Source organism: Pararhizobium antarcticum (genome assembly GCF_001885585.1).
Taxonomy (GTDB): domain Bacteria; phylum Pseudomonadota; class Alphaproteobacteria; order Rhizobiales; family Rhizobiaceae; genus Pararhizobium; species Pararhizobium antarcticum.
In genome coordinates this window covers 1-112,297 of record NZ_LSRP01000057.1, presented here as the reverse complement: position 1 = coordinate 112,297, position 112,297 = coordinate 1, and the positions used below count along the sequence as shown (strand labels likewise).

Genomic DNA, 112,297 nt, shown 5'->3' with positions numbered 1-112,297 from the left:
GGAAATCGGCCTGCCCTCCCGCCCAGGCGAAAGCCCAGAATGGCGGTGGCAGGCCGATTTCCTGAAGCTCATCCTCCGTCTTCAGCCAGAGATCATGCGCCTCGCCTGCCAGATGCAGACGCACCTCCGGCACGTGCGGCGGGCACAGGATATCGGTGTTGGCGCGGATGAAGGTTTCCGGATCCGTTTTCACGACGGTCGGATCAAAGCGGTGGATTGTCGAGGCCGCCGAGCCGGCAGATATCCAGATATTCATCTTCCGTCACCGGCTGGACGGAGAGTCGCATCGAGGTCACCAGAGCCATTTTTTCAAATTTCGGATTGGCCTTGATGTCCTTCAGCGAAACCGGCTTCGGCAGATCGCAGACGGCGCGGATATCGACGCAGTCCCAGCGGGCGTCGCCCTCGGCAGTCGAATCCGGATGCGACAGCGCGCAGACCTCGGTGATGCCGACGATCTCCAGCCCCTCGTTGGAGTGGTAGAAGAAGCCCTTGTCGCCGATCTGCATGGTCCGCATGTTGTTGCGTGCGAGATAGTTGCGCACGCCGGTCCATTCGGTGCCTTGATCGCCCGCATCCTTCTGCATGGCCCAGGACCATTTGAACGGCTCGGATTTGTAAAGCCAGTACGCCATGCCGCCTCAGGCCTCCGGATTGTTGAAGACCCAATTATAGGGCTTGATCTCGACATGGGCGAACAGCCCGGCCTTGGCATAGGGGTCTTGCGCAGCAATTGCGCGGGCATCCTCGATGGTGTCGGCCTTCAGGATGACCAGGCTGCCGTTCGGCTTGCCGTCGCTGTCCAGAAACGGGCCGGCCATGGCCAGCGTGCCCTTTTCGTTGAGATCGGTCAGGAACGCGACATGCGGCGGACGCGTATCCAGGCGCAGTTGCAGGGCATTCGGCTTGTCGGTGCACAGAACGGCAAAAAGCATGACAGTCTCCTTGTTCGAAAGCCTCTGTTGCAAAGGCTGTTTCTCTATTCCCGGGTCATCGGGCGGGACATCAACTGGTCCAGCGCCGTCGTCACATCGGTCTTTCCGTCGATGATCGCGGCCACCGCCTGCGTGATCGGCATGTCGACGCCCAGCCCGTCTGCGACCCGTGCCGCGACCGACGCCGCAAAGGCCCCCTCGACAAGCTCCGCCCGGCCGGAAGCGCTGCCACGCTGGCCAAGGGCAACGCCGAAGCGCAGGTTTCGCGACTGGTGGCTGGTGGCTGTCAGAACCAGATCGCCGAGGCCTGAAAGCCCCCGCACCGTATCCGGATCACCGCCATGGGCCAAGACGAAGCGCGACATTTCGGCAAGGCCGCGCGCAATCAGCGCGGCGCGCGCGGATTCGCCCAGGCCCGCACCCTCGACGATGCCGCAGGCAATCGCCAGAACGTTCTTTAGCGCGCCACCGAGCTGTACGCCGGTTCGATCGCTGGAAGGGTAGAGCCGGAAGGTCTTCCCGGACAGCGCCCCGGCAAGGAAGGAGGCCCGGTCGATATCCGCGGCCGCAACGACCATTGCCGTCGGCAAGCCCCTGGCGATATCCGAAGCAAAGCCAGGACCGGAGAGAACGCCGATGCGCCGGTGATGCAGTTCCGCCTCCAGCACATCGGTCAGCATGCGCCCGCTGGCGCGCTCCATGCCCTTGGCGCAGGTGACGACATCGGCATCTTTTCCGATGAACGCGGACAGCGCGCGCGCCGCCTCCTGCTGGGCCTGCGACGGCATGGCGAAAAGCACGATGGCAGCGCCTGACAGCACGGTCGGGTCAACCGTCATTTTCAAGGTCTGCGGCAATTCGATGCCCGGAAGGGCGTCGTCGTTGCGGCCTGTTTCGGAAAACGCTTCGACGACGCTTTCGCGCCGCGCCAGAAGGATCACACCCGGATTGCCATTGGCGGCCGCAACTGCTGCGAGCGCGGTGCCGAAAGCACCCGAACCGACGACGACGATCTTTGGCGCAGTCTCGGTCATGACCTGTTTCCCATCATGATTTGGCTCCGCGTTTGCCTGATCCGATCAGCGCCTGCGCATCGGCATCCAGTGGCCAGCGAGAGCGCGGCGCAACCTCCAGACCATCAGCCGGAAGCCCGGCTGCCATGCGTTCGGCGCCGGCCCAGGCGATCATCGCGGCATTGTCGGTGCACAGATCGAGCGGCGGCGCCAGAAACCGGAACCCGTTGGAATCGCAAAGCTGCTGCAGCGTCGAGCGCAGAACCTGGTTGGCCGCGACACCACCGGCAACGACGAGCACGGGGCTTGCCGCCTGCCCGCTGAACTCGGCCTTGAAGCGCGAAAGCCCGCGGCCGATCCTGTCCTTCAGCGTGCGCGAGATCGCCGTCTGGAAGGAGGCGCAGATATCGCAAACATCCTGCTCGGTCACCGGTTCGATCGATTGCGCCACTTGCCGCACCGCAGTCTTCAGGCCGGAAAAGGAAAAATCGAGCCGTGCCTCGCCGACCAGCGGACGCGGAAAGACGAAACGATCGGGATTGCCGGTTCTGGCTGCACGCTCGACGGCGGGGCCACCGGGATAAGGCAGGCCGAGCAGCTTGGCCGTCTTGTCGAAGGCTTCGCCCAGGGCATCGTCGATCGTCGTGCCCCAGCGCGCATAATCGCCAATGCCCTTGATCAGGACCAGTTGCGTATGGCCGCCGGAGACCAGAAGCATGAGGTAGGGAAATGCCAGATTGTCGGTCAACCGGGCGGTCAGCGCGTGGCCCTCGAGATGGTTGATGGCGTAGAGTGGCTTGCCCGACGCCCGCGCGATGGCCTTGCCGGTCATCAGACCGACCAGCAGCCCGCCGATCAGTCCGGGACCACTTGTCGCAGCGATGGCATCGATATCGTTCAGCGTCACGCCGGCCCGCAACAGCGCTTCCTCGATCAGCGTATCCAGCGCATCCACATGAGCGCGCGCCGCGATCTCCGGCACGACGCCACCATAGGCGCTGTGCTCTTCCATCTGGCTGAGAACGACATCGCCAAGGATCCGCCCGCGACCGTCAGCATCGCGCTCGACGACAGAGGCGGCGGTTTCGTCGCAGCTTGTTTCAATGCCGAGGATGCGCAATGGCGGGGATAAGGGCGAGGACATGGGCCGTTCATTCAAAAGATTGCGGTCGCCCATAAAGGCGGTTACACGGAACCCGGTAACAACGGAACGCCATGGATGCAAACAAAACCTTTCCGGATCGGCACACGCGGCAGCCCGCTGGCGCTGGCGCAAGCCCATGAGACGCTCGACCGCCTGGTGGCGGCGCACGGCATGGCGTCGGAGATGTTCGAGATCGTCGTTCTCTCGACGATGGGCGACCGCATTACCGATCGCTCGCTGTCGGAAATCGGCGGCAAGGGGCTTTTCACGCAGGAACTGGAAGACCTCCTGATCACGGAAGGTCTCGATTTTGCCGTGCATTCCTCCAAGGACATGCCGACGAAACTGCCGACTGGACTGTTTCTGTCCGCCTATCTTCCGCGCGAAGACATTCGCGACGCTTTCATCGGCCGCACCGCAAAGAAATTGCTCGACTTGCCGAAGAATGCCGTCGTCGGCTCGTCCTCGCTGCGCCGCCAGGCGCTGATCCGGCGCCTGCGCCCGGATATCGAGGTGATCACCTATCGCGGCCTGGTCGATACGCGTCTGCGCAAGCTGGCCGAGGGCCAGGTCGATGCGACGCTGCTTGCCTTTGCTGGCCTGAAGCGTCTTGGCAAGGAGACCGTGCCAACGGAGATCATGGACCCCGACGCCTTTCCACCGGCGCCGGCACAGGGCGCGATCTGCATCGAAAGCCGGATTGGTGACGACCGGGTGAACCGGCTGCTCGAGCCGATCAACCACGTCCGCACGCATGAAACCGTGACCTGCGAGCGCGCCTTCCTCGCGGCCCTCGACGGATCCTGTCGGACGCCGATCGCCGGTTATGCGCTCTCGGACGGCGACACGCTGCGATTCTCCGGCATGGTCCTCACACCGGATGGCACCATGCACCACCGGATCTCGGCAGAGGGCAAGGCAAGAGATGCCCTGGAGCTTGGCAGGAAAGCTGGCGAGGACATAAGGATCATCGCCGGGACAGACTTCTTTTCGAGCTGGACCTGAGCCATGCGCATCCTTGTTACCCGTCCGCAACCGGCCGCCTCGAAAACGGCACGTCGGCTGCAGGAACTGGGGCATGAGGCGCTCGTCCTGCCGCTGATGCAAAGTGTTGCCGACGCGGATGTCGCACGCAGCGCCCTAAGGCAGGACTATGCAGCGCTGGCGCTGACAAGCGCCCAGGCTGCAGAGACCCTGGCCTCGATTGCGAACGACATCAAGGACCATCTCGACACGCCGGTTTTCTGCGTCGGCACGGCAACTGCAAGTGCCGCCCGGGCGCTCGGCTTTCGAAACATCATGACCGGAACCGGAACCGGCAGGTCGCTTGCCAGAATGCTGGCAGCGTCGCTTGCCGCTACCGACCCACGACAGACACTCTATCTGGCCGGCGCACCGCGCTCGCCAGACTTCGAGGCGAGCCTGCGTCGCGACGGGATCAGGTTCAAAGTGGTGGAATGCTACCGGATGGTGCCGGTGGATGGCGTAAAAACGCGCCTGCAGACAATTCTGGCCGAGACGCCGCCAGATGCCGTTCTGTTGTATTCGAGCGAAACCGCACGTCTTTTTCTCGATCTGCGGGGCGCTGAAGAAACACCTGACCTGCGTTATCTCTGCCTCAGCCCCGCCATCGCCCGAATTCTGCCGTCGACGACAGGCAATGTCGCGGTGGCCACGACGCCGGATGAAGACAGCCTGTTGAGGCTTCTCTAAAACGGTCTTGCGGCCAATCGACCGGAGAACGCCGCAGGTCATTTTGGACACGCGCAACACGCTCTAACAGGCTAAACCTGCAGCATAAATTCATCCAGAAAGCGAACCCGCTTCAAGGAATTATGCAGGAGGGGCTTTCCCTAGGCGGTCTGCGTGTCTAGGTTTAAAGCCAGACTTGAAATTCATGCGAACAATTCAACGGGAAGAGAAGACCATGGTACCGGATACCCCGCCGCGCCGTTCGAAACCCGATCAGCAGTCCTTGACCATCGAGCTGGAGGCCAACACAGAGCGGCCGGACGCGGCGGAGCGCGCCGACCTGCCCGAAACCCCGGCCGAAGAGCCGGTTGTTTCGACGGCAGGAACGGAGGAAAACGCCGCATCGCCTCTCCCGTCCGAGAACATGGACACGCCGGAAACGGAGGCCAGAGCGGAATCCGCAGCTGCAGCTTTTGCCGAAGAGCCAACCCGTGCCGAGGAACCGGTGCACGATCGGACAGAGCCGGCCCGACCACCGTCCAGCGCGGGCGCGCTGGCGGCCGGCATTCTGGGCGGCCTGATCACGCTTCTCGGCGCCGGCGGCCTGCAATATGCCGGCGTTCTGCCATCGCTCGCACCCGACACCGGAAGCAATGTCAGCCAAACCCTGGCAGCGGATGTCGAGGCGCTGAAGGTGCAGCTTGCCGCCGTCCCGCCGGCCTCGGAAACGGTCGATCTCGCGCCGCTCGAGACGCGCCTTGCCGAACTTGAACAGAACACGGCGCAGGCCGGAAGCGGCACGGCCGCCGACCTTTCGGGGCTCGAGGCCAGCATAACCAATCTCACCAATGAACTCGCGGCGCTCAAATCCGGCCTTGCCGATGCGCAGGCCTCGACCGAGACCACGACCACCGAGCTTTCGAGCCGCATCGAGGCAGCGGAAAAAAAGATCGACGAGCCGGCAAGCGACGTGCAACTGGCCCGTGCCGTGGCCGTGACGGCGCTGAAGACCGCGATTGATCGCGGCGGGCCGTTCCTTGCCGAACTTGATGCCCTGAAAAGCATCGCGGCCGAAGATCCGGCGGTCACGGGCCTTGCCGGCGATGCAACGACCGGGATTGCGTCGCGCGCCGACATGATCCGCGATTTCCCGTCGACCGCCGATGCCATGCTGGAGGCCAGCGAGTTTAAAGATCCGAACCAGGGCGTCTTCTCCCGCCTGATCGACAGCGCATCCTCCGCCATCCGGGTGCGCCCGGTCGGCAGTGTCGAGGGCGAAGGTCCTGCCGCTGTTGTGGCGCGGATCGAGAACAAGCTGACGAATGGCGACTTCAAGGGCGCCAGCCTCGAATGGCAGGCCTTGCCGGAAGAGGCAAAGTCCGCAGGCGCCGACTTCAAGACGAAGCTCGACCAGCGCATCCGGGTCGAAAGCCTGATTGACGCGGCCGTCGCTGGCGTCATGACCAATCAGGGCTGAGGAAAGAATTTGATGATCCGTATCCTGTTTTTCATCCTCATCATCCTGGCGCTTGGCGCAGGATTTTCCTGGCTTGCCGACCGTCCGGGCGAACTCTCGCTGATCTGGCAGGGACAGCGCATCGAGATGAGCCTGATGGTGGCGGCAACGCTGCTCGCCTCACTGGTCGCGGCAATCCTCATCACCGTCTGGATCGTGCGCGTGGTCTGGCTGTCGCCACACTCGATCACCCGCTATTTCCGGGCACGCAAGCGCGACCGCGGATACCAGTCTCTGTCGACAGGCCTGATTGCCGCCGGTGCCGGCGATGCCAATCTGGCGCGCAAGATGACCGCCCGGACAAAGGGCCTGCTCAGTGCGGACCAGGAGCCTTTGATCCACCTGCTGGAGGCGCAGACAGCGCTGATCGACGGCAAGTATGACGATGCCCGCAAGAAATTCGAGCTGATGGCCGACGATCCGGAAACACGCGAACTCGGCCTGCGCGGGCTCTATCTCGAAGCCAAAAGACTGGGTGCCAACGAAGCTGCCCGGCAATACGCCGAGCGCGCGGCCGACAAGGCGCCGCATTTGCCCTGGGCGACGCTTGCTGCGCTCGATTATCGCGGCCAGACCGGCCAATGGGACGAGGCCATCCGGCTGATCGACCAGAGCCGGGCTGCGCATGTGCTGGACCGCAAGGATGCAGACCGCAAAAAGGCGGTGCTTTTGACAGCGCGTGCCTCCGAAAAGCTGGAATCCGATCCGAAGGGCGCCCGCGAGGACGCGACAGCGGCGCTGAAACTGTCCGAAACGCTTGTGCCCGCCGGCCTGATTGCCGCGAAGGCCTATTTTCGCGAGGACAACCTGCGCAAGGGCGCCTCGATCCTGGAAAAGCTCTGGAAACACGAGCCACAGCCCGAAGTGGCAAGGCTCTACGTGCGGGCTCGCAACGGCGATTCCGCAACCGACCGGCTGAAACGTGCGAGCAAGCTGGAGGCGCTGAAGCCGAACAATGCGGTGGCACTGGCAACGGTTGCCGAAGCGGCCCTGGAAGCCCGCGAACTGCAGCTTGCCCGCAGCAAGGCCGAGGCCGCTGCAAGGCTTGCGCCGAGCGAAAGCGTGTTTCTCCTTTTGGCGGATATCGAGGAAGCCGATACCGGTGACGATGGCCGCATCCGCCACTGGATGAACCAGGCGTTGAAAAGCCCCCGTGATCCCGCCTGGACTGCCGACGGCGTGACATCGCCGGATTGGCTGCCCGTGTCGGCGGTCAGCGGCCGGCTTGATGCATTCGAATGGAAAGCGCCGGTCAGCCAACTCTCGGGACCAGTCGAGGACGGCGCGCTGAGCAGCATTGATGCCGCCATCCGGGCGCTGCCGCCGGTTTACGTCCCTCCGGTCCGGACGGATGAAACAGTCGCGCAGGCGCCGGAGATATTGGAGCCAGCCGAGACTGTGGTGCCGGAGCCGCAACCTGTGGCCGTCGCCGTTGTCGAACAGCCTGCCGTGAAGGTCGAAACGAGCCCGGAGACTGAAAAGCAGCCGGAAACGATCGTCACCGATGCGGTCGGCGCGCGAAAGAAACCGGACGCAGCACTCACGGAACCCTTTTTCGGCCATGCGCCCGACGATCCGGGCGTGCGCAAGGAAAAGCCACTAGAAAAGACGACATTCCGCGTGTTCTAGATTGTCCCGCCCTCGTTGTTTGGATCATCATGTTTGAACGATTTCGCAGTTTTCTCGAAAGCCTGACCGAGGCGACGTCACCGACCGTAATCGAGGCTGGCGATCCGCGCATTGCCGTGATGGCACTTTGCATCCAGGTCATGGAAGCAGACGGCGAAACGGAGGTATCGGAGCGCAAGAAGGTGCGGGGGATGATCAAGGATCATTACCAGCTCGACGATTCGACCCTGAATGCGCTGATTGCCGCCGGCGAGACGGCAGAGAGCCAGGCGATCGACTTCTTCCGCTTCACCTCCGACATCAAGCGACACTTCTCCGAGGAACAGAGGATCGACCTCGTCGGCATGTTGTGGGAGATTGTTTATGCGGACGGCAAACGCAGCGAGATGGAGGACCATGTGATTTGGCGCATTGCCGATCTCCTGGGCGTCTCGGGGCGGGACCGGATCATCAAGCGCCAGGAAGTGGCGGCGAAGTTCGACGTGGTGGAGGAGACCGGGGCACAACAGGAAACGTAAGGCGACATGCTTTTCGACCATCGCGACACCAAAAGGCCGGTCCTCATCGTCCTGCATCAGGAAAGATCGAGCCCAGGCCGTGTCGGCCAGTTGCTTCTCGAGAAGGGCCTCAATCTCGACATCCGCCGTCCGGTGCTGGGCGATCCCCTGCCCTCGACCCTCGACGGCCATTCCGGCGCCGTCGTCTTCGGCGGACCGATGAGCGCCAATGACAATGAGGATTATGTGCGTCGGGAAATCGACTGGCTGGCCGTGCCGCTGTCGGAGAACCGTCCGTTTCTTGGCATCTGCCTCGGCGCCCAGATGCTGGTGCGCCATCTCGGCGGGATCGTCGCGCCGCATGACGAGGGTCTGACCGAAATCGGCTGGTATCCGCTGCGGGGGACCGACGGCGGGCGGGCGCTGCTTGATTGGCCCGACATGGTCTACCAGTTCCACCGCGAAGGTTTCGACCTGCCAAGGGGCGCCGAACTTCTGGCCTCAGGCCATTATTATCCGAACCAGGCCTTCCGCTATGGCGACAACGCCTGGGGCATCCAGTTTCACGGCGAACTGACCCGTGCAATGATGCACCGCTGGGTCGTGCATGGCGCGCACCGGTTCGAACTGCCGGGGGCCCAGATGGGCAAGGCGCATCTGGACGGACGTTTGCAGCATGATGGCCCGCTGCGCGCCTGGATGGACAATTTCCTGTCGCTGATCTTCCAGCGCAAGGGCGAAAAGACCTGCGTCTGACGTTGTCCTGAAGCGTCAGAGCACTGCGGTCGGGTCAGCCGCTTCCGGTCGTTCGACAATATGCGCGGGTACATCGAGCGAATCGATCCGGCGCAATTGCGGAAAGCCGAGCGCCCAGATGACGGACACCACCAATGTGCCGACACCGCCGATGACCACGGCCGGCACTGCGCCGATGAAATGCGCCATGGTTCCCGCTCGAAACTCGCCAAGCTCGTTGGAAGCGCCGACGAACACCATGTTGACCGCATTGACCCGTCCGCGCACGGCATCCGGGGTCCAGAGCGCGATCAGGGTTTCCCGGACATAGACCGAGATCATATCCGCAGCCCCCATCAGCATCAGGGCGGCAATCGACAGCCACGCGACCTGCGACAGGCCGAAGATCACCGTTCCCACGCCGAACAGCGCCACACCCGTGAACATCAGGACGCCGGCGCGATGGCGGATGGGATAGGTGGCCAGCACGATGGCAACGGCGATCGCACCAATGCCCGGCGCAGCCCGAAGCAACCCGAGGCCGAGTGGTCCCAGCACGAGGATATCGCTGGCGAACACCGGCATCAGCGCAACGGCGCCGCCGAGCAGGACGGCAAAGAGATCGAGCGAAATCGCCCCGAGCACCACTTTTTCCGAGCGGATGAAACGGAAGCCGGCCAGGATAGAGGACCAGCTGGCAGCCTCGCGCAGCACCCGCTGGACCGGCTTTTCAATCATGAGGACGAGAATGGATGACAGCACCAGAAAGCCGAGCGCCAGCGAATAGGCAACGATCGCACTCACCCCGTAGAGCAAACCCCCAGCGACCGGCCCCAGAATGGCGGCCGTCTGCCAGGACGAGGAATTCCAGGCAACGGCATTCGACAGATCGCGTGGCGGCACAAGATTGGGCGCGAGCGACTGGACGGCCGGCGCCATGAAGGCGCGCTCGATGCCGAAGACGATCAGGATGGCAAACACCGGCCAGGGTGTAAACGCATCAGCCAGGGTCAACGCAAGCAGGGCGGCAGCGCAGAGTGCACTGATGACCATGCAGATCGAAACGATGGCGCGGCGATTGTAGCGGTCGGCGACGGAACCAGTCACCAGAATGAGAGCCAGCGAAGGCAGAAACTGGAAAAGGCCGATCAGGCCGAGATACAGCGTGTTCTGCGTTTGCGCGTACATCTGCCAGCCCACCGAAACGCTGACGATCTGGATCGCGAAGGAGGCCAGGAAGCGGGCGAAGAAGAAGCGGGTATAGGAAACATGGCGGAAAGCCGCAAACCGGTCTGCGCCTTGAAGGGAGGACATGCGTCAGTCTCTTTCATTCGGAAGCAATATAAAGCCGGCGTGCACGTTAAACATGTTTCGACCGGTGCACGGCGCGGACTTGCCGGTTTACGCGTCAATGTCTACATGTCTGTCAACAAAGAATTGGAGACTGGCATGATTGCTGTCATTGGCACACTGAACTTCATCATCAACATCGCATGGTTCCTGATCATCGCATCGGCCATCTTCTCGTGGCTCTATGCCTTCAACGTGATCAATGTGAACAACCAGGCGATCAACATGATCGGTCGCTCGCTGTACCAGCTGACAGAACCGCTCTATCGTCCGATCCGGCGCATCCTGCCGAACATGGGCGGTGTCGATCTTTCGCCGCTGGTCGTCCTGGTCATTCTGTATTTCCTGCAGCTCTTTCTCAACACGACGATCGCACCGGCGCTGCTCGGCGTCGACTGACCCCTCGTCTCTACTGCACATATGCGGCAGCGTGGCCTCGGCAAGAGCCCGAAACAGAAACACCTCCGGATCGGCAGATCCGGAGGTGTTTGTTTGTCTGGCCCGTTGATGGAGCCGTTTACTTCTGGACGGTCTTGGCGCGCTCGATGGCTTCGACAATCAGCTGCTGGGCGACGGTGACGTCCTTCCAGCCGAAGATCTTGACCCACTTGCCGGGCTCCAGATCCTTGTAGTGCTCGAAGAAATGCTCAATCTGCTGCAGCGTGATTTCCGGAAGGTCGGTGTAGTCCTTGACCTTGTCGTAGCGCTTGGTGAGGTGATAGTTCGGAACGGCGATGATCTTTTCGTCCTTGCCCGAATTGTCTTCCATCATCATGACGCCGATCGGGCGCACATTGATGACACAGCCTGGCACCAGCGGACGGGTGGAAGCGATCAGGACGTCGATCGGGTCACCGTCATCGGACAGCGTGTGCGGAACGAAGCCGTAATTTCCCGGATAGGTCATCGGCGTATAGAGGAAACGGTCGACCACCAGCGTGCCGGCTTCCTTGTCCATTTCATACTTGATCGGATGGCCGCCAACCGGCACCTCGACGATGACGTTGATATCTTCGGGTGGATTCTTTCCAATGGAAATTGCGTCGATACGCATAGGTGTCTCCCAGATCAGCGATGAAATGCTGGAAACCCGATAAAGCGAAACATGCGGCAACGCAACATGACTTTCGGTTCACAGCCGAAATTGGCCGGGTCCCGACGCAACATGCGTCTGCCCATGGCCCACAGAAGCAGTTCGATCAAGGGCTGCGCGAACCCAATGTCCGACGCGCGATCGAACACGTTTCCGCAGCAGACCCGAGGGGATCAGTCCCAGATATAGCCGATCTTCTTGAGATTCTTTTCGCCAAAGTCTTCCATACCCTCGCAAAGGTCTCGTCCGCCCGCCGTGCGGAAGAACCGGTCGGCATGATGGCTGTCCTCGAGGCACCAGACGACCAGTCCCTTGCAGCCGAGCGATCTCAGCAGGCTTTTGGCCTCGCCGAACAGGATCCGGCCAAGGCCGATCCCCTGATATTCCGGGCGAAGATAAATTTCGTAGATTTCGCCTTCCTGCGGCAGGGCACGGGCACGATTGAGGCCCAGCGTCGCATAACCGGCAATCACGCCGGCCACATCGACAACAAGAAGCGTGGCAGGGCCGCGCGTCGCCTTGCGCCACCAGCTTTCATTTCGGCGATCGACCATATGGTTCAACGGCCTGTGCGGAATAAGGCCAGCATAGGCCTGCAGCCAGGAGACGCGGTGGACGTCCGCTATCGCAAAGGCGTCTCTCGGCTCCCCCGGACGGACATCAATTGACAGTGTTTTCATAGCGAAACTCTAGACCCATGACGCACCAACAGGAATCCCGCGAAGCCACCGATGTTGAACTTCCCACAGGTGACTGTTGGGGACCATGATCAAAAGTTAACGCTTTTTTAACTTTTGCGGCAAGCGTGAAAAGTCCGGCACGCACAGAAAACCCCGCGCAGCACGGCTGACGACGCGACAAGTCGCAGGTGATGAAAAATGGCCAACCACAGACAGACCGCGGAACTTTTTCCCGGTCAACGCGTTGTTCGACGTCCGGTGTGCGTGCGGTTGCAGCAAACACCCCGGCCATAAGAACAAGATCTAATTTTGCATCAGACCCGCGAACACTCAGTCCAGGCCCATAACCAGAATGTAGGGCGCATCTCCCAAGCGTCAACGGCCAGACACAGAAATGCGGGATGACGGATCGACCGAACGCTTAAACGGCACAATGGTGCCCTGTCAGGAGTTGCCCGTGAAGAACCTCTCTGCAGACCGGCGCATGATCAAGATTGCGATGGCGGCCCCCTATCTGGAGCGCCATGAAGAACAGGCTCTGGCCCAGGCCTGGAAGGACAACGACGATCAGGACGCGCGCAACAGGATCGCCATGGCCCATATGCGCCTTGTGATCTCCATGGCGGGAAAATTCCGGAATTTCGGCCTGTCGATGAGCGACCTCATACAGGAAGGCCATATTGGACTTCTGGAAGCCGCTGCCCGTTTCGAGCCGAGCCGCGAGGTGCGTTTTTCGACTTATGCCACGTGGTGGATCCGGGCCTCGATGCAGGATTATGTGCTGCGCAACTGGTCGATCGTCCGGGGCGGCACAAGCTCCGCCCAGAAGGCTCTGTTCTTCAATCTGCGCCGGCTGCGCGCAAAACTCGCCCAGGGTGACCGGCAGCTGACCGCCCAGGCGATCCACGAAGAAATCGCCGTGGCGCTCGGTGTCAGCGTGTCGGATGTCCAGACCATGGACGCGCGGCTTTCCGGAAACGACGCCTCGCTCCAGGCGCCGATCTCCAGCGGAGGCGAGGGCGATGGTGGCGAAAAGCTGGATCTGCTTGCCTGCAACGCCCCCCTGCCCGACGAACAGGTGAGCGACATGATTGATCAGGAACGCCGCCGTGCCTGGCTGGGAAACGCGCTTGAGCAGCTGAACGAGCGCGAAATGAAGATCATCCTCGCCCGCCGCCTCTCGGACGAAGGCGCGACGCTCGAAGAACTCGGCGTCAATCTCGGCATTTCCAAGGAGCGCGTTCGCCAGATCGAGACCCGCGCGCTGGAAAAGCTGAAGATCGCGCTTGTCGCGCAGGCGCCTGTCCTGGCAATGACGGCGCACTGAGCCGGACCAACCAAACAACAATCTCTTTGCAAGGCCCGCCACCCGGCGGGCTTTCGACGTCTGTCTGAAGCGACACCAGGGCCGGCTCCGCTTTCAGTCCGAACAAGCTATTCCGAGATGATCTTGACCTTGTCGCCCGGCTTGACCGTCGAGGTGACCTGCATGGCGTTGATCAGCCGGAAGAGATCGAGCTTGCGATCGGTGCCCATCATGCGGGCCGACAGCGTTGCCAGCGTATCGCTCGAACTTGCCGTGACAATGCGCACACGCAAAGGCTTCAGCGCAGCCGCCTCCTGCGCAGTCATCCGGCGGAACGAAGCGCGAAGCGCGTTCGCGGTTGGCGCCAAGGCCGCAGACCCCTTCGGCACGGCTGTCAGGAAGCGGTAGATCTGGGTATCGATCCGCATCACCGTGACATCAAAGTCCCAGCGATCGGCGGAGGCGCGTGCCGTCGCGGCCTCCAGGCCGTTGATCATTGTCGGCCTGATGGTTGCCGGCTGCAGGCCGGTGACCCAGCCGCTGGCAATATACTCCGTCAGGCTGCGCCGTTTCGGATCGGCAACGCCGTCGAAGCGGATCGCGATATCGCCGGGCCCGGTGGCCAGCACCGCTTCCGCCTTGTTGTCGATCTGGAAGCCGTTCGGCACGTCGAAGCGGATGCCCAGAGTGCCATGCAGAAATGTCTGTCCGCGGACATAGCCTTCCTGCGGGCTGTCTCCGTAGAGAAGACCGTCGATGCCTGCGAGATAATAGTCCCGTCCCCGATCGCCCGTCGCGCCCTCCGGTCCGAAAGCCCGTGCATGACGGCGCGCAAGGTCGACGCGCTGCGGCGCGTTCGGATGGCTGGACAGGAAGTCGAGGCTCTGGTCCGAATCCGGATCGACCGCCGAATAACGGCTATAGGCGGCCATGGAATCGAGGAAACGTGCGGCGGCATAGGCGTCATAGCCGGCCTCGCCCAGCATCCGCACGCCGATCACGTCAGCCTGCAATTCCTGATTGCGCGAGAAGGCAGCGAGGCGCAGCTTGCCGCGCGCGAGCGCCTGCTTGCCGGCAAGATCGCTCGACAGGACTTCGGAGACGACGCGGCTGGCGATCACTTCCGCCTCTTCCCGCTGCTGCCGCTCGATGCCGTGATTGGCCGTCACATGCGCCATTTCGTGCGACAGCACGGCCGCAACTTCAGAGGCATCAAGGGCAAGCGCCAAAAGGCCACGCGTCACGTAGAGATAACCGCCCGGCAGGGCAAAGGCGTTTATCGCCGGTGAATTCAGAATGGTGATGCGATAGGACTGGTTCGGGTTTTCCGAGACGGCCGTCAGGGCCCCGGCGATACGGGCAACCAGGCGCTCCGTCTTTGCATCCTTGTACTCGCCGCCATAACTGGCAACGATGCGCGGATGTTCGCGCGCGCCCACCTGTGCACGCGGATCGTTTTTCTGGACCTCATCGACGATCTGGGGATTTTGCGAGGGCGAGACGCTCGGCTCGTAGCTCTGCTCGACCAACGACTGGCACGCAGAGAGCAACAGTACGGTCAACAACCCGGCGGCGGCACGCAGAGCAACGCCAGGGCGCCCGGCCGGGAGCACGTGATCTGTGCCTGTCTTCCTGTTCATGCCTCAGCTCGTTCCCAGTCTTTCGTGCCAACCCGCAAGGAATTCGCGGCCATGCGACCAGCTGCAAATTCGGTATTCATTACAGTCCGGTACATAGTCGTAGCAAGCGTATCTGCAAGGTGCAGCTGTAACCCATTCCCGCCGCCGGTGCCTAGCAATACCAATAGAAATAGTTGCCCAGTGGTATCGCAGCAACGGATGCGGGAAACGCAGCCATATGGCAGTTACAGTTCGGGCCGTCGCATGGGGCGGCGGTTAAATTGTGGCAAAGGCAGGAAGTTTGCGGGACGAAGCGTTCAATTGCCGAGAAATGCGTTGATTGCCGGGTTGTCACGCCGCGCCAGAAATTCGGCCGTCGGCTGATGCGCGACGATCCGTCCGCCGTCGAGGAAAACCACACTGTCGGCCAGCCGTCGCAGATCATCCGGGTGATGCGTTATGATCAGGATGGTGTTTCCCTCCTCTTCGTGCAGATCGAGCAGGAGCTGGCTCATGCCGGCCCGCAAGCCCGGATCGAGCGCCGCAAAGGGCTCGTCGAGCAGGAGGATCGGCTTTCGCCGCACAAGCGCGCGCGCCAGGGCAACCCTCTGGCGCTCGCCACCGGACAGCGTCGGCGGCAGGCGCCGGCCAAACCCTTCCAGACCGACGCGCATCATCGAGCCGGCAATCTTGCCGCGCTCCTTGACGCCGAGGCGCAGCGCCGGATCGATCCCCAAACCGATATTGGTGGCGACATCAAGATGGGAAAAGAGATTGTGATCCTGGAAAATCACCGAAACCGGCCGTTCGGACGGTTCAACGTGAGCGACGTCTTTGCCAAAAATATCGACCCGGCCCTCATCCTGGGTTTCGAACCCGGCAATGACGTTGAACAGCGTTGACTTGCCCGATCCGGACGCCCCGACGATGGCGGCAATCTCGCCGCGCCGTATGGTGCAATCGAACTGCAGATGCGCATTCGGATAGCGGACATGGACATCCTGAAGGCCAATCGCCGGGTCCATGCTTTCAGCTTCGGCCATCACTATCCTCATTCCCGCGTTCACGCGTCTGCGCGGCCGTTCCGAAAATTGTCAGGGCAAGGCAGACAAGCCCGAGAAACAGCGCCAGCCCGGCTGCATCCGTCGAGCGATAGCTGCCCATCCGCCCGTAGAGCAGCCAGGGCAAGGTGACCATATCCTGCGAACCGAAAAGCGCAACGGCACCGAGATCGCCAAGCGACAGCGCAGCCGCAAAGGACATCGCCATCAGGATCGGCTTGCGAAGACCCGGCCAGTCTATGGCGCGCCAGCGGTTCCAGCCGCCAAGCCCGAGGCTCGCAGATAGTCTGGCGGTTCGCTGCCAATGCGTTTCCATGGCTGGCTTCAGGACCCGATAGACAAAGGGCAGAGCCATCAGCACGTTGATGAGGATCACCAGCACGGGCGCAAAGCGGCTGACATCACCGAACGGCCGCAGAAGCAGGAACCAGCCGGAACCGAGAACCACAGGCGGAACCAGGAGAACGAGCGAGGTCGAGGCGGAGACCGATGCCGCCAGGCCGCGCGCAACAGCGTGCGGGCGACGCGGTGCAAGCGCCATCTGCCGCGCCCGGATCATCGCGGCGGTTCCCGCGACACACAGCACCGCAGAGCAAACCGCGATGGCGAGGCTGGTGGCGAGCCCCCGGTGGACCATAGGATCGCGCACGAGCCCGGAAAGATCCGCCATCAGGCCAGAGACAACGACAGCTCCGAGCGGCAGCATCGTGAAAACCGCAGCGAGACCGATCACCGCGAAATCACCGATCCACCCGAGCCCCCGACGGCCATCGAAGCGGCGCGCCTTGCGACCGGAGGTCGGGCCATCCGCCGACGGCGGCGCCAGCCATCGCAGGGCAAGGAGCAGCAGGCCGGTAATGGCAATCTGTAGCAGCGAAAGGGCTATGGCGCGGGGCGGATCGAAGTCGAAGCGCAGCGCCTGGTAGATCGCCACCTCGATCGTGCTGGCCGCAGGGCCGCCGCCCAGTGTCAGCACCAGCGTGAAGCTCGTGGCACACAGCATGAAGACGAGGCTGGCAATGCCCGGTAACAGGCCGCGGATCACCGGCCATTCTATAAATCGGAAGGTCGACCAGGGCCGCATGCCGAGATTGGCTCCGACAAGCCAGTATTCCCCCGGTATGCGCTCGAGCCCCGTCAGCATCAGCCGGACCGCGAGAGGCATATTGAAAAAGACATGGGCCAGAAGAATACCGGAGAGCCCGTAAATGCTCACCGGCTGCTCGAGGCCGAGCCAGGACAGGCCGCCATTCAACACACCCTGCCGGCCCCAGATGCCGATCAGCCCGAGTGCTGCGACGAGTGCCGGCAGCCCGAGCGGCAACGCCATCAGCCGGACAACCCACACACGACCGGGGAAACGGGCTTGCCGCCCCAGGGCCAGCGCCACGGGAATGGCAAACAGCACCGACAGGCCCGTCGAGAGGATGGCCTGCAGCAGCGTGAACCGTGTAACCCGCCAGATATAGGCATCGAACGACAGAGTGGTTGCCACACCGGGTTGATCGAATGTGGCGAGCGCACCGGCCGCCAGCGCCACGAACAGGAGGATCCCGACGAGGCAAAAAGCCCCGGCGGATAGCGTCAATCGGCGTTCGATCCCCCTCACCCGCGGCTCAGTTTCGGCTCATGGCAGCGAGCCATTCGTCGATCCAGGCCCTGCGGTTTGCGGCAACGGCCTCGGACGACATCAGGAATGTCTTGGCTGGCTGCACCAGCTTGGCGAACGCATCAGGCAGAGGCGCGTCGAGCGCGCCGACCGGCATCATCCAGTTGGTCGTCGGAATGATCGTCTGGAACTGCGGCCCGACCATGAAGGACAGGAATTGCTTGGCAAGTGCCGGATCCCTGGCTGTCCTGATCATCCCGGCAACCTCGATCTGGATGTAGTGGCCTTCCGAAAACGCGGCCGCCTGATAGCGATCCGTGCTTTCCGAAACCATATGATAGGCAGGTGATGTGGTATAGGAAAGCACCATTGGTGCTTCGCCCTTGGTGAACAGGCCGTAGGCCTCCGACCAGCCGGGCGTGACCGTCAGAATCCGGTCTTTGAGTTTGGCCCAGGCCGCACCGGCCTCATCGCCATAAACCGATTTTACCCACAACAGCAGACCAAGGCCCGGCGTCGATGTGCGCGGATCCTGGATAACGATCTTCTGGGACGGATCGCCTTCGACGAGTTCCTTAAGGCTGGCCGGCGGCGTCTTGATGGTTTCGGTGTCATAGATCACGGCGAAGTGGCCATAGTCATACGGCGCAAACACATCGTCGGAAAATCCGCCGGGCACCGTGAGGCCGGACAGATCAAGGCCGTGCGGCGCAAACAGGCCGGTTGCCTTGGCTTCGGAGATCAGGTTGGTATCAAGACCGAGCACGATGTCGGCCTTGGTCGCCTCGCCTTCCAGCTTCAAGCGGGTCAGAAGTTCGACGCCGTCGGCGACGCCGACATAGTTGACCTTGCAGGCGCATGTCTTTTCAAAGGCTTCTGCAACCTTGGGCCCCGGGCCCCATTCGCTGACGAAACTTTCATAGGTGTAGACGGTCAGCGTCTTTTCCTGCGCAGCCATAGGGCCGGCCAGAGAGAAACCCGCCGCAGCGGCGATCATAGACAGAAGTACTTTGCGCATCAGGCGCCTCCTTTAAACATCCAAAATGGGAAGAGGGCGCTGAAGTGAGCCGTCTAATCCCTCCGCCGGTACAAGCCGGATCAGGTTCTGCGGGTCGGCTTTCGCCTCTCAGCCCCTCTTCCGACAGTCGGATCAGGGCGCCCCGTTAGAGCGAGATGAGATTTAGACGCCACGCATGAGCTTGGCAAGAGGCGGCTCGACCGCTTTGTCTCGGGGGTCGAAGGTCCGAACCGTTCGGCACCGGTCATCGATCCCGGGCGCTAGCTGCCGGCGGAGGGTAGCCGCACCGCCTTGAGACCGATGGCTGCAAACAGCGCAATGGCTGCGATGCCGGCTGCCGTCAGGAACAGCGGGTGAAATGCGGCCGTGTAGCTGGCGGCGACCGCCTGCTGTACCGGGGCCGGCAGAGCCGAAAGCATGGCCGGCGTCAACTTTTCCATATCGTCCACCCCGGCAACGGTGCCGCCATGGCGCGCAAGACCGGCAGCAATCGTGGCGCCGTAAAGCGAAATCGCAATCGACGCCCCGCCCATGCGCGACAGCGTGATGGCGCCGGTTGCCGCGCCGACATCGCCGCGCGCGACCATGTTCTGCACGCCTGTCACCGGCACCTGCTGGCCCAGGCCGATGCCGATGCCGTGAAAGCCCATGATGGCGGCAATCAGCAACAGCGAGGTGCCGGGATGGACCTGCGTGAACAAAAGCATGGCGATGACAGCCATGGCAGCGCTGGCGATCGAAAACGGCTTGTAGCGCCCGGTGATCGAGATCAGCCGGCCCGAGGCCAGCGAACCGCAGACAATGCCGCCGGTGAGCATGATGAACAGCAATCCGGCCGAAGACGGCGACAGGCCGGTGGTGGTCTGCAGGAACAGCGCGAAATAATTGACCATGCCGATGCCGATGGCGCCGCTTGCCAAAGAGATGATCAGGAACAGGCTGAAGGACGGATTGGCAAACAAGGACAGGGGCACGATCGGCTCTGGCGCCCGCCGTTCGACGAAGATCCAGACGACGGCGCAGGCAAGACCTGCAGCCAGGACGGAAAGGCTGCCGGTCGACAGCAGCGAGCCGAACAATTCCGGCGCATCGGCCAGAAGCACGATGCTGGTGACAGCGCCTGCAAGAAGCAGCGCGCCGGCATAGTCGATCCGCGGCTGCCGCGTCGGCCGGCGATAGGGCAGGAAGACGAACAGGCCGGCAAGGACGATGACACCGACCGGGATGTTGATCAGAAAGATCGAACGCCAGCCGAACAGGTCGCTCATGGTTCCGCCGAGCACCGGGCCGATGGCCCCCGATGCCATCAGCATCAGGCTGGAATAGCTCTGGTAGCGCGCCCGTTCGCGTGGCTCGAAGAGGTCCGCATTGATCGAGAAGATCGAGACCATGATGCCGCCACCGCCGAGCCCCTGAAAGACACGGGCTGCAATCAGCGTGTTCATCGAGGTGGCCAGCCCACAGGCGATCGAACCGAGCGTGAAGATCGTGACTGCGGCAATCATCACATATTTGCGGCCGAAGAGGTCACCCAGCTTGCCGTAAAGCGGCATCACCGCGCAGGTGGCGAGCAGATAAGACGAGCCGATCCAGCCGAAACGCTCCATCTGCCCGAACTCGCCGACGATCGTGGGCAGAGCGGTGGAGACAATCTGATTGTCGAGCGTCGCCATGAACAGCGCCGCCATCAGAAATCCGAAAAGCGTGAGACGAAGCGCCCTGCTCGAGACGAGCGGCGCAGGAACAGTTTGCATATCCATGGGAGAAATCCGGTTGCGTTTTCGAATTTATGTGCTGTTCGCACATATATGTCAACAGCATATTTATGTTCACGGCATATCGGTCTTTCGAAACCGCGAAAGCTTTGTTATTGTTGGCCATGGAAAATGCAGCCCCGACCACCAAAGCAGACCCTGGCGCCAGCGAAGCAGAGGCGAGCCGCACCCTGATTGGCCAGGCCATGGGCCGCTGGCGCCTGTTGATCGGACGTCGGGTCATGGCACGGCTTGCGATCAAAAGCGTCGCGCCTGAGCTGGAGATCAGCCATATCGACGTGCTCGACGCCGTCTGGCGCGCCGAACCGGAAGGCGAAGTGACGGTGGGAACGATCGCCGAGATGATGCGCATCGACCCCTCCCGCGCCAGCCGCATCGTCGCCGACATGGTGACACGCGGGGCACTCCGGCGTGAAGCATCTCAGACCGACGCCCGCCGGATCCTGGTGGTGATGACCGATCTCGGGCGGCAACTCATGCTCGAGGTCAAGGCCGTCAAGCGCAGCGTCATCGAAAGCATCCTTGCCGATTGGCGGGACGATGATGTGGCCGCCTTTTCAGTCCTCTTCGACCGTTTCGTCGCCGGCTTCGAGCATGTCTACCTGGCCCGGGAAAAGGAGGGCATGCCGACCACGCCCGAAAGCCTGCCCGCGGATAGGGCCGCCGGCCGGTAAAAACGGCAAATCGGCGCCAACCCCTTCCCCTCATCCCCCCGTTTGCGATAAGGGCTTGCGCCATGACAGAACGGGACGCCGTGACACATCCGGATTTCGCCATATTGATGGGCGGCGCGCTCAGAGCGACCGATCGCCTGCGCCGGCATCTTCACGGCATGCGCATCATCGCTGCCGATGGCGGCATGCGCCATGCAAAGTCTCTGGGCGTGATCCCCGAGCGCTGGATGGGCGATTTCGACTCGACACCGCCGGAGTTGATCGCGCAATGGCCCGATATCCTGCGCGAACCCTATCCGCCCGCCAAGAACGAGACCGATGGCGAGATCGCCGTCAGCGCGGCGCTGGAACAGGGCGCGAAAAAACTGCTTTTGGCCGGCGCGCTCGGCGGCGAGCGCAGCGACCACGCCTTCATGCACCTCCTGCATGCGGCAAGGCTCGCCGAAGACGGCATCGACGTGCTCCTGACCTCGGGCGACGAAGAGGCCTATCCGCTGCTGCCCGGCAGTCGCGACATCGATCTGCCGCAAGGCAGCCTGTTCTCGATCCTCGGGCTCGACACGCTGACCGGCCTGACCATCACCAATGCCCGTTATCCGCTGTCCGACTTCCATCTGCCGTTCGGGTCCTCGCGCACGATCTCCAATGTCGCCGAAGGCCCTGTCCGCTTTTCCCTTTCCTCCGGCAGGGCGATCATCCTCGCCCGCCCCTATGACCTTTCGGGAGCCTGATCTTGGCGCCACCCATTTTGAAACTTGATGATATCTTCCTGTCCTTCGGCGGCACGCCGCTTTTGGCCGGCGCAAACCTGCAGGTCGAGCCCGGCGACCGTATCTGCCTGGTCGGCCGCAACGGCTCCGGTAAGTCGACGCTGATGAAGATGGCCGCCGGCCTTGCCGAGGCGCAGACGGGCGAAATCTTCCGTCATCCGTCGACGACCATCCGCTATCTCCACCAGGCGCCGGATTTCGAGGGCTATGACACCGTGCTTGCCTATGCGGAAGCCGGCCTCGGCCCGAGCGATGATCCCTACCGCGTCGCCTATCTGCTCGAGCATCTGGGCCTTTCCGGCGAGGAAGACCCGGCGCAGCTTTCCGGCGGCGAAGCAAGGCGCGCCGCATTGGCCCGTGTCCTGGCGCCCGAGCCCGATATCCTGCTGCTCGATGAGCCGACCAACCATCTCGACCTGCCGACCATCGAATGGCTGGAAGGCGAGTTGATCAAGAGCCGGTCGTCGCTCGTGGTCATCTCCCACGACCGTCGTTTCCTCGAAAAGGTCTCCAATGCCACTGTCTGGCTCGATCGCGGCCAGTCGCGCCGGCTCAATCAGGGTTTCGGCCATTTCGAGGCCTGGCGCGACAAGGTGCTGGAAGAGGAAGAACTCGAACAACACAAGCTCGGCAAGGAAATCGAGCGTGAAGAGCACTGGCTGCGCTATGGCGTCACCGCGCGGCGCAAGCGCAACATGCGCCGGCTCGGCGCACTGCAGGACCTGCGCGCCAAGCATCGTGGCCACAACGGCCCACAGGGGTCCGTTCAGGCCACCGTTTCGGACGCGCGTGATTCGGGCAAGCTGGTGATCGAGGCGGACAGGATCACCAAGGCCTATGGTGAACGCTGCATCGTCGCGCCCTTCTCGATCCGTGTGCATCGTGGTGACTGCATCGGCCTTGTCGGCCCGAACGGCGCCGGCAAGACGACGCTCCTGAAAATGCTGACCGGCCAGATCGTGCCGGATGACGGCAATGTCAAGCTCGGTACCAATCTCGAGATTGCCACGCTCGACCAGCGCCGCGAAGACCTCAATCTCGAGGACACCCTGGCGCATTACCTGACCGATGGCCGCGGCGAAAACCTGCTCGTCAACGGCGAGCAGCGCCATGTCACAGGTTATATGAAGGAGTTCCTGTTCCAGCCCGAACAGGCGCGCACGCCGATCCGCAACCTCTCCGGCGGCGAACGCGCCCGCCTGATGCTGGCCCGCATCCTGTCACGCCCGACCAACCTCTTGATCCTCGACGAACCGACCAACGACCTCGACATCGAGACGCTGGATCTGCTTCAGGAAATCGTCGCCGGCTTTTCCGGCACGGTCATCCTCGTCAGCCACGATCGCGACTTCCTCGATCGCACCGTGACCTCGACCATCGCGCCGGCCAACCCGGATGCGCCCGACGGCCGCTGGATCGAATATGCCGGCGGCTATTCCGACATGATGGCGCAGCGCAAGGGCATGGCCGACGAGAAAAAGCGCGCCGACAAGGCGGAGAAAGCCAGATCTTCGGACACCAGCGGTTCATCCGCGACGCCGAAAACCGCCAAGGGAAAACTCTCGTTCAAGCAGAAATTCGCGCTCGAAACCCTGCCGAAGGAAATGCAGAAGGCCGAAGCCGAAGTCGCCAAACGCGAAACGGAAATGGCCGACCCCAACCTCTTCGCCAAAAACCCCACGCGTTTTTCGGCTCTCGCCACCGAGATGGAAAAACTGCGGGCGTCAATCGCCAAGATGGAAGAGGAATGGCTGGAACTGGAAATGCTGCGCGAGGAGATTGAGGGGTAAGGACGCCAAAGACCGAGCCTACCGCCCCACATTTCGGGGCGCGGTTCGGGATCTATGCGGCGATCGCCTTTTCCTGGGAAGCAAACAGGCGCGTCCTCTATGGAAGCTGCGCCAAGCAAACCGTTTCAAAGCCACAGCCTTACGAAATGCCCACATGAAATCGTTCGGCCAGCAATATCATGAGATACCGCACCGTACCAATCAAAGCAATGTCCAAGAGAAAATGGAGCGGGTGAAGCGATTCGAACGCTCGACCCCAACCTTGGCAAGGTTGTGCTCTACCCCTGAGCTACACCCGCTCATCAGCCTCGGTCCGGGGGTAGTCGGTGGACCGTGGCGTCCCCGCTAACTTGCGGCGACGGGCGCTATATGGCCCAGCCATTTTCCAAATGCAACAGGGAAATGACGCGCCGTCGAAGAAATTTTGGCGGGAATGGCGCAAGCCCTTGGAAACAAGGCCTTTTGACCGGCGCGCGCGGTCGAATATTGCGCTTGCCTGCCCTTCACCGTATGGAAAAAGCCTGTTCTCGACCAAAAGGAATCGCCATGAGTGACGCGCCAGCACCGGATCCGACGCCAAAGACGCAGGAGGACCTGTTCAAGTTTCTCGACAGCCTCGGCATTGCCCACGCCACGACGCGCCATGCGGCCGTGTTCACCGTTGCCGAATCGGCGGCGCTGCGCGACGAGATCCCCGGCGGCCACACGAAGAACCTCTTCGTGAAGGACAAGAAGGACAATTATTTCCTGCTGACCGTCGAGGAGCATGCAACCGTCGACCTGAAGACCGTGCACACGATCATTGGTGCGGCCAGCAAGGTTTCGTTCGGGCGCCCGGAAAAACTGATGGACTATCTCGGTGTCATTCCCGGCGCCGTTACCGCCTTTGGCGTCATCAACGACGCCGGTCGCAATGTTAAGATCATCATTGATGCCGATCTGATGCGCGACGAGATCATCAACTGCCACCCGCTGACAAACGACGCGACCACGTCGATTGCCTCAAAGGACCTGTTGCGCTTTATCGAGGCGACCGGACATGAACCGCTTGTCTTGAAAGTGACGTCCTGACATACGATCTTGGAGGCGAAGCGGGCCCTTGGGACGAAGCCAAGGTAGCTTGGCGCGGCACCGGCCGCCAGTGACAGCAGGACAAGCGGACAGAGCGGGTCCGCGAGGAGAGATGATGAGCGGCAGCGACAATCCCTATGCAGGCTCCTACGGAAGCCAGATGACGGCAACGGCGAACTATGGCGGGACGCCGGCACCGGCCCCCGCGATGGCGCCTGCCGGCGACCTGATCAAGGACACGACAACGGCGACTTTTACCCGCGACGTCATCGAGGCCTCGCGCGAGCAGCCGATTCTCGTCGATTTCTGGGCCCCCTGGTGCGGTCCCTGCAAGCAGCTGACCCCTGTTATCGAAAAAGTCGTCACGGAAGCCGGCGGGCGCGTCAGGCTGGTGAAAATGAACATCGACGATCATCCGTCGATCGCCGGCCAGCTCGGCATCCAGTCGATCCCCGCCGTTGTCGCCTTTTCCGACGGACGCCCGGTTGACGGTTTCATGGGCGCCGTCCCGGAAAGCCAGATCCGCGAATTCATCGAAAAGATCGCCGGTCCTGTTATCGACGACCAGCAGGCACAGATTGACGCAGCTCTCACGGACGCAAAGGCATTCCTCGACGCCGGCGATCTCGAAAATGCAGCTGGCCTTTATGGCGCCGTGCTGCAGGCCGTTCCGGACAATGCCTCCGCCATCGCCGGTCTGGCCGAATGCATGATCCAGGCCGGCGACATCGAGCAGGCACGCGCAATCCTCAGCGACCTGACGGAAGAGCTTGCCAAGGACGCAGCGATTGCAGCCGTGCTGAAGAAGCTCGGACAGATCGAGGAAGCCCGCAAGCTCGGCGACCCCGTTCTGCTCGAACAGCAGCTGGCGACCGATCCGGACGATCACGAAGCCCGCATCAAGCTTGCCAAGATCCGCAATGTCGAGGGCGACCGCGCCGCTGCCGCCGATCATCTTTTGGCGGTGATGAAACGCGACCGGACCTTCCAGGATGATGGCGCGCGACGCGAGCTGCTGCAATTCTTCGACGTCTGGGGCCCCATGGATCCGGCGACACTCGCAGCCCGGCGCAAGCTGTCCTCGATCCTGTTTTCCTGATCTGGCGGCTTCTCCTGATGTGGCATCTTGTCCTGCTGCGATCCTCTCTGTTGATGCAAGGGGGTCGCTCTCTTGAGATTTCGAGATGGCGCACCATCTTGAAAGTATCGGCACAGACCGGCTAGATGCTGGGACGCCGCAGAGCGACGGGATATATTCAAGATGCAAGTGGGCAATGCGCGTTACCTCAGGCCCCAGGACCTGCCGGATACCCTGCCGGTGATGCCGCTGACCGGTGTCCTGTTGCTGCCCGGTGCGCAGCTGCCGCTGAACATTTTCGAACCGCGTTATCTCGCCATGTTCGACGACGCGCTGGCCGGCAACAGGTTGATCGGCATGGTGCAACCCTCTTTCAGCGAAGGCCACGGCGAAAGCCCGGCGGGATCGCTCATTGCCCTCTGTCAGGTCGGCTGTGTTGGCCGCATCACATCGTTCACCGAACTGGAGGACGGGCGATACATTGTCTCGCTGACGGGGATCTGCAGGTTCCGGCTGTTTGACGAGGCGCATCTGACCAAGGGCTATCGCTCTTTCCGCATCGCGCCCTTTGCCGCCGACCTGGTGGCGCCCGACGAAGAGGCACAGGTTGACCGCGAGGCGCTGCTGGCCGCCTTCAAGGCCTATCTGGATGCCAACAAGCTGGAAGCCGACTGGGAGAGCGTCGGACGCGCCAGCAACACGACGCTGGTCAATTCCATGGCCATGATGTCTCCCTACGGACCGGCGGAAAAGCAGGCGCTGCTTGAGGCACCGGACCTGAAGACACGGGCCGAAACCCTGATCGCCATCACCGAAATCGTCCTCGCCCGCAATTTCGGCGATTTCGAAACCCGGCTGCAGTAGGAAACGCAGATGGACGCCAAGACCAGCAAGGTCGATCCTAAGCTGCTCGAACTGCTCGTCTGCCCGCTGACCAAGGGCCGGCTCAGCTATAATGCAGGCGACAACGAGCTGGTGTCGGAAAAAGCCCGGCTGGCCTATCCCATCCGCGACGGCATTCCGATCATGCTGATCTCCGAGGCGCGCAAGATCGAGGACTGAGCCGCTTTTGGGCTGTCCGGCTTCATGATCGATCAAGATTTTCCAAATAGACTGTGTCTGTGAACGACACGGGAAAATGCATGATCGTCTGGCACATCACAGCCGCCATCCTGACGCTGACGATGATCGGCACGGCGGCGCATGTTTTCCGATCCTCGTTCAATTTCATTCCCGATCGCTTCAACGCTGCACCTGGCCGGTTCTGGACCAACCATGCGATCGACGACATGCTCAGCAGCAATTATGGCTTCTGGGACATGGTGGCCGGTACGGAATACGACAGCGACGGATACTATGAATTTTTCAGCCTGAGAAATCTGCGCATTGCCTGCACCTGGACCATTGCCTGCGGAACGGCGATCGGGCTGTCGATTCCAGGAGGCTGGGACTGGTTTGCGGCGACCGCCAATGCAGCGCCCGGCTGGCTCTGGGCGCTGTTTGTCCATCGCCTGAACAACATGACGTTTTTCTGAACTCAGATCGCCTGCCCCGACAGCATGCGCGGCTGGGTCTCGCCGGCAATGCCGGAAGCCTGGCGGATGAAAAATGATTTGAGCGAGGGCAGGCGATCGACGATGCCAAGCCCGAAATCGCGCATCACCCGCAACGGCGTGTTGTCGTTGGAAAACAACCGGTTCAGCACATCGGTGGTGACACCCATGCGGAACGTGTCGAAGCGCCGCCAGCTCTGGTAGCGCTCGAGCACAGCGAGCGATCCGATGTCGAGGCCGAGCCGGTCGGCCTCGACGATGGTTTCAGCAAGGGCGGCGACATCCTTGAAACCAAGGTTCAGTCCCTGGCCCGAGATCGGGTGAATGCCATGGGCTGCGTCCCCGGCCAGCGCGAAGCGCGGCGCCACGAAATCGCGCGCCAGTGTCAGCCCCAGCGGATAGGCGCGGCGTCCGGCGACCACCTTGATGGCGCCGAGCTTATGGCCGAAACGACGCTCCAGCTCGTCCTCAAAGACCAGATCGTCTGCCGCCAGCAGCCGGTTCGCATCGGCGGTGCGCTCGGTCCACACGAGCGATGACCGATTGTTCTTCAGCGGCAGTGTCGCAAAGGGACCGGCCGGCAGGAAATGTTCCTCGGCAGTGCCGTCATGCGGACGTTCGTGCTCGACGGTCGTGACGATGCCGGACTGGCCGTAATCGAATTCGACCGTCTTGATACCGGCCGCATCCCGCAGTTTCGAGCGCACGCCATCGCAGGCGACCAGCAGCCGCGCCTGCAGCGCCTCGCCATGCACAAGTGTCACGTCGACCGAATGATCGCCGCTTTTGAAACCCTGCGCCGCCGTCGATTGGCGGATGGTTACGCCGCGCGCCGCCGCAGCCTTGCGCAGCGCGCCGACCAGGGCAACGTTCGGCACCATGTGCGCGAACGGCTGTCCGTCGACCGCCTCGTCTTCGAATGTCAGGAAGATCGGACGGACGGGATCCGACGTTTTCGAATCGGTCACGATCATGCGCTTGATCGGCTCGGCATCCGGCGCGATTTCATCCCAGACCCCGATGACATCGAGCATTTGCGAGGCAGCCGCTATGATGGCCGATGCGCGCTCGTCCTTTTGCCAGACGCCCTCCGGCGCACCATCGATGACCATCACATCCAGGTGCGGCGCCGCCGTCTTGAGCGAAACCGCCAGGGACAGGCCGACATAACCGCCGCCCGCAATCAGCACATCGATCATCGGCTTTCTCCCATAGCACTTGAGCATTTCCTGTCCCCTATATAGATCATGATTGTTCGTGTTCCTACCATCGGAGACTGCCGATAATGTCGCGCCCCACTGACACGCCCGCCCCGATGCCCGGACCAATGGACGTCCTGCTTGAAACGCTCGACCTTGAAAAACTCGAAGAAGACCTGTTTCGCGGCCGTAGCCCGCAGGTCGGCTGGCAGCGCGTCTTTGGCGGCCAGGTCATCGGCCAGGCGCTGGTGGCGGCCCAGCGCACCGTTGGCGAAGGTCGCTACGTGCATTCGCTGCACGCCTATTTCATGCGCCCGGGCGACCCTGCCGTGCCGATCATCTACAGCGTCGACCGCATTCGCGACGGCGCCAGTTTCGCAACGCGACGTGTGGTTGCCGTCCAGCACGGCAAGGCGATCTTCTCGCTTTCAGCATCCTTCCAGTTCGACGAAGGAGGCTTCGAGCACCAGATCACCATGCCAAACGTAACGCCGCCGGAGGACCTTCTCGGCGAACAGCAGATCAAGGAGAAATTCCTGGTCAATGCACCCGAAGCCATCCGCCGCTACTGGGAGCGGCCGCGGCCGATCGAAATCCGCCCCGTCTCGCTCACCCATTATTTCTCCCGCGACAAGCTGGAACCGACACAGGATGTCTGGGTCAAGGCCGTCGGCAACGTTCCGGACGAGCGTCATATCCAGGCAGCCGTTCTGGCCTATATTTCGGACATGACCCTGCTCGACACGTCCCTCTATGCCCACGGTACCTCGGTCTTCGATCGCAACCTGCAGGTCGCCAGTCTCGATCATGCGATGTGGTTTCACCGCCCCTGCCGGATGGACGATTGGCTGCTCTACACACAGGACAGCCCCAGCGCCTTTGGTGCCCGCGGAATGACCCGCGGCAGCCTTTTCGACCGCTCCGGCGTGCTGATTGCCTCCGTTGCCCAGGAAGGGTTGATTCGGAAAAAGGCATCTGAATAAATATTGTGCAGTTTTTGAAATTTGCACATTTTTTCATCTGCAAATTTGACGAATTTTTAACATTCTCGCGGCGAGGCCTGCGAGAATATGACTTTTCCATGTCTTTTCATAGAGTTACCAAGCTGATCCCGAACTGGCACGCGCCTTGAATAGGATAGCGCGTCGCCGGGGGAAAAAGTGCCAGGCGGCGAGGAGACGGCCCCGAGCCGCACATGAACACGAAGGATGGGAAACCAGATGAAAATTGTGATGGCCATTATCAAGCCGTTCAAGCTCGATGAGGTGCGCGAAGCCCTCACGGCTGTTGGCATCCAGGGCCTGACGGTGACCGAAGTCAAAGGCTACGGACGCCAGAAGGGGCACACGGAGATCTATCGTGGCACTGAATATGCGGTGAGCTTCCTGCCAAAGCTGAAGATCGAGATCGCCGTACCAACCGAAATCGTCGACAAGGCCGTCGAAGCGATCGCCACCTCTGCCAAGACCGGCCAGATCGGCGACGGCAAGATCTTCGTCTATTCGATTGACCATGCCGTGCGCATTCGTACCGGCGAAACCGATTCAGAAGCGCTGTAAGTCACGGCCGTTCAGGGAGCTACATGTCTATGTCCTCATTTAAAATTTCCACCTCTCTCGGACGCGTGAGCGCTGCAACCGCAGCCTTCTTCGCCCCGGCTATCGCCTTTGCGCAGGAAGCGGCACCTGCCGCTGCCGAAGCCGTTGCCGCTGCACCGGTTCCGGACAAGGGCGATACCGCCTTCATGTTCCTTTGCACCATCCTGGTGCTGTTCATGCTGATCCCGGGCCTCGGCCTGTTCTACGGCGGCCTCGTGCGCGCCAAGAACATGCTCTCCGTGCTCATGCAGTGCACCGTTGCCGGTGCTGCCGTCATGCTCATCTGGGTTATCTACGGCTATTCCTTCGCCTTCGGTGGCTCGACCTCCGCTTTCTTTGGCGGCACTGCAAAGCTTTTCCTGGCCGGCGTCACGCCTGACAGCACGGCTGCAACGTTCTCCGATGCAGTCATTCCGGAATATATCTTCATCATGTTCCAGATGACCTTCGCCGCCATCACCCCGGCGCTGATCATCGGTGCCTTCGCAGAGCGAATCAAGTTCTCGGCAGCGGTGCTGTTCTGCGTGCTGTGGGCAACCTTCGTCTACTTCCCGATCGCCCACATGGTCTGGGACGCCAACGGCCTTCTCTTCGGCTGGGGCGCGCTTGACTTCGCCGGCGGCACGGTCGTTCACATCAATGCCGGCATTGCAGGCCTGATCGGCGCGATCATGGTCGGCAAGCGTACAGGTTTCGGCAAGGACATGATGGCTCCACATTCCATGACCCTCACCCTCGTTGGTGCGGCCATGCTGTGGGTCGGCTGGTTCGGCTTCAACGCCGGCTCCAACCTCGAAGCCACGGGCGGCGCGATGCTCGCAACCGTCAACACCTTCGTCGCGACGGCTGCTGCCATCATCTCCTGGTCGCTGGTTGAAACCTTCACCCGCGGCAAGGCCTCGATGCTCGGTGCAGCATCCGGCATGATCGCCGGTCTAGTTGCGATCACACCGGCCGCCGGCATAGCCGGCCCGATGGGCGCAATCGTCATGGGCCTGCTCGTATCGCCGCTGTGCTACTTCTTCGTCTCCGTGGTGAAGAACAAGTTCGGCTATGACGACACCGCAGACGTCTTCGGCGTACACGGCATCGGCGGCCTCTTCGGCGCACTGGCAACCGGCATCTTCGCCTCCTCCTCGCTCGGCGGCATCGGCTATGCCGAAGGCGTCACCATGGGCGGCCAGTTCATGACCCAGGTCTATGCCGTTCTCGTCACCATCGCATGGTGCGGTATCGGCTCGGCGATCCTCTACAAGATCGTCGATGTGGTCGTTGGCCTGCGCGTCTCGGTCGAAGCCGAACGCGAAGGTCTTGACCTCGCCTCGCACGGCGAAGCAGCCTACCACTCCTGAGACCTCAATGCCGGCGACCCAGGTTGCCGGCATTGACACTCCCGTCGCGACACAGTCCATTTGCCGCTTTCAGGCCCGAACCTCTGGTTCGGGCTTTTTTCGTTGCTGCGCAGCCCTGCTCGGTGAACATGCAAGGCAAAACTCGTTAGATATAGTGACGTCGGGAGTGGCGTGAGCCGCCATGGTTAATGTCGCATTAACCCCATTGCGTCTATTTTGCTGGCATGGGCGCTCTGCGCACATCTTCAGCGATGACGACAATCAACGGGCAGCGGATCATGACCAGAAGCAATCAGGCGGCATATGACAGTCGGCCCAATCGGTTCGTGCTTTCGACCTTTGTCTGGCGCCAGATCGCAGCGCTGGCCGGGTTTGCGATTTTTATAGCGCTCGGCTTTGCCGTAGCAGCTCTCTCGACATGGAATGTCGCCGATCCGAGTTTCTCCTATGCAACAGCCGACGAGCCACGAAATATTCTTGGCTACACCGGTGCCGCCTTTGCCGACATCTTCATGCAGTTCTTCGGGATCGCCAGCGTCGTCGCCCTCTTGCCGGTCGTTGCCTGGGCACTGGTCCTGATCACCGGCAAACCCTTCGATCACATTCTCAAGCGTGCGGCCGCCTGGTTCGGCGGCGCCGTGCTTGCCTCGGCGGCGCTCAGCTGCGTGCCGGGCCCTGTCACCTGGCCGTTGCCCAACGGTCTCGGCGGCGTTTTCGGCGACATGATCCTGCGCTTTCCGGCGCTGTTCACCGGCGCCTACCCGACCGGAACCTTTGCAACCATCCTCGGGGGTATCTTTGCCGTGCCTGCGGCCTGGATGCTGATCTACAGCTCCGGCCTGATCGGTGTCGGCGACCCAGATGAGGTTGAAATCGACGCACCTGTCGCTCCGAGCAAGGCACGTACCGTCAGCGACGCCGCAGAGGATGACGACAGCGAAGGCGCGATCATGCTGATGATCGGCGCGCTGACGCACATGCGCTTTACTGCCGAAGCCCGTATCCGGCGCCTGTTCGGTCTCACCGGCCGACGCCGGAGCACACCGCGGCATTTCGACGAGCCCTATGATTTCAATGGCGACGAATTCGGGACACTGAACGAACCGGCGCGCGCGAAATCCACCCCGATGACCCGCGTCGAGCCGTCGCTCGACCGCAGCGAGCGACGCGCGGTCTCGGCACCGCCAATGTCGGTGGACGAAGACGACAACGACGACGATGACGCATTCGATTTGGACGCGCGCCGCCCGGCGGGCATCCTCCCGGACGAAGACGAGGACGACGTCGCTGCCGACTGGGCGCCCGTCCCGGCGCCGCGCAAGGCTGTCCCGAATACCGTCTCTGGCACGCGGGTCGTTCCACCAGCACCGCGGCCGAAATCCGGTCAGCGCATCGAACGGGAGGCCCAGGCATCGCTGGTTTCCGACGACGAAAACTTCATCCTGCCGCCGCTGCATTTCCTCGCAGAACCGAAGAATGTCGCGCGCGATTCCACCCTTTCGGCCGATGCCCTCGAGCAGAATGCACGCATGCTTGAAGGCGTGCTTGAGGATTTCGGCGTCAAGGGCGAAATCATCCATGTCCGCCCGGGCCCGGTCGTCACCATGTATGAACTGGAACCGGCGCCGGGCATCAAATCCTCGCGCGTCATCGGCCTTGCGGATGACATCGCCCGCTCGATGTCGGCGATCGCCGCCCGTGTTGCTGTCGTGCCCGGCCGCAATGCCATCGGCATCGAGCTACCCAACAACCGCCGCGAAACCGTCTACCTGCGCGAACTGATCGGCTCGCGCGATTTCGAGACCAGCAAGACCAAGCTTGCCATGGCACTCGGCAAGACGATCGGCGGCGAACCTGTCATCGTCGATATCGCCAAGATGCCACATCTTCTGGTGGCCGGCACGACCGGCTCCGGCAAATCCGTGGCCATCAACACCATGATCCTGTCGATCCTCTACCGGCTGAAGCCGGAACAGTGCCGATTGATCATGATCGACCCGAAGATGCTCGAGCTGTCCGTCTATGACGGCATCCCGCATTTGCTGTCCCCGGTGGTGACCGATCCGAAGAAGGCCGTCGTCGCGCTGAAATGGACCGTGCGCGAGATGGAAGAGCGCTACAAAAAGATGTCGAAGATCGGCGTGCGTAACATCGACGGCTTCAACAGCCGGGTCGAGCAGGCCATGGCCAAGGGCGAGCAGATCAGCCGCACCGTCCAGACCGGCTTTGACCGCCAGACCGGCGAGGCCGTCTACGAGACGGAAGAATTCGACCTGCAGCCCATGCCCTACATCGTCGTCATCATCGACGAGATGGCCGATCTGATGATGGTCGCCGGCAAGGACATCGAAGGTGCCGTCCAGCGCCTCGCCCAGATGGCCCGTGCTGCCGGCATCCATGTCATCATGGCGACCCAGCGCCCATCCGTCGATGTCATCACCGGCACGATCAAGGCGAACTTCCCGACCCGCATTTCCTTCCAGGTGACCTCGAAGATCGACAGCCGCACCATCCTGGGCGAACAGGGCGCCGAACAGTTGCTCGGCATGGGCGACATGCTCTACATGGCCGGCGGCGGTCGCATACAGCGCGTCCACGGCCCCTTTGTATCCGACACCGAAGTCGAGCAGGTCGTCGCCTACCTGAAGACACAGGGCTCGCCGCAATATCTCGAGGCAATCACCGAGGATGACGACGAGGACAATGAGGGCGGCGGCCCGGCCGGAACATCCAACCTCGCCGATTCGGACGATCCCTACGACCAGGCGGTGGCCATCGTGCTGCGCGACGGCAAAGCGTCTACATCCTACATCCAGCGCCGTCTCGGCATCGGCTACAACAGGGCTGCGTCGCTGATCGAACGCATGGAGCAGGAAGGCGTCATCAGCCAGGCCAACCACGCCGGAAAGCGCGAAATTCTCGTGCCGACGGAAGACGATATCAGCGGTCGCTAGACGCGATCGCCTGATTCAGGAGCAAATGCAGGCGGCGTCGGCCTTTCAGGCCTTGAAGGTGCCGCACTTGCGCTCCACATCACACTGAGTTTGAAGGAGACTGCGATGACCGACAACCAGACACGCCATGCGGACGCAGGAAAAGGCTTCTCGCTGATCTCGCGTCGTTCGTTCGTCTGCGGCCTGACCCTCGCCGCCGCACTGGCCTTGACCGGCCTGCCGCTGGAACAGGCGCAGGCGCAGGCAACGAGCGCTGCGCAGAAGATCGCCGACCATTTTGCATCCGTGAAGACCATGAGCGGCGAGTTCGTGCAGTTCGGCCCGCGCGGCGAACAGACCGGCGGAAAGTTCTACATCAGCCGGCCCGGCAAGATCCGCTTCAACTATGAGGCGCCCTCGCCGATGCGCGTGATCGCCGATGGCAAGTCCGTGGTCATCGGCAACCAGAAACTGAAGACCTGGGATATCTATCCGCTGTCGAAGACGCCGCTCAACCTGCTGCTCTCCAACAAGATCGACCTGTCCGGCAAGATGGTCCGGGACGTCAAGGAAGAGGCAGACCTGATCACCATCGTTCTCGGCGACCGGAGCATCTTCGGCGATTCGACCATCACCATGATGTTTGATCCGAGGACCTACGACCTTCGCCAGTGGACCATTACCGACGCGCAGAAAAAGGATACGTCGGTGATGATCTTCAACGTCAAGAACGGTCTTGCGCTGGACGACAAGGTTTTCGCGATCCCCTATGATCAGGTCCGCAACAGGGGCGGCTGATCGCGAACCAGATCGCGTCAACCCAGCGGGTGATAGGTCCGCTTTTGTTTCCGTGTGGCCGAACGCCGAAAAACTGTTAAAGAGCGTTGCCGCGTCGCATGGGCGGGCGGAGCAGACGCTTTTTGAAGAGGTTTCCGGAAATGGCATTGTCGATCGCAACGTGGAACATCAATTCCGTGCGGCTGCGCATGCCACTGGTCGAGCATTTCCTTAAAGTCTGGGCGCCTGATGTCCTCTGCCTGCAGGAAACCAAGGTGCACAATGGCGAATTTCCCTTCTCGCCGCTGCGGGCGCTGGGCTACGAGCACATCGCCATCCATGGCCAGAAGGGCTATCACGGTGTCGCCACCATCTCCCGTCTGCCGCTGCACGAACTGACCGATCGGCGCGACTATTGCGGCGTCGGCGATGCCCGCCATCTTTCCGTCCTGTTCGATAAGAACGGCAAGACCATCCGCCTGCACAATTTCTATGTTCCGGCCGGCGGCGATGAGCCCGACCGCACGATCAATCCGAAATTCGGCCACAAGCTGGATTTTGTCGAGGAAATGAAGCTGCTGCATGCCGAGGCCGACGCCGGCATCTCGTCGATCCTCGTCGGCGATCTCAACATTGCCCCGCTCGAGCATGATGTCTGGTCGCAAAAGCAGCTCCTGAAGATCGTCAGCCATACGCCGATCGAGACCGAGGGCCTGACGACCATCATGCGCGACGGCGCCTGGGTCGACCTGATGCGCCAGCACACACCCTCTCCGGAAAAGCTCTACACCTGGTGGAGCTACCGGGCCAAGGACTGGGAGGCCGCCGATCGCGGTCGCCGCCTCGACCACATCTGGTCGTCCGCCGATCTCTCATCGCACCTGACGAATGTCGAAATCCTCAGGGAAGCCCGCGGCTGGGAACGGCCATCCGACCACGTCCCGGTGATTGCCTCGTTCGATCTGTGAAATCAGCCCTCAAGGCCTGGAAGCTCACCCGAATTTGGGCGCCAGCTTTTCCATATTCGCGATCATAGTCTGTAGATTGTCGCGGATACGGGCTTCGACGGCGGCGGCGACTTCGGGATATTCTTCCAGCATGCGGCGGAACAGCTGGCGGTTGATGCGGATGACTTCGCTTTCCTCCTCGGCGGTCGCGGTGAATTTCCGCTCGACGAAGGAGATCATTGCCAGTTCCGACAGAAGTGTACCTCGCCCCACGGTCTGAACAGCCTCAATGCTGCCGTCCCGGACAGTTCGGCTAAGGCTGATCGAGCCGCTGGCCACGGCAAAGGCGCAATCGGCCGGAGCGCCCTCGCGAAACAGCTGCTGACCGCGGCTGAGACGACGGCGCTCGGCCCCGAAAGCGATCAGCCGCAGCTTGTCCTCGCCGATATCCGCAAACAGCGGGACGATGGAAAGAAGGGCAATGTCGTCATTCAGCGCCAAAGCGATACCCCGGAACAAGCATTCTGCGGACGCCGATCATGCCCGGCCCTGCTGCTCGTCGTTATGGAACGATCTTGTAACCGCCATTCTCTGTCACCAAAATCTCGGCATTGGAAGGGTCCCGCTCGATTTTCTGGCGCAACCGGTAGACATGGGTCTCCAGCGTGTGCGTGGTGACGCCAGAATTATAGCCCCAGACCTCTTCCAGAAGCACGTCGCGGGTCACCACCTTCTGTTCCGCCCGGTAGAGATAACGGATGATCGCGGCTTCCTTTTCCGTCAGCCGGATCTTCTGGCCATTGTCGAGTGTCAGAAGCTTCTGCCCCGGCTTGAACGTGTAGGGACCGACCGTGAAGGTAGCGTCCTCGCTCTGTTCATGCTGGCGCAACTGCGCCCGGATGCGGGCCAGCAGCACAGCAAAACGGAACGGTTTGGTGACATAGTCGTTCGCTCCTGCTTCCAACCCGAGGATCGTGTCGGAATCAGTGTCATGGCCGGTCAGCATGATGATCGGCGGCTTGAAGCCGCCCTTGCGCAGAAGCTTGACCGCTTCGCGGCCATCCATGTCCGGCAGGCCGACATCCATCACCAAAAGCGCAATCTGCTGGGCGCGGGCCGTCGCCATGCCCTTGGCCGCCGTCGGCTCCTGGAGAATGTTGAATTCCTCGTAGAGCGCCAGCTGCTCCGTCAGCGTCTCGCGCAGATCATTGTCGTCATCGACCAGTAGAATAGTGCGCGTGTTCATGGAAAAACGTCCTCCTTGCATGCCGTCCCAGACTAACGCAATCGCTGTCCGAGACAAGCGACGCAGCCCTTCACCCGTTTGTTACATCTTGTGTAGTGCTATGATGAGCTTTCGGATCACGAACAACGCAAAAAGCTGTGAGTAAAATGCGTTTAAAAGCAGAAAAATCGGTCGGAAGACCCTCGACAATGACCGTTCGGGCCAAGCCCGGTGATCGCAGCCGCGCGCTCGTCTCTTTCGGCGGACGCACCGAAGAGGCCGCCATCGGCCGCAGCGGCATGTCATCGCGCAAGCGCGAAGGCGATGGCGCCACCCCGATCGCCAGCCTGAAACTCCTCTACGGCTATGCCCGCACCGACCGCATCCGCTCGCCCGAAACCGCGCTTGATCTCATCCCCATACGCTCCGGAATGCTCTGGTGCGACGAGCCGCGCCACGCCAGCTATAACCGCCTCGTCTCGGCACCGTTCAACCACAGCCACGAACGCATGATGCGCGAAGACGGCCTCTACGATGTCTGCCTGGTGATGGACTGGAACATGACGGGACGGAAGCGATATGGCGGCTCGGCGATCTTCTTCCACATCGCCAAACCCGGCTACAAGCCGACCGAGGGCTGCGTGGCGGTGAGCGTCCCGGCCATGCGGCGCTTGCTGCCGTTCATGAGACGCGGCACGATCGTCAAAATCGTGCGGTAGCCGCCCGCAAGCTGGCGGCAGGGGTGACCGCCGGCTACGCTTTCGATGACGAACACGCGCGGAAATCACCCCGGAGCCATGGTCCTCCCCCTTTTAAGGGGAGGGCAGAAAGCTCACTTCCAGTCGCGGATATCGACGAAGTGGCCCGAGACGGCAGCGGCAGCGGCCATGGCGGGCGATACAAGATGCGTGCGACCCTTGAAGCCCTGGCGGCCTTCAAAGTTGCGGTTGGAGGTCGAGGCACAGCGCTCGCCCGGCTTCAGGCGGTCATCGTTCATTGCAAGGCACATCGAGCAGCCCGGTTCGCGCCAGTCGAAGCCGGCAGCCTTGAAGATCACGTCGAGACCTTCTGCCTCCGCCTGTTCCTTGACGAGGCCCGAGCCCGGTACGATCATCGCCGAGACGGTCGAGGCCACGGTGCGGCCTTCGACGACTTTCGCGACTTCACGCAGGTCCTCGATGCGGCCGTTGGTGCAGGAGCCGATGAACACGCGGTCGATGGCGATGTCGGTGATCTTCGTGCCCGGCTTCAGGCCCATGTAATCGAGCGCACGCCATTTCGAGGTGCGCTTGTTCTCGTCCTGGATCTCGTCCGGGTTCGGAACGATGCCCTGAACCGAAATGACGTCTTCCGGCGACGAGCCCCAGGACACGATCGGCGGCAGCTCGGCAGCGTTCAGAACGACGACGCGGTCGTAATGGGCGCCTTCGTCGGTCTGCAGCGTCTTCCAGTAGGCGATCGCCTGTTCCAGCGCCTCGCCCTTCGGCGCGCGCGGCTTGCCCTTGATGTATTCGAAAGTCTTTTCATCCGGCGCGATCAGGCCGGCACGGGCACCGCCTTCGATCGTCATGTTGCAGACGGTCATGCGGCCTTCCATCGACAGGGCGCGGATCGCTTCGCCGGCAAACTCGATAACGTGGCCGGTGCCGCCGGCCGTGCCGATTTCACCGATGATCGCGAGAATGATATCCTTGGCGGTGACATGCTCCGGCAGGACGCCATCGACACGCACCAGCATGTTCTTGGCCTTCTTCTGGATCAGCGTCTGGGTGGCCAGCACGTGCTCGACCTCGGACGTACCGATGCCGTGCGCAAGCGCGCCGAAAGCGCCATGCGTCGAGGTGTGGCTATCGCCGCAGACGATCGTCATGCCCGGCAGGGTAAAGCCCTGCTCCGGCCCGACGATGTGGACGATTCCCTGGCGCTTGTCGCTGGCCGAATAATATTCGACCCCGAAATCGGCGGCATTGGTTGCCAGCGCTTCCACCTGGATGCGGCTTTCCTCGTTCTTGATGCCGAGATGGCGATCCGGCGAAGTCGGCACGTTGTGATCGACCACGGCCAGCGTCTTTTGCGGCGCCCGCACCTGACGGTTGGTCATGCGCAGACCTTCGAACGCCTGCGGGCTCGTCACTTCGTGAACGAGATGGCGATCGATGTAGAGAAGACAGGTTCCGTCATCCTGGCTGCTGACCAGATGGTCGTCCCAGATTTTATCGTAGATTGTACGCGGTGCGCTCATGGCTTTTCATCCGTGGTAAGAAAGAGATCAGGAATGCAGGCGAGACGGCGCCGGCGGCCAGTCGGGACGAGCCCGAGGATCAGCGACGCCGGCTGCTGAGCGCGCCGCACACGCACGCAAAAAACCGCGCCGGCAGACGCTTGTGGTCCTGCAGCACGACGATTTTCTGCTCAAAACATCCGAATTTGGATTCCATGAGCGGGCATATATCAGTTTTCTCGAAGACCAGCAATATCGGCCATGTCACAGGCATCGCCGGATAGCCCAAAAACACGGCCGCAGGCGCTTGCTTCAGAAAGCGCGGCTTGGTGGAGTGCAGGTACGACGGGAACCACCGGAATGGGGTTGATAGGTGTGATCCGACGCACGGTAGGAACGAAAACGGGCACGGCACCAGTCCGATCCAAGAACGCCACTCTCGTAGCCCACGGAAACCACAGGGATCGCTGCGCCATAGGATGCCGTGTCATAGGACGGCGCATTCGCCTCCGCTGCATTCGCCACCGAGAAAGACGATACGCAGGCCCGGCGCGCGCCGGAAAACGCGCGGTAGCTATTGTCCTCCGCGCGATAGGACCTGTATTTTGCCCTGCACCATGCAGCATGGCTGGGATTGACCGCCATTTCCGATGCCGTGGCTGCCTGAGGACTGCCCAAGCTGTTGTCCCCGCTCTGCAACGCCTGCTCGGCATCGGGTTTCGGATCGCCTGCGCGCTGCGTACGCGCGGCGATTTCAAGCAATTCGCCGGCGGTACGGTTTTCCCTGTCGAGATAGGTTGCCTCCGACGTCCAGAGCGGCGATCCGAGATGCTGGAATGCATGGGCAGCCGGCGCGGAGACAAGGGCTGAGGCGACATGCGTTCCGGCGAGGCAGAACACCACGGCGAGGGCGACACTGGACGTCAGCAGGAAGACGTTTTTCATGAAAGGCAATCCCGATTGGTTTGCGTCACAATGCGCAAATCGACCTGGAGTTCCCTGAAATTGCAGCCCAATCGCAAAAACGGCTAGCGTTCGGCCCGGCCTTTGCGCAAACGCATCTCCAACCGCCGCAAACCCAGCGAAAGACCGATGGTCAGGATCAGATAGACGTAAGCGACGATCGAATACGTCTCGAAGAACCGGAAGGAACCGGACGCGTAGACCTTGCCCATCTGGGTGATGTCGGCGACGCCGAGCACGGAGACGAGCGATGAATCCTTGACCATTGCCACGAAGTCATTGCCGAGCGGCGGCAGGATCACCCGCACGGCCTGCGGAAACACCACCAGCCGGAACCGCTGGTATCGCGACAGGCCCAGCGCCTTGGCCGCCTCGACCTGCCCCTTGTCGACGGAGAGGATGCCGGCCCGGAACACCTCCGCGATAAAGGCCGAATAGCCGATCGTCAGCGCAATGATCGCGCGCCACATCAGCGACACGTCACGCACCAGCATCGGCTCGATATAGCCGCCGTCGATCAGCGGCGTCAGCAGGACGTTGATCACAGTCACGATCGCCGGAGCACCGACGAAGGCGATGTAGAACAACAGCACCAGCACCGGAATGCCGCGGATGACCTCGGTGTAGAACCGCGCGATCTGCCGCAAGACGGCACTGTCCGACAGCGCCATCAATGCGATGCCAAGGCCAAGCGCCGTCGCCAGCAGAAAGCCCACCAGCGTCACGAAGACGGTGATGCCGATGCCGGCGGACACGACTTTGAAGACCTGGGAATAGACGTCACTGGCGATGATGACCGCGGCAAGCACCACGGCAATCACGACAAGGGCGACCAGCCACCAGGGATAGTCGCCCTTCGACGCAGCATTGTGCGGATGGGCAGGCGTCATCGGCAGGCGATCATTCGCCCATCTTGTAGTCGACGAACCACTTCTTGTTGAGCGCGTCGAGCGTTCCGTCCGCCTTCATTGCAGCAATGGCGGCATTCACCGGAGCAACCAGATCGGAGCCCTTCGGGAAGATGAAGCCGAAATCCTCTGAGCCGAGCGGTCCACCGACGAGCTTCAACCCGCCATTCGACGAATCGACATAGCCCTTGCCCGCCGTGCCGTCGGTCAGAACCACATCGACGTCGCCGGTCTTCAGCGACTGCACGGTCGCGCCGAAGGTTTCGAAAAGCTTGATGCGCGGGTTCTGTTCGTTGCCATCAAGCACTTCATAGACCGCCGTATAGAAGGGCGTCGTGCCGGGCTGCGCGCCGACCAGGCCGTCGGCGAACGCACCGAAGCTCTTGGCATCGGTGAACCGGGTCTCATCGCCACGCACCAGCATGAACTGTTCGGAACGCATATAGGGATCGGAGAAATCCACCTTCTCCTTGCGCTCGTCCTTGATGGTGATGCCGGTCATGCCGATGTTGTACTGGTCGTCCGACACCGCCTGGATCATCGCATCCCAGGAGGTGTTCTGGTATTCGAGCTTGAAATTCAGCCGCTTGGCGATCTCTTCCATCGCGTCATATTCCCAGCCGATCGCCTTGCCGGTTTTCGGATCGACGAATTGCAGCGGCGGATAGGCATTTTCAGTGACGACGACCACGCTCTTGCCGGCAAGATCGGGAAGATCCGCCGCAACGGCGCCAAGCGGCGAAAGAACAAGGGCGGTCAGGCCGGCGAGAACAAGGCGACGGGAAAACATGGCGGGCTCCTGAATTGTGGCAGGGGAGACTGTCATGAAACCTCCGGCCAAGGCAAGGGCGGAAAAGCCGCGTCAAAACGTTTCATGGGAAAGGCAGGCGATGAGCAACAACGCAGCCTGCGAGCGGGAACCAGGTAATCTTTTGGTCACCTTGGGTGGAAAACCTGCCTCCTTTCGCAGCGACGCGCTTCTCCGTACCGTCGTTTCGGCTGCAGAGACATCCCCTGATCCGCGCCGTCAACCGAACAAGGATAAGCGTCATGAAAACCAGATTCCGATCCATTGCCCTTGCCCTTTGCCTGATCGGCGCGACCGCCGCGGCCGGCCAGGTGCGCGCGCAGGAAGCGGTCGTCGCGGCGCCGGACGCCGAGGCGCTCTTCACCAGCTCCGACCCTGTCTTGCATGCCAACAAGCAGGTGGTCTACGGAATTATCCGTGATCTGCTCGAGGCCAATCAATGGGACAAAGCTGACCTCTACCTGACCCAGCGTTACATCCAGCACAATCCGAATGCTGCGTCTGGCCGCGCCGGTGTGGTGCAGTACTTCAAGGAGATCCTGAAACGCGAAGCGTCGCCGATCCCGGAAAAGATCAAGACGCCTGTCGCCTTCGTTACGGCGGAAGGCGACCTCGTCACTGTTGGCTTCGTTCGCGAGATCACGGACGAAAAGGATCCAACAAAGTCCTATACGACGACCTGGTTCGATACATGGCGGATCAAGGATGGAAAGGCTGATGAACATTGGGATCCGGCAACCCGGCCCTGATCAGCGCGCAGGCATCACACCAGAAATAGAAAAGGCGGCCCGAAGACCGCCTTTTCGTCATTCCTGAGAATGAAATTATTCGGCCGAAGCCTCGGCTGCCTTTGCGGCTGCGGCTTCTTCAGCGGCCTTGGCGGCAGCTGCTTCTGCGGCTGCGGCATCTGCTGCTGCCTTTTCGGCGGCCAGCGCCTGGGCTGCTGCGACCTTTTCAGCTTCGATGCGTGCCTTTTCCTCGGCAACAGCGGCGCGTTCTGCGTCATTCAGCTTGCGGGCGCGCGTGCCGGTATCTTCAACGATACGGGCCGACTTGCCGCGACGATCGCGCAGGTAATAGAGCTTGGCGCGACGCACCTTGCCGCGGCGAACGATTTCGACGCCTTCAACCATCGGCGAAAACACCGGGAATACGCGCTCGACACCTTCGCCATAGGAGATCTTGCGAACGGTGAAGCTTTCGTTGATGCCGCCGCCGGAACGGGCGATGCAAACGCCTTCATAGGCCTGGATACGGGTACGGGTACCTTCTGTCACGCGGACGTTGACGCGGACGGTGTCGCCAGCCGAAAATTCCGGCAGCGTGCGCTTGGCGGAAATCTTGGCGGCCTGCTCGGCTTCCAGCTGCTGAATGATGTTCATTGTCTAACCTTTTCAAGTTCTTCTGAAACAGCCAGAGCGCCCGGGCGGCTTTTTGGATCATCCCCGAAAGGGAAGCCTCCAAGCGTTGTCCCGGCAAAGGGACAGGAGCGAATGCACTATTCTTTGTTTTAAGGTGACGGGATTTTTCCCGAACCGGTCGGGCGAATACACCAAAGCGGGGCGTTTGTCATCCCCGCGCCACAAAAATTCTCGTCAGACAAGCGTGCGGAATTCGTGCCCCGTGTCTTGCCGCGCTTGGGCTTGCGGGCTATGTCGGCTTCTACCGCTGGAGGAGCGCCGTGTCCATATCCACCATCATCCTGCTGTTTTTGGCGGGTTTCCTGTCGAGCGCCGTCAATGCCATCGCCGGCGGCGGCACCTTTTTGACGTTCGGCGCCATGACGCTTGCCGGCCTGCCGCCGATCGTCGCCAATGCCACCTCGTCGATCGTCCAGTTCCCGGGCTATGTCACCTCCGCGCTCGCCTATTCCAAGGAGATCCGCAAGGACCTGCGCGAGGTTCTGGTGCTGGGGGCCATCTCGCTGGTCGGCGGCCTTGTGGGCGCGCTCATCCTGCTGTCGCTTTCCAATCCGTCCTTCCGCGCCATGGTGCCCTGGCTGCTGCTCGTCGCCACCGCGATCTTTGCCGCCGGTCCACTGCTGCGCCCGAAAACCGCGCCGGTCGATGCGCCAACCGGTCCGCTCGGCTGGCTGATCCAGTTCGTGACCGCGATCTATGGCGGTTTCTTCGGCGCCGGCATGGGCATCATGATGCTCGCCGGCCTCGGTCTTTCCAAAGGTGGTGACTACCACCGGCTGAACGCTCTGAAAAACGTCCTGGCCATGGTGATTGCAGCCGTTGCCATCATCGTCTTTGCCGGTGGCAACGTCGTCGCCTGGCTGCAGGCAGCCGTGATGATCCCCGGCGGTGCGCTCGGCGGCTATGCCGGCGTCTGGCTGGCCCGGCGCGTGCCGCAGGCCATCATCCGGGGACTGGTGGTTGCGGTCGGGCTGCTGCTGGCGGTCTATTATTTCGTGACGGGCTGAGACAACAGATCCGGCCGGCGCTCGGCCGTCAGCTTGCGGGCCTCGGCATCCCGCCACGTCTCGATCGCGCCGTGGTTTCCGGATGTCAGCACGGCCGGGATTTCCTGGCCTTCGAAGACCTGCGGCCGCGTATAATGCGGATGCTCCAGAAGCCCGCCTTCGAAGCTTTCGTGAACGCCAGAGAGATCATTGCCCATGACACCGGGCAGGACGCGGACGATCGCATCGAGCAGGATCATCGCAGCCGGCTCGCCGCCCGACAGAATATAGTCTCCGATCGAGACCTCCTCGAGCTGGCGCCCGTCGATGACCCGCTGATCGACACCCTCGAACCGGCCGCAGACGATAATGGCGCCGGGACCGGCCGCCAACTCGCGCACACGGGCCTGTGTCAGCGGCCGGCCACGCGGGCTCATCAGCAAGCGCGGACGATCGTCGCCGGCAGACGCATGATCGATCGCTTTTGCGAGAATATCGGGCTTCAGCACCATGCCGGCGCCGCCGCCAGCCGGCGTATCATCAACGGTGCGGTGCCGGTCCTCGGCAAAATCGCGGATCTGCACGGCATCGATCGCCCATTGACCACGCTCCAGCGCCTTGCCGGACAGCGAGTGCGCCAGATGCCCCGGAAACATGTCCGGATAGAGCGTCAGGACGGTGGCGCGAAAAACCATGCGCGTGCGCTCACTTGCCCTTGGGATCGGATTTTGCGCTGAATGGGCTTTCCGGCTTGTCGTTGGGGTCGTCGATCAGGCCTGCGGCCAGCGGATCGACCAACATGGTGCCGGCTTCGAGATCGATTTCCAGCACCGACCACTCGGTGAACGGGATCAGCACCGGGCGTTTGCCCGGCCCTTTCAGCTCCAGAAGATCGCCGGCGCCAAAATCGAACACGCCGGTGACGGTGCCATAGCTCTTGCCCTCGCCGTCGACAGCTTCAAGACCCTCGAGATCGGCATAGAAGAATTCGTCCTCGTCGAGATCGTCGTCGGGCAGGTTTTCGCGCTCGACATAGAGGTCGAGACCGTTCAGCGCCTCGGCCGCATTGCGGTCGTTGACGCCGCGAAACCGGACGACGACGACGGTTTTCGCCTCGCGGATTTCCAGCACCTCGAAAGACCGCCCGTCCAGGCTGTGGAGATGGCCGTATTCACCCAGAGCAACCGGATCCTCGGAATAGGACTTGGCGCGCACTTCGCCGCGCAGGCCCTGTGCTCCGCCGATCGTCGCCATCAGGACGGGGTTCTTCAGTTTGCTCATGGTCCGGGTCCAGTTTCCAGAATTGCGTAGGCTCATAAACGAAAACGGGCAGCGTGGAAACGCTGCCCGTTCGCATGACCGGCTTTTGGCCGATATTATTCCGCAGCGGCAGCAGCAGCGGCGTCATCAGCCTTCTGCTTGGCTTCTGCAAGACGCTCCTGGGCCTTCTTGCCCGGCAATGCCTTGGTCGGGTTGACGCGGGCTTCGCGGGTCACGATGCCGGCTTCGTTGAGGAAGCGCAGGACACGGTCCGTCGGCAGCGCGCCGTTCGACATCCAGTAGGCGATCCGTTCGTTGTTCAGTTCAACGCGCTTTGCATCGTCCTTCTTCAGCATCGGGTTCCAGGAACCGACCTTTTCCAGGAAACGGCCATCGCGCGGCGAACGGGCGTCGGCGATAACGATCTGGTAGAACGGGCGCTTCTTGGAACCACCGCGGGCGAGACGAATTTTCAGTGCCATTTTGTATACTCCTTGAGATATTCAACCGCCTCTGGCGGCTCTGTTTGTTCGTAGATTAAAGCTGGTTTCCTTCAGAATTGATCTGGTCCGAAAAAGGTTTCCTCTTTTCGGGATCAATCCTTGAGATCGGCAGCGATGGCTTCATGATGCCGGATGACTTCGTGGATGATGAAGTTCAAGAACGTCTCCGCGAAATCCGGGTCCAGATCGGCTTCCTTGGCAAGACGCCGAAGACGTTCGATCTGGTATTCCTCGCGCGCCGGGTCCGCCGGCGGCAAATTGTGTTTGGCCTTCAGCACCCCCACTGCCTTGGTGCAGCGAAACCGTTCGGCCAGCATGTGAACGAGCGCCGCGTCGATATTGTCGATCGACTGGCGGTAGCCCGAAAGCTCTTTCTTGATCTCGGGATCAATCATCGCCCCCAAATCCTCACTTCTTCTTCGGCAGGCCGGGAAGGCCCGTTAGTCCGCCAAGCCCTGGCAGCTTCATACCGCCGCCGAGACCGGGAAGTCCGCCGCCGCCCATACCGGAGCCCATGCCCGGCATGCCCTTGCCGAGACCGGCGGCTTCCGCCTGCTTCTGCAGGGCTTCGAGCTGCTTGGGGTCCATCTTGGACAGATCGGGCATGCCGCCCATTCCACCCATGCCACCAAGTCCCATCTTGCCGGCAAGGCCGCCCATCATCTGCTTCATCATGCCGCCGCCCTTCTTGCCGCCCATCATTTTCATCATGTCGGCCATCTGGCGGTGCATTTTCAGGAGCTTGTTGATGTCGCTGGCATCGGTGCCGGAACCGGCCGCAATGCGCTTCTTGCGGGAATGCTTGAGCATGTCCGGATTGGCGCGCTCGGCCTTGGTCATCGAGGAAATGATCGCGAGGTGACGGCCGAACATGCGGTCATCGAGACCGGCCGAGGCCATCTTGTCCTTCATGCCGCCCATGCCGGGCATCATGCCCATGATCCCGCCCATGCCGCCGAGGCTCTGCATCTGACGCAACTGGTCGGCAAGATCATTGAGGTCGAACTTGCCGGTCTTCATCTTGGCGGCCATCGCCGCCGCCTTCTCGGCATCGATATTTTCGGCGGCCTTTTCGACAAGGCTGATGATGTCGCCCATGCCAAGGATACGGTCGGCTACGCGGCGCGGGTGGAACTCCTCGAGTTCCGTCATCTTTTCGCCGACGCCGATCAGCTTGATCGGCTTGCCGGTGACGGCACGCATCGAAAGGGCAGCACCGCCGCGGCCATCGCCGTCCATGCGGGTCAGAACAAGGCCGGTAATGCCAACGCGCTCATCGAAATTGCGGGCGAGATTGACGGCGTCCTGACCGGTCAGCGCATCGGCGACCAGAAGGATTTCGTGCGGGTTGGACTTCCGCTTGATCTCCGCCATCTCGATCATCAGAGGCTCGTCGATATGCGTGCGGCCGGCGGTGTCGAGGATGACGATGTCATGACCGCCGAGCTTGGCGGCCTGCACGGCGCGCGCGGCGATATCGGTGGGCGACTGGCCCGCGATAACAGGCAGCGTGTCAACGCCGGTCTGCACGCCGAGCTGGCGCAATTGCTCCTGGGCTGCCGGACGGCGCGTGTCGAGCGACGCCATCAGGACTTTCTTCTTGTCGCGCGACGTCAGCCGCAGCGCGATCTTGCCGGTCGTCGTGGTCTTGCCGGAGCCCTGCAGGCCGACCATCATGATGACGACAGGGGCAACCGCATTGAGGTCGATGCCGACGCCTTCGGAACCGAGCATATCGATCAGCTCGTCATGGACGATCTTGACGACCATCTGGCCGGGCTTGATCGACTTCAGCACGGCCGCACCGACGGCCTTCTCGCGCACCTTGTCGGTGAACTGGCGAACCACCTCGAGCGCGACGTCGGCTTCCAGAAGCGCACGGCGCACCTCGCGCAGGGCCGCCGAAACATCGGCTTCCGACAGCGCGCCACGGCCGGTCAACCCATTCAGGATTGACCCAAGGCGGTCCTGCAGACTTTCAAACATCCGTTCATCCTTTTTCGGGGCGCATTCATCTGTCCCCGAAACGTTGGTATCACCAGCTTCGAAAACAAGACGCAAAGCCAAAAAGCACCCGATGGCGCAACGCGCTGTCGGGTGTTGACCTCCGGGATCTCTTTATACCTTTGCGGGTCCCGGTCGGCGGCTTCAAGTCTGTTCACTTGTCAGCAGATGGCGGCGGTAAACAGGAAAACGCCTCGCAAGTCAAGACCAACGGCGTTTCACGCCGTATGCGAAGGCAAACCTGGCCACATTTTGCCACGCCCCTTCATTCGATGCTAACCAGACTGTGTCAACCCTGCTGTCGTAATCGCCACCATCACCCTGCGGCCTGCGCTGGCAGGGTGATGACGAGCTGTGTAGATTACCGATAATTTGCGTTTGGCTGCGATTGAGGCAGCTGCTCAGGACAGGTGGCCGATGGCGAAGCAAGGCAATCCTTACTACCAAGGCCCTGTTTCCGACCATTTCGATGGCGTGCGGTTCTTCAATCCGGGAGGCGAGGCGCCGAAGGGTTTTCGTGACGTTCTGCGCTGGCAGTTCGGCGGCGGCAAGATCGCTTGGCCAAAGGCCCACAACGACACGATCGCACCGGCAAGGCCCGACACGAGGATCGGCGGCACCGACCTGCGCGTGACCATGGTTGGCCACGCGACGCTGCTGATCCAGGTCGCCGGACTGAATATCCTCACCGATCCGGTCTGGTCGAAACGCGCAAGTCCGTTCTCCTTCGCCGGACCAAGGCGCGCCCGCGAACCCGGCATCCGCCTCGAGGACCTGCCGCCGATCGATGTCGTGCTGGTCACCCACAATCATTACGACCATCTTGACCTTGCAACGCTGCGCGCCCTGCATGCCCGCTTCAAACCACGCATCATCACGCCGGTCGGCAATGATGCGATCATCGATCCGGCCTTGCCCGATGCGGAGATCACCACGATGGACTGGGGCGACGGCATCAACGTCATCGACGGCGTCGCGCTCTACTGCGAACCCTGCCATCACTGGTCGGCCAGGAGCGCCTTTGATCGCAGCATGGCGTTGTGGGGCGCCTTCGTCTTGACCACGCCTGCCGGCAATATCTATCACATCGGCGACACAGGCTTTCACGACGGGATCAACTACCGGGCGGTGACGGAAAAATACGGCGCCTTCCGCCTCGCCAACCTGCCGATCGGCGCCTATGAGCCGCGCTGGTTCATGAAGGCCCAGCACCAGAATCCGGACGAGGCCGTCGACGGCCTGATCGCCTGCAACGCAGCCTATGCCATCGGCCATCATTGGGGCATGTTCCGGCTGACCAACGAGGGCATGCACGATCCGTTGCGCGCACTGGAAACCGCCCTCGACGAAAAGGGCATCGCCCGCGACCGGTTTCAGATATTGCAGCCGGGCGAAGCGTTCGAGGTTCCCGCACTTTAGCCAAGCGGCCTTATCACTGGTAATTTCCGCGCTTTTCCGCCATATACACCGCAACAGGCAGTGGAAGTGACGGCAATGAACACAAGGGTAGAATTCGCGAAGATGAACGGGCTTGGCAACAAGATCCTCGTCGTCGACATGCGTGGCCGCAAGGACCGCGTGACCCCGGAAGCGGCAATCGCGCTCAACGCCGACACGGAAACCGCCTTCGACCAGATCATGGCCATTCACGATCCCAAGGCCGAAGGCACCGATGCCTGGATCGACATTCTCAATTCCGACGGCACCAAGGCGCAGGCCTGCGGCAACGGCACGCGCTGCGTCGTGCAGGCGCTTGCGGCGGAAACCGGCCGCAAGGCTTTCACCTTCCAGACGGTTGCCGGCATTCTCAATGCCAGGGAGCAGGAGGATGGCACCATCTCCGTCGACATGGGCAAGCCGGTGTTCGAGTGGAACCGGATCCCGCTCGCCGAGGAGTTCTACGACACGAGCCGCATCGAACTGCAGATCGGGCCGATCGACGATCCGGTCCTGCATTCACCCTCGGTGATGTCGATGGGCAATCCGCATGCGATCTTCTGGGTCAGCCGCGACGTCCTATCGTTCGATCTCGAACGGTTCGGTCCGCTGCTCGAAAACCATCCGATGTTTCCCGAGCGCGCCAATATCACGCTGGCGCAGGTCACCTCTGCGACATCGCTCACCACCCGGACCTGGGAACGCGGCGCCGGCCTGACGCTTGCCTGTGGCTCGGCCGCCTGCGCTGCGGCGGTTTCCGCTGCCCGCACGGGCAGGACCGGCCGCGCCGTCGCCATCACGGTCGCCAGTGCGAGCCCGCCAGGCATCCTGTCGATCGAATGGCGCGAAAGCGACGATCATGTCCTGATGACCGGACCGGCCGAATGGGAATGGTCCGGCACCGTCGATCCGGCAACCGGCACCTGGGCGCACGACGAAGCCGGCGCCGGCGAACAGGTTCGCGCGCTTTGAGCGGCATTGACGTCATAACCTTCGGCTGTCGGCTCAACACCTACGAATCGGAAGTGATGCGGGGCGCTGCCGAGAAGGCTGGGCTGAACAACGCCATCCTGGTCAACACCTGCGCCGTCACAGGCGAAGCCGTGCGGCAGGCCCGCCAGGCCATCCGGCGCGCCCGGCGCGAAAATCCGCATGCCCGCATCATCGTCACCGGCTGTGCCGCCCAGACCGAAAAGCAGGCCTTTGCGGATATGCCGGAAGTCGATGCCGTGCTTGGCAACGAGGAAAAGCTGAAAACCGCGTCCTACCGGTCGCTGCCCGATTTCGGCGTCTCCGCAGAGGAAAAGCTGCGCGTCAACGACATCATGAGCGTGCGCGAAACCGCTCCGCAGATGATCCGGTTGATCGAAGGCCATGTGCGCGCCTTCATCCAGGTGCAGAACGGCTGCGACCACCGCTGCACCTTCTGCATCATCCCCTATGGCCGCGGCAATTCCCGCTCGGTGCCGATGGGCGCCGTTGTCGACCAGGCGCGCAAGCTCGCAGAGGGCGGCTATCGCGAGATCGTCCTGACCGGTGTCGATGCGACCAGCTACGGCGGCGATCTGCCGGGAACGCCGACGCTCGGGCTTCTGGCAAAGACCCTGCTGAAACAGGTCCCGGAGATCCTGCGCCTGCGGCTCTCCTCGATCGACAGCATCGAGGCGGATGGCCATCTCATGGATCTTATCGCCGACGAGCCGCGCTTCATGCCGCATCTGCATCTGTCGCTTCAACATGGCGACGACATGATCCTGAAGCGCATGAAGCGCCGCCACAGCCGCGCCGATGCCCTGCGTTTCATCGCGGATGTGCGCCGGCTGCGCCCGGAAACGAGTTTTGGTGCCGACATGATCGCCGGATTTCCGACCGAGACCGAAGAGATGTTCGCAAATGCGATGAGCCTGGCGGAGGAAGCCGGCATCGCCCATCTGCATGTCTTCCCTTACTCGCCGCGCGAGGGAACACCGGCCGCCCGCATGCCGCAACTCGACCGTGCCCTGGTCAAGGAACGGGCCGCAAGGCTGCGCGCCACTGGACTTCGGCTGCAGACGACCCATCTTGACAGCATGGTCGGAACGCAGCAATGGCTGCTCGTCGAGAACAACGGCTTGGCGCATACGGAAAATTTCACGCTGGTCGCCGTTCCCGGACTTGCGCCGCGAGCGATTTTGCAGGCGACAATCACCGGCCACAATGGCAAGCACCTTACGATGCAACAGACGGCCGCTTGAGCGGCCCGAGCTTACGGACTTCAAATGGCGCTCAGCTTTTTCAAAAAGGTCTTTACCTTCGGCAAGGACAAACCCGCGCAAGCGGAGCCCGCGGCCACGCCCGCCGTCGACACGGTAATGGACCTGGCCGAATCCGCCTTCAGCCCGGCAGAAACGCGCGCCATCGAAGCCGAACTCGAACCGCACTCCCGCACGGAAAACCTGCCACTGGCCGAAGACCCGGTGCTGTCGGAAGAGATGGACACGGCGGGCGGGCCATCCGCAGATCTGGAAGAGGACGGCTCGACAGCGCTGACGCAAGAGGAGCAGGAGGAAGAAACCTTCGCCATCCTCCCCGCTACCGAGCAGATCGGCGATCTCGGGCTCATTCCGCTGTCGCTGCTGGAAGCCGAGGCCGAGGCAGAAGACGCCCCCGACAGCGCGCAGGATGTTGCCGGGTTCTCCCCGATTACCGACGAGCCGTTGGAAGAAGTCACGACGCCCGTCCTACCCAAGGGCTTCGCCACCGGCCCGACGCTTGAACCGGAACCCGTTGCCCCCACCCAGAAGCTCACATGGTATCAACGCCTGCGCCAGGGTCTGGCCCGAACCTCGTCCCAGCTGACTGGCCAGATCACCGCCCTTTTCACCAAGCGCAAGCTCGACGAGGACACGCTGCAGGATCTGGAGGATCTACTGATCCAGGCCGATCTCGGGCTCGAAACCGCCCTGCGCATCACCGATGCGCTGTCGGCCGAGCGCTACGGCAAGGATGTGAGCGGCGAGGACGTGACCCGGATCATGGCCGCCGAGATCACCAAGGTTCTCGGCCCAGTCGCCAAACCGCTGCAGCTCGATCTCAGCCACAAGCCGCATGTGATCCTCGTGGTCGGCGTCAACGGCACGGGCAAGACGACGACGATCGGCAAGCTGGCGGCGAAACTCTCCGGCGCGGGCCTGAAGGTGATGCTGGCGGCCGGCGACACCTTCCGCGCTGCCGCCATCGAGCAGCTGAACATCTGGGCGGAGCGGACGAAGTCCGACATCGTGTCTTCCCGGCTCGGCGCCGATGCGGCCGGCCTCGCCTATGAGGCATTCGAACAGGCGCGGCTGAAAAAGAGCGACGTGCTTATCATCGACACCGCCGGCCGCCTGCAGAACAAGACGGAACTGATGGCGGAACTGGAAAAAATCGTCCGTGTTCTCGGAAAGCTTGATCCGGATGCGCCGCATACCGTCTTGCAGACGCTGGACGCGACGACCGGACAGAACGCCCTCAACCAGGTGGAAATCTTCCGCAATGTCGCCGGCGTCAACGGCCTGATCATGACCAAGCTCGACGGCACGGCGCGCGGCGGCATCCTTGTTGCGATCTCCGCCAAGCACAAGCTGCCCGTCTATTTCATCGGCGTCGGCGAGGGCATCGACGATCTCGAACCCTTCGAGGCCAAGGATTTTGCCGAGGCGATCGCCGGGCTTGACCATTGACGTTGATATCGTTTTGCCATTTTGCTGGTGCACCTGGGCTTGAAGGTTTGGCTTGCCCGCTTTAATCCCTGCAACAGACCCGCGCATCCGGATCCCGATAGGGGCGACGGCAGAACCGCTGCGTGACCCCCGCGCACCCGACACAGACGACCATTGCTCCACCGAGCAGACACTTTAGGAGCGACATCATGTCATCGAGCGACGCCGCCAAGCCGCGCAAGGAAATCAGCCCGCTGTTCAAGATGGTACTGGAACTGGGTCCGCTCGTGGTCTTCTTCTTCGCCAATGCCCGGGGCGAATGGCTTGCTGCACGCTTTCCGGTCCTGACCGATCTCGGCGGGCCGATCTTCATCGCGACCGGTCTGTTCATGGCAGCGACGGCAATTGCGCTGACCGTTTCATGGCTGCTGACGCGGACGCTGCCGATGATGCCGCTGATATCAGGCGTCGTCGTCTTCATCTTCGGCGCGCTGACGCTCTATCTGCAGAATGATACGTTCATCAAGGTCAAGCCGACGATCGTCAACGCCCTGTTCGGCGCGATCCTTCTGGGTGGCTTGCTCTTCGGCAAATCGCTGCTCGGCTATGTCTTTCATGCCGCCTTCAAGCTCGACGATGCCGGCTGGCGCAAGCTGACGATCCGCTGGGGCCTGTTCTTCCTGTTCCTGGCCGTTCTGAACGAAGTCATCTGGCGCAATTTCTCGACCGATTTCTGGGTCGCCTTCAAGGTCTGGGGCACCATGCCGATCACCATCCTGTTCACCCTGTCCCAGATGCCGCTGATCATGAAGCACGGCACCGAGACATCAGAGGACGGAGCGGAAAAGCCGTGACCGATCGCGCCGCATCCCACCCGCAGCCTTCGGCCGCGCGGTTCTTTCTGGTTGCAAGCTTCGGCGTCCTGCTGATCCAGATCATCACCGAATATTTCATGGGCCGTCTGCTGATCTGCGAATGCGGCTACATCAAGCTGTTCGAGCCTGTCGCCAATGGTCCCGGCAATTCGCAGCACATGGCCGACTGGTACACGCCGTCGCATATCATCCACGGGTTCCTGTTCTACGGGCTCGGATATCTGCTGCTGCGCAACAAGCCGCTATCGGCCAGGCTGCTGCTCGCCACCGTGATCGAAGCCGCCTGGGAAATTCTCGAAAACACGCCGCTGATCATCGACCGCTACCGCGCCGCGACCATTTCGCTGGACTATTTCGGCGACAGCATCCTGAATTCGGCGATGGACACCATCTTCATGATGCTCGGCTTCGTGTTTGCCGCGCGCATGCCGGTTGCGGTTACCATCGCGATCGCCATCGTCTTCGAATTGTTCACAGGCTGGTTGATCCGCGACAACCTGACGCTCAACGTGCTGATGCTGGTCTGGCCGCTCGATGCGGTCAAGGCGTGGCAGGGCGCGCTTTAATTCAGCCGCCGGCCGCCGGCACGACCGGTTGTTTTCCTGCAACAGCCTTTTCGATGGCCGGAAGCAGGCCCTCCTGCAGGCTTTTCTGGTCGAACGGACCGACGCGCTTGTAGATGATCGTGCCGTCTGCATCGACCAGATAGGATTCCGGAATTCCGTAAACGCCCCAGTCGATGGCCGCCTTGCCGCGCGGATCGACGCCGATGGCGGAGAATGGATTGCCGAGTTCGCCGAGGAAGCGAAGTGCGTTGCCGGTCTCGTCCTTGTAGTTGATGCCGACCACCGTCAGCCGCTCGTCCTTGGCAAGGTCAAGGATAATGGGGTTTTCCTCGCGGCACGGAATGCACCAGGACGCCCAGACATTGACCAGCGTCAACCTGCCCTTGATCGCTGCGTCGGTCAGAGCCGGCATCGGCGTGGTGCCGAACATGGCACCGGCCAGAGGCGGCATATCAAGCAGCGGCGCCTTGGTGCCAATGAGTGCCGATGGAATTTCGCTGATGTCCTTGCCCGAACGAAGCTGGCTGAAGAAGACGGCGGCCAGCGCTGCGAAAATCACAAGCGGCAGCAGCGCCAGGACAAGACGGGTGCCGCCGCTGCGGCCCTGTTCCGGCTGTGCGGGTGTTTCCGTGGTCATTGCGGCTCTCCGGCAGTGGTTGGCGCCGACCGGCGGCGGATGCCGGCATCGTCCAGCGCCTTGAGTTCGCGGCGACGCCCGCGCCCGTCGGCGAACACCCAGAGGATCAGGCCCGCAACCATGAGAGCGGCGGTCCCGTAGCTCGCCATCACATATCCGGTATGGCTCATCATGCCTTTCGTCCTTCCATGCCCAGATTGCGCGCAGCCTGACGGCGCATGGACGTGACCCGTCGGCGCCAGATCTCATTGCGCATGGCGGCAATATGCAGGGTGAAGAACAGCATCGAGAAGGCAAGCGCCATGACCAGAAGCGGCCACAGGAACTCGGGATCGATCTTCGGACCATCGAGTCGCATGACGCTCGCCGGCTGGTGCAGCGTGTTCCACCACTCGACCGAAAACTTGATGATCGGAATATTGACGAAGCCGACGAGAATGAGGATCGCGGATACCTTGGCAGCCTTGCCGGGATCGTCCATGGCGCGATTGAGCGCGATCAGGCCGAGATACATCAGGAAGAGCACGAAGACAGAGGTCAGCCGGGCATCCCAGACCCACCAGGTGCCCCACATCGGCTTGCCCCAGAGCGAGCCGGTAACGAGCGCGAGAAGGGTGAAGCAGGCACCGATCGGGGCCGCAGCCCTCGCGGAAACATCGGCCAGCGGATGGCGCCAAACCAGCGTCCCGAGCGCCGACAGCGCCATCACCGTGTAACACATCATCGACAGCCAGGCGGCAGGCACATGAATATACATGATGCGGACCGTCTCGCCCTGCTGGTAATCGCCCTGCGTTGTAAAACAGAGATAGAGGCCGACGACAAACAGAAGGGCGGTCAGGCCTGAAAACCATGGCAGCAGACGCTCCGCCAGCCCGAGGAACCGGGTCGGATTGGCAAGGTCGCTGAATTTGCGGATGGCAAGGCTTTGATCGTTCATCATGCTTCTTTAACGCGGAAGAGGTTTGTCTTCAATCGACCCTGCGTCATCACGATTCCGTCAGTCAGAAGACGACCGGAGCGCCGCCGCTGCGGCAAGCGGCCCGATGACGGCGAAAAACAGCGTGATGGCGATCAGGATCAGGAATGGCGGCAGGAACGGCGCCGGATCCTCGACGGCCGCATAGGCGGCGCTGACCCCGAAGATCAGAACCGGGATGGCCAGCGGCAGCACGAGGATCGACACCAGCAACCCGCCACGCGGCAGTGCCACGGCAACGGCAGCCCCGACAGCACCAATGAAGGTGATTGCCGGCGTGCCGACCAGGAGCGTCAGCATCGTCGCGCCGATCGCCACCTCGTTCATGTTCATGAAAAGCCCCAGAAGCGGCGAGGCGATCACCAGCGGCAGACCGGAGGCCGTCCAGTGGGCCAGGCACTTGACGAGAACGGACAGCACCAAAGGCGTTTCCTGCATCAGCATCACGTCGAGCGAGCCGTCCTCGCGCTCGGCCTGGAACAACCGGTCGAGCCCCAGCAGACAGGCGAGCAGCGCCCCGATCCAGAGAATGGCCGGTCCGATGCGCGACAGAAGATTGAGATCGGGACCGACCCCGAACGGAATGACCGCAACGACCGTCATGAAGAACAGGACGCCAATCAACGCCCCGCCACCGGCGCGCACGGACAGCTTCAGGTCGCGCAGGAAAAGGGCGATCATGATTGCCCCCCCGGAATCCCTGGCAAAGCCTCCCTCATCCGAAGGGTCGGATGAGGGAGAATTTCACGGCAGCGTAACAGCGACATCAATACCCTGCCTCCGCAAACACACCCGCAAACCCTGTCATTCGCAACTCCCGCACGCCGTCGATCCCGAGCGGCTGATGGGTCGCGGCAACAACAATGCCGCCCTGTTCGAGATGACCTCGGACCAGGCCTGCAAACATGCGGTCGGCGCTGGCATCGAGCGCTGCGGTGGGCTCATCGAGCAACCAGACGGGGCGGAAGGCAACGAGCAGTCGCGCCATGGCCATGCGCCGCTGCTGCCCGGCGGAGAGATAACCGAACGGCAGGTGACCGATGCCGGACAATCCGAGCGCATCGATTGCCACCTCGACCGGCAGCCCGCGGCCTCCCGGCGAATCACCCATGAAGTCCTGCCAGAAAACCAGGTTCTCGCTGACGGTCAGCTCGCGCTTCATGGCATTGCGATGCCCGAGATAGTGGCTGGATTCGGCAAGATTGTCGCTCCCGGCGCCCTCCAGCCGGACCCTGCCCGCGTCCACCGGCAAAAGCCCCGACAGAACCCTTAGGAACGTCGATTTTCCAGATCCGTTGGCCCCCGTCACGACAAGCCCCTCGCCGGCCTGCAGAACAAGGGAAATATGTTGGAAAATCAGGTCTTCACCGCGTCGGGCGGCCAGATCTTCCACATGCAGTTTCACCGGCATTCACGATCCCTTTACGACGTTCGTCGCAATGCGAAAAAATTGTCTCAATTTGAGGAGAGTTGGTCTGGCACGTTTCTGAGAAATTATCTATAAACGCCCCAACACGCCAGCGGTCGGCGTGAATTTCATCCTAGCGCCCGAACATGGAAGTTTCCACGTACGGACAGCGGAAATGGCCGTACCCGCATCCCATTTCGCGCTCCCAAAGCGCAAGGGCGTTCGTACGTCAGTTCTTGGCGATCAAACGGAACGGGGTAACCAGTGTCCAAATCCCTTGACAGTTTTAATTGTCGCTCGACGCTCACCGTCAACGGCGTCGACTATGTCTACTACAGCCTGCCAAAGGCCGAAGCGAACGGCCTGACCGGCGTTTCGAAGCTGCCCTATTCCATGAAGGTTCTTCTGGAAAACCTGTTGCGCAACGAAGACGACCGATCCGTCAAGAAGCAGGATATTCTCAACATCGCCGCCTGGCTCAATGACAAGGGAACGGCTGAAAACGAAATCGCCTATCGTCCGGCCCGCGTGCTGATGCAGGACTTCACCGGCGTTCCGGCTGTCGTCGATCTCGCCGCGATGCGTGACGCCATGGTCAACCTCGGTGGCGATCCGGAAAAGATCAACCCGCTGGTTCCGGTCGACCTGGTCATCGACCACTCGGTCATCGTCGACGAATTCGGCACACCGACCGCCTTTGCCCGCAATGTCGAGCTGGAATACGAGCGCAATGGCGAACGCTACCGCTTCCTGAAGTGGGGCCAGCAGGCCTTCAAGAATTTCCGCGTCGTCCCGCCCGGCACCGGCATCTGTCATCAGGTCAATCTCGAGTATCTCGGCCAGACGGTCTGGACCAAGGAAGAAGACGGCGAGATCACCGCCTACCCCGACACCTGCGTCGGCACTGACAGCCACACGACGATGATCAACGGCCTGGGCGTACTCGGCTGGGGCGTCGGCGGCATCGAAGCCGAAGCGGCCATGCTCGGCCAGCCCGTCTCCATGCTCCTGCCGGAAGTCATCGGCTTCAAGCTGACCGGCAAGCTCAAGGAAGGCGTCACCGCCACCGACCTCGTGCTGATGGTCGTGCAGATGCTGCGCAAGAAGGGTGTCGTCTCGAAATTCGTCGAATTCTTCGGCCCCGGTCTCGACAACATGACGCTCGCCGACCGCGCGACGATCGGCAATATGGGCCCGGAATACGGCGCGACCTGCGGCTTCTTCCCGGTCGATAGCGAAACCATCAACTACCTCACCATGTCCGGCCGCGAAGAACAGCGCATCGCGCTGGTCGAAGCCTATTCCAAGGCACAGGGCATGTGGCGCGACAATGACGGCGCCGATCTGGTGTTCACCGATACGCTGGAACTCGACCTCGGTCAGGTTGTGCCGGCCATGGCCGGCCCGAAGCGTCCGGAAGGCCGCATTCCGCTGGAAAACATCGCAACCGGTTTTGCCGGTTCGCTCGAAGCCGACTACAAGAAGCCCGGCCAGCTCGACATGCGTTATGCCGTCGAAGGCACGGATTATGACATCGGCCACGGCGACGTGGCGATTGCCGCCATCACGTCGTGCACCAATACGTCGAACCCCTCGGTCCTCATTGCGGCAGGCCTGCTTGCCCGCAATGCCGTCGCCAAGGGCCTGAAGTCGGCCCCCTGGGTGAAGACGTCGCTTGCACCGGGTTCACAGGTTGTTGGCGAATATCTCGCCAAGTCCGGCCTGCAGGATTCGCTTGATGCGCTCGGCTTCAACCTCGTCGGCTTCGGCTGCACGACCTGCATCGGCAATTCCGGCCCGCTGCCGCCGGCCATCTCCAAGACAATCAACGAGAAGGGCCTGATCATGTCCGGCGTTCTCTCGGGCAATCGCAACTTCGAAGGCCGCATCTCGCCCGACGTCCAGGCGAACTACCTCGCCTCGCCGCCGCTGGTCGTGGCTTACGCGTTGGCCGGCACCGTGCAGAAGGACCTGACGACCGAGCCACTCGGTATTGGCAGCGACGGCCAGCCTGTGTTCCTCAAGGACATCTGGCCGACCTCGCAGGAAATCCAGGAATACATCCTGAAATACGTCACCCGCGCCCTCTACGCATCGAAATATGCCGACGTGTTCAAGGGTGACGCCAACTGGCAGGCCGTGCAGATTCCGGAAGGCCAGACCTATGCCTGGGACGACAACTCGACCTATGTCCAGAACCCGCCCTACTTCGTCGGCATGGGCAAGACAGGTTCGGGCATTTCCGACATCAAGGGCGCCCGCGTGCTTGGCCTGTTCGGCGACAAGATCACCACCGACCACATCTCGCCGGCCGGCTCGATCAAGGCGGCTTCGCCTGCCGGTGCCTACCTGATCGGCCATGGCGTCGGCGTTGCCGACTTCAACCAGTACGGCACGCGCCGCGGCAACCATGAAGTGATGATGCGCGGCACGTTTGCCAATATCCGCATCCGCAACCACATGATGGGACCAAACGGCAAGGAAGGCGGCTACACGATCCACTATCCTTCGAAGGAAGAGATGTCGATCTACGATGCGGCCATGCAGTACAAGGCCGAGGGCGTTCCGCTCGTCGTTTTTGCCGGTGTCGAATACGGCAACGGCTCGTCCCGTGACTGGGCGGCCAAGGGCACCAACCTGCTCGGCGTCAAGGCCGTGGTGGCGCAGTCCTTCGAGCGCATCCACCGTTCAAACCTCGTCGGCATGGGCATCGTCCCCTTCGTCTTCGAAGAGGGTACGACATGGGAATCGCTCGGCCTGAAGGGCGACGAGAGCGTTACGATCGACGGCCTGGCCAATGTCCAGCCGCGCGAAAAGCGCGTTGCGGTCATCACCTATGGCGATGGCTCCGTGAAGGAAGTGCCGCTGGTCTGCCGTATCGATACGCTGGACGAAGTCACCTACATGAACAATGGCGGCATTCTGCAGACGGTTCTGCGCGACCTCGCAGCCTGATCCGCCATCATTGAATCGGAAAGAAGCCGGGGCACCACGCCCCGGCTTCTTTCGTTTCCGGACCGGTCATGGACGGTGCCGGGCGGCTCACTCCAACGTGACTTTCTGTTGAAGCACAGGCGGCGTATGACAGACGCAAGAAGGAAAAACCTCCTTTAAACACTGGATCGGTCAGCGCTCGGTACGGCGGGCTGTTTCGTACGAAGTTTTTACTTGCACGGGATTAGAATGTCCCTGTGCGCTCGCATGGTATGGCCTTAAAAAGGCCGAAGGAATGGAACGTCTGATGTCTGGAACCCGCACCGTGCGTTGCCTTCTTCTGGCCCTGGGTTTCGGTGTGGCGATGTCATCTCCGGCCTATGCCGACGACGACGCCCCGGCAGCCGGGTTGGGCCCGAGCGGCGTGGTCGAACTGTTTACCAGCCAGGGCTGTTCCTCCTGCCCTCCGGCCGATGCCGCGCTCCAGCGCCTCGTCGAGGAAGGCAAGGTCGTGGCCCTGTCCTACCATGTCGACTACTGGAATTACCTCGGCTGGGAAGACACGCTCGGCTCGAAGGAAAACACTGCACGGCAATACGCCTATGCAAAGGCGCTCGGTCGCAGTGGTGTCTACACACCCCAGGCGGTGATCAACGGCCGGGACCATATCAACGGCTCCGATCTTTCTGGAATCAAGACGCGCATCAACGAGATGGCGGCCGGCGGCCATGGCCTGAAGGTAAAGATCGGCGCCCGGATCGGCCGCGACGAGATCGATATCAGCGTCGGATCGGGTGAAGGCAAGGCGGATGTCGTCGTGGTCTATTTCGACCGACGCCAGACCGTCAACATCCAGAAGGGCGAGAACACCGGCAAGCGCGTCGACTACTGGCACGCGGTGCGCGATGTGCAGACGATCGGCATGTGGAATGGCAAGGCTTCGAAATTCGTCCTGCCGGCCTCCGTTCTCAAACAGGGCGACAATGGCGGTTGCGCCATACTGCTGCAGACGATCAAAAACGGCGACAAGCCCAGCGCCATTCTCGGCGCGACGACGATCTTGTCCAAGGACGGTGCCAACTGAAAATCAGCAGCAATGGCGGATCGGTTCGGCCCGGTAGCGACGAGGGGCTGGGGCTGAGGGTTCGAAGATACCGGACCGAACCACCACATCACTGAAGAACAAACGCCTCGAGCGACTATGGATGACGCGCCGGACAGGGTGGCAAAACGCACGTCCGACAACGACGCCTTGGAGTGTCGCCGGGAATTTGGGCATGGTTTTGACTGAAATGCGGCGGCGCAAAATAATCCAAATTTCGTTCCAGCTTGATTTTCAGCCACGCTCAGGCACACTGTAACGGTCCTGTCACAATACAAGGCCGGGAATAAGAATGACTGATCAGCCGGATTTGCCGCGCGGCGACACACGGTCGGACCGCGAGACCGCATCGAACGTGGTGGTCGATTTCCACGAATACCGCAACGCCCGCGATCCGCTGCCCATCACCTTCCATCGTCGGGAGCTGGATCTTATCCTGCGGATCTATGGGCGAATGGTCGGAGACGGCGACTGGCGCGATTATGCCATCGACCACCTCAAGGACCGGGCGGTCTTTTCGGTTTTCAAACGATCGGGGGAGACGCCGCTTTACCGGATCGAGAAAAACCCCAGGCTTTCGTCCAAGCAGGGCGCCTTCAGTGTCGTTGATGTCAACGGCCGGATCCTGAAGCGCGGCCATGAATTGCCACAGGTTCTGAAGGTGTTCGACAAGGCGCTGAAACTGATCGACACCTGAGCGCGGCAGGATTTAACCCCAAGAGAGCCTATCTGGAAAAATTCCGGGTGCCGGTCGGCCTGCGTTTCCGCTCCATCGCGGAGGGACAGGGCACGGCTTGGATTCCCAATGTTCGCGATTATCCTCTCTGTCATGGCATGACCGAGCCATCAAGTTCTCCTCTTGGCAACAAAAAAGGCGGCCGAAGCCGCCTTTTCCATTCTGTCTGTCGGTCCAGCTTAATTGCGGTTTCCAAGGAAACGCAGCATGAACAGGAACAGGTTGACGAAGTCGAGGTATAGCGTCAGCGCGCCCATGATCGCCTTGCGGCCAGCAGCATCGGCACCATCCGCTTCGAAGTACATTTCCTTGATCTTCTGCGTATCCCAGGCGGTGAGACCCGCGAAGATCAGGACGCCGATCACCGAGATCGCGAAATCAAGGGCGGACGAGCCGAGGAAGATGTTGACGATCGAGGCGATGATCAGGCCGAACAGGCCCATGACAAGGAACGAGCCCATGCCCGACAGGTCCCGTTTCGTCGTGTAACCGTAGAGCGACAGGCCGCCGAACGAAGCTGCCGTGACGAAGAACGTCTGCACGATGCTCTGACCGGTATAGACCAGGAAGATCGAGGACAGAGAAAGCCCCATCAGGCCGGCATAGATCCAGAACGTCGTCTGGGCTGCAGCCACGCTCATCTTGTTGATGCGGAAACTCAGGAAGAAGACGAGTGCCAGCGGCGCCAGCATGACGACCCACTTCAGCGGGCTGACATAGATCGCCTGTCCGAAAGCAGTCAGCTGCCCATCGGCAAATGCGAGTTGAAATGCGGCGTAGGCGGCGATACCCGTGATCGCAAGACCCAGAGCCATCAGGTTGTAGACCTTCAGCATATGAGTGCGCAGACCCTGGTCGATCACGGCACCCGCCTGCGCGCCGGCAGGCGACACTCGGGTTTGGTAGTTTCGAAGATCAGCCATAGTTTCCTCTTTCAAGCCCCGGTTGGTTTACGGTGTCAGGTGCGGACGGGAGACATGCCTGAAACACGTCGTCTTCGCTTCCCAGGCGCCGCTGCGGGGCTTCAGCATGCCTGAACAGAATATGATATCGAAATAGGTTCGGCACAAGACCTGGCAAGAGCGGAATCAAAGGAAAGCCGGCCGTCAGACGGTTTCGTGACCTCAGGGTTAACTGGGAACGCCCTGGAGAGTCTGCCTCCAACAAATGCGCCAGCCAAGTCAGAGATGTCCCTTGACCAGTGCCGAGACCCGGTGATGCCAGAAGACAAGGCATGGTACAACCAGGAGCTCCATGCCCAGTCCGAGCAGATGGCCGGCGGATGGCGGGCCGGCGATTACCAGCGAGGCGAGACGCGCCAGCCCACCGCAGAATGTCAGGATTGCCAGCAACCAGATCCGTTCGGTTTTCTTCTCGATCGCCCGGATACAGCTGTACCAGCCGATCCCCAAGGCAAGGAACAGTCCGGACAGAAAACGCACATGGCTGTCGAGATCGACGGGCGAGACGTCCACGCCGAGAAACCTGGCGCCGGTGACCACGCCTGAAAGCCCGGCAAAGACAGGTAGCAGGGCCAGAACGGCGATCGTTGCCTGCAGCATCCGTCTCTGGCGAAAATCCTTGGGGCTGATTTGATAGGCCAGGCTCGGCATATGACGTCCTCCAGAGCAGGTAGCCATAACGTCCCATCGCCCTCCAAAGTTTCAGGACAAGGCTTTGCCCGCACGAAAGGTCTTCCAGAACGCGGTACACCCCATCGGCGATAACTGCAGGCGCTTGAACGGACATGCGTCGCGTCTTGATTCCCGGCTGAACAGGCGTTATCTAGACGGTGTGGTGATTTGGCCGGCCGGCTTGCAGCCACGTTAAACAAGTCGCTAAAGGGCCGTGGGTTGTCGAAACACCCGCATCCCTTCATTCGGTCGGCGTCGATGTCGTTCGAGTGAAGCCATGCCCATCAAAATTCCCGATTCGCTGCCAGCCGTAGAGACCCTCGTCAAGGAGGGTGTGCGCGTGATGACCGAGACGGCCGCGATCCGCCAGGATATCCGGCCGTTGCAGATCGGGCTGCTCAACCTCATGCCGAACAAGATCAAGACGGAGGTGCAGATCGCCCGCCTTGTCGGCGCCTCGCCGCTGCAGGTGGAACTGTCGCTGGTGCGCGTCGGCGGCCACAAGGCCAAGAACACTTCGGAAGAGCACCTCCTGTCCTTCTACAGCACCTGGGAAGAGGTGCGCGACCGGAAGTTCGATGGCTTCATCATCACCGGCGCACCGATCGAGACGCTGAACTACGAGGACGTTACCTATTGGGACGAGATGCGGCAGATCCTCGACTGGACGCAAACCCATGTCCATTCGACGCTGAACGTCTGCTGGGGGGCGATGGCGGCGGCCTATCATTTCCACGGCGTTCCGAAATACACGCTCAAGGAAAAAGCCTTTGGCGTCTATCGCCATCACAATCTCAATCCGGCCTCCGCCTATCTGAGCGGCTTCTCAGACGATTTCCAGATCCCCGTATCGCGCTGGACGGAAGTCCGCCGCGCCGACATCGACAAGGTGCCGGAACTGGAAACCCTGATGGAATCCGACGAGGTCGGCGTCTGCCTGCTACACGAAAAGAAGGGCAACCGGCTCTACATCTTCAACCATGTCGAATATGATTCGACGTCGTTGGCGGACGAATATTTCCGCGACGTAAATGCCGGGGTGCCGATCAAGATGCCGCGCAACTATTTTCCGCACAACGATCCCTCGTTGCCACCACAGAACCGCTGGCGCAGCCATGCACATCTGCTGTTCGGCAACTGGATCAACGCCATCTACCAGACGACACCCTATGATCTCGAGGATATCGGCACGGACAACAGGCGGGACCAGCTATGAAACAAGACCTTCAGATCAGGCCGCTTCAGGCCGGTGACGAACAGGACTGGCGCAGGCTCTGGACGGCCTACCTGGCGTTTTACGAGACCACGCTGCCGGAAGACATCTACGCCCTCACCTTTTCGCGGCTGCTGAGCGGAGACGCGAATGAATATGCGGGCCTTGTCGCTGTGCTCGACGGTCGACCGGTGGGGTTGGGCCATATCCTCTTCCACCGCTCCTGCTGGCACCGCAATTCGATCTGCTATCTGCAGGATCTGTTTGCCGATCCGGAGATCAGGGGTCAGGGCATCGGCAGGGCCTTGATCGAAGCCGTTTACGAAAGAGCAAGCCAAGCCGGCAGCCAGGAGGTCTACTGGATGACGCAGGACTTCAACGCCACGGCACGCAAGCTCTACGACCGGATCGCCGACAAGACGCCTTTCATCATCTATCAAAAGACGGTCTAGCGCCTGATGAATTATATGCCTTTTCGGTTGCCGCGACCGTTGAAATGACGCAGGTTGCCGCGCAACAGAGACCGGGAGGAACAGAGGCCGTGCACGCAGAGACTGAAACATTCGGCCAGGACCCATCTGGCGAACCCGTCCTTCGCATCGTCATCAAGGGCGGCGGATTGACAGCCAGCGTGCTGACCTTTGGCGCCATTATCCAGGATCTTCGGCTCGACGGCCATGCGCCACCGCTGGTGCTGGGTTTCGAAACATTTCCCGAGTATCTCGAGCATTCGCCCTATTTCGGCGCAACGCCGGGCCGCTGTTCCAACCGCACGGGCGGTGGACGTTTCAGCATCGACGGAACCGCCTACCAACTGGAACTCAACGAAAACAGCGTCTCGCATCTGCATGGCGGCAGCACCGGCATCGCCCAGCAAAACTGGACGATCGTCGGACAGTCCGAAGACAGCGTCACGCTGCAGGTCGTCGATCCGGATGGCCGCGCCGGCTATCCCGGCAATTGCACTGTCACCTGCACCTACCGGCTCGGCGAAGGCGGCGTCCTGTCCGTCATCTATGAGAGCACGACCGATCGCGCGACGATCGCCAATATCTGCCAGCACAGCTATTTCAATCTCGACGGACTGGACGTGGCACTGGACCACGACATCATGATCAGCGCCGATCATTATCTGCCGACCGATGCCCTGCAGATCCCGACCGGCGAAATCGCACCGGTTGACGGAACCATCTTCGATCTTCGCACCATGACGCCGATGCGCCGCCAGTTGGAAGGCGAAGGGCCCGGCCACGACCACAATTTTTGCCTGTCGACGGAACGGGAGCCGAAACGATCGGTGGCGCTGGTGCGCAGCATCAATTCAGGCGTATCGCTGGAAGTGCGCACGACAGAGCCGGGCATCCAGCTCTATACGGGCTTCAAGATGAATATCGCTGTTCCCGGCCTCGAAGGCCGGACCTACGGCCCATTCGCCGGCTTCTGCCTTGAAAGCCAGATCTGGCCGGACGCCATCAACCATGCCGGCTTCCCGAAAGCCATCCTGCGTCCCGGCGAAACGCTGCGCCAGGAAACGGATTACGTCTTCTCCAAGACGTAATCCGGAGCCTCGGCCGATCGACGGGCGAAAGAGCGGCAGGGCTCTCCTGACCGAAGGCACGATCCTGCGCGATCCTAACTCTTGACGGAGCCGGCTGTCATGCCTGCAAGAAAGTAGCGCTGCGCGATCAGGTATAGAACCAAGAGCGGCAGAGACCCGAGAACGCTCATCGCCATCATCTCGTTCCATTCAAACGCGTGCTGGCCCATCAGCATTTCGATCCCGATGGGAACCGTTCGCATGTCCATTGACTTGGTGAGCGTCAGCGCGAACAGGAATTCGTTCCAGGACAGCAGGAAGGTATAGACGGCGGTGGCGACGATGCCTGGCACGGACAAGGGAACGATGACCCGCCACAGCGCCGTCCAGCTCGACCCGCCATCGACCAGAACGGCTTCGTCCAACTCCTTCGGCAGGGTGTTCAGATAGCCGGTCATCAACAGGATCGCATAGGGAAGGGTGAAGACCATGTAGGTCAGCACCAGCGCAAAATAGGTATCGAAGATGCGGAAGGCCACGACCATCCCGAAATAAGGGATGAGAAGCGTGATCGGCGGCACCGTCTGCGTGCTGATGATGAAGACGTTCAGCGTATTCTTTCCCCGGAACGAATAGCGGCTGAACCCGTAGGCCGTCAGAACGGCGATCAGCAACGTCAAAAGCGTGACCACGCCGGCGACGAGATAGCTGTTGAAGAAGAAGCGGAGCTTCGTCGGGTCATTGAAGATCGACAGGTAGGCGACGCTCGTGAACGTGTCCGGCAGCAGCCGCGGCGGCAATGCGAAGATCTCGGTATTGGATTTCAGCGAGGTGAAGAACATCCACAGGATCGGAAATCCTGCAAAGACCAGCCCCACCCCAAGCCCGAGATAAGTCAGGAGGGTGGGGAGCGCACTCTTGGTGAAGGAACGTCTTGCCATGGTGGTCACCGGGCCTTCTGATGTTTGATGTAGAAATATGTCACGCTCATCGACATGATCAGGATGCAGATCGCGCTCGCCGAAGCCAATGAAAACTCATAGCTCGAGAATGCCAGCTTGTAGGTATAGGTGCTCAGCACCTCGGTCGCATGGATCGGTCCACCGCCCGTCGTCATCCAGACCAGCGGGAAGACCTGCATCGTCCAGATGAAGTCCAGCAAGGCGATGCTGATGATGATCGGCATCAGTTGCGGGATGGTGATGTAGCGGAACTTTTGGACTTCATTGGCGCCGTCGATGCCGGCCGCCTCGTAGAGCTCCTTGGGGATGCCCTGCAGCCCGGCCAGAAGGCTGACCATGTAAAGCGGATAGCCGGCCCAGATATTCGCAAATGTCAGGGCATGCAGCGCGGTCTTGGTCGACGAGAACCACTCGACCTTGAAGTCGACGATGTTGAGCGCGATCAGGATGCTGTTGATGACGCCGTTGGGATCGAGCAGCAGCCGCCAGATGATGGCGATGATCACAGCCGTAAACAGCCACGGCAGAATGTAGAGGACCCGCAGGATGCTCCGAAGCGTCGGATCGATGCGCTGCGTGTTGAGCAGCAGCGCGAAGGCCAGACCGATGAGAAGGTGAAAGACGACGCTCATCACCGTGAAATAGAGCGTCTGGCCGACCGATTGCCAGAAGACCGGATCGCTGAAAATCGTCACATAGTTCTGCAGTCCGACAAAGACGGCATTCTTCTTCATGATGGCGCCATCCATCAGCGAATAGCGAAACACCGTGATCATCGGAAACAGCATCAGCAAGGAAAACAGGAAAGCGGCCGGAGCCACGTAAAGGAAGGGCACCAGCCGCTTTTTCGTCTTGTAGGAAAGCATGCCCTGCTTGCGGAGTCTCGACTTTGGGGCGCTGGGCTTTTGCATCCCGGCATGCGTTCCCATCAGAATGTCATTGGCGCTGTTCATCAGAGGTGATTTTCCACTTGGTCATGATGGATCGGTGGAGGTGCGTCGTGGCAGCGCGACACGACGCGCCGCGCTGCCAGACCGTTTTCAGCCGTGTCTACTTGGCGAATTCAACCAGCCATTGCTTCTGCGTGTTGGCAGCCGCTTCCTTTGCAGTCTGCTGGCCATCGAACATCTTCTGAACCTCGACATTCATGTCGCGCATCAGGTCTTCGGCAACCGGAAGGCCGACGAACTCATTGGCCAGGGTGCCGCTCTGGAAGATCTTGAAGGCTTCCTCAAAGAGCGGGTCCGACTTCGAGAAATCGGGCTTGGCGTTCACGTTGCCGGGAAAGGCGTTGGCGATGGACACCAGACGACCATTGACCTCCGGGCTCATCAGATATTCGACGAGCTTCCAGGCTTCCGCCTTGTGCTCGCTGCTGTCGCTGATGCCGATGCCCCAGGAGGCGTAGGGCAGTCCGCGCTTGCCGGTATAACCGTCAACGGCCGGCAAGGCCGAGATGCCGAAGTTCAGCTTGGCATTGCGTTCGCGGATCAGGTTGATGTGCGCAAGCGAGTCGACCATCATGCCGACACGGCCGTTGACGAATTCCTCGACCTTGTCCTGCTCCTTCTTGGCGAAGATACCGGGCGAGATGACGCCATCATCCTGCAGTGCCTTGATGTATTCGAGCGTTCCGACGACCGCCTCGTTTTCCAGATCGGGCTGGCCATCCTTCAGCATCGACGCACCCGAGGCCCAGACCCAGGACATGACATCGTTCTGGATGCCGCCCGGGTTCTGCAGCGCCAGCGGCAGGACCCAGCCATACTCGTTCTTGTCGGCATTGGTCATCTTCTTGGCGGCAGCCGCAAATTCGGTGCGCGTTGTCGGCATCGTTTCGATGCCGGCAGCCTTGGCCATGTCCAGATTGACGAAGACCGGGTAGACGAACGAGGCGAGCGGGAACATGACGCTCTGGCCGTTGACCTTGACGATATCGGCGATCTGGCTCTGGTCATACTTGGCATCGGCCATCAGGCTGTCCATCGACGCGATGGCGCCCTGCTTTGAAAGGCCGTTGACCCAGGCGCCGTCGAGCCCGACGACATCGCTGAGCGTCCCCGATGCCGCACCGACGACGATCTGGTCGCGCGTCGAGGAATAGGGGCCGCTGACAAGCTTGACCTTGATGCCGGGATTGGCAGCCTCAAAATCATCCATGATGCCGCGCAGGGCACCGGCCGGCATTTCCGGCTCCCACCACTGGATGAACTCGATATTGGTCTCGGCAAAGGCACAGGTCGTGCACAGTGCCCAGACAGCCGCAGCCGACTTCATCGTCGCAAGATATTTTCTGACGTTCATGTTTCCCTCCCATGGGACCTATACCTGGCTCGATCCTCCCAGATCGCAATCGAAGTAGGATCCTTTCCACAGTTTGTGTCAACGAAGAACTGCAATCACCAACACTTTGTAGAATTCATGTTGCAGTGAAATACGCATAATACATTGATATATATGAATATAATGAATTTTCCTGCAGGTTCGTTTCGTTCATTTGTGCATCGCACGCGAAGCATTTTTTCTTTACGTTCGTAAATAAATGAAAGTCTGCTTATCCAAAAGCAAAAAAATCAAAGCCTGCCGGGGGAGAACGGGCATGTGCTGCAGAGGCCACCCCAAAGGTTTACCGGATATGCAGGAACACAGGGCCTTGACCAAGACGGGCCAGAACGTTTCACGCCTGCCGGGGCAACTGCCGCTTTGCAAACAGCGCCAGGAACGAAATTTCAGACGGATAAAACGGAACATTCAAACTGGCAGCGATTGCGCAGACAGGGCAAGACTGGTGCGTATCGTTTGCGCCATCGCTCCGCTTTATCGACCGGTACACCGGCGAGCCCCTGCCCGATGTAGGCTTGGCGAACGCGGACTGCGTGAAGTGGCCATCGACCTGCTGATTGTTCGGCGCGACACGGATGACGCGATTACCGGACCGGGCGCGATCGACAAGGTCGTTGCCCTGTCGCTCTCCAGCCGGAACGGCTGCGTCTTCGCCCTCAGGTCCACTCATGCTCCTTGGGCGCATGGTGCGGTCGCTTCGATACGAGCGCGGACACGTCATCCATTGCGGCTAAAAACTGCGTCAGGTCGGCTTCATCATTGAATCCAATGAACACCATCAGCATGGATCGCGCCACGGGCTGACCTTTTTTGCGGTAGGAAAAATTGACGGCGCAGTGCGGATATTGCGCGTTGACGGCGTGAGGGGCGGAAGCACTGCCAGTCGCCATCGCGCCGGTCAGCGCAACAAACTGCCCCAGCGCGAAAAACCGATCGATGGCCGAAAACGCAGTTGCCTGTGATATCTGCTGATTCTGGCCGGTGGCTGCCGGACGACCATAATACAGACTATCCGTCTGACCCTTGCGCCGCCTGGTCTCGTAAACAACAAGGTTCCCGGCCGCGGCCAGTTCCAACCGCACATCGAATGTCTGGAACTGTTCCGACATGCGGTCCAGATCGGTAAACAATATCCTCAGGTCCGCGATGGCATCAGCGTAACGGGCAACATTCATGAAATTTCTGTCCGGGCTATACAGGATTGGCGGTGTCTGTATCCTCTGAAGGTTGCGCTGTTCGAAGTCAAATCGCCAGATGCGTCTGAGGGTCGAAGAAATGCAGCTTGGCGACATCGATCGCCAGATTGATCGACGCGCCGGATTGGACTGCGCTGACGGATTCGAACTTCGCAACGGCGTTTGCAGCCCCACTCAGATCCTCGACGGCATCCGGATCGCCGGAATCGATCCGGACCGCGTCGATACCCAGATGCACGATGAGTTCGGAACCCAGCTCCTCGATGGTTTTCACCATGGCCGGGATCGTTGCATGCTGCGATCCGGACACCAGGCTGCTGTCATAGAGATCTTCCGGGCGGATACCGAAAATGATCGTCTTGCCATCGAAGCTGGCGAGACGGGGCGAACGCTCGAAAGCGCTGGGTGGCACCGGGATCGAAAAGGCCGGCAGATGGATCCTGTCACCTTCGAGGCGGCCCTCGAACAGGTTCATCGACGGCGAACCGATGAAACCGGCGACAAACGCGTTGACCGGCCGGTTGTACAGGGTCTTGGGCGTATCGACCTGCTGCAGGATGCCACCCTTCAGCACGGCGACCCGATCACCCATGGTCAGGGCTTCCGTCTGGTCGTGCGTCACATAGATCGTCGTCACCCCGAGCTGCCGTTGCAGGCTGGCGATTTCGGCGCGCATCTGCACGCGCAGCTTGGCATCGAGGTTCGACAGGGGTTCGTCCATCAGAAAGGCCGCAGGTTCGCGAACCATCGCCCGCCCCATCGCCACCCTTTGGCGCTGGCCGCCGGAAAGGGCTGCCGGCTTGCTGTCGAGCAGTGTCTGCAATTGCAGGATCTTTGCAATTTCGTTGACGCGCTTCGTCCGTTCGGCCTTGCTCTTGCCTGCAAGCTTCATCGAAAAGGCAATGTTTTCGGAGACGGTCATATGCGGATACAGGGCATAGTTCTGAAAGACCATCGCAATGTCCCGGTCCTTCGGTGCCAGATCCTCGACATTCTCGCCGCCGATGCTGAGAGTACCGCTGGTGATCTCCTCAAGCCCGGCAATCATGCGCAAGGCGGTCGATTTCCCGCAGCCCGAAGGTCCGACCAGAATCAGAAACTCGCCATCGTTGATCGTCAGGCTCAGGTCCTTGATCGCGTGGAAATTCGTTCCGAAGGTCTTGCAGATCTTGTCCAGCACAACAACGGCCACGTCACATCCTCCCAATGATAAAACACCAAATTCTCGGCTCGTCTCGCATCCCGAAATGCCGTCCCCTCCCAGGATCGACTGTAACGGATGTTCATTCCAGGGCCGCGGGCCCAATCGGCTGCGGCGCCGGCGCCTGTTCGCCGGCCATCCATGCAACACAGGTTGCGTGATCCGGCAAAGCCATGCGGCCACCCCGCCCGGTTACCGAGATCGCCGCAGCAGCGCTGGCGAAAAGAACGCTCTCGACCGGTGACTTCCCTTGCGTAAGGGAAAATGCATAGGCCCCGTGAAAGCAATCGCCGGCGCCCGTCGTATCCACGGCCGTGACCGGGTGGGCCGGGACGTGCCAGAAGACAACGTCGTCCTTCTGCCGGACAAAGGCGCCTCTGTCTCCATCGGTCAGAACCACGGCAGAGCGTCCCTCCGACCAAAGGTTGTTCAGGATTGCCGTCACATCGCCTTCCCCGGTACTGGCCTGCGCAAACGCCAGGGGCAGCACAAGATGGTCGGACAGATCCAGCAAACGACCGGTTGCTGGGCCGACCGTCCATTCGATATCGGCGACGACCGCCAGACCCAACGCACGGGCGCGGGCAACGATCGCCTCGCCATGCGTCGCATAGCCATCGATCAGCAGGACCTGGGCTTGCGCCAGCACATCATTCGAAAGCGCATCGGAGGTTCCGTGCGGCACATCGTCATCATAGGCAATAAACCGGTCCCCGTCAGGCCCAACGGTGATGACCGAGCGGATCGGCCTTGCATCGGAACGACGCGGCGCGAAGGATATATCGACCCCTTGCCTTTCAAGTTCGAGGCCACCCATATCGGTCGACGGCGCGTCGCTCAGCCAGCCGATGAAGCCGGCGCGCCCACCCAGCCGGGCTACAGCCACCAGGGCCGTGGCCACGTTGCCGCCGTGGTCGCGCGTCCGATTGGTGACCTTTCCCTTGCCGGCGCTCAAGGGGCGATCGACATAGATGAGGTCGTCAACCGCGAGAGCACCGAAACCGAGAACCTGAAGTGCGCGGGTCACGGATCAGGCGCCTGCTGCTGCAAGCGCCTTTTCCGCGGACAGGCCGTCGTGAATGACGAACTTGAAGGCCCGTGCAGCCATTGTCGTATCCCCATGCCCCCACAGATTGCGTCCGACCACGGCACCCTTCGCCCCGGCGCGAAGCGCGTCCGATGTCTGGGTCAGCGCACCGAGGAGCGTATCCGTCTTCGGACCGCCGGCAATGACGATCGGAACCGGGCAGGTCGCCACGGTTTCCTGGAAGGAGTCAAAATCGCCCGTATAACCAACCTTGATCACATCAACGCCGGTCTCGAAGCCGATCCGCACCGCATAGGCGATTTCGTCGGGCGTGAAGACGATCTTGCCGCCTTGCTTGTAATCGCGCGGATAGACGTGGGCGACGACAGGCATTTCAAAGCGGGCGGCGGCATTCACGGTATCAGTGAGCCAGCGAATATAATGGCCCTCGGTATCGCCGCGCACCGGAATGGCGACGGCCAGGGCATCGGCACCGTAACGCACGGCATCTTCCGGCGTCGCGATCAACTGGCTAATCCGGTCATCCGCCGTGAAGCAGCCGGCCTGGATGACCAGCGCCGCCTTGCCGGCATAGGCCGACCACAGATGACGCGCAGCGCCGGGCTGGATGCTGATATAGTCCGGCTGCCCCGCCATGACCCGGGCCAGCGCGCCCGGCAGATCCGCAAGGCCGCCTTCGCGGACATTGCCGTAACCGACGAAGTGATCGACCGCGCCACCGAACAGATTTCCGGAGGAATGCGAGAACAGGCGTGACAGGCGAATTTTGGTTCCGAGGCCCATAACAGGGTATCCCTTCATGAAGTTGGTGCAAGCGTTGAGAGACCCTAACTCGAAAGTAAAACAATACTCAATATTCCGATTTCTTTCGTTTTGATTTCAGGCTATCCTCCTCAGCACAACCACGGCAAAAAAATACATCAGACCGCCAGAAATCCGTGCAAGTCGGCTTTAGACATTTCGATTTTCGAAAGTTGACGAGCACAGCGGATCGAACAGCATTCGGGATCACACATGCTTGCAGAACAACGGCGACACCAGATCATGCTGGAACTTCAACGCACCGGCCAGGCGCGCACCACCCAGCTTGCGGAGAACTTCGGCGTCTCGGAAGTGACCATCCGCTCCGACCTGGAAATACTGGATGCCAAGAAGCAACTGATCAAAACCCATGGGGGGGCCATAGCCCTGCCGTCCGGATCGCCTGCGGCCGCCTTCGAAGAACGCATGAACCGCAATTTCGACGCCAAGCGGCGGATCGCGCAGATGGCCGCTCGCCAGATCATCGACAATCAGTCCGTGGTGTTCGACAGCGGCTCGACACTTCTGCAACTCGCCATGCAGATGCCGCCGGTGACCAATGTCGTGGTGGCGACCACGGCAATGAACATTGCCCAGCATCTGATGTATCGCCCGGGCCTGGACGTGCACATGATCGGCGGCCGGGTGTTTCCCAGTACGGTCAGCACGATCGTCTCGGATTCCGACAAGGCCGTGGGCGGACTGGTGGCGCATCAGGCCTTCGTCAGCGCCCATGCGATCGATCAGTCCTTCGATGTCGTCGACGTCTCCGAGGACATTGCTCGCACCAAGCGCAATCTGGTGCGCATGGCGCGGCGTGTCATTCTTGTGGCGGATTCCAGCAAATTTGATATCGGCGCCTCCTCCAAGGCCTTTTCCCTGTCCCGGGTCGATCTCATCATCACCGACACCGGCATGCCGCACGGCATCCGGAACCGGCTGGACAAGCTGGGCGTCGAGGTCCGCTACGTCTGAGACTGGCCTTGATGACGGCCCGGGCTGACCTGCAAGGCAGGCCGCCCGATAGACCGGTCGATGCCAGCTTCTCGCCGACGATCAGCCCCCGATCATCAGCTTGACGACTTCGTCATGCGTGGTTTCGTTGATGTTGCGTTCGCCCGCAACAATCCCCCGCCGCAGCACGACGATCCGGTCGGACACGGCGAAAATGTCCTGCAGATTGTGCGAGATGAAGACCACACCGCGCCCTTGCGCCTTCAGCGACTTGATCAAAGCCACGACCTTGCGCTGTTCCGGCACGCCGAGCGCCGCCGTTGGCTCATCCATGATCAGGATGCGGGCGTTCCAGTAGACGGCGCGGCCGATGGCAACGGCCTGGCGCTGGCCGCCGGAGAAATTGCTCACAGGCGCATCGAGCCGTTTCACATGGAAGTCCAGCAGTGCCATCGTCTGGCGGGCCGCCTCCGCCATCGCCTTGCGGTCGATCACCGGCAGGAAGCCGAAGGCCTTTCGCATGGGCTCACGACCGAGAAAGATGTTGCCACCGATCGTCAGGTTGTCGGCCAGTGCAAGATCCTGATAGATCGTCTCGATGCCCTTTTCACGGGCGTCCTGCGGCGAGGAAAAGGAGACGGGCTTGCCCTCGATGAGGATCTCGCCCGACGTGGGCGCATAGACGCCGGAGATCGCCTTGATCATCGTCGTCTTGCCGGCTCCATTGTCGCCGGCCAATGCCACGACTTCGCCGGGATGCACGACAAGCGAGCAGTTTTCGAGCGCCTTCACCGCGCCGAAATGGCGGGAGAGATTGCGGACTTCGAGCAGCGGGGTTTGACTATTCATCTTGTTTTGCTCCGCTGAACCGGCGCTGCGCCTGGTCGATGAGAACGGAAATGATGATGACGACGCCGACGGCAATGAACTGCCAGAACGGTTCGACATCGAGGAAGACCAGGCCATACTGGATCACGGCGATGACCAGTGCGCCGGCGACCGTTCCGAGGATGGATCCGGATCCGCCGAAGAGACTGGCGCCACCGATGACGACGGCTGCGACGCAATCGAGCAGCAGCGGTTCGCCGGCCTGTGCGGCCCCGGCCGTGAAGCGGGCCGCATAGAGCGCGCCGCCAAGACCGGCACAGACGGACGACAAGACATAGAGCTTGAGAATATGTCCCTTGATATCGATGCCGGCCCGTCGCGCGGCCTGCGCATTGGCGCCGATCGCATAATTGTGCTGGCCGAAGCGGGTCTGGCTCAAGATGTAGTGCATGACCAGGACGAACACCGCCGTTACCAGAACGAGATAGGGAATGCCGAGGATACGGCCATTGCCGAGCATGGCGAAATATTCGTTCTTCACCGGCACCGTCGTGCCGCCGGCCAGAAGAAAGGCCGTGCCGCGTGCGACGCCGAACATGCCGAGCGTGCCGATGAAGGGCGGAACCTTCAGGCGCGAGATCAGCAGTCCGTTGATCATGCCGGGAATCGTCGCGACCAGCACAGCGACGAGAATGCCGAACAGCATGGCAAAGGGCAGCGGCATGTAGAGGCCGGCAAGATTGGTCATGTGCGCGGCGACGACGGCGGCAAGCCCCATGATGAAGCCCATCGACAGATCGATGCCGCCGGAAATGATCACGAAGGTCTGGCCGATGGCGAGCAGCAGCGGCGCGACGGCAAAAATGGCGATCGACTGCCAGTTGAATGGCGACAGGACAAAGGTCCCGCCGAAGGACAGGCGCGACCAGATTTCGAAGATGATGATCAGTGCGCCAAGAAACAGCCACGCGCGCAACTGCGCGATATGGCCAATCAGCGTCTGTGTCTGGTCGGCATGATCTGCCTGCGGCGCAATATGCGGGTCCACCTTCGGCGGCTCGTCAACGGTGCTTGTCATGGTTCGTCCGGAAATGAGGCATGCGCAATCGGCTGCGGCATGCGTTACGGTCATGCTGTTGAAATCATGCAACGGCGCAAGGGTGTGCGGCGCCCGCCTTCCGGCAAGGGCGCCGCAGCCGCTCGGATCAATCCGAGTAGATGTACTTCGCGACGTCCGGATCGGCGACATTCGCCTTGTCGATGATCGTGAAGCCGGTACCGATCGCGGTCGGGATCGAATTTCCGGTCAGGTGGGCATAGGCCGACATGACACCGAAATAGCCGATTTCCGCCGGATGCTGGGCAATGGCGACATCGACCAGACCGGAATTGATGTTGTCGACGATCGAGGTCGGCGCGTCGAAGGCGACAACCTTGATATTGCCGGTCTGCCCAGCCTGCTGGACGCCGTTTGCAGCACCCAGCGCCGAGAACAGGTTGGCACCGAAGACGCCGACGAGATCGGAGTTTCGGGCAAACACGGCCTGGAGCTGCGAAGCTGCCTTATTGGCATCATTGTCGTTGAACTGGCTTTCCAGAACTTCGATGCCTGGATGGTTTGCGGCCATCTCGTCCTTGAAGCCCTGCTCGCGCTGGTCCGTCGTGGAGATGCCCGGCTTTACGTTGGAAACGTAGACCTTGCCTTTTTCACCGACGGCCTTTGCCAGGGCGCGGGCTGCAATGGCGCCACCAAGAACGTTGTCGGACGCGATGTAGGACAGCGGGAACTCGGCATCGCCGGCGCCTGTCTGATAGATTCCGTCGCCGATGAAAGTGTCGACCGTGATGACCGGAATACCGGCATCATGAGCCTTCTTGAGCGGCTGGATCAGCTGGTCCTTGTCGGTCGGCGCAATCAGGATCGCATCCGGCTTCTTGGCGATGATCGCATCGAGCACCGGAACCTGCGTGACCGGATTGAAGTCCGGCGCACCCTGGAACACCAGCTCGGCACCGACAGCCTTCGCGGCCGCCTCGGCACCCTTGCGCATGGTGATGTAGAATGCGTCCGTCGTCAGACCCGGAACAAGGGCGATGGTGAATGTCTTGTCTTGTGCCTGGGCCGAACTGGCATACGCCGAAACGCTGATAAGCGCTGCGACCATGCTGGCCTTCAGGAATGAACGTCGTTCCATAATTTCCTCCTCATTGAAACCGGAACTCCCCTCCGGCATGTTTGCTAGTCTCGCTGCTTTTGCCACTCCGTCAAGTAATTTTTTGCTGCAATGAATTTCTTATGTCGCTTTACGGCCGCCCGATCGGCGAGCGACCGTGTCTTTGCCGATGCAGAGCGACGATGCCGCTGTTTCTTTAAGCCCGTCCGAAAATGCCGGAAATCCACGCCATGATACAAGGCATGTCCGGCTCAAGGGTTTGGTCGATCGTCATCACAGGACCAACGCCGATCGGCTCCGCGCGATCGGCAAGCGTGACCAGTTCCGAAACATACTCTGCACCTGGATGACCTGGCAACCTGTCCTTCAGGCGGCTTGCATAACGCTCACCGGCCACCTGCCCGGGGACCTTGCACCAAAGTTCCGCCGTATGATCGACCCCGGCATCCCCGATATAGCCCTCCAGAACCGACTTCGGCTGGAAGCCAAACCAGGCATCGACGATGAAGCTTGAATTCGGCGGTGCATCGCGAATGAACGACCATATGGCCTGGTAGCTGGCCTTGCCGAGGGTCCTGTTGAAATCCCTGTCAACGGTGCCGATGTGCTGCAGGAAGGGGTTCTTGATGCCGTCAAGCGATAGGATGGGCCATCCGGTCTGCTGCGACAGGCGTTGTGCCAGACGACTCTTGCCCGATGCGGGGACGCCATTGACAAGCACGACGTTTTTTCCGGATAGGCTGGCCGCAGACGGGAACGTCGACAGGCCTGCGCCGATGACACCCGCATCGTCGCCGAGATCGGCAGCAACGACCTTGGGTTGGAACCACGGGGCGGGGGCCGGCAGGCCCGCAAGCGCCCGCGCTGCCGCAGCGCCCAACCCACCGCCAAGCACGATGAGTTCGGGATCGATCGTCGCGGCCAGGCTGTCAACGGCCAGACGCAAGGGCGCTGCCCAGGCCTGCAGCACGCTGCGCGCGGCCGCATCGCCACCATCGGCCAGGGCGAAGACCTCGTCGATCGAGGGCGCGCCCATGCCGGCCTCGCGCATGTGACGGCGCAATGCCGTCCCGGAACTGAAGGTTTCGACGCATCCCTTGCGTCCGCAGGCGCAAACAGGCCCGTCCTGCGCGACAGAAAGATGCCCCAGTTGACCCGCCGTCATCCGGCCGTGGTGGATCCGGCCATCCTGGGCGACCGCGCCACCGATGCCCGTTCCGATCGTCAGCATCGCAACGCTTCGATAGCCCTTCGCAGCGCCACGGTGAATTTCCGCGATCAGGGCCATGCTGCAGTCGTTTTCGACCGTGACGGGCCGACCGAGCACTCTTTCGAGTTCGGGCACGAAATCCAGCCCTGCCAGGTTGAGAATGCCCCCGGACAGAACGGCCCTGCCCGCAACATCGACCCGTCCGGGCACGCCGACACCGACGCCAGCCTGTGCGGGAGGGTCGAGGCGGCTGACCATCTCCCGGATGCGCTCGATGACGTGCCGCGGTTCCGTCGGCGTTTGCTCCGACACCTTCCGAAGAATATCACCCTGCCGGGAGATGAGGGCGGCACGAATATTCGTACCGCCAATGTCTATGCCAACGGCAATGTCAGGCATGTTCTTTCTGTCCCTGGGGAATTCCTTGAGACCGCGCGCTTTTGAAATGAGCCGCGATGACCGCCTGGATTTCCCGCAGGCGCGGAACCGCAACGGCTTCGAGCCGCTCCCGCGTAACGGTCCGATCAAGCGATATGCAGTCTTTCCAAAGCGAACGGCCTGCGATCACGCCCGACGCTCCATTGCGCATGGCATCCTCGACCTGCCCGAGAAACGTCGCATGATCGACGCCTGCGGACAAGACCGCCCAAGGCACATCGCCCGCAAGCTTTGTCACGGCAGTGCAAGCCTCAGACGTGCCAGGATAGGGGATCTTGAGGACCTTGGATCCGCAATCGAGGCAGATCTTGCTGCCCCCGACGATCAGTGAGGGCACCAGCGCCTTGTAGGCGGCCTCGTCTTCTTCATCGAATTTATAGGTCAGAAACTCGACGACGAGCAGCAGATCTTCACGGGCGAAATCATCGATGCACTGGCGCAGGATCTCGATGTTGCGCACGTTGGCCGCATCCCGGTCCGAGCGCAGGTAGATCATGATCTTGCCACCCGTCGCCCCGAGTTCGCGCACACGGCGTGCCGTGACACCGGGAACGAGCTTGGAAAGCCTGTAGCCTTCCGGAGAGGTATCCCAGCCCGATGCGTCGAGGCCGATCAGAAGCGCGGTGTCGCGCTGGATGATGCGATCATCGACGAGCGCCGGCACCGCGCAAATGGGATCAACCAGCACACAGGAAGCCTTGCTCGCCAGAAACCGTGCAATATCGGCCTTGGTATCCCCCAGGGTCTTGTCGGAGATCGCCGCCTGTGCGGCGGGTTCCTTGGCCAACAAGCTGCGCATGCCGCCGCGCTGATCACAGGCAATCACCATCATGGCGCCATCATTGCCGCAAATCTGCTGGTAGCCGCGCATTTCTGCCGTCGTCAATCTGGACATCAAAGTCCTCCCTCTCTGTCACCCATCCGGGATTCTGGAAATTCTTCCGCCCCAAGACCGGGAGCGAAAGTCGCTGCTGAACACCGGAAGTCCGCTTTCGCCGCAAAATCATTGCGAAATGCGCGCATTTAAGCGATAACTCCCGCACGTCCCGATGTGTGTAACACATTGCAGAAAGGAATTTCAACCTGAATTCGTCCCAGTCACAGGAGGCTATGGCAAGCCGTACCTTGCTACACATGGTCGCGAAACTGCACTATCAGTCGGATATGTCGCAGGTCGAAATCGCCAAAAAGCTAGGTTTATCAACTGCTACAGTCTCGCGTCTGCTGCAGAAAGCGCGGACCGCCGGTATCGTCCGCATCGAGGTCATCGACCTTTCGCCTTCGGAAGATTTGACGGCCGCCCTGGTGGATGCGCTGAAATTGCAGACGGCGGCCGTCATCGATGCCCCGCCAGCCAATGTTCTGAGCGCACTCGCACCGGCCGTCGGCTCCCTTTTGAAGCAGGCCGGACTGCGATCCGGCTCGACGCTGGGCATCGGCTGGGGACGAGCTGTGCGGCAAGTTACGCTGGCTGGCCTTCCACCGTTTCCCGGCGTCACCACCGTGGCGCTCAACGGCGGCATGCAGCAGGCCGCTCCGCACTTCCAGACCAATGAATTCGTCCGCCAGGCCGCCGAACAATTGGGCGGTAGCCCGCATTTCCTGCACGCGCCCTATATCTCGTCGTCTGAACTGCGCGACGCTTTCCTGGCCGACCCGACGGTCCAGCAGGTGACAGCCCTCTGGAACAAGCTGGATGCCGCAATCGTCGGGGTCGGCCTGAGGCACTCTGCAAATCCTTCGGAAGCAACAGGTGCTTTGCCCGGTGAAAAGGCACTGAGCCAGGCGGCCGGCGACGTCCTGCGCCACTACGTCACCGAGAGCGGCGAAATCCTGCACTGGGATGGCGAGGAGCGTATGATCGCTGCCACGCCACAGCAACTCCGCAAGGTGCCCCTGACCATTGCCGTCGCGGCGACGCCAGCCAAGGCGCCAGGCATTATCGGGGCGGCACGATCCGGCATGATCAACGCACTGGTGACAGACGTGAACACCGCACAGGCCATCCTCGATCGCCTGTCCATCGCCAATTGAGGACCCTGCCGTGATGTCGATCGTACCTGTACCGCCCCATGCCGACAAATCCTTCGGTGCCTTCCTGTTCGATATGGATGGAACCATCCTGAATTCGATCGCGGTTGCCGAACGGGTCTGGACGGAATGGGCCGTGCGGCAGGGCGTCAATGTCGAGGCCCTGCTGGCGACAATTCATGGGCGAAAGGCGATCGAGACAATCACGCACCTGGGCCTTGCCGGAGTTGATCCCGCAGAAGAGGTCCGGCTGCTCACACTGGCCGAGATCGCCGATCTCGAAGGCGTCGAAGCGATCGCCGGGGCCGTCGCATTTCTGGACGCCCTGCCGGCGGATCGCTGGGCGATCGTCACATCCGCACCAAGAGCCCTGGCACTGGTTCGCCTCGAGGCGGCGGGCTTTCGCACAGCGCCGCTCTTGATCGCCGGCGAGGACGTTGAGAACGGCAAGCCGGCGCCGGACTGCTTTCTGCTCGCAGCGGAAAGACTGGGGCATGCGATCGAGGATTGCCTTGTCTTCGAGGATGCACCGGCCGGCATCGAGGCGGCCGAGGCGTCGGGCGCCAGTGTGATGGTCGTGACGGCCACGCATCGCACCCGCCTGGAAACGTCACACCCCGGCATCGCCGACTACAACCACATCATCGGCCATCTCGCAGCCGACAGGTTCCTGCGCCTGCACCCGAAAGCCAGATAGGTCCCATAAGCCCGATAAGCATTCGGTCGGGACCAAACACGCGTCAGGGCTTCGCCGTCGCAATCGCATCGGCATAGATGTCGAGCACGCGGGTAATGCTGGCGATCGTCAGGGCACGGGCCTCCGGAGCCACCTCTCCAGCCGCGACCTGCGGTTCCAGATGGGCAAGGAACTGACTGACCAGCGGGCGCGGGATGGTAACTCCCTCAAGGGCCTCCATGAGTTCTGCAACTGCCGCCTGCGCTTCCGGCAATGGCCAGTAGTATCGGATGCGATCGCTGAACGAATAGTGACGATGGATCCGCTGCTCGGCTGCTGTGCCGGGATAATGTGTCTGCCAGTGACCGGGCGCTGACAGCATGAGGGCCTCCATGACGGCAGGCAGCGGGACCGTGATCTTCTCAGGCACGAGAAGTCCGGCAATCGCGCTCAGACCATACAAAGCCTCCCGCAACGCAAAGGTCAGCCAGGGCCCGACCTTCAGGATGGCAAATCCCTGCGAGACCAGATCGCGCAGCCCGTCCTGACTTTGATAGTCGGTCGAATGTGCCTCGAAGACGAATTGCGGCAGCTCCGCAAGTGCCGCCACCAGAGCGGTGGCCGGCGCTGTCGCATAGCCGATCACATCCGCATTCCCAAATTCAACACCTGGCTGAACGACAACGCCGATGGCGCGACCAAAAGCTTCATCGAGCCCCAGTTCCGCAAATGCGGTGCGGTGCACCTCAACCGTGGCCCGCAGGTCCTGTGGTGTGGTGACATGCAGGTGATCCAGCGCCTCGACGGCGCCACCCGGCACCGGCACCTCGGTGCCGATGATATAGCTTGGCGACGGCGTCCCAGACCGGCGCATCCTGGCTTCGGCCACGACTGCCAGTTCAGCCGCCCGCGTCGCAATCGTCGTGTCGGGAAGAATGGCGGGATCCCCCGCACAGGCCATGCTCGTGTCCAGATGAAGCTTTGTAAAACCGGCGGCGGCGTAGGCATCGATCATCGCGCCGGCCTTGCGCATCGCTTCGCCGGCAGCCAGGTGCTTCCAGGGGTTCGGGCCAAGGTGATCCCCGCCAAGAATAAGCCGTTCCAGGGGAAAGCCGACCTTGGCGGCGATGCCTTCGACAAAGAGCCTGAAAGCTGCAGGCGTCATGCCGGTATAGCCGCCATCCTGATTGACCTGATTGCAGGTGGCTTCGATCAGCACATCGGCCCGGCGCTGCCTGCCCTGCAGGAGCGCCGCCTCGATGACCAGCGGATGGGCGGAACAAACCGACGTGATGCCGGAAGGCTTGCCCCGGAAACGCTCTGCCGGCAGGCGTGCCAGTCGCTGCGTCGCGGAACTCATGACAGCCTCCCCTGATCCCAATCCGGGTCTGAATCCAGCAGAAACCTCTCCACCCCCGCGAGCGTGGCAATCCCTTCCATCGGCCCCTTGCGGGTCACGGCGAGCGCCCCGCAGGCACAGGCAGCCTTCAAGGCAATGTGCGGTTCGACGCCCCGAAGCCAGAAGGAAACAAAGCCCGCTCCGAAACAATCGCCGGCCCCGGTCGGATCGATCTCGATTACGGGAAAAGCTGGCGCCGAAACGCTGCCATGCCTGTCATAGTAGACGGCGCCTTGTGCACCCTTCTTGACGATCACAGCCGAAACGCCACGGGCCAGCATGTCCGCAACCGCCAAGGCCTCATCGGTCGATGCTGTAAAAAGGAACAGCTCCTCGCCCGAAGGCAGGAAGATATCCGTCAGCGCCAGAACCCGGTCCAGCGCCTCGCGCATGCCGGGCAGGCCGATGATTTCCTTGCGAATATTGGGATCGAAGGACACGGTGCCGCCCTTGCGCTTGACGATCTCCAGGCTCGTGAGGATGGCAGCAGTCGCCGGCTCGGAGAACAGCGAGGACCCCGTGACGTGCACATGATCGGCACCAGCCAGAAGCGCCTGCGCCGCCGCGTCGATCGCCATTGATCCCGCCGCGCTGTGCTTGATGTTGAAGACGAAATGACGTGAGCCATCTCCACGGTAGGTGACAAACGCCGTTCCCGTCGACTGGTCCTTGTGAACCGCGACAGCCGAGATATCCGAACCCCAGTCCCGCAACCTGTCGATGGTCATCCATCCGAAATCATCGTCGCCGACGGCGCTGATCAGGCCTGTCGGCTGCCCCAGACGCGCGGCCTGGGCTATGAAGATGGCCGGCGCGCCCGAGGGGAAGGGACCGTGTAGCAGGCCCGGCGCACCCAGGCTCTGATCGAGCCGGTCGGCCATGATTTCAACGAGAATTTCCCCGGCGCAGACGAGCTTTTTCATGAGGGACACCAATCGCTTTCAGAGATGTTTTAAAAATCGACGCCAGCGCAGCGACCTATGGGTTTAGGCAATCCCTTCTAGGACATGCGCTAAACCTGTCAATTCAAAACTTGACGCGCGTAATATTATCTCGCAACGCAGTCGACGACAAAACTTTCCAATGACTTTCCGCGACCGGTTGCACTCGAGGCCATCCGGCCGCATAAGAACAGAATGCGCGCTTGGCGGCACAACACGTGAACTGACGGTCGATGGAAAAATCAACACACAAGACGATGGAGGACTTCGCCAAGTCCTGCGGCATCTCTCGCCCGACGCTGTCCAAGTATTTTCACGATCCGACCAGCGTCAAACCCGCGACACGGACACTGATCGAGGCAGCGCTCCGGTCGACGGACTATCAGCCCAACCTCTACGCCCGCAACCTCAACCGCAAGCAGACCCGCAATGTCGGCATTCTCGTACCGGCCCTGACGGACCCTTTTTATGCCGAAATGGTCAACCGGCTGGAACTGCGCCTGCGCGATGAAGGCTACTGGCCGATCGTGATATCCTCGCATGGCCTGGCCGAACTGGAGGCAGAGGCAATCAAGACGATGCTGTCGCTGAAGGTGGCAGGCGCGGTGGTTGCTCCGCTCGGGCTCAAATCCGATCCGCGCGTGTTCGAGAGGCTCGCCCAGAACCTGCCCTTCGTCTATTTCGATACCTATATCGAGGGAACCACGCCGTTTATCGGCAACAACAATCACCAGAGCATTGCAACGATTGTCGATTATCTCTGCCGGTCCGGAGATGCGCCCGCCTATTTCGATATTCCGCACGTCAATCACAACTCGCCGGAACGCCGTGCAAGCTACATCGCCACGATGGAAGCCCAGGGCCATGAGCCAATGGTGATCGAAACGAATGCCGAGTACACGTGGGATTTCGAGCGGATCGGATATGAGCAGATGGACGGCGTGCTGACGGCCAACCGGCTTCCGAGCCGGACCATCCTGTGCGCCAACGATCGCCTGGCGTTTGGCGTCATGGCGGCAGCCTTTGCCCATCGGCTGAAGATCGGCCGCAAGAAGGGCGACAATCTGCGCATTGCCGCCCATGACGACCATCCCCTGAGCCGCTACACCTGTCCGCCGCTGACGACGATGGGCCAGGATTTTGCCGCCATGACTGCCGGCAGCGTCGACATGCTGCTGGCTTTGCTGGGTGACAGGGAGGCGCAGGATCCGGCGCTGCCACAGAAGATCAGCCTCGACGGGACCCTGGTGATGCGCAAATCGGCATAGAGCGAGGGCAGTTCTTCAGCCGTCCCCCTGCTCGAAACCATGCCACGCCGCCACAGCTTCCTCGACGGCCTGTCGGGCTGCGGGGATGTATCTGCCCATCGAGACGAAGCCGTGGATTTGGTCCGTCCAGTGGCGCAGCACGACGGGAACACCATGCGTCCGCAGGCGATCGGCATAGGCAACGCCCTCGTCGGCCAGAATATCCAGCCCGGCAATGGCGATGAAGGCCGGAGGCGCACCTTCCAGGCGCTCTGCCCGGAGCGGCGAGACACGCCAGTCGGCAATGTCGGCCGCATCCCGGATATAGTGATCGCGAAACCATTGCATGGTTGCCGCGGTCAAGCCAAAGCCCGTCGAGAACCGGCGATAGCTCTCTGCCGTCTGGGCCGCATCGGTATTCGGATAGAGCAGCAATTGCGCGGCAATCGGCGGGACCTGACCGGCACCGGACATCAGCGCGAGCACGGCTGCAAGATTGCCACCGGCACTGTCGCCGGCAACGGCAAGACGGCTTGGGTCAAGGCCGAGGTCGGCAGCTGAAGACGCCATGAAGGCCAGGCTGGCCACACAATCCGTCAAGCCCTCGGGAAACCTGTGTTCGGGCGCAAGCCGGTAATCCGGACAGATCACGGTGCAGGCGGCACGATTGGCAAACCAGCGGCAGATCTCGTCATGGGATTCCAGATTGCCGATCACCCAGCCGCCACCATGCAGATAGAGCAGGCCCGGACCGTTGCGCTCCGGCGCGCCGATACCGCGATAGACGCGCAGGGTGATAGCGCCGTTCGGTCCGTCGATATGACGATCTTCGATCGTGGCAACGGCCTCCCGGTCGCCCTGCAGGGTCGGGCAGGTCGCATCATAGTCGGCCCGCGCCCGTTGTGGGCTGCCGGTTTCAAATGGACGCGGTACCTGTTCCGCCCCCAGTTCCAGCACGCGCCGCGCGCCCACATCCATCTCTGCCATGCTGCTGCCTTTACCTCTCCCGCTCACACCAGAAAGCTTCGCGCTTCGTCTTCTCCCAGCAGAGCCGGTTGCTGCAGGCCTGCCGCGATGCTCACCGATTGTCGGCTTTCGCCGGAGGCCAGAATGGCCTCCATGATCTCGAGCACATGCAGGGCCAGTTCGCCGGAAGCGCGGGGCGCCCGCCCTTCATGCAGCGACCTTACCAGATCGGCAACGCCAAGCATGCGGTAGTTTGCCCGATCCGGCGCATCGAACGGCCAGTTGCGCTTGCCATAGGGCGCGTTCTCGCTTTCGAAATCGCGCCAGTCGGCGCCGCGCTCGGAGAGCGACACCGTCCCGCCGAACGTATCGGGATCCGGCAGGCGAAGCGAACCCTCCGTGCCATGCAGTTCGATCGGATGATTGGAGTGACGAAAGACATCCCATGACGCCCCGAAGGTGACTGTCGTGCCCGATTGAAATTCGAGAAGCGACAAAACGTTGGTCGGCGTTTCCACCCTGAACGTGGTGTTCTTGAACGGACCGTCCGCGGTAATCATCCGCTCGTCCTGGCCTTTGGTCGCCATCGCCATCACCCGCACCACCGGACCGAGCAGGTTGACCAGCATGGTCAGATAATAGGGGCCCATGTCGAAGACGGGACCGCCGCCCGGCTGATAGTAGAATTGCGGATTGGGGTGCCAATGCTCCATGCCGCGCCCCATCATGAAGGCGGTACCGCTGACCGGTCGGCCAATCGCGCCATCCTCCATCAGACGCCGGGCGCGCCGGCCTGCCGCACCGAGAAATGTATCGGGCGCCGAGCCGAGACGCAGATCCCGCGCAAGGGCTTCGGCAACCAGCCTGCGCCCATCCGCCGCCGAGGTCGCCAGCGGTTTTTCGGTAAAGACATGTTTGCCAGCCGACAGCGCCGAGAGGGTGACATCGAAATGCACCGCCGGAACCGTCAGGTTGAGAACCAGGTCGATCTCCGGATCGGCGAGAAGACCATCGACACTCGCCGCCCGAATGCCGTATTCGCGCGCCCTGAGCCCCGACATTTCGGCCGAGATGTCAGCGCAGGCACGCAGTTCGATCCCCGCAAACAGCGCGGCATTCCGCAGATAGGTCATCGAGATATTGCCGCAACCGATCACCCCGAGGCCGATCGTTTCCCGTGTATGCGCACCCATTTTCAGTCTCCTCCCGAAATTATATCCCGCCCCCGCGCTCCGCCCCGGCACCGCCGGCTGCAGGATTCGTGTCACCGATGATAAGCATTTTATTTCTTGACGCGCGACAAATTTTTATGAAACATACGGCAACGAGAGCGAGGAAATTTCGAGGGTACTTGTGCGTGCCGGGAGGCAAGAGGGGCAGTTGCGGGGAAGACCAGGCGCGCAGTGCCGCTGCGTTCGCACCCATTGGGCCTCCTGACTGATCCGGTCAGATCACCCGACCCGGGATCCGCTGCATACCCTGAAAGCACCGAATTGCACCAAGATAACCACGACCATCCACAAGAAGAACACCGCCTACAGGGTGGAACCAGGGAACAGGAAATGACCAGGGATATCAAGGTTGGTTGCCAGACCTTTACATGGGAAATGCTCGGTGATGGCTTTGCCGGAACGCCCGACGATCTGCTTTCGGCCATCGCTGCCGGCGGTTATGCGGGTATCGAAATCACCGACACTATGATCGGCCATTATGCGGACAAACCTGCCGAATTTGCCGCCGCACTTCAACGCAGCGGACTGCAACTCGTTGCCTTCGCCTTTGGCTCCAGAAGCGGTTTCACGCTGGCGGACGAGATCGACAACGATCTGGCGACCGCGCAACGCTGGATCGATTTCGCCGCCCGTTTCCCCGGTGCCGTCGTGTCGATCGGCTCGGCCACCATCGTCTCGGAAGGCCCGCGCGACGACAAGTTCACGATTGCCGCCGACTTCTACAACCGCGCGGCGGCGCTTGGAAAAGCCGGCGGCGTCGAGGTTGCCGTGCATCCTAGCTCGCACCACAACACCTTGCTGTTCAACCGTGCAGACTATGACCGGATGTTTTCGCTTCTCGATGCATCGCTGGTCGGCTGGGTCCCCGATACCGGCCATATCCTGCGCGGACATGACGACATCGCAGATACGCTGCGCACCTATCAGGACCGCATCCGCTACCTGCACCTCAAGGATGTCGACACCAAAGATCGGTGGGCGATGCTTGGCAAGGGCCGTCTCGACACCCCGGCCGTCATCGACATTGTGTTGAAGGCGCCGCGCTTCAACGGATGGCTGGTGCTGGAAGAGGAATCCGACGCCGCCGCCGCCGATCCGGCCGGCGCCATCAAGATCAACCGCGAAACGATGCGGTCCTTTCGCATCTGAGGTAGACCAGCATGATTGAAAAGGAAAACCGCCGGCTTCGGGTTGGCGTTCTCGGATGCGGGCCGATCGCCCAGTTCGCCCACCTGGAATCCTGCGTCAAAGCCCGCAATGCCGATCTTTATGCCATCTGTGACACGGCACCGGATCTGCTGGCGCGCATGGGCGCAACCTATGAGCCCGAGCGGATGTTCAGCGACTACGATGCCATGCTCGCCGATCCGGCGCTGGAAGCCGTGATCGTCGCGACCTCCGATGCCTATCATGTGCCGATGTCGATCAAGGCGCTGGAAGCTGGCAAGCATGTGCTCTGCGAAAAACCGATTGGCGTCTCGGTCGAGGAAGGCCGGACATTGGCCGATGCGGTCAAGCGTTCGGGCAAGATCCTGCAGGTCGGTCACATGAAACGCTTCGACCCGGCGCTCGAGGCAGCGCGCGATTTCGTTCGCGACGATATCGGCGAGATCTTTGCGCTGAAGGCCTGGTACTGCGATTCCACCCATCGCTACACCAATACGGACGCCGTCCAGCCGCTCCCGGTGACCAGCAAGCTGGCCCGCAAGCCCTCCGGCAATCCGAAAGCCGATCTGCGGCAATATTTCATGCTCGCCCATGGTTCGCATCTGGTCGATACCGCCCGCTTCTTCTGCGGCGAGATCGTCGCGGTCCGCGCCCGGCTTTTGCAGCGCGCCGGCGCCTATTGCTGGTTTGTGGAAACGGAATTTGCCAATGGCGCGCTTGGCCATCTCGATCTGACGGTGGCCGTGCGGATGGACTGGCACGAAGGGTTCCAGCTCTATGGCGAGAACGGCTCTGTTCTCGCCAAGACCTTCAATCCCTGGTATCTCCGCGCGAGCGAAGTGGAGATTTTTCACGAAAAGGATGCGACCACCCGCAAGCCTCTCGGCGCCGACGGGCATTTTTTCCGCAGGCAGCTTGAAGGCCTGGCCGACACCGCGCTGCAGGGCGCCCCGATGCGCGGCGCCGATGTCGAGGATGGCATTGCCTCGATCCGAGCCATGGTGGCGATCGCACGCTCGGTCGAGACCGGGCAGCGCGTCGCACTCGCCTCCGTCACGGGGGCCGTCTAGTGCAACTCGGCATCTTCGCAAAAACCTTTCCGGGAACCGATCCGCTCACCGCCTTGTCGGCGGTCCGCGACAGCGGTTATGCCGTGACGCAATTCAATCTTGCCTGTTGCGGGCTGCCGTCGATGCCCGATGCCGTTCCGGCTGATGTCATAGCCGCCATCCGCGCCGCCGCCGCAACGACCGGCGTTTCGCTCGCGGCACTGTCCGGCACTTACAACATGGCGCATCCCGACAAAGCGGTGCGGACCACCGGCCTTGCCCAACTCGCGGTCGTCATCGAGACGGCGGCGGCGCTGTCGATCCCGCTTGTCACGCTCTGCACCGGCACGCGCGAAGCACAGGACCAATGGGCCCATCATCCCGGCAACACGGATCCGCAGGCCTGGGCCGACATGGCGGCCGAGATGGAAAACGCTCTGGCACTTGCCGAAAAACACGGGGTCGATCTGGGCATCGAGCCGGAACAGGCCAACATCGTGACCTCGGTGGCGGACGCAAGGCGGCTGATCTCCGAAATGGGATCGCGGCGGCTGCGCATCGTTCTCGACCCCGCCAACCTTTTCGAGCGCGGCACGCCCGCAGAGGTGCGACAGATCGTGTCCCATGCCGTCGAAACATCCGCCGGGCATCTGGCCATGGCCCATGCGAAAGACAGATACGCCGATGGACGTTTTGCGACCGCCGGCAAGGGTATCGTTGATTTTCCGGATTTCATCGCAAGGCTCAAGTCGGTTGGCTTCGCCGGGCCGCTGGTGACCCATGGCCTGTCGGCATCTGAAGCATCCGGCGTCGCGCTTTTCCTGAAAGGGCTGATCTGATGGTAGCGACAGCCAGCCTGACGCAGGACAGCGTACAACTGGCCGTCCATGATCACGGGCACGGTTTGCCGGTTGTCTTCCAGCATGGGCTCGGCGGCGACGCGGCACAGGTCGCGCAGACCTTTCCCGAAACGGGCGGATTGCGGCGCATCACGGCAGAATGTCGTGGACACGGGGCGTCGCGCCTCGGTGGCACACGTCCTTTTTCCATCCGCATGTTCGCCGAGGATGTTTTTGACGCAGCAAGGTCGCGCGGCATCATGCGCCCGGTCATCGGCGGCATCTCCATGGGCGCTGCCATCGCGCTGCATCTCGCCCACCATCATGCCGGCAGCATCGCAGCCCTCATTCTGGTCAGGCCCGCCTGGACCTTTGACCCGGAGCCGGCAAACATGGCGCCGATCCGGACGATCGCGTCGCTGCTAAAAGACCATGCGCCGGAGGAAGCCCGGCGTCTCTTCGCCGCTTCGGAAACAGCCGCTGAACTGCGGGCCAACGCGCCGGACAATTATGCCTCGCTGCTGGGATATTTCGACCGGCCGGATGCGACGGCCTTTGCCTCCGTCCTGGCCGACATCGCCGCGGACGGACCAGGCGTGTCCGAGGCTGAGGCCGCAGCCCTTGCCATTCCGACACTCGTCATCGGCAACAGTCAGGATGCCATTCATCCTCTCGCATCCGCCAGAACCGTTGCCCAGACGATAAGGGCAGCGACCTTTGTCGAAGTCGAACCCAAGGCCACCGACAAGGTTCGGCATTTCGCCGAAATACGGGCGGCGATCTCACATTTCCTTGCATCAGAAACAATCCGGAGTTCCGTGTCGTCATGACATCAAAAACCGCTTCTGGCCCCAGCGCCATCGCCGCCCTGCCCCGTGACCGCCTGCTCGGCGAACTCTCGCTCTGGTCGGCCGATCTTGCCAATATGGAAACAGACCTCAAGCGCATCGAAGAGCATGTGGATCTGCACCATATCGATGTCGCCGATGCGCGTTTCACGCCCGGCTTCCTGTTTTTCCCCGATTTCGTCGATCGCATCGCGAAATTGACGGATAAGCCGATCCACGTCCATCTCATGGTCGAGGCGGAGATCGTCGAGGAACAGACCCGACAGTTCATCGAGGCTGGTGCCGATCTCATCAGTGTGCATGCCGAAAACGGCGATGCGGGCTTGCGTGCCGTTGCCCTGGCCAGGGAACTCGGAGCGGAAGCAGGGGTCGTGCTGCGTCTGGAAACGCCCGTCTCCGATGTCGAGCCGTTTCTCGATCATGTCGCCTTCGTCACGCTTTTGGGCACCTCGATCGGCGTCAAGGGCCAGAGCCTCTCCGATAAAGCCTGCGATCGGCTGCGCGAAGCCCGCACTCTGATGAAAAAGGCCGGCCGGGAGAACGAGATCATTCTCGCCGCCGATGGCGGCATTCGCGAACAGACCGTGCCGCTGCTGCGGGCCGCAGGAGCGCAGACCGTGGTTCTCGGCTCGCTGGCCTTCGGCGCCGACAATCTGGCCGATCGCATGACGTGGCTGCATGCGCTGGAGCGCGCGGTCCGGTGACACAGGTCGCGCTGGCCTTCGATCTCGGCGGAACGGACCTTCGAGCCGCACTGGTCAACGGTGCGGGCGACCTCCTCGCGTTCCTCTCCGTGCCGACCGATGCCGATGGCGGGCCGGACGCGGTCATTGGCCAGATCGAAAGGCTGGGCGCCCGCCTCCAGGTGGAATCATCCGGTCTCGTTGCCGTCGGCATCGGCGTCGGTGCCCCCGGCCCGCTCGATCCGGAAGCCGGCATCGTCATCGGGCCACCGACATTGACAGGATGGCATGAAGTCCCGCTGGCCGACATTCTGTCCCGACATTTCAAACTGCCGGTCCGGCTTGAAAACGATGCCAATGCGGCGGCCTTCGGTGAGTGGCGGTATGGCGCCGGCCGCGGCGCGACATCCATGGTTTTCGTAACGGTATCGACCGGCATCGGCGGCGGCGTCATCGCCGATGGCCGGATCCTGCACGGGCGGCGCGGGCTTGCCGCAGAAATCGGCCACATGACCATTACCACCCATGGCGACCGCTGTTTCTGTGGAGCCATCGGCTGCTTCGAGGCCGTGGCATCCGGAACCGCCCTGGGCCGCAGCGCCACGGCCGCAACCCGGCCGTCCGATGGATCCGTGCTGCGGCGCCTGTCCGGCGACGCCGACGTGACCGGCCGCCACGTGGTGGAAGCGGGGCGCATGGGTGATAGTCAGGCGCTGGAACTGCTGGATGCCGAAGCGCGCTGGCTGGGCATCGGCTTTACCAATCTGCTCCATCTCTATTCGCCCGACAGGATTGTCATGGGCGGCGGCATAGCCCACGGCTTCGACCTGCTGCACGAGACCATCATCTCCACCGTACGCGATCGGGCGATGCCGGCCTATCGAGACGTACCGATCGTTGCGGCGCAACTTGGCCGCCACGCCGGCCTCGTTGGTGCTGCCAGCCTGATCCTCTGAACGGCGACCGGGAACCCCCGACGACACGCGCTCCGCGCGAAGCGACGCGCACCCGGTTGGCAACAAAAAAACGCAGCGAAGGTTGAGGGCGAGGAGCGCGCGCAGCAGCACGCTGACCGGATCGAATACGTGCGCCGTCAACGGGACCACGACGAAAAGACCGGCACGGGCTCTGCCACGCAGACGTCACGGGATCATGCGCCGGCTTCGGCCGGTCAATCGAACGCTGCCCGCAGCGCCCCGGCAAGGCTGTCGCGGCAAACCGGATCAACGAGCCCTGGATTTGTTGCCGCGTGCGCCCACCATGACCGGCGTATTGGTCCGGTTTTCCTGCGTCAGCTTTCGCCACCGCGCCAGGCGGTCGGCATCCAGCGTGCCGGCACGAACGGCCGCCTGCACCGCACAGCCCGGTTCATGATCATGCGTGCAATCCCTGAAGCGACATTGCGGCGCCAGATCGGTGATCTCCGAAAACAACGCATCGATACCCTCGGCGGAATCGCTGACATGCAGCGTGCGCAGACCGGGCGTATCGATGACCCAGCCGCCGCCCTCGATCGCGTGGAGAGAACGGGCGGTGGTTGTGTGCCGACCCTTGGCGTCGCTCTCGCGGATGCCGCCGGTTTTCTGGCGCGCATCCCGCTCGAGGCCAGCCAGGCTGTTGACGAGCGTGGATTTTCCAACGCCGGAAGATCCGACAAGCGCCACCGTGGCACCGGTCCCGCACCATGGCGCAAGGGTTTTGCCGACCTCTCCCGAACGGGCGTCAAGGACGACCACGTCCAAGCCGCGCTGGAGCGTCATCGCCTGGCTGCGATAGGTTTCCGCATCATCGGCCGTATCGGCCTTGGTCAAGAGGATCACCGGAACGATGTCGCCCTGATTGGCAAGGGCGAGATAACGCTCGAGGCGGGCGGGATTGAAATCGGCATTGCACGACGTGACGATGAACAGCGTGTCGACATTGGCCGCGGCAAGCTGCTGGGCGCTGCGCCCCTCCGTGCGCCGCTGCAACAGCGTCTTGCGATCGAGCCGGCGCACCAGCATCCGGCTGGTTGTTTCGACGGTCACCCAGTCGCCGACCGCGTAGTCGGCAGTATTGGTGCGGTTCGGCAGTTCCAGCTCGATCTCGCCTGCCTGGGCCAAGGCAACCAGCCGTGTGCGATGAACCCTGGCGATCCTCGCCGGCACGCAACCTGGATCATCCGCAACCACCTGATCTGCAAAGAAGCCGGACCAGCCCAACGTTTCCAGCGAGGCGATGCCCCCCGGCTCAGCATCCCCTACCAACATGCTTGGACCCGAAAATAAAGTGCAGCGCTCATGGGACATCCACATCGAATTGACGGGCTCCAGTCGAGCCCATCCGATAAGAACCAGATTGCGACAAGCGTGCCCCGGCGGCATCCCTGTCATCGATCCCTGCTCATAGCAGGTGAAGAAGCGTCATGCACCATGGTTTCGGACAGGGCATCCTGGCTGCCATCGCGTCACCGGGCGCCTCACCCAATTTTTTAGTCCCATGCAGGCACGGATGCTCTGGACAAACCCACCCGCTCCCCTATCTGCCGCACTGAGGAGAGTTCGTTTCGGCCTGTATTACGAGCCACTTAGAGGCTGGCCGGAGCGGAATGTGTGACAATCGAGGAGGACTGTCACAGAAATTATAAAAACCCACGCTAAACGGCGGGACTTCGTCTTATCATCACCGGGAGTGAAATCATGTTCAAACGTTCTCTGGCCGCATCGACGGCTATTTTTGTCATCTCGCTTGGCTTGCCTGCGATCGCAAACGCTGCCACCGACCTTCAGTGGTGGCATGCGATGACCGGCGCCAACAACGAGGTTGTCAACCAGCTTGCCAAGGAATTCAACGAAAGCCAGAGCGAGTACACGATCACGCCGGTTTTCAAGGGGACCTATCCCGAAACGTTGAACGCCGGCATCGCAGCCTTCCGTTCACAGCAGGCGCCCGCCATCATCCAGGTCTTCGACGCAGGCAGCGGCGTCATGATGGGTGCCGAAGGGGCAATCGTTCCGGCGGCAGAGGTCTTGCAGAAGGGTGGCTACACCTTCGACAAATCGCAATATCTTGCCGGCATCGCCGCCTATTATTCGAAGCCTGACGGCACCATGCTTTCGTTCCCCTACAACTCGTCCTCGCCGATCATGTACTACAACAAGGATATGTTCGCGAAGGCCGGCCTCGATGCCGAGAACCCGCCCAAGACATGGCCCGAGGTTTTCGAGGCTGCCAAGAAGATCAAGACGAGCGGTGCCGGCGCCTGCGGCCTCACCTCGACATGGCTGACCTGGATCCAGACCGAAAACTTTGCAGCCTGGAACAATGTCGCCTATGGCACGAATGAAAACGGCCTCGGCGGCAATGACGTTAAGCTGCAGTTCAATTCGCCGCTCTTCGTGCAGCATTTCCAGGCGATTGCCGACCTCGCCAAGGACGAGAACTTCCGCTATGGCGGTCGCACGTCCGAAGCCAAGCAGCTTTTCATGTCCGGCGAATGCGCGATCCTGACGGAATCCTCCGGTGGTCTCGGTGACATCGTCAAGTCCGGCGTCAATTATGGAATCGGCCAGTTGCCCTATTACGAAGGCCAGGGTCCGCAGAACACCATCCCGGGCGGTGCAAGCCTCTGGGTCTTTGGCGGCAAGAGCGACGCGGAGTACAAGGGCGTCGCCGAGTTCTTCAATTTCCTGTCGCAGACCAAGATCCAGGTGCGCCTGCATGAAGTCTCCGGCTACATGCCCGTGACCAATGCGGCTTACGAGGAAACCAAGAAATCCGGTTTCTACGACAAGAACCCCGGTCGTGAAACGCCGATCCTGCAGATGATGGGCAAGGCGCCAACCGAGAACTCCAAGGGCGTGCGCCTCGTCAACCTGCCACAGGTTCGCGATATCATGAACGAGGAATTCGAAGCGATGCTTGCCGGCCAGCAGGATGCAAAGACTGCCCTCGACAAGGCTGTCGAACGCGGAAACGCAGCCATCGCCGAAGCCGTCGGTAACTAAGCAAGTCAAGACAGGATGCCGTCCATGCCGCCATGTGCGGCATCCTGCCCACCACTTGGCCGGCCCCGCCGTCTGAGGAGAATTCCGTGCACACTGTCGCGTTTCCCAACAAGATCCTGCCCTATCTGCTGCTTGCGCCGCAGATCGTGCTGACGATCGTGTTTTTCTTCTGGCCGGCGAGCCAGGCGCTTTACCAGTCCATGGTGCGCCAGGACCCGTTCGGCCTCAAAAGCAGCTTTGTCGGGCTGGCAAACTTCAGGAATGTCCTCACCGACCCCAGCTATATCCATGCCCTGCAGGTGACAGTCGTTTTCAGCCTGTTGACGGCGCTGGTCTCGATGGGTGTTGCCTTGCTTCTCGCGACGGCCGCCGACAAGGTCGTGCGCGGCCAGGGCTTTTACCGCACGCTCCTGATCTGGCCCTATGCGGTGGCGCCGGCTGTTGCCGGCATGTTGTGGCTGTTCATGTTCAATCCGGCCATGGGCACCTTGGCCTATCTGCTGCGTCGCAATGGCGTTTCCTGGGATCCCCTGCTGAACGGCGACCAGGCAATGGCGCTGGTGGTGGTTGCCGCGGCCTGGAAACAGATCAGCTACAACTTCCTGTTCTTCGTCGCTGGTCTGCAGGCCATTCCGAAATCGCTGATCGAGGCCGCCTCGATCGACGGCGCGCGGGGAAATCGTCGTTTCTGGACGATCGTCTTTCCGCTGCTGGCGCCAACAACGTTTTTCCTGCTCGTCGTCAACACGGTCTATGCCTTCTTCGACACGTTCGGGATCATTCATTCGGTGACCGGCGGCGGCCCGGCCAAGGCGACGGAAACGCTGGTCTACAAGGTTTACAATGACGGTTTCGTCAATCTCAATCTCGGTTCGTCCGCAGCCCAGTCCGTCATTCTGATGATCATCGTCATTGCGCTGACGGCCTTCCAGTTCCGCTTCGTCGAGAAACGCGTGCATTATGGCTGAGGGCAAGACATGATCGAAAAACGTCCCATCGCTTCGCTCTTCGGCCACTTCATTCTGATCATCGGCATCATTATCGTTGCCTTTCCGATCTACTACACCTTCATCGCCTCGACGACGACGTCCGAGGCGATCATCCGCCCGCCCATGTCGCTGCTGCCGGGTGGACACATGGTGGAAAACTATACGGAGGCCATGTTCGGCGGTGTCGAGCGGGTCGTCGGCGTCAGCCTGGAGCGGCTGTTGTTCAACTCGTTCTTCGTGGCAATCGCGATCGCCGTCGGCAAGATCATCATTTCCTTCCTGTCTGCCTTTGCGATCGTGTTCTTCCGCTTCCCGTTTCGCATGGTGTTCTTCTGGATGATCTTCCTGACCCTGATGCTGCCGGTCGAAGTGCGTATCCTGCCGACCTACAAGGTGATCGTCGATCTGGGGCTGATCGACACCTATGCCGGCCTGACGCTGCCCCTGATGGCCTCGGCGACGGCGACCTTCCTGTTCCGGCAGTTCTTCCTGACAATTCCGGGCGAACTCGTCGAAGCCGCGCGCATCGACAATGCCGGTCCCTTTCGCTTCATGCGCGATATCCTGCTGCCACTGTCGAGCACCAACATCGCCGCCCTGTTCGTCATCCTGTTCATCTATGGCTGGACGCAGTATCTGTGGCCGCTGATGGTCACCAATGATGCAAAGATGAACACGATCATCATCGGGTTGCGTCGAATGGTCGATTTTACCGATGCGTCCACCCCCTGGAACTACGTGATGGTCACGGCGATCCTTGCCATCATCCCCCCCATTCTCGTCGTCGTGCTGATGCAGCGATGGTTCGTCAAAGGTCTCGTGGAGACGGAGAAATAATGGCCAACATTGTCCTGAAAGACGTCCGCAAGAACTATGGCGCGACAGAAGTGATCAAGGGCATCTCGCTCGATATTGCCGATGGAGAAATGCTGGTGCTGGTCGGTCCGTCCGGATGTGGAAAATCCACGCTGCTGCGCATGATTGCCGGACTTGAAGGCATCACGGCGGGTACGATCAGCATTGGCGATCGTATCGTCAACGATCTCGAGCCCTCCGAACGCGACATCGCCATGGTTTTTCAGAACTATGCGCTTTACCCGCACATGACGGTGCGTCAGAATCTGGCCTATGGCCTGAAGAACCGCAAAACACCGACGGAAGAAATCGATCGGCGCATCACCGGCGCTGCGAAAGCGCTAGAGATCGAACCCTTCCTCGACCGCAAGCCACGCCAGTTGTCCGGCGGCCAGCGGCAGCGCGTCGCCATGGGCCGCGCCATCGTGCGCGAACCGGCTGCCTTCCTGTTCGACGAACCCCTTTCAAACCTGGACGCAAAATTGCGGGTGCAGATGCGCGTCGAGATCAAGCGACTGCAGCGTTCGCTGGCGACCACAAGCGTCTACGTCACCCATGACCAGATGGAGGCCATGACGCTTGCCGACAGGCTTGTCGTTTTGAATGCAGGGCGCATCGAGCAGGTCGGAACGCCGATCGAGCTTTACGAAAAGCCGGCCACCACCTTCGTCGCAACATTTATCGGATCTCCATCGATGAATCTCCTGCCGATGGAAACCTCAAAGGACTGGTCCGTCTCGGACAATCTCGTGGTTCCCGCAGGCACGGCAACACTGGGCGTTCGCCCGGAGGATCTGTCTCTGCCGGAGCCGGGCACAGTCACGAACGGCTTGCAGGTGAGTGTCACCGTGCTGGCCGTCGAACTTGTTGGCGCCGAGAGCTATGTGCATGGAAGCCTGCCCGATCGGCAACCGATTGCCTTTCGTGTGCCCGGTCGCTCCCACATCGGCATCGATGATGTCATGACGGTTCACGCCGATTGGGAGAAGCTGCATTTCTTCGGTGATACCGGCCAGCGGCTAGGCTGAAACGGCCTCCAGCCCGTGAGGGATCAACCCTCGGCACGCCGCACCGGAAACATCCGACAGCCAAAATCTCGAAAGCCAATGTCCGGAGATCCGGGGAAGGTTCACTGCTGACCGATATGCCCCACCAACCGGAAGGGGCTCGCGACTGCCGCCCCGGCAGCATCGAAGACGAGCGCTCTGAAATTACCGCTCTTGTGTTGCAGGGCCTCGGCTTTTTCAAAGTCGCTGCCAAACCTGGCCACAGCCGCAAACCGATCATGGCCAAGGCCATCGGAAGAATCAGCGGTCGATATATCGACTATATTCACGTTCGCCTTCCTGGCTTGCTCCTGGACCACGGGGTCGTTGATGTCGAGCCGACCGATCCGCGCGCGTTCGCCGCCGATAAAGCTGGACATTGAAAGAGCCCGGTCGGTTTTTGAAGCCAGTACCGTAATCGGCGTTTTCAGATGGCCGATGTCACGCAACTGGGAGCGGAAGACATCAACATCGATATCAGGGGCGGCAAGCACCACCTGAAGTTTGGCGATGACGTCATCCCGACCCTGCAGCTTGAGCTGTCGCGTTGCTTCCATCGACAGGAAGCCACCCATGCTATGGCCGAACAGAACGACGCGCTTGATGCCCGGAGCCCGCGCCAGCGCCGTCAGGACACCTTCAAGGTCCGTTCTCGAATAAAGGGCGGCATCGCGGTCCGTCACGTATCCGGTGACGCTTGCGGCCGACGGCCAGGAAAACACGATCGGCGGGCTCAGGGTCTTGGCATCGGCGGCCATCTGGGCGGCGCGGTACAGAGCCTCCTGATACAGGTTGTTATATCCGTGAACATAAACCGCGACGGTCCCGTCAGCGCGGGCTGAACGGGTGGCGTCCGCCAGCCAGGCCTGCTGCGCCAGTTGTTCGCGCTCCGTCACCATATAGGTGCGTTTTGCGCCTGCACGTTCCGTCGGGTATGCGATCGTCGCTCCCTTGCGGTCCCGCGGGACAGCAAACCCGTAGCGTTCATAAGTGAGTTCCCCGGCCCACTGCGTTCCGAACCCGCTATACTCCTTGATCCTGTTGCGGTTGGTGACGGAAAGCAGCGCCACCTTGTCGATGTCTGCCTGTTCAGCCTGCGCAACAGCTGTTGGCTGAAGCACGGCTGACGTCGGCCGCGAAGCGCAGCCGCCCAGGCTCAACAGCACCGCGACAACCGCAATTCTGTAAGACAGCCTGTTGGGCTTGTTTGACACGATGGAACACATGGGCCGTCCGATATTTGTGTTGAAGGAGCGGTGGGAGGCGTGCGCCGCGATCAACTTACGCGACGTCCGCAGGCGCATCCTCGTCTTCAACCGGTATCCGGAACCACGCCACATAGAGAGCGGGGAGGAACAGGAGCGTCAATATGGTTCCCACGACAATTCCGCCCATCATCGCATAAGCCATGGGCCCCCAGAACACCTCGCGCGAAATAGGAATGAGCGCCAGTGTTGCAGCGGCAGCCGTTAAAAGAATGGGCCGCATGCGGTGCTCCGTTGCCTCGACCACAGCACGCCAGGGGCTCACGCCCTCGTCGCGCAGATGCTCGATCTGGACAATGAGGATGACCGAGTTGCGGATCAGGATGCCGATCAAGGCGAGCACGCCCAGAATTGCCACGAAGCCCATCGGCGCATTGCTGAGGAGAAGCGCTGCGACCACGCCGATCAGCGCCAGCGGAGCAACCGCAAAAACCAGAAACAGCCGACTGAAACTCTGAAGCTGGAGCATCAGGATTGTGGCCATCGCAAACAGCATGATGGGAAACACGGCAAGAATCGGTGCCTGCGAATCCGCGCTGGATTCCACCGTACCCCCGACTTCCACGGAGTAGCCCGCTGGAAGAGAGGCTACGAAGGTCTCAAGCTCCGGCTTGATCTGTTCGACAATCGTCGCAGGCTGCGTTGTCCCGAGGATCGCCGCCTTCAGGGTTATGGTCGGAATGCGATCCCTGCGGCCGATCAACGGTTGTTCGAGTTCGTAGCGAAAATTGGCCACTGCCGACAAAGGTACGGAATTACCGGCTGATCCCGGAAGCTGAAGGTTCCTCAGTGTCTCGATCGAACCCCGTTCGGTATCTTCAGCCCGGCCGATCACGTTGATGAGATAGATATCATCCCGAATCTGGGTCGCCGTCGAGCCCTCGACAATGCCGTTCAGCACATTGGCGATGTCTTGGGAGGAGACCCCCAACTGGCGGGCCTTGTCCTGAAGAACATCCACCTTCACGACGCGCGAAGGTTCGTTCCAGTCATATGCCAGGTTCGAGACAAGCGGGTTTGACTTGACGATCGCACTGAAGCGCTGCGCAATCTGCCGGACGTTCTGGATATCCGGCCCGCTGACGCGATACTGGATCGGTTTCCCGACCGGTGGCCCAATGTCAAGCAGCTTGGCATAGGCGTCTGTTCCTGGAAACGTCTTCGCGAGATAGGCCTGCATGTCCTTGCGCAGTCTATCGCGGGCCTCCAGATTCTTGGCGACGATAACCACCTGTCCGATCCAGGGGGCAGGCGTTTGCACGTCATAGGACAGAATGAAGCGTGGCGCGCCTTCGCCGACATGCGTCGACCAATGATCGATGTCGGGATTCCCCTCGAGCTTTTCTCTTTCAAACTGCGCCATCTGCCGGTTCGTTTCGTCGATCGTGCTGTTTTGCGGCAGGCTCCAGTCGACAATCAGCTCGGGACGATCGGAGGCCGGGAAGAATTGCTGCTGTACCAGGCCAAGACCGCCTATGGAGAGCAGGAAAACGGCGACTGTGCTGATGATCGTGAACCAGCGCCAGCGCATGGCGACCCCCAGGAGCCAGGCAAAGCCCCGTGCCACCCGGCCCTTCTGGTCATGGTGCGATTTCATTGTTTGCGGAAGAATAGCCACGCCCAGCAAAGGTGTGAACAGGACCGCCACGACCCAGGAAACGATCAGCGACACCGCAATGACAACAAACAGGGTGAAGGTGAATTCGCCTGCGGCGCTGCTGTTCAGTCCAATCGGGATAAAGCCGGCAACGGTGACAAGCGTACCTGTCAACATCGGAAACGCGGTGGAGGTATAGACATAGGTTGCTGCCGTGCGCAGATCGTCGCCAACTTCAAGGCGAGCCACCATCATCTCGACGGCAATCATCGCGTCGTCGACAAGAAGGCCAAGCGCGATGATCAACGCGCCGAGCGAGATGCGCTGCAGCGAAATACCCGTGTATTCCATCACGACGAAGGTGATTGCCAGGACCAGGGGGATGGAGATCGCGACCACCAGACCGGCCCGCAAGCCAAGGCTGATAAAACTGATGGCAAGCACGATGGCGATCGCCTCGAAAAGGGCTGTCGTAAAGCCCGAGACGGCTTCTTCCACGACAGCGGGCTGGTCCGAGACCCTCTCGACGGTTACGCCGATCGGCAGGTCGGCCACGACGCGCTTGATCTGCTCGTCCATCGCCGCCCCGAACTTCGTAAGATTGGCGCCCGCCGTCATGCCGATGGTCAGGCCGATTGCCGGCTTTCCCTTGAACCTGAAGAGCGAGGATGGCGGATCGGCATAACCACGCTTGATCGTGGCAATGTCGACAAGCGGGAAATAGCGGTCGTTGACGCGCAGGTTGATAGCCCTGAGGCTTTCCTCCGACGCAAACTGACCGCCGACGCGAATTGCGATCCGCTCCGGTCCGGCATCGATGAAGCCGGATTGTGTTACCGCGTTCTGGGCCTGCAGCGTTTCGATCACGGCTTGCTGGTCGATCCCCAGGGCTGCGATCTTGCGTGTCGAGAATTCGAGATAGATCGCCTCGTCCTGAGCGCCAATGATGTCGATCTTGCCCGCGTTCGGGACCTGAAGCAGCTTTGCTCTCGAGGTTTCAACGAGATCACGCAACTGGCGCTGCGTCAGTCCATCGGAAGTGAAGGCATAGATATTTCCGTAAACATCACCAAAGCTGTCGTTGTAGAACGGACCGATAACGCCACTGGGGAATTCGCCCTTGATGTCGCTGATCATGTTGCGGACGCGAACCCAGTTGCCCGTGACGTCCTTTGCCTTGGTGGTCGCCAGCAATTCGACATAGATCGTCGTACTGCCGGAAACCGTCTCGCTGCGCGTGTAGTCCAGCGCATCCAGTTCTTCCAGCTTCTTCTCGATCCTGTCGGTGAGCTGGCGGGTGACCTCTTCTGCGGATGCACCGGGCCACTGCGCATTGATGATCATTGTCTTGATCGTGAAGCTGGGATCTTCCTCGCGGCCGAGATTGAAGTAGGACAGCGTGCCGACCAGAACAAAGACGATCATGAAATACCAGACAAGAGAACGATGCTCGAGCGCCCAGTCTGAAAGGTTGAACGGTTTCAATTGACGGTCTCCTGGACAATTCGGACGGCCTGACCGTCTTCGAGTGTATTAACGCCCGCTGTGACAATTCTATCGCCGGATTTGATGCCGTCCGTCACGGTTACGGTATCGTCCGCGGACGCCTGTTGCGACAGCGAGACTGTCACGGCAGTGACCTTCCCGGTTTTTTCGTCGACAACCCAGACGGACGTCTTTGTTCCCTCGGTCCGGATTGCCGAAGAGGGCAATCGGATGGATGGCATGCCCTTGGCAAGCGCGCTGACCGTGATGACGGCACCAAGGCGGAGGGCCTCCGGCGGATCGACCAATGTCAGCCGCGTGCGTCGCGTGCGCGTCGCTTCGTCCGCCTCCGGCGCGATTTCCCTCACCAGGCCCCGGGCGCGGATATCGGGAGCAAGTTGCAAGGAGACATCAAAGACTGCGCCAGGCTTCAAAGGTCCGACAGCTTCCGGGACGTCGATGACGGCGTCGCGTTCGTCCGGCCGTGCGACCGTCACAACGCTCTGCCCCGCAGAAACAACCTGTCCGACCTCGGCGGAAACGGCCGTGACGACGCCGTCGAACTCGGCAAGCAGAAGCGCATAACTCAGTTGCTCATTGAGCTTGTCGAGATTTGCCTTCGCCTTGGCTTCGGCCGCTTCAGCGGTCTTGCGTTCCTGCTGCGCGATTTCGAACGTGGCTTTCGCTCCGCTCTGCCGTTCGAACAGAGTTTTCTGGCGGTCTTCGTTGGTACGGGCATTGGAAAGCTGTGCCTGGCTCGTCACCAGATCCGACTGCGCACTTTTAACAGCCAGTTCCAATGCCAACGGATCGATGGCAGCCAGGATATCGCCCTTCTTCACGAGGTCTCCGACCTGCACGTCGCGCGCGATAATGCGGCCCAGAATACGAAAGCCGAACTGCGATTTGACCCGCGCCTCCACCGTTCCGGGGAGGGCCAGGACAGTCTCGGGAGCGAGCTGCGCGATGAGAGAAAGCACGGGACGCGGCGGCTCTACCTTGGCCTCGTCTTCCTTCTGGCATGCTGAGAGCAGCGTGGCGACCGCCAGCAGCGCGATCAATTGAGGGCCTGTTGTCATTGAGCAGCTCCTTCATGGGATACAAGGTCACCAGCGCTCAGGAATTTCGTGCCGTTGGACACCACGATGTCGCCCTCGGAAACTCCGGACTCGACGGAGAAGCGCTGGGTCGAATACGCCGCGACCACAACCCGACGAAGGGAAACGGCACCAGTCTTTGAATCAATGAGCCACACGGCGGGGCGACCGGCGTCAGAAGCCATAGCCGACCATGGCAGTTCGATCACGGTCTGCGGCTTGTAGCGCGCCGTCACCGTCACTGCGCTTCCCAAAGGCGCATCCGGCGCATCTTCCAGGCCGAGCTTCACCCGGATCGTGCCTGTCGTGGTGTCGATCGTCGGCGAGACCTCGCGGACCGTCGCCTTGAAGGTTCCATCGCCGGAGAGAAGCTTCACTTCGGCAACGCTTTCAAGTTGACGCCCCAGGAGTGCAGACTCGTCGGCATTGATCACCGCATCGCGCGGGCCATCATGAGCAAGCGTGAACATGGATTGTGCAGCCTGCGCGACCTGGCCCACTTCGGCGCTGCGGGCTGTGATGATGCCGCTGGCATCGGCCTTCAAGTCCGTTTGGCCAAGCGCATCGCGTGCCGCATCCAACTGCGCCTGCGCGGACTGAACCGAGGCCTGCGTCGTCAACAGGCTCTCGCGGCTGTTGTCGAGAGCAGCCCGCGTGGTCACGCCCGTCGTAAACAGGCTCTGCTGCCTGTCGAATCCCTGACGCGCCTGTGTTTCCAGCGCCTCAGCCGAATTGAGGTTGGCGAGGGCCACCTGCAGGTCGGCTTTTTGCTCCTCCGCATCGATCCGCGCCAAGACCTGCCCGACTGTCACGCGATCACCGATATCGACCCTGCGCTCCACAAGGCGGCCACTGACCCGGAACGAAAGATCGGACTGGACACGGGCACTGATTTCGCCCGTCGTCGAGATCGTATCGGAGACCAGAGCGGGTTTGACAATGACCGCCTCTACGCGTCGCGTCTCTTTCTGCGGCGGCTGCTCCTCGGGGGCGCAGGCTGCCAGCGAAAACCCGATCAAAGCGAGCATCATCAATCGTCTCATAACTAGCCTCTTGAAACTCTGTTCAGCCGATTTATTATTGACTGACTGATAAGTCAATGAAATTGTCCGCCTGGATCGTCGAAATCGCTGCTACACGCCGTCCAACGGGAGACATGATCATGAAGAAATTGACACGGGCGCAACAGAAGGCGCTTCGGCCGATTCAGATTCTTGACGCCGCATTCGAGGAGTTTATCGAAAAGGGCTTCAGCGCCGCTCGCGTCGAAGATATCGCCAGTCGCATCGGTGTGACGAAAGGAACGATCTACGTCTACTTTCCGACGAAAGAAGAGATATTTTCGGCTATGGTTCGCCATATTGCCGTGCCGTTCGAAGCGGTTCACACGAACGAATTGAACGGCAGCTGTTCCGAACAGCTCCGCTCCTTGCTTTTGCTTTGCTACGAACACATCCTGGGGGATCGCAGAACGCGAGAGCTCCTGCGTTTCGCCATATCGGAAGGTATCCGCTTTCCGGAACTGATCGACACACACTACCAGGAGCTCGTCGAACCGATCCTGGAGCGAACACAGGCGATCATTGACGAAGGTGTCAGGATTGGCGAGTTTCGCAGCGGCACCGCGCCTTTTGCACGCGTCATCATTGCGCCCTTCGTCGCCATGATGGTCGATGTCCTGATACTCGGGGACAATCGCGACCTTGGCGTTCCCCTCTACATTCAATCGCATCTCGATTTCGTCATGCACGGGCTTGCGGTCTCCGAGACGTCAGGGTCGGTGGAATGAATGCAACAGCGGTCTGTAGGGTAGCAAAACGATGCCCCCGGGCCGCACGGTTTCCAAGTAACTCTTGCATGCCTAAAAGCTCCGCTTCAGACGCGTCAGAAAAAGCAAGGCACGGCTTTATCTAGATGTGGCGCTCAGGTTGCTTTGCATCCGGGAGCGTGAAGTCGAAGGCCAGCGGCCTGCCGAGCAGATAGCCCTGGCCGATATGGCAGCCCATGGATTTCAGCCGGGTGAGCTGGCTTTGCTCTTCGATCCCTTCGGCTGTGATCGTGACGCCCAGACCGTTTCCCAGTGCGATAATGGCCCGGACCACTTTTTCCTGCTTTTCGCTATTTTCGAAATTGGCCACAAAGCTTTTGTCGATCTTGATCTTGTCGAACTTATAGTCCGACAATTGCGACAGGCTGGAGTAGCCGGTGCCAAAATCGTCAAGCGCTATTTTGATGCCGGCGTTCACGAGCTGGTCAAGAACGATACGGGCTGTCTCGGCATCCCGGATGACAGCACTTTCAGTAACCTCCAGTTCGAGCCTGTGGATCGGCAGGCCGATCTCGCCGAGGATCGTCAGAAGGCGCAGGCCGAGCAGACGATCACTCAGCTGTACGGGGGAGATATTGAAGGACAGGACCGTATGCGCCGGCCAGGACAGGGCATCCCGACAGGCGGTGCGGAAGAGCTGGTCGGTCAACTCGACGATCAACCCCGCCTCTTCGGCAAGCGGGATGAAATCACAGGGCGGGACGAATGTCCCATCCGAACGCTCCCAGCGCGCCAAGGCCTCGTAGCCGACGACCTCCTCGGTTATCAGGTCGACGAACGGCTGGTAGTGCGGAATGATCCGCGCCGTGTTGATCGCATGCCTGAGATCACCTTCCATTCGAACGCGCTTGGCCAGCTCCGCGTGCATGGTTGGCTCGAAGAACTTGACCTGGTTGCGTCCCGTTTTTTTAGCGGCGTACATGGCGCAGTCGGACTGTTGGATCGCATCAGTGAGCGTGGCGCTGTCTTCGGGAATACGGGCAATGCCGATGCTGGCGCCGACATCGACGGGTGTCCCATGGATCAGCATGGTCTTGGAAAGGTTGTTGACGATGCGTTTGCCAAGCGCATTCAGATCTGGCTTGCCCATGCGCTCGGTGACAACAAGAAATTCGTCGCCGCCCAACCGATAGACGTTCTCCAACGGAAAAATATAGGACAACCGCTCGGCCACGATCTTCAGAACCTGATCCCCATGGTCATGTCCCAGGAGGTCGTTGACCTTCTTGAAGCCATCGAGATCGATGCTGATGACAGCGTAGCCGTCCTGCCGCGCCAGAATGTCCTGTCGCGCGAACGCCGTTTCAAGGAACCGGCGGTTGGGCAATTCCGTCAAGGGATCATGGCAGGCAATCCAGTCGACGTTCTTTTCGGCAGCCAGCCGACGTCGAATTTCCTGCGACATGTCCTTGATGCGGGTGACCGAATATATCAGTCCCAGGGCACCGGCGATGTTTAAAGCGGTGAACAACTCGTCGAGCTCATAATATTCATGATCATGAAAGAACGCGTCGAGGGCTTCGTGACCATCGTAGTAAAGCGCAAGAGTGTAGAGCGAAAGAAAGACCGAAAGCCAGACCACAGCTTCAAACTTGGCACGGCTTGTTCGCATGATTTGCATAAGGTCTCTCCCCCGAGACGAGTTGTTGCCTCATGCCTGAAATTCAGGAATCCATCTTCCCGATGAAAGTCGATACCCAAGCCGTCGCAGTGCCATTGTCCGGTGGCACCCCTTCCTCAAAGCGCCACCGTCTGCGCGCGCGCACGGCGTGCACGATCCAAGTCCCGGATCTTAGACCATGCACGTCCTGCCGCCGCTATGCTGCGACCAGCTTCGTCACCGCGATCTCTTCGAACATGCGTTCGAGATTGAGGAAGCAGATCATGCCGTCGGGCTGTGCGATGATCCCGTCGGCGTAACGCATACCGCTGGACATGCTGATCTCGGGAACGGGTTGCAAAAGGTCCTCGGCGATCGTCAGGATATCAGAAACCCGGTCAACGACCAGTCCCATCGCCATGCCATGGACTTCTGCCACGACAATGGCGCTGCGTTCATTGGGCTCGGTACTTCTCATGCCGAGCTTGTTGGCGAGATCGATGATTGGAATGACCGTTCCACGCAGGTTCATCACGCCGATGACATCTGCGGGGGCATGCGGGATCGGCGTTGCAGGACCCCATCCGCGAATCTCGCGGATGGTTCTGGTGCGCACGCAGAATTCCTGATCGTGCAGCCGGAAGGCGATGATTTCAAACGTGGCGCTTGTCGTAGTCGCTGTGTTGGCTGGAATGGTCATCAAAACTCCTCCCAGCTTTCCTTGACGGCGGCATTGCCCGAGAAGGCGCTGGCGACCTTGCCTGCCAGTCGTTTTGCCGGCGAAGCCACCGGCCGGTGACCGGCATCGGCGACCTTCATGGCCGAAGCCGTTTGACGCAGGGCGCCGCCGAGCTGGAACTGCGAGATCAATTCGCGCAGGCGGCCGCTTTCGCTGGCAAGCGTTGCACCAGCCGCGCTCGTTTCCTCGACCATCGCGGCGTTCTGCTGCGTTACCTGATCCATCTGGTTGACGGCGGTATTGACCTCGCCAAGCCCGACCGACTGCTCCTTCGCAGATGTCGCAATCGAGTCCATATGCTGGTTCACGGTGACGATATAGCCTTCGATCGTCTTCAGTGCTTCACCGGTCTCGCTGACCAGCTTGACGCCGCTCTGCACCTGGACAGACGAATTGCGGATGAGATCCTTGATCTCCTTCGCAGCCTTGGCCGAGCGTTGCGCCAGTTCGCGGACTTCCTGGGCGACGACCGCAAAGCCCTTGCCGGCATCACCGGCACGGGCAGCCTCGACACCGGCATTCAGCGCCAGCAGGTTGGTCTGGAAGGCGATTTCGTCGATCACGCCGATAATGTTGGAGATCTCGTTCGAGGACTGCTCGATCTTCTGCATGGCGTCGACCGCATTGGCGACCACCATGCCCGACTGGGCCGCACTTTCATTGGCGAGAACCGCGATCTTGCGCGCCTCGTCGGCACGTTTGGACGAGTTGGCGACATTGACGGTGATCTGGTCGAGAGCCGCTGCGGTCTCTTCCAGCGATGCAGCCTGCTGCTCGGTGCGCTTCGACAGATCGTCGGCGCTGCTGCTGATTTCCCGGCTGCCATTGTCGATAGCCCCGGTCGCATCAGTGACAGCCCGCAGGGTTTCGGACAATTGACCAACGGTTGCGTTGAAATCGGAGCGCAGGGTTTCAAAGTCTGCGGCAAAGGGCTCTGCGAGATGAAACGTCAGATCACCTTTCGACAGATGCTTCAGGCCTTTGCCGAGCCCGGCCGTTGCCTGCGCCATCTCTTGCGCGCGCAGACGATCGGCTTCCTCGGTGCGCATCCGGTCCTTTTCGGACTGCGAACGCGTGGACTCGATCAGACGATCGGATTCGATCTTGGCGAGCGCCGTCTGGCGGAAGACTTCGACCGCACCAGCCATGGCACCGACTTCATCGGCACGACCATTGAACGGGATTTGCAATTCAACGTCACCCTTGACAAGCCTGGACATCGAAGCCGTGATCGCATTGATCGGTCTGGCGATACCCGACATCGCATAGAAGGCACAACCGATGGCAATCAAAACGGCGCCGATGGCCGAGGAAATCATGATCCAGAAGGCCGAGGCATAACTAGCCTTGCTTTCGGCGACATACCGAGCAGACTCTGCCACGATGAAATCAACGAGGTCACCGACGGCCTTGTTTGCCAGATCGGCCTGCACCTTCATCCCACCTTTAAAAAACTGCTTTGCTTCAGGGAGTTTTCCTCCGGCCAGAAGTTCATTCAATTCCCCGTCCTGGGCGACATAGGCCTCTGCTTGTTTCCTGAGTTCGTCGAATAGCTGACGCCCCTTAGTCGTCGAGATTGTGGCTTCGTATTTGGCCATGCCGTTCTTGAGAGAGGTTTCTATGCCGTCCCGAAACTTGCCTTCCGTTTCGAGCTCATCCGGTTCAGCAAGGAGCTGGCGGGCAAAAGCGAGGCGCATCAGATTGATGTCCCCCTTGATTTCGCGGGCAGCAATAACCTGTTCCATCCAGAAGTCACCAATGCGCGATGTTTTGTCGGCAAGCGAACTCATGGTGTTGATGGAATAGGCCGACAAGGCGACCAAGACGATCGCCATTATTGCAAACATGGCGACCAGCGACGTTCGGATGGTGGGTCTGCGCATTTCAGTTCCTCAATATTCTCAGGATGAAAATGAATTTTTGGACCGTGATGCCATCATGGCGATCCGAGTGCGGCGCGTTCGCAGCCGCAACTCATGGGTGGCCTAAATCTAGAGAGAAGTGTCTAATATAGTATTAAGCTTAACTCTTAGTGTCCGTCCGGAGACTTTGAGAATCGGCGGAATCGGTTAGCGGACTTCGGTTTGCGGGTTGTGCGCGGTTGTGATTCCTTTTGTGCTTTCGAA

General features: G+C 61.2%; 108 protein-coding genes, 1 tRNA gene, 1 pseudogene and 2 riboswitches. Of the genes and pseudogenes, 52 read left to right on the top strand and 58 right to left on the bottom strand.

The window, feature by feature from the left end; genetic code table 11:
- From AX760_RS05480 to tsaD, 5 genes and pseudogenes are all read right to left on the bottom strand, one after another.
- Positions 1–193, bottom strand: a pseudogene (locus AX760_RS05480) (methyltransferase); the annotation flags it as partial.
- Between the two features lie 10 nt (positions 194–203).
- Positions 204–635: an EVE domain-containing protein gene (locus AX760_RS05475; protein ID WP_071831968.1), complete on the bottom strand. Its 432-nt coding sequence runs from the start codon at positions 633–635 to the stop codon at positions 204–206.
- Between the two features lie 6 nt (positions 636–641).
- Entirely contained in the window at positions 642–935 is a 294-nt protein-coding gene (locus tag AX760_RS05470; protein WP_071831967.1) for a YciI-like protein, read from the bottom strand.
- Between the two features lie 44 nt (positions 936–979).
- Positions 980–1,969 (bottom strand): NAD(P)H-dependent glycerol-3-phosphate dehydrogenase, encoded by a 990-nt coding sequence (locus tag AX760_RS05465; protein WP_071831966.1) that lies wholly within the window; start codon positions 1,967–1,969, stop codon positions 980–982.
- A gap of 13 nt (positions 1,970–1,982) precedes the next feature.
- On the bottom strand, positions 1,983–3,092 hold the full coding sequence (tsaD, locus tag AX760_RS05460) for a tRNA (adenosine(37)-N6)-threonylcarbamoyltransferase complex transferase subunit TsaD (protein ID WP_071831984.1): 1,110 nt from the start codon (positions 3,090–3,092) through the stop codon (positions 1,983–1,985).
- A 75-nt stretch (positions 3,093–3,167) separates the two neighbouring features.
- Between tsaD and hemC the strand changes: the two genes are divergently transcribed.
- The 6 genes from hemC to AX760_RS05430 all read left to right on the top strand — a co-directional run bounded on the left by hemC (position 3,168) and on the right by AX760_RS05430 (position 9,182).
- Positions 3,168–4,097: a hydroxymethylbilane synthase gene (hemC, locus tag AX760_RS05455; RefSeq protein ID WP_071831965.1), complete on the top strand. Its 930-nt coding sequence runs from the start codon at positions 3,168–3,170 to the stop codon at positions 4,095–4,097.
- 3 nt (positions 4,098–4,100) lie between these two features.
- Positions 4,101–4,805 carry a uroporphyrinogen-III synthase gene (locus AX760_RS05450; RefSeq protein ID WP_071831964.1) on the top strand — a complete coding sequence of 235 codons (705 nt, stop codon included), beginning with the start codon at positions 4,101–4,103 and terminating at the stop codon, positions 4,803–4,805.
- Between the two features lie 214 nt (positions 4,806–5,019).
- On the top strand, positions 5,020–6,261 hold the full coding sequence (locus AX760_RS05445; protein ID WP_071831963.1) for a COG4223 family protein: 1,242 nt from the start codon (positions 5,020–5,022) through the stop codon (positions 6,259–6,261).
- 12 nt (positions 6,262–6,273) lie between these two features.
- Entirely contained in the window at positions 6,274–7,929 is a 1,656-nt protein-coding gene (locus AX760_RS05440; RefSeq protein WP_071831962.1) for a heme biosynthesis protein HemY, read from the top strand.
- A 29-nt stretch (positions 7,930–7,958) separates the two neighbouring features.
- Positions 7,959–8,447: a tellurite resistance TerB family protein gene (locus tag AX760_RS05435; RefSeq protein WP_071831961.1), complete on the top strand. Its 489-nt coding sequence runs from the start codon at positions 7,959–7,961 to the stop codon at positions 8,445–8,447.
- Between the two features lie 6 nt (positions 8,448–8,453).
- On the top strand, positions 8,454–9,182 hold the full coding sequence (locus AX760_RS05430) for a glutamine amidotransferase (protein ID WP_071831960.1): 729 nt from the start codon (positions 8,454–8,456) through the stop codon (positions 9,180–9,182).
- Positions 9,183–9,197: 15 nt separating this feature from the next.
- Here the strand turns inward: AX760_RS05430 and AX760_RS05425 are convergent, their stop codons facing one another.
- Positions 9,198–10,475, bottom strand: coding sequence for an MFS transporter (locus tag AX760_RS05425; protein ID WP_071831959.1), 1,278 nt, complete (start codon positions 10,473–10,475; stop codon positions 9,198–9,200).
- 135 nt (positions 10,476–10,610) lie between these two features.
- Here AX760_RS05425 and AX760_RS05420 point away from each other — a divergent pair, with 135 nt between their 5' ends.
- Positions 10,611–10,910: a YggT family protein gene (locus tag AX760_RS05420; protein ID WP_087149172.1), complete on the top strand. Its 300-nt coding sequence runs from the start codon at positions 10,611–10,613 to the stop codon at positions 10,908–10,910.
- Positions 10,911–11,028: 118 nt separating this feature from the next.
- Here the strand turns inward: AX760_RS05420 and ppa are convergent, their stop codons facing one another.
- Both ppa and AX760_RS05410 read right to left on the bottom strand, forming a co-directional pair.
- Positions 11,029–11,565: an inorganic diphosphatase gene (gene ppa / locus AX760_RS05415; protein WP_071831957.1), complete on the bottom strand. Its 537-nt coding sequence runs from the start codon at positions 11,563–11,565 to the stop codon at positions 11,029–11,031.
- Between the two features lie 212 nt (positions 11,566–11,777).
- Positions 11,778–12,284 carry a GNAT family N-acetyltransferase gene (locus tag AX760_RS05410; protein WP_071831956.1) on the bottom strand — a complete coding sequence of 169 codons (507 nt, stop codon included), beginning with the start codon at positions 12,282–12,284 and terminating at the stop codon, positions 11,778–11,780.
- Positions 12,285–12,741: 457 nt separating this feature from the next.
- Between AX760_RS05410 and AX760_RS05405 the strand changes: the two genes are divergently transcribed.
- Positions 12,742–13,611, top strand: a complete 870-nt coding sequence (locus AX760_RS05405; RefSeq protein WP_071831983.1) for an RNA polymerase factor sigma-32 — start codon at positions 12,742–12,744, stop codon at positions 13,609–13,611.
- Between the two features lie 107 nt (positions 13,612–13,718).
- Here AX760_RS05405 and AX760_RS05400 read toward each other — a convergent pair whose 3' ends face one another.
- From AX760_RS05400 to AX760_RS05380, 5 genes are all read right to left on the bottom strand, one after another.
- Complete coding sequence (locus AX760_RS05400; protein ID WP_083531078.1) at positions 13,719–15,230, bottom strand: M48 family metalloprotease; 1,512 nt, start codon at positions 15,228–15,230, stop codon at positions 13,719–13,721.
- 296 nt (positions 15,231–15,526) lie between these two features.
- Entirely contained in the window at positions 15,527–16,252 is a 726-nt protein-coding gene (locus tag AX760_RS05395; RefSeq protein ID WP_083531077.1) for a thiamine ABC transporter ATP-binding protein, read from the bottom strand.
- A complete protein-coding gene (thiP, locus tag AX760_RS05390; RefSeq protein ID WP_071831955.1) occupies positions 16,239–17,858 on the bottom strand; it encodes a thiamine/thiamine pyrophosphate ABC transporter permease ThiP in 1,620 nt (539 codons plus the stop codon). The genes AX760_RS05395 and thiP overlap by 14 nt, the downstream gene beginning before the upstream one ends.
- A 28-nt stretch (positions 17,859–17,886) precedes the next feature.
- Positions 17,887–18,876, bottom strand: coding sequence for a thiamine ABC transporter substrate binding subunit (gene thiB / locus AX760_RS05385; RefSeq protein ID WP_425348816.1), 990 nt, complete (start codon positions 18,874–18,876; stop codon positions 17,887–17,889).
- A gap of 61 nt (positions 18,877–18,937) precedes the next feature.
- Positions 18,938–19,052, bottom strand: a riboswitch (TPP riboswitch).
- Between the two features lie 105 nt (positions 19,053–19,157).
- The gene (locus AX760_RS05380) at positions 19,158–20,657 is read right to left on the bottom strand and encodes an MDR family MFS transporter (RefSeq protein ID WP_071831953.1); all 1,500 of its coding nucleotides are present in this window, start codon (positions 20,655–20,657) and stop codon (positions 19,158–19,160) included.
- Between the two features lie 119 nt (positions 20,658–20,776).
- Here AX760_RS05380 and AX760_RS05375 point away from each other — a divergent pair, with 119 nt between their 5' ends.
- The 3 genes from AX760_RS05375 (at position 20,777) to AX760_RS05365 (ending at position 23,906) form a co-directional block, all read left to right on the top strand.
- On the top strand, positions 20,777–21,346 hold the full coding sequence (locus AX760_RS05375) for a MarR family winged helix-turn-helix transcriptional regulator (RefSeq protein ID WP_071831980.1): 570 nt from the start codon (positions 20,777–20,779) through the stop codon (positions 21,344–21,346).
- 62 nt (positions 21,347–21,408) lie between these two features.
- Positions 21,409–22,077 (top strand): thiamine diphosphokinase, encoded by a 669-nt coding sequence (locus AX760_RS05370; protein WP_425348815.1) that lies wholly within the window; start codon positions 21,409–21,411, stop codon positions 22,075–22,077.
- Positions 22,078–22,079: 2 nt separating this feature from the next.
- Positions 22,080–23,906 carry an ABC-F family ATP-binding cassette domain-containing protein gene (locus AX760_RS05365; protein ID WP_071831952.1) on the top strand — a complete coding sequence of 609 codons (1,827 nt, stop codon included), beginning with the start codon at positions 22,080–22,082 and terminating at the stop codon, positions 23,904–23,906.
- Between the two features lie 224 nt (positions 23,907–24,130).
- Here AX760_RS05365 and AX760_RS05360 read toward each other — a convergent pair.
- Positions 24,131–24,205 (bottom strand) — tRNA-Gly (locus AX760_RS05360).
- Positions 24,206–24,452: 247 nt separating this feature from the next.
- Between AX760_RS05360 and AX760_RS05355 the strand changes: the two genes are divergently transcribed.
- The 5 genes from AX760_RS05355 (at position 24,453) to AX760_RS05335 (ending at position 27,590) form a co-directional block, all read left to right on the top strand.
- Entirely contained in the window at positions 24,453–24,977 is a 525-nt protein-coding gene (locus tag AX760_RS05355) for a prolyl-tRNA synthetase associated domain-containing protein (protein WP_071831951.1), read from the top strand.
- 115 nt (positions 24,978–25,092) lie between these two features.
- Complete coding sequence (gene trxA / locus AX760_RS05350) at positions 25,093–26,076, top strand: thioredoxin (RefSeq protein WP_071831950.1); 984 nt, start codon at positions 25,093–25,095, stop codon at positions 26,074–26,076.
- A 162-nt stretch (positions 26,077–26,238) separates the two neighbouring features.
- On the top strand, positions 26,239–26,919 hold the full coding sequence (locus tag AX760_RS05345; protein WP_071831949.1) for an LON peptidase substrate-binding domain-containing protein: 681 nt from the start codon (positions 26,239–26,241) through the stop codon (positions 26,917–26,919).
- Positions 26,920–26,928: 9 nt separating this feature from the next.
- Entirely contained in the window at positions 26,929–27,117 is a 189-nt protein-coding gene (locus AX760_RS05340; protein WP_071831948.1) for a Trm112 family protein, read from the top strand.
- 80 nt (positions 27,118–27,197) lie between these two features.
- On the top strand, positions 27,198–27,590 hold the full coding sequence (locus tag AX760_RS05335) for a hypothetical protein (RefSeq protein WP_071831947.1): 393 nt from the start codon (positions 27,198–27,200) through the stop codon (positions 27,588–27,590).
- Positions 27,591–27,592: 2 nt separating this feature from the next.
- Here AX760_RS05335 and AX760_RS05330 read toward each other — a convergent pair whose 3' ends face one another.
- Positions 27,593–28,807 carry a ubiquinone biosynthesis hydroxylase gene (locus AX760_RS05330; RefSeq protein WP_071831946.1) on the bottom strand — a complete coding sequence of 405 codons (1,215 nt, stop codon included), beginning with the start codon at positions 28,805–28,807 and terminating at the stop codon, positions 27,593–27,595.
- Between the two features lie 86 nt (positions 28,808–28,893).
- On the opposite strand from AX760_RS05330, the gene tesB reads away from it, so the two are divergent.
- From tesB to AX760_RS05300, 6 genes are all read left to right on the top strand, one after another.
- Positions 28,894–29,790, top strand: a complete 897-nt coding sequence (gene tesB, locus AX760_RS05325) for an acyl-CoA thioesterase II (protein WP_071831945.1) — start codon at positions 28,894–28,896, stop codon at positions 29,788–29,790.
- A 225-nt stretch (positions 29,791–30,015) separates the two neighbouring features.
- Positions 30,016–30,366, top strand: coding sequence for a P-II family nitrogen regulator (locus AX760_RS05320; RefSeq protein WP_071831944.1), 351 nt, complete (start codon positions 30,016–30,018; stop codon positions 30,364–30,366).
- A 29-nt stretch (positions 30,367–30,395) separates the two neighbouring features.
- Positions 30,396–31,757 (top strand): ammonium transporter, encoded by a 1,362-nt coding sequence (locus AX760_RS05315; protein ID WP_071831943.1) that lies wholly within the window; start codon positions 30,396–30,398, stop codon positions 31,755–31,757.
- Between the two features lie 278 nt (positions 31,758–32,035).
- Complete coding sequence (locus AX760_RS05310) at positions 32,036–34,711, top strand: DNA translocase FtsK (RefSeq protein WP_071831978.1); 2,676 nt, start codon at positions 32,036–32,038, stop codon at positions 34,709–34,711.
- Between the two features lie 105 nt (positions 34,712–34,816).
- Positions 34,817–35,488 (top strand): outer membrane lipoprotein carrier protein LolA, encoded by a 672-nt coding sequence (locus tag AX760_RS05305; protein WP_071831942.1) that lies wholly within the window; start codon positions 34,817–34,819, stop codon positions 35,486–35,488.
- Between the two features lie 140 nt (positions 35,489–35,628).
- Positions 35,629–36,435, top strand: coding sequence for an exodeoxyribonuclease III (locus AX760_RS05300; protein ID WP_071831941.1), 807 nt, complete (start codon positions 35,629–35,631; stop codon positions 36,433–36,435).
- A 24-nt stretch (positions 36,436–36,459) separates the two neighbouring features.
- On the opposite strand, the gene AX760_RS05295 is transcribed toward AX760_RS05300, so the two are convergent.
- Positions 36,460–36,915 (bottom strand): cyclic nucleotide-binding domain-containing protein, encoded by a 456-nt coding sequence (locus tag AX760_RS05295; RefSeq protein WP_071831940.1) that lies wholly within the window; start codon positions 36,913–36,915, stop codon positions 36,460–36,462.
- A 61-nt stretch (positions 36,916–36,976) separates the two neighbouring features.
- On the bottom strand, positions 36,977–37,660 hold the full coding sequence (locus AX760_RS05290; RefSeq protein ID WP_071831939.1) for a response regulator transcription factor: 684 nt from the start codon (positions 37,658–37,660) through the stop codon (positions 36,977–36,979).
- Between the two features lie 146 nt (positions 37,661–37,806).
- Here AX760_RS05290 and AX760_RS05285 point away from each other — a divergent pair, with 146 nt between their 5' ends.
- On the top strand, positions 37,807–38,358 hold the full coding sequence (locus AX760_RS05285) for a L,D-transpeptidase family protein (protein ID WP_071831938.1): 552 nt from the start codon (positions 37,807–37,809) through the stop codon (positions 38,356–38,358).
- Between the two features lie 113 nt (positions 38,359–38,471).
- Here the strand turns inward: AX760_RS05285 and leuC are convergent, their stop codons facing one another.
- The 4 genes from leuC to AX760_RS05260 form a co-directional block, all read right to left on the bottom strand.
- Positions 38,472–39,881 (bottom strand): 3-isopropylmalate dehydratase large subunit, encoded by a 1,410-nt coding sequence (leuC, locus tag AX760_RS05280; RefSeq protein ID WP_071831937.1) that lies wholly within the window; start codon positions 39,879–39,881, stop codon positions 38,472–38,474.
- Between the two features lie 291 nt (positions 39,882–40,172).
- Positions 40,173–40,805 carry a BA14K family protein gene (locus AX760_RS05270; protein ID WP_071831935.1) on the bottom strand — a complete coding sequence of 211 codons (633 nt, stop codon included), beginning with the start codon at positions 40,803–40,805 and terminating at the stop codon, positions 40,173–40,175.
- An 83-nt stretch (positions 40,806–40,888) separates the two neighbouring features.
- Positions 40,889–41,713, bottom strand: coding sequence for an amino acid ABC transporter permease (locus AX760_RS05265; protein WP_071831934.1), 825 nt, complete (start codon positions 41,711–41,713; stop codon positions 40,889–40,891).
- Positions 41,714–41,723: 10 nt separating this feature from the next.
- Positions 41,724–42,521 carry a transporter substrate-binding domain-containing protein gene (locus AX760_RS05260; protein ID WP_071831933.1) on the bottom strand — a complete coding sequence of 266 codons (798 nt, stop codon included), beginning with the start codon at positions 42,519–42,521 and terminating at the stop codon, positions 41,724–41,726.
- 260 nt (positions 42,522–42,781) lie between these two features.
- Between AX760_RS05260 and AX760_RS05255 the strand changes: the two genes are divergently transcribed.
- A complete protein-coding gene (locus AX760_RS05255; protein ID WP_071831932.1) occupies positions 42,782–43,288 on the top strand; it encodes a nuclear transport factor 2 family protein in 507 nt (168 codons plus the stop codon).
- Between the two features lie 75 nt (positions 43,289–43,363).
- Here the strand turns inward: AX760_RS05255 and rplS are convergent, their stop codons facing one another.
- On the bottom strand, positions 43,364–43,921 hold the full coding sequence (gene rplS / locus AX760_RS05250; RefSeq protein ID WP_071831931.1) for a 50S ribosomal protein L19: 558 nt from the start codon (positions 43,919–43,921) through the stop codon (positions 43,364–43,366).
- 299 nt (positions 43,922–44,220) lie between these two features.
- Between rplS and AX760_RS05245 the strand changes: the two genes are divergently transcribed.
- Positions 44,221–44,967 (top strand): sulfite exporter TauE/SafE family protein, encoded by a 747-nt coding sequence (locus tag AX760_RS05245; RefSeq protein ID WP_071831930.1) that lies wholly within the window; start codon positions 44,221–44,223, stop codon positions 44,965–44,967.
- Here the strand turns inward: AX760_RS05245 and trmD are convergent.
- The 5 genes from trmD to ffh form a co-directional block, all read right to left on the bottom strand.
- Positions 44,949–45,641, bottom strand: a complete 693-nt coding sequence (trmD, locus tag AX760_RS05240; RefSeq protein ID WP_071831929.1) for a tRNA (guanosine(37)-N1)-methyltransferase TrmD — start codon at positions 45,639–45,641, stop codon at positions 44,949–44,951. The genes AX760_RS05245 and trmD overlap by 19 nt on opposite strands.
- 10 nt (positions 45,642–45,651) lie before the next feature.
- On the bottom strand, positions 45,652–46,227 hold the full coding sequence (rimM, locus tag AX760_RS05235; protein WP_071831928.1) for a ribosome maturation factor RimM: 576 nt from the start codon (positions 46,225–46,227) through the stop codon (positions 45,652–45,654).
- Positions 46,228–46,322: 95 nt separating this feature from the next.
- Positions 46,323–46,688, bottom strand: a complete 366-nt coding sequence (gene rpsP / locus AX760_RS05230) for a 30S ribosomal protein S16 (protein ID WP_071831927.1) — start codon at positions 46,686–46,688, stop codon at positions 46,323–46,325.
- Between the two features lie 113 nt (positions 46,689–46,801).
- Positions 46,802–47,104 (bottom strand): chorismate mutase, encoded by a 303-nt coding sequence (locus tag AX760_RS05225; protein WP_071831926.1) that lies wholly within the window; start codon positions 47,102–47,104, stop codon positions 46,802–46,804.
- Between the two features lie 13 nt (positions 47,105–47,117).
- Positions 47,118–48,695, bottom strand: coding sequence for a signal recognition particle protein (ffh, locus tag AX760_RS05220; RefSeq protein ID WP_083531075.1), 1,578 nt, complete (start codon positions 48,693–48,695; stop codon positions 47,118–47,120).
- A 435-nt stretch (positions 48,696–49,130) separates the two neighbouring features.
- On the opposite strand from ffh, the gene AX760_RS05215 reads away from it, so the two are divergent.
- The 6 genes from AX760_RS05215 (at position 49,131) to AX760_RS05190 (ending at position 55,271) form a co-directional block, all read left to right on the top strand.
- Positions 49,131–50,132, top strand: a complete 1,002-nt coding sequence (locus AX760_RS05215) for an MBL fold metallo-hydrolase (protein ID WP_071831925.1) — start codon at positions 49,131–49,133, stop codon at positions 50,130–50,132.
- A 75-nt stretch (positions 50,133–50,207) separates the two neighbouring features.
- Entirely contained in the window at positions 50,208–51,122 is a 915-nt protein-coding gene (gene dapF / locus AX760_RS05210) for a diaminopimelate epimerase (protein ID WP_071831924.1), read from the top strand.
- Positions 51,119–52,384 carry a tRNA (N(6)-L-threonylcarbamoyladenosine(37)-C(2))-methylthiotransferase MtaB gene (gene mtaB / locus AX760_RS05205; RefSeq protein ID WP_071831923.1) on the top strand — a complete coding sequence of 422 codons (1,266 nt, stop codon included), beginning with the start codon at positions 51,119–51,121 and terminating at the stop codon, positions 52,382–52,384. Before dapF ends, mtaB begins: the two co-directional genes overlap by 4 nt.
- Positions 52,385–52,408: 24 nt before the next feature.
- Entirely contained in the window at positions 52,409–53,851 is a 1,443-nt protein-coding gene (ftsY, locus tag AX760_RS05200; RefSeq protein WP_071831922.1) for a signal recognition particle-docking protein FtsY, read from the top strand.
- Positions 53,852–54,039: 188 nt separating this feature from the next.
- Positions 54,040–54,684: a septation protein A gene (locus AX760_RS05195; protein ID WP_071831921.1), complete on the top strand. Its 645-nt coding sequence runs from the start codon at positions 54,040–54,042 to the stop codon at positions 54,682–54,684.
- A complete protein-coding gene (locus tag AX760_RS05190; RefSeq protein ID WP_071831920.1) occupies positions 54,681–55,271 on the top strand; it encodes a DUF2585 domain-containing protein in 591 nt (196 codons plus the stop codon). The genes AX760_RS05195 and AX760_RS05190 overlap by 4 nt, the downstream gene beginning before the upstream one ends.
- A gap of 1 nt (position 55,272) precedes the next feature.
- On the opposite strand, the gene AX760_RS05185 is transcribed toward AX760_RS05190, so the two are convergent.
- The 5 genes from AX760_RS05185 to ccmA all read right to left on the bottom strand — a co-directional run bounded on the left by AX760_RS05185 (position 55,273) and on the right by ccmA (position 58,298).
- Complete coding sequence (locus AX760_RS05185) at positions 55,273–55,908, bottom strand: DsbE family thiol:disulfide interchange protein (protein ID WP_071831919.1); 636 nt, start codon at positions 55,906–55,908, stop codon at positions 55,273–55,275.
- On the bottom strand, positions 55,905–56,078 hold the full coding sequence (gene ccmD, locus AX760_RS05180) for a heme exporter protein CcmD (RefSeq protein ID WP_071831976.1): 174 nt from the start codon (positions 56,076–56,078) through the stop codon (positions 55,905–55,907). The genes AX760_RS05185 and ccmD overlap by 4 nt, the downstream gene beginning before the upstream one ends.
- Positions 56,078–56,848, bottom strand: coding sequence for a heme ABC transporter permease (locus tag AX760_RS05175; protein WP_071831975.1), 771 nt, complete (start codon positions 56,846–56,848; stop codon positions 56,078–56,080). Before AX760_RS05175 ends, ccmD begins: the two co-directional genes overlap by 1 nt.
- A 60-nt stretch (positions 56,849–56,908) precedes the next feature.
- The gene (gene ccmB, locus AX760_RS05170; RefSeq protein ID WP_071831918.1) at positions 56,909–57,568 is read right to left on the bottom strand and encodes a heme exporter protein CcmB; all 660 of its coding nucleotides are present in this window, start codon (positions 57,566–57,568) and stop codon (positions 56,909–56,911) included.
- An 85-nt stretch (positions 57,569–57,653) separates the two neighbouring features.
- The gene (gene ccmA, locus AX760_RS05165; protein ID WP_425348814.1) at positions 57,654–58,298 is read right to left on the bottom strand and encodes a heme ABC exporter ATP-binding protein CcmA; all 645 of its coding nucleotides are present in this window, start codon (positions 58,296–58,298) and stop codon (positions 57,654–57,656) included.
- A 261-nt stretch (positions 58,299–58,559) separates the two neighbouring features.
- On the opposite strand from ccmA, the gene acnA reads away from it, so the two are divergent.
- The 3 genes from acnA (at position 58,560) to AX760_RS05150 (ending at position 63,028) form a co-directional block, all read left to right on the top strand.
- Positions 58,560–61,250: an aconitate hydratase AcnA gene (gene acnA / locus AX760_RS05160; RefSeq protein WP_071831917.1), complete on the top strand. Its 2,691-nt coding sequence runs from the start codon at positions 58,560–58,562 to the stop codon at positions 61,248–61,250.
- Between the two features lie 286 nt (positions 61,251–61,536).
- Positions 61,537–62,313: a DUF1223 domain-containing protein gene (locus AX760_RS05155; protein WP_245294933.1), complete on the top strand. Its 777-nt coding sequence runs from the start codon at positions 61,537–61,539 to the stop codon at positions 62,311–62,313.
- Between the two features lie 310 nt (positions 62,314–62,623).
- The gene (locus AX760_RS05150) at positions 62,624–63,028 is read left to right on the top strand and encodes a DUF2794 domain-containing protein (RefSeq protein ID WP_071831915.1); all 405 of its coding nucleotides are present in this window, start codon (positions 62,624–62,626) and stop codon (positions 63,026–63,028) included.
- A gap of 218 nt (positions 63,029–63,246) precedes the next feature.
- Here the strand turns inward: AX760_RS05150 and AX760_RS05145 are convergent, their stop codons facing one another.
- Together AX760_RS05145 and AX760_RS05140 are read right to left on the bottom strand one after the other, a co-directional pair.
- Positions 63,247–63,990, bottom strand: a complete 744-nt coding sequence (locus AX760_RS05145) for a Bax inhibitor-1/YccA family protein (RefSeq protein WP_071831914.1) — start codon at positions 63,988–63,990, stop codon at positions 63,247–63,249.
- A 258-nt stretch (positions 63,991–64,248) separates the two neighbouring features.
- Positions 64,249–64,680, bottom strand: coding sequence for a DUF4345 domain-containing protein (locus tag AX760_RS05140; protein WP_071831913.1), 432 nt, complete (start codon positions 64,678–64,680; stop codon positions 64,249–64,251).
- A gap of 171 nt (positions 64,681–64,851) precedes the next feature.
- Positions 64,852–64,929: riboswitch (SAM riboswitch) on the top strand.
- Between the two features lie 49 nt (positions 64,930–64,978).
- Between AX760_RS05140 and metA the strand changes: the two genes are divergently transcribed.
- From metA to AX760_RS05125, 3 genes are all read left to right on the top strand, one after another.
- Positions 64,979–65,917, top strand: a complete 939-nt coding sequence (gene metA / locus AX760_RS05135; RefSeq protein ID WP_071831912.1) for a homoserine O-acetyltransferase MetA — start codon at positions 64,979–64,981, stop codon at positions 65,915–65,917.
- A complete protein-coding gene (locus tag AX760_RS05130; RefSeq protein WP_071831911.1) occupies positions 65,914–66,366 on the top strand; it encodes a GNAT family N-acetyltransferase in 453 nt (150 codons plus the stop codon). The genes metA and AX760_RS05130 overlap by 4 nt, the downstream gene beginning before the upstream one ends.
- Positions 66,367–66,455: 89 nt before the next feature.
- On the top strand, positions 66,456–67,472 hold the full coding sequence (locus tag AX760_RS05125; protein ID WP_087149171.1) for an aldose epimerase family protein: 1,017 nt from the start codon (positions 66,456–66,458) through the stop codon (positions 67,470–67,472).
- Between the two features lie 74 nt (positions 67,473–67,546).
- Here AX760_RS05125 and AX760_RS05120 read toward each other — a convergent pair whose 3' ends face one another.
- From AX760_RS05120 to AX760_RS05090, 7 genes are all read right to left on the bottom strand, one after another.
- Positions 67,547–68,392 (bottom strand): carbohydrate ABC transporter permease, encoded by an 846-nt coding sequence (locus tag AX760_RS05120; RefSeq protein WP_071831972.1) that lies wholly within the window; start codon positions 68,390–68,392, stop codon positions 67,547–67,549.
- Positions 68,393–68,397: 5 nt separating this feature from the next.
- Complete coding sequence (locus AX760_RS05115) at positions 68,398–69,366, bottom strand: carbohydrate ABC transporter permease (RefSeq protein ID WP_425348813.1); 969 nt, start codon at positions 69,364–69,366, stop codon at positions 68,398–68,400.
- Positions 69,367–69,463: 97 nt separating this feature from the next.
- Complete coding sequence (locus AX760_RS05110) at positions 69,464–70,717, bottom strand: ABC transporter substrate-binding protein (RefSeq protein WP_071831909.1); 1,254 nt, start codon at positions 70,715–70,717, stop codon at positions 69,464–69,466.
- Between the two features lie 695 nt (positions 70,718–71,412).
- Complete coding sequence (locus tag AX760_RS05105; RefSeq protein WP_071831908.1) at positions 71,413–71,931, bottom strand: hypothetical protein; 519 nt, start codon at positions 71,929–71,931, stop codon at positions 71,413–71,415.
- A gap of 67 nt (positions 71,932–71,998) precedes the next feature.
- A complete protein-coding gene (locus AX760_RS05100; protein ID WP_071831907.1) occupies positions 71,999–73,144 on the bottom strand; it encodes an ABC transporter ATP-binding protein in 1,146 nt (381 codons plus the stop codon).
- 91 nt (positions 73,145–73,235) lie between these two features.
- Positions 73,236–74,180: a PfkB family carbohydrate kinase gene (locus AX760_RS05095; RefSeq protein WP_071831906.1), complete on the bottom strand. Its 945-nt coding sequence runs from the start codon at positions 74,178–74,180 to the stop codon at positions 73,236–73,238.
- Between the two features lie 3 nt (positions 74,181–74,183).
- Positions 74,184–74,984, bottom strand: a complete 801-nt coding sequence (locus AX760_RS05090) for a beta/alpha barrel domain-containing protein (protein ID WP_071831905.1) — start codon at positions 74,982–74,984, stop codon at positions 74,184–74,186.
- Positions 74,985–75,215: 231 nt separating this feature from the next.
- On the opposite strand from AX760_RS05090, the gene AX760_RS05085 reads away from it, so the two are divergent.
- Positions 75,216–75,977 (top strand): DeoR/GlpR family DNA-binding transcription regulator, encoded by a 762-nt coding sequence (locus tag AX760_RS05085; RefSeq protein ID WP_071831904.1) that lies wholly within the window; start codon positions 75,216–75,218, stop codon positions 75,975–75,977.
- Between the two features lie 81 nt (positions 75,978–76,058).
- On the opposite strand, the gene AX760_RS05080 is transcribed toward AX760_RS05085, so the two are convergent.
- The 5 genes from AX760_RS05080 to AX760_RS05060 all read right to left on the bottom strand — a co-directional run bounded on the left by AX760_RS05080 (position 76,059) and on the right by AX760_RS05060 (position 81,501).
- Positions 76,059–76,805, bottom strand: a complete 747-nt coding sequence (locus AX760_RS05080; protein ID WP_071831903.1) for an ATP-binding cassette domain-containing protein — start codon at positions 76,803–76,805, stop codon at positions 76,059–76,061.
- Positions 76,798–77,862: an ABC transporter permease subunit gene (locus AX760_RS05075; RefSeq protein WP_071831971.1), complete on the bottom strand. Its 1,065-nt coding sequence runs from the start codon at positions 77,860–77,862 to the stop codon at positions 76,798–76,800. Before AX760_RS05075 ends, AX760_RS05080 begins: the two co-directional genes overlap by 8 nt.
- 127 nt (positions 77,863–77,989) lie before the next feature.
- Entirely contained in the window at positions 77,990–78,979 is a 990-nt protein-coding gene (locus tag AX760_RS05070) for an ABC transporter substrate-binding protein (RefSeq protein WP_071831902.1), read from the bottom strand.
- 175 nt (positions 78,980–79,154) lie between these two features.
- Positions 79,155–80,567 (bottom strand): ROK family protein, encoded by a 1,413-nt coding sequence (locus AX760_RS05065; protein WP_071831901.1) that lies wholly within the window; start codon positions 80,565–80,567, stop codon positions 79,155–79,157.
- On the bottom strand, positions 80,560–81,501 hold the full coding sequence (locus AX760_RS05060; protein ID WP_071831900.1) for a tagatose-bisphosphate aldolase: 942 nt from the start codon (positions 81,499–81,501) through the stop codon (positions 80,560–80,562). Before AX760_RS05060 ends, AX760_RS05065 begins: the two co-directional genes overlap by 8 nt.
- Before the next feature lie 215 nt (positions 81,502–81,716).
- Here AX760_RS05060 and AX760_RS05055 point away from each other — a divergent pair, with 215 nt between their 5' ends.
- Together AX760_RS05055 and AX760_RS05050 are read left to right on the top strand one after the other, a co-directional pair.
- Positions 81,717–82,640, top strand: a complete 924-nt coding sequence (locus AX760_RS05055; protein WP_071831899.1) for a sugar-binding transcriptional regulator — start codon at positions 81,717–81,719, stop codon at positions 82,638–82,640.
- 13 nt (positions 82,641–82,653) lie between these two features.
- Positions 82,654–83,334, top strand: coding sequence for an HAD-IA family hydrolase (locus AX760_RS05050; RefSeq protein ID WP_071831898.1), 681 nt, complete (start codon positions 82,654–82,656; stop codon positions 83,332–83,334).
- Positions 83,335–83,377: 43 nt separating this feature from the next.
- Here the strand turns inward: AX760_RS05050 and AX760_RS05045 are convergent, their stop codons facing one another.
- Positions 83,378–84,673, bottom strand: a complete 1,296-nt coding sequence (locus tag AX760_RS05045) for a D-tagatose-bisphosphate aldolase, class II, non-catalytic subunit (RefSeq protein WP_071831897.1) — start codon at positions 84,671–84,673, stop codon at positions 83,378–83,380.
- The gene (locus tag AX760_RS05040) at positions 84,670–85,635 is read right to left on the bottom strand and encodes a sugar kinase (RefSeq protein WP_071831896.1); all 966 of its coding nucleotides are present in this window, start codon (positions 85,633–85,635) and stop codon (positions 84,670–84,672) included. Before AX760_RS05040 ends, AX760_RS05045 begins: the two co-directional genes overlap by 4 nt.
- A gap of 251 nt (positions 85,636–85,886) precedes the next feature.
- On the opposite strand from AX760_RS05040, the gene AX760_RS05035 reads away from it, so the two are divergent.
- On the top strand, positions 85,887–86,921 hold the full coding sequence (locus AX760_RS05035) for a LacI family DNA-binding transcriptional regulator (RefSeq protein WP_071831895.1): 1,035 nt from the start codon (positions 85,887–85,889) through the stop codon (positions 86,919–86,921).
- A gap of 15 nt (positions 86,922–86,936) precedes the next feature.
- On the opposite strand, the gene AX760_RS05030 is transcribed toward AX760_RS05035, so the two are convergent.
- Together AX760_RS05030 and AX760_RS05025 are read right to left on the bottom strand one after the other, a co-directional pair.
- Entirely contained in the window at positions 86,937–87,887 is a 951-nt protein-coding gene (locus AX760_RS05030) for an alpha/beta hydrolase (protein WP_071831894.1), read from the bottom strand.
- Between the two features lie 23 nt (positions 87,888–87,910).
- Positions 87,911–89,059 (bottom strand): Gfo/Idh/MocA family protein, encoded by a 1,149-nt coding sequence (locus AX760_RS05025; protein ID WP_071831893.1) that lies wholly within the window; start codon positions 89,057–89,059, stop codon positions 87,911–87,913.
- Positions 89,060–89,428: 369 nt separating this feature from the next.
- Here AX760_RS05025 and AX760_RS05020 point away from each other — a divergent pair, with 369 nt between their 5' ends.
- Genes AX760_RS05020 through AX760_RS04995 form a run of 6 tightly spaced genes read left to right on the top strand, consistent with a single transcriptional unit; the run spans position 89,429 to position 94,640 of the window.
- On the top strand, positions 89,429–90,247 hold the full coding sequence (locus AX760_RS05020; protein WP_071831892.1) for a sugar phosphate isomerase/epimerase family protein: 819 nt from the start codon (positions 89,429–89,431) through the stop codon (positions 90,245–90,247).
- An 11-nt stretch (positions 90,248–90,258) separates the two neighbouring features.
- Positions 90,259–91,335: a Gfo/Idh/MocA family protein gene (locus AX760_RS05015; RefSeq protein WP_071831891.1), complete on the top strand. Its 1,077-nt coding sequence runs from the start codon at positions 90,259–90,261 to the stop codon at positions 91,333–91,335.
- The gene (locus AX760_RS05010; protein WP_071831890.1) at positions 91,335–92,153 is read left to right on the top strand and encodes a sugar phosphate isomerase/epimerase family protein; all 819 of its coding nucleotides are present in this window, start codon (positions 91,335–91,337) and stop codon (positions 92,151–92,153) included. Before AX760_RS05015 ends, AX760_RS05010 begins: the two co-directional genes overlap by 1 nt.
- A complete protein-coding gene (locus AX760_RS05005) occupies positions 92,153–92,983 on the top strand; it encodes an alpha/beta fold hydrolase (RefSeq protein ID WP_071831889.1) in 831 nt (276 codons plus the stop codon). Before AX760_RS05010 ends, AX760_RS05005 begins: the two co-directional genes overlap by 1 nt.
- Positions 92,980–93,705, top strand: coding sequence for a ribulose-phosphate 3-epimerase (locus AX760_RS05000; RefSeq protein ID WP_071831888.1), 726 nt, complete (start codon positions 92,980–92,982; stop codon positions 93,703–93,705). Before AX760_RS05005 ends, AX760_RS05000 begins: the two co-directional genes overlap by 4 nt.
- Positions 93,702–94,640 (top strand): ROK family protein, encoded by a 939-nt coding sequence (locus tag AX760_RS04995; RefSeq protein ID WP_071831887.1) that lies wholly within the window; start codon positions 93,702–93,704, stop codon positions 94,638–94,640. Before AX760_RS05000 ends, AX760_RS04995 begins: the two co-directional genes overlap by 4 nt.
- Before the next feature lie 267 nt (positions 94,641–94,907).
- Here the strand turns inward: AX760_RS04995 and rsgA are convergent, their stop codons facing one another.
- Positions 94,908–95,933 (bottom strand): ribosome small subunit-dependent GTPase A, encoded by a 1,026-nt coding sequence (gene rsgA, locus AX760_RS04990; protein ID WP_071831886.1) that lies wholly within the window; start codon positions 95,931–95,933, stop codon positions 94,908–94,910.
- Positions 95,934–96,362: 429 nt separating this feature from the next.
- Here rsgA and ugpB point away from each other — a divergent pair, with 429 nt between their 5' ends.
- From ugpB to AX760_RS04970, 4 genes are all read left to right on the top strand, one after another.
- Entirely contained in the window at positions 96,363–97,670 is a 1,308-nt protein-coding gene (gene ugpB, locus AX760_RS04985) for a sn-glycerol-3-phosphate ABC transporter substrate-binding protein UgpB (RefSeq protein WP_071831885.1), read from the top strand.
- A gap of 86 nt (positions 97,671–97,756) precedes the next feature.
- Complete coding sequence (gene ugpA, locus AX760_RS04980; RefSeq protein ID WP_071831884.1) at positions 97,757–98,638, top strand: sn-glycerol-3-phosphate ABC transporter permease UgpA; 882 nt, start codon at positions 97,757–97,759, stop codon at positions 98,636–98,638.
- A 9-nt stretch (positions 98,639–98,647) separates the two neighbouring features.
- Positions 98,648–99,496: a sn-glycerol-3-phosphate ABC transporter permease UgpE gene (gene ugpE, locus AX760_RS04975; RefSeq protein WP_071831883.1), complete on the top strand. Its 849-nt coding sequence runs from the start codon at positions 98,648–98,650 to the stop codon at positions 99,494–99,496.
- Complete coding sequence (locus tag AX760_RS04970; protein ID WP_071831882.1) at positions 99,496–100,542, top strand: sn-glycerol-3-phosphate import ATP-binding protein UgpC; 1,047 nt, start codon at positions 99,496–99,498, stop codon at positions 100,540–100,542. The genes ugpE and AX760_RS04970 overlap by 1 nt, the downstream gene beginning before the upstream one ends.
- Positions 100,543–100,643: 101 nt before the next feature.
- Here the strand turns inward: AX760_RS04970 and AX760_RS04965 are convergent, their stop codons facing one another.
- From AX760_RS04965 to AX760_RS04950, 4 genes are read right to left on the bottom strand one after another with little or no spacing between them, the layout of a single operon-like run.
- Positions 100,644–101,864, bottom strand: coding sequence for an alpha/beta hydrolase (locus tag AX760_RS04965; RefSeq protein WP_245294932.1), 1,221 nt, complete (start codon positions 101,862–101,864; stop codon positions 100,644–100,646).
- Positions 101,842–104,907 (bottom strand): efflux RND transporter permease subunit, encoded by a 3,066-nt coding sequence (locus AX760_RS04960; RefSeq protein WP_071831881.1) that lies wholly within the window; start codon positions 104,905–104,907, stop codon positions 101,842–101,844. The genes AX760_RS04965 and AX760_RS04960 overlap by 23 nt, the downstream gene beginning before the upstream one ends.
- On the bottom strand, positions 104,904–105,986 hold the full coding sequence (locus AX760_RS04955; RefSeq protein WP_071831880.1) for an efflux RND transporter periplasmic adaptor subunit: 1,083 nt from the start codon (positions 105,984–105,986) through the stop codon (positions 104,904–104,906). Before AX760_RS04955 ends, AX760_RS04960 begins: the two co-directional genes overlap by 4 nt.
- On the bottom strand, positions 105,983–107,047 hold the full coding sequence (locus AX760_RS04950; RefSeq protein WP_071831879.1) for an efflux RND transporter periplasmic adaptor subunit: 1,065 nt from the start codon (positions 107,045–107,047) through the stop codon (positions 105,983–105,985). The genes AX760_RS04955 and AX760_RS04950 overlap by 4 nt, the downstream gene beginning before the upstream one ends.
- Positions 107,048–107,166: 119 nt before the next feature.
- On the opposite strand from AX760_RS04950, the gene AX760_RS04945 reads away from it, so the two are divergent.
- Entirely contained in the window at positions 107,167–107,793 is a 627-nt protein-coding gene (locus tag AX760_RS04945) for a TetR/AcrR family transcriptional regulator (RefSeq protein WP_245294931.1), read from the top strand.
- Between the two features lie 121 nt (positions 107,794–107,914).
- Here AX760_RS04945 and AX760_RS04940 read toward each other — a convergent pair whose 3' ends face one another.
- From AX760_RS04940 to AX760_RS04930, 3 genes are all read right to left on the bottom strand, one after another.
- Complete coding sequence (locus AX760_RS04940) at positions 107,915–109,453, bottom strand: putative bifunctional diguanylate cyclase/phosphodiesterase (protein WP_071831878.1); 1,539 nt, start codon at positions 109,451–109,453, stop codon at positions 107,915–107,917.
- Positions 109,454–109,649: 196 nt separating this feature from the next.
- Positions 109,650–110,132, bottom strand: a complete 483-nt coding sequence (locus AX760_RS04935; RefSeq protein WP_083531072.1) for a chemotaxis protein CheW — start codon at positions 110,130–110,132, stop codon at positions 109,650–109,652.
- Positions 110,132–112,054 (bottom strand): methyl-accepting chemotaxis protein, encoded by a 1,923-nt coding sequence (locus AX760_RS04930; RefSeq protein ID WP_071831876.1) that lies wholly within the window; start codon positions 112,052–112,054, stop codon positions 110,132–110,134. Before AX760_RS04930 ends, AX760_RS04935 begins: the two co-directional genes overlap by 1 nt.
- Between the last annotated feature and the right edge of the window lie 243 nt (positions 112,055–112,297).

Excerpts from the sequence above, each read along its gene's own strand:
- AX760_RS05475 (WP_071831968.1), bottom strand. The coding sequence starts at position 635 with ATGGCGTACTGGCTTTACAAATCCGAGCCGTTCAAATGGTCCTGGGCC.
- AX760_RS05470 (WP_071831967.1), bottom strand. The coding sequence starts at position 935 with ATGCTTTTTGCCGTTCTGTGCACCGACAAGCCGAATGCCCTGCAACTG.
- AX760_RS05465 (WP_071831966.1), bottom strand. The coding sequence starts at position 1,969 with ATGACCGAGACTGCGCCAAAGATCGTCGTCGTCGGTTCGGGTGCTTTC.
- tsaD (WP_071831984.1), bottom strand. The coding sequence starts at position 3,092 with ATGTCCTCGCCCTTATCCCCGCCATTGCGCATCCTCGGCATTGAAACA.
- hemC (WP_071831965.1), top strand. The coding sequence starts at position 3,168 with ATGCAAACAAAACCTTTCCGGATCGGCACACGCGGCAGCCCGCTGGCG.
- AX760_RS05450 (WP_071831964.1), top strand. The coding sequence starts at position 4,101 with ATGCGCATCCTTGTTACCCGTCCGCAACCGGCCGCCTCGAAAACGGCA.
- AX760_RS05445 (WP_071831963.1), top strand. The coding sequence starts at position 5,020 with ATGGTACCGGATACCCCGCCGCGCCGTTCGAAACCCGATCAGCAGTCC.
- AX760_RS05440 (WP_071831962.1), top strand. The coding sequence starts at position 6,274 with ATGATCCGTATCCTGTTTTTCATCCTCATCATCCTGGCGCTTGGCGCA.
- AX760_RS05435 (WP_071831961.1), top strand. The coding sequence starts at position 7,959 with ATGTTTGAACGATTTCGCAGTTTTCTCGAAAGCCTGACCGAGGCGACG.
- AX760_RS05430 (WP_071831960.1), top strand. The coding sequence starts at position 8,454 with ATGCTTTTCGACCATCGCGACACCAAAAGGCCGGTCCTCATCGTCCTG.
- AX760_RS05425 (WP_071831959.1), bottom strand. The coding sequence starts at position 10,475 with ATGTCCTCCCTTCAAGGCGCAGACCGGTTTGCGGCTTTCCGCCATGTT.
- AX760_RS05420 (WP_087149172.1), top strand. The coding sequence starts at position 10,611 with ATGATTGCTGTCATTGGCACACTGAACTTCATCATCAACATCGCATGG.
- ppa (WP_071831957.1), bottom strand. The coding sequence starts at position 11,565 with ATGCGTATCGACGCAATTTCCATTGGAAAGAATCCACCCGAAGATATC.
- AX760_RS05410 (WP_071831956.1), bottom strand. The coding sequence starts at position 12,284 with ATGAAAACACTGTCAATTGATGTCCGTCCGGGGGAGCCGAGAGACGCC.
- AX760_RS05400 (WP_083531078.1), bottom strand. The coding sequence starts at position 15,230 with ATGAACAGGAAGACAGGCACAGATCACGTGCTCCCGGCCGGGCGCCCT.
- AX760_RS05395 (WP_083531077.1), bottom strand. The coding sequence starts at position 16,252 with ATGGCCGAAGCTGAAAGCATGGACCCGGCGATTGGCCTTCAGGATGTC.
- thiB (WP_425348816.1), bottom strand. The coding sequence starts at position 18,876 with ATGATCGCCGCTGCGGCGGGTTTCTCTCTGGCCGGCCCTATGGCTGCG.
- AX760_RS05380 (WP_071831953.1), bottom strand. The coding sequence starts at position 20,657 with ATGGATATGCAAACTGTTCCTGCGCCGCTCGTCTCGAGCAGGGCGCTT.
- AX760_RS05375 (WP_071831980.1), top strand. The coding sequence starts at position 20,777 with ATGGAAAATGCAGCCCCGACCACCAAAGCAGACCCTGGCGCCAGCGAA.
- AX760_RS05370 (WP_425348815.1), top strand. The coding sequence starts at position 21,409 with ATGACAGAACGGGACGCCGTGACACATCCGGATTTCGCCATATTGATG.
- AX760_RS05355 (WP_071831951.1), top strand. The coding sequence starts at position 24,453 with ATGAGTGACGCGCCAGCACCGGATCCGACGCCAAAGACGCAGGAGGAC.
- trxA (WP_071831950.1), top strand. The coding sequence starts at position 25,093 with ATGAGCGGCAGCGACAATCCCTATGCAGGCTCCTACGGAAGCCAGATG.
- AX760_RS05345 (WP_071831949.1), top strand. The coding sequence starts at position 26,239 with ATGCAAGTGGGCAATGCGCGTTACCTCAGGCCCCAGGACCTGCCGGAT.
- AX760_RS05340 (WP_071831948.1), top strand. The coding sequence starts at position 26,929 with ATGGACGCCAAGACCAGCAAGGTCGATCCTAAGCTGCTCGAACTGCTC.
- AX760_RS05335 (WP_071831947.1), top strand. The coding sequence starts at position 27,198 with ATGATCGTCTGGCACATCACAGCCGCCATCCTGACGCTGACGATGATC.
- AX760_RS05330 (WP_071831946.1), bottom strand. The coding sequence starts at position 28,807 with ATGATCGATGTGCTGATTGCGGGCGGCGGTTATGTCGGCCTGTCCCTG.
- tesB (WP_071831945.1), top strand. The coding sequence starts at position 28,894 with ATGTCGCGCCCCACTGACACGCCCGCCCCGATGCCCGGACCAATGGAC.
- AX760_RS05320 (WP_071831944.1), top strand. The coding sequence starts at position 30,016 with ATGGGAAACCAGATGAAAATTGTGATGGCCATTATCAAGCCGTTCAAG.
- AX760_RS05315 (WP_071831943.1), top strand. The coding sequence starts at position 30,396 with ATGTCCTCATTTAAAATTTCCACCTCTCTCGGACGCGTGAGCGCTGCA.
- AX760_RS05310 (WP_071831978.1), top strand. The coding sequence starts at position 32,036 with ATGACCAGAAGCAATCAGGCGGCATATGACAGTCGGCCCAATCGGTTC.
- AX760_RS05305 (WP_071831942.1), top strand. The coding sequence starts at position 34,817 with ATGACCGACAACCAGACACGCCATGCGGACGCAGGAAAAGGCTTCTCG.
- AX760_RS05300 (WP_071831941.1), top strand. The coding sequence starts at position 35,629 with ATGGCATTGTCGATCGCAACGTGGAACATCAATTCCGTGCGGCTGCGC.
- AX760_RS05290 (WP_071831939.1), bottom strand. The coding sequence starts at position 37,660 with ATGAACACGCGCACTATTCTACTGGTCGATGACGACAATGATCTGCGC.
- AX760_RS05285 (WP_071831938.1), top strand. The coding sequence starts at position 37,807 with ATGCGTTTAAAAGCAGAAAAATCGGTCGGAAGACCCTCGACAATGACC.
- leuC (WP_071831937.1), bottom strand. The coding sequence starts at position 39,881 with ATGAGCGCACCGCGTACAATCTACGATAAAATCTGGGACGACCATCTG.
- AX760_RS05270 (WP_071831935.1), bottom strand. The coding sequence starts at position 40,805 with ATGAAAAACGTCTTCCTGCTGACGTCCAGTGTCGCCCTCGCCGTGGTG.
- AX760_RS05265 (WP_071831934.1), bottom strand. The coding sequence starts at position 41,713 with ATGACGCCTGCCCATCCGCACAATGCTGCGTCGAAGGGCGACTATCCC.
- AX760_RS05260 (WP_071831933.1), bottom strand. The coding sequence starts at position 42,521 with ATGTTTTCCCGTCGCCTTGTTCTCGCCGGCCTGACCGCCCTTGTTCTT.
- AX760_RS05255 (WP_071831932.1), top strand. The coding sequence starts at position 42,782 with ATGAAAACCAGATTCCGATCCATTGCCCTTGCCCTTTGCCTGATCGGC.
- rplS (WP_071831931.1), bottom strand. The coding sequence starts at position 43,921 with ATGAACATCATTCAGCAGCTGGAAGCCGAGCAGGCCGCCAAGATTTCC.
- trmD (WP_071831929.1), bottom strand. The coding sequence starts at position 45,641 with ATGGTTTTTCGCGCCACCGTCCTGACGCTCTATCCGGACATGTTTCCG.
- rimM (WP_071831928.1), bottom strand. The coding sequence starts at position 46,227 with ATGAGCAAACTGAAGAACCCCGTCCTGATGGCGACGATCGGCGGAGCA.
- rpsP (WP_071831927.1), bottom strand. The coding sequence starts at position 46,688 with ATGGCACTGAAAATTCGTCTCGCCCGCGGTGGTTCCAAGAAGCGCCCG.
- AX760_RS05225 (WP_071831926.1), bottom strand. The coding sequence starts at position 47,104 with ATGATTGATCCCGAGATCAAGAAAGAGCTTTCGGGCTACCGCCAGTCG.
- ffh (WP_083531075.1), bottom strand. The coding sequence starts at position 48,695 with ATGTTTGAAAGTCTGCAGGACCGCCTTGGGTCAATCCTGAATGGGTTG.
- AX760_RS05215 (WP_071831925.1), top strand. The coding sequence starts at position 49,131 with ATGGCGAAGCAAGGCAATCCTTACTACCAAGGCCCTGTTTCCGACCAT.
- dapF (WP_071831924.1), top strand. The coding sequence starts at position 50,208 with ATGAACACAAGGGTAGAATTCGCGAAGATGAACGGGCTTGGCAACAAG.
- ftsY (WP_071831922.1), top strand. The coding sequence starts at position 52,409 with ATGGCGCTCAGCTTTTTCAAAAAGGTCTTTACCTTCGGCAAGGACAAA.
- AX760_RS05195 (WP_071831921.1), top strand. The coding sequence starts at position 54,040 with ATGTCATCGAGCGACGCCGCCAAGCCGCGCAAGGAAATCAGCCCGCTG.
- AX760_RS05185 (WP_071831919.1), bottom strand. The coding sequence starts at position 55,908 with ATGACCACGGAAACACCCGCACAGCCGGAACAGGGCCGCAGCGGCGGC.
- ccmD (WP_071831976.1), bottom strand. The coding sequence starts at position 56,078 with ATGAGCCATACCGGATATGTGATGGCGAGCTACGGGACCGCCGCTCTC.
- AX760_RS05175 (WP_071831975.1), bottom strand. The coding sequence starts at position 56,848 with ATGAACGATCAAAGCCTTGCCATCCGCAAATTCAGCGACCTTGCCAAT.
- ccmB (WP_071831918.1), bottom strand. The coding sequence starts at position 57,568 with ATGATCGCCCTTTTCCTGCGCGACCTGAAGCTGTCCGTGCGCGCCGGT.
- ccmA (WP_425348814.1), bottom strand. The coding sequence starts at position 58,298 with ATGCCGGTGAAACTGCATGTGGAAGATCTGGCCGCCCGACGCGGTGAA.
- AX760_RS05155 (WP_245294933.1), top strand. The coding sequence starts at position 61,537 with ATGTCTGGAACCCGCACCGTGCGTTGCCTTCTTCTGGCCCTGGGTTTC.
- AX760_RS05150 (WP_071831915.1), top strand. The coding sequence starts at position 62,624 with ATGACTGATCAGCCGGATTTGCCGCGCGGCGACACACGGTCGGACCGC.
- AX760_RS05145 (WP_071831914.1), bottom strand. The coding sequence starts at position 63,990 with ATGGCTGATCTTCGAAACTACCAAACCCGAGTGTCGCCTGCCGGCGCG.
- AX760_RS05140 (WP_071831913.1), bottom strand. The coding sequence starts at position 64,680 with ATGCCGAGCCTGGCCTATCAAATCAGCCCCAAGGATTTTCGCCAGAGA.
- metA (WP_071831912.1), top strand. The coding sequence starts at position 64,979 with ATGCCCATCAAAATTCCCGATTCGCTGCCAGCCGTAGAGACCCTCGTC.
- AX760_RS05130 (WP_071831911.1), top strand. The coding sequence starts at position 65,914 with ATGAAACAAGACCTTCAGATCAGGCCGCTTCAGGCCGGTGACGAACAG.
- AX760_RS05120 (WP_071831972.1), bottom strand. The coding sequence starts at position 68,392 with ATGGCAAGACGTTCCTTCACCAAGAGTGCGCTCCCCACCCTCCTGACT.
- AX760_RS05115 (WP_425348813.1), bottom strand. The coding sequence starts at position 69,366 with ATGAACAGCGCCAATGACATTCTGATGGGAACGCATGCCGGGATGCAA.
- AX760_RS05110 (WP_071831909.1), bottom strand. The coding sequence starts at position 70,717 with ATGAACGTCAGAAAATATCTTGCGACGATGAAGTCGGCTGCGGCTGTC.
- AX760_RS05105 (WP_071831908.1), bottom strand. The coding sequence starts at position 71,931 with ATGAATGTTGCCCGTTACGCTGATGCCATCGCGGACCTGAGGATATTG.
- AX760_RS05090 (WP_071831905.1), bottom strand. The coding sequence starts at position 74,984 with ATGGGCCTCGGAACCAAAATTCGCCTGTCACGCCTGTTCTCGCATTCC.
- AX760_RS05085 (WP_071831904.1), top strand. The coding sequence starts at position 75,216 with ATGCTTGCAGAACAACGGCGACACCAGATCATGCTGGAACTTCAACGC.
- AX760_RS05080 (WP_071831903.1), bottom strand. The coding sequence starts at position 76,805 with ATGAATAGTCAAACCCCGCTGCTCGAAGTCCGCAATCTCTCCCGCCAT.
- AX760_RS05075 (WP_071831971.1), bottom strand. The coding sequence starts at position 77,862 with ATGACAAGCACCGTTGACGAGCCGCCGAAGGTGGACCCGCATATTGCG.
- AX760_RS05070 (WP_071831902.1), bottom strand. The coding sequence starts at position 78,979 with ATGGAACGACGTTCATTCCTGAAGGCCAGCATGGTCGCAGCGCTTATC.
- AX760_RS05065 (WP_071831901.1), bottom strand. The coding sequence starts at position 80,567 with ATGCCTGACATTGCCGTTGGCATAGACATTGGCGGTACGAATATTCGT.
- AX760_RS05060 (WP_071831900.1), bottom strand. The coding sequence starts at position 81,501 with ATGTCCAGATTGACGACGGCAGAAATGCGCGGCTACCAGCAGATTTGC.
- AX760_RS05055 (WP_071831899.1), top strand. The coding sequence starts at position 81,717 with ATGGCAAGCCGTACCTTGCTACACATGGTCGCGAAACTGCACTATCAG.
- AX760_RS05050 (WP_071831898.1), top strand. The coding sequence starts at position 82,654 with ATGTCGATCGTACCTGTACCGCCCCATGCCGACAAATCCTTCGGTGCC.
- AX760_RS05045 (WP_071831897.1), bottom strand. The coding sequence starts at position 84,673 with ATGAGTTCCGCGACGCAGCGACTGGCACGCCTGCCGGCAGAGCGTTTC.
- AX760_RS05040 (WP_071831896.1), bottom strand. The coding sequence starts at position 85,635 with ATGAAAAAGCTCGTCTGCGCCGGGGAAATTCTCGTTGAAATCATGGCC.
- AX760_RS05035 (WP_071831895.1), top strand. The coding sequence starts at position 85,887 with ATGGAAAAATCAACACACAAGACGATGGAGGACTTCGCCAAGTCCTGC.
- AX760_RS05030 (WP_071831894.1), bottom strand. The coding sequence starts at position 87,887 with ATGGCAGAGATGGATGTGGGCGCGCGGCGCGTGCTGGAACTGGGGGCG.
- AX760_RS05025 (WP_071831893.1), bottom strand. The coding sequence starts at position 89,059 with ATGGGTGCGCATACACGGGAAACGATCGGCCTCGGGGTGATCGGTTGC.
- AX760_RS05020 (WP_071831892.1), top strand. The coding sequence starts at position 89,429 with ATGACCAGGGATATCAAGGTTGGTTGCCAGACCTTTACATGGGAAATG.
- AX760_RS05015 (WP_071831891.1), top strand. The coding sequence starts at position 90,259 with ATGATTGAAAAGGAAAACCGCCGGCTTCGGGTTGGCGTTCTCGGATGC.
- AX760_RS05005 (WP_071831889.1), top strand. The coding sequence starts at position 92,153 with ATGGTAGCGACAGCCAGCCTGACGCAGGACAGCGTACAACTGGCCGTC.
- AX760_RS05000 (WP_071831888.1), top strand. The coding sequence starts at position 92,980 with ATGACATCAAAAACCGCTTCTGGCCCCAGCGCCATCGCCGCCCTGCCC.
- rsgA (WP_071831886.1), bottom strand. The coding sequence starts at position 95,933 with ATGTTGGTAGGGGATGCTGAGCCGGGGGGCATCGCCTCGCTGGAAACG.
- ugpB (WP_071831885.1), top strand. The coding sequence starts at position 96,363 with ATGTTCAAACGTTCTCTGGCCGCATCGACGGCTATTTTTGTCATCTCG.
- ugpE (WP_071831883.1), top strand. The coding sequence starts at position 98,648 with ATGATCGAAAAACGTCCCATCGCTTCGCTCTTCGGCCACTTCATTCTG.
- AX760_RS04970 (WP_071831882.1), top strand. The coding sequence starts at position 99,496 with ATGGCCAACATTGTCCTGAAAGACGTCCGCAAGAACTATGGCGCGACA.
- AX760_RS04965 (WP_245294932.1), bottom strand. The coding sequence starts at position 101,864 with ATGCGCCTGCGGACGTCGCGTAAGTTGATCGCGGCGCACGCCTCCCAC.
- AX760_RS04955 (WP_071831880.1), bottom strand. The coding sequence starts at position 105,986 with ATGACAACAGGCCCTCAATTGATCGCGCTGCTGGCGGTCGCCACGCTG.
- AX760_RS04950 (WP_071831879.1), bottom strand. The coding sequence starts at position 107,047 with ATGAGACGATTGATGATGCTCGCTTTGATCGGGTTTTCGCTGGCAGCC.
- AX760_RS04945 (WP_245294931.1), top strand. The coding sequence starts at position 107,167 with ATGAAGAAATTGACACGGGCGCAACAGAAGGCGCTTCGGCCGATTCAG.
- AX760_RS04940 (WP_071831878.1), bottom strand. The coding sequence starts at position 109,453 with ATGCAAATCATGCGAACAAGCCGTGCCAAGTTTGAAGCTGTGGTCTGG.
- AX760_RS04935 (WP_083531072.1), bottom strand. The coding sequence starts at position 110,132 with ATGACCATTCCAGCCAACACAGCGACTACGACAAGCGCCACGTTTGAA.
- AX760_RS04930 (WP_071831876.1), bottom strand. The coding sequence starts at position 112,054 with ATGCGCAGACCCACCATCCGAACGTCGCTGGTCGCCATGTTTGCAATA.